This window comes from Arthrobacter sp. B6, from assembly GCF_001663775.1.
Lineage (GTDB): Bacteria > Actinomycetota > Actinomycetes > Actinomycetales > Micrococcaceae > Arthrobacter.
In genome coordinates this window covers 1,048,141-1,163,231 of sequence record NZ_KV467169.1, presented here as the reverse complement: position 1 = coordinate 1,163,231, position 115,091 = coordinate 1,048,141, and the positions used below count along the sequence as shown (strand labels likewise).

General features: G+C 66.0%; 108 protein-coding genes and 1 pseudogene. 69 read left to right on the top strand and 40 right to left on the bottom strand.

Going from position 1 to position 115,091, the window contains the following annotated elements:
• Window positions 1-74 precede the first annotated feature (74 nt).
• Together AU175_RS20085 and AU175_RS20080 are read left to right on the top strand one after the other, a co-directional pair.
• Window positions 75-461 carry a hypothetical protein gene (locus AU175_RS20085; RefSeq protein ID WP_066293774.1) on the top strand — a complete coding sequence of 129 codons (387 nt, stop codon included), beginning with the start codon at window positions 75-77 and terminating at the stop codon, window positions 459-461.
• An 80-nt stretch (window positions 462-541) separates the two neighbouring features.
• Window positions 542-2,083: a signal peptidase I gene (locus AU175_RS20080; protein ID WP_066293769.1), complete on the top strand. Its 1,542-nt coding sequence runs from the start codon at window positions 542-544 to the stop codon at window positions 2,081-2,083.
• 390 nt (window positions 2,084-2,473) lie between these two features.
• Here the strand turns inward: AU175_RS20080 and AU175_RS20075 are convergent, their stop codons facing one another.
• Complete coding sequence (locus AU175_RS20075; protein WP_197497182.1) at window positions 2,474-2,956, bottom strand: hypothetical protein; 483 nt, start codon at window positions 2,954-2,956, stop codon at window positions 2,474-2,476.
• A gap of 322 nt (window positions 2,957-3,278) precedes the next feature.
• Between AU175_RS20075 and AU175_RS20070 the strand changes: the two genes are divergently transcribed.
• The 11 genes and pseudogenes from AU175_RS20070 to AU175_RS20025 all read left to right on the top strand — a co-directional run bounded on the left by AU175_RS20070 (window position 3,279) and on the right by AU175_RS20025 (window position 12,707).
• Complete coding sequence (locus AU175_RS20070) at window positions 3,279-3,752, top strand: sensor histidine kinase (protein ID WP_066293764.1); 474 nt, start codon at window positions 3,279-3,281, stop codon at window positions 3,750-3,752.
• An 18-nt stretch (window positions 3,753-3,770) separates the two neighbouring features.
• Window positions 3,771-3,923: pseudogene (locus tag AU175_RS21885) on the top strand (MBL fold metallo-hydrolase); the annotation flags it as partial.
• A gap of 125 nt (window positions 3,924-4,048) precedes the next feature.
• Entirely contained in the window at window positions 4,049-5,017 is a 969-nt protein-coding gene (locus AU175_RS20065) for a hypothetical protein (RefSeq protein ID WP_066293762.1), read from the top strand.
• 35 nt (window positions 5,018-5,052) lie between these two features.
• Window positions 5,053-5,439, top strand: coding sequence for an STAS/SEC14 domain-containing protein (locus AU175_RS20060; protein WP_066293760.1), 387 nt, complete (start codon window positions 5,053-5,055; stop codon window positions 5,437-5,439).
• A gap of 413 nt (window positions 5,440-5,852) precedes the next feature.
• Window positions 5,853-6,002: a hypothetical protein gene (locus AU175_RS21880; protein WP_156642484.1), complete on the top strand. Its 150-nt coding sequence runs from the start codon at window positions 5,853-5,855 to the stop codon at window positions 6,000-6,002.
• Window positions 6,003-6,346: 344 nt separating this feature from the next.
• Complete coding sequence (locus AU175_RS20055; RefSeq protein WP_066293758.1) at window positions 6,347-8,014, top strand: sensor histidine kinase; 1,668 nt, start codon at window positions 6,347-6,349, stop codon at window positions 8,012-8,014.
• A 40-nt stretch (window positions 8,015-8,054) separates the two neighbouring features.
• A complete protein-coding gene (locus tag AU175_RS20050; protein ID WP_066293756.1) occupies window positions 8,055-8,444 on the top strand; it encodes a response regulator transcription factor in 390 nt (129 codons plus the stop codon).
• 477 nt (window positions 8,445-8,921) lie between these two features.
• A complete protein-coding gene (locus AU175_RS20040; protein WP_066293752.1) occupies window positions 8,922-10,289 on the top strand; it encodes a MinD/ParA family ATP-binding protein in 1,368 nt (455 codons plus the stop codon).
• 253 nt (window positions 10,290-10,542) lie between these two features.
• Window positions 10,543-11,313, top strand: a complete 771-nt coding sequence (gene map, locus AU175_RS20035) for a type I methionyl aminopeptidase (protein WP_066293750.1) — start codon at window positions 10,543-10,545, stop codon at window positions 11,311-11,313.
• Between the two features lie 127 nt (window positions 11,314-11,440).
• Complete coding sequence (locus tag AU175_RS20030) at window positions 11,441-11,848, top strand: nuclear transport factor 2 family protein (RefSeq protein WP_066293748.1); 408 nt, start codon at window positions 11,441-11,443, stop codon at window positions 11,846-11,848.
• A 79-nt stretch (window positions 11,849-11,927) separates the two neighbouring features.
• Window positions 11,928-12,707: a hypothetical protein gene (locus AU175_RS20025; protein ID WP_231938662.1), complete on the top strand. Its 780-nt coding sequence runs from the start codon at window positions 11,928-11,930 to the stop codon at window positions 12,705-12,707.
• A 3-nt stretch (window positions 12,708-12,710) separates the two neighbouring features.
• Here AU175_RS20025 and AU175_RS20020 read toward each other — a convergent pair whose 3' ends face one another.
• The 6 genes from AU175_RS20020 to AU175_RS19995 all read right to left on the bottom strand — a co-directional run bounded on the left by AU175_RS20020 (window position 12,711) and on the right by AU175_RS19995 (window position 15,795).
• A complete protein-coding gene (locus AU175_RS20020) occupies window positions 12,711-12,965 on the bottom strand; it encodes a nuclear transport factor 2 family protein (RefSeq protein ID WP_331711966.1) in 255 nt (84 codons plus the stop codon).
• A 48-nt stretch (window positions 12,966-13,013) separates the two neighbouring features.
• Entirely contained in the window at window positions 13,014-13,514 is a 501-nt protein-coding gene (locus AU175_RS20015) for an SRPBCC family protein (RefSeq protein ID WP_066293744.1), read from the bottom strand.
• 49 nt (window positions 13,515-13,563) lie between these two features.
• On the bottom strand, window positions 13,564-13,770 hold the full coding sequence (locus AU175_RS20010; protein ID WP_066293743.1) for a hypothetical protein: 207 nt from the start codon (window positions 13,768-13,770) through the stop codon (window positions 13,564-13,566).
• 30 nt (window positions 13,771-13,800) lie between these two features.
• Window positions 13,801-14,733, bottom strand: a complete 933-nt coding sequence (gene ppk2 / locus AU175_RS20005) for a polyphosphate kinase 2 (protein ID WP_197497204.1) — start codon at window positions 14,731-14,733, stop codon at window positions 13,801-13,803.
• A 223-nt stretch (window positions 14,734-14,956) separates the two neighbouring features.
• Window positions 14,957-15,253, bottom strand: a complete 297-nt coding sequence (locus AU175_RS20000) for a hypothetical protein (RefSeq protein WP_066293740.1) — start codon at window positions 15,251-15,253, stop codon at window positions 14,957-14,959.
• 113 nt (window positions 15,254-15,366) lie between these two features.
• A complete protein-coding gene (locus AU175_RS19995) occupies window positions 15,367-15,795 on the bottom strand; it encodes an Hpt domain-containing protein (protein WP_066293737.1) in 429 nt (142 codons plus the stop codon).
• A 501-nt stretch (window positions 15,796-16,296) separates the two neighbouring features.
• On the opposite strand from AU175_RS19995, the gene AU175_RS19990 reads away from it, so the two are divergent.
• From AU175_RS19990 to AU175_RS19975, 4 genes are all read left to right on the top strand, one after another.
• Window positions 16,297-18,768, top strand: a complete 2,472-nt coding sequence (locus AU175_RS19990; RefSeq protein WP_066293734.1) for a sensor domain-containing protein — start codon at window positions 16,297-16,299, stop codon at window positions 18,766-18,768.
• Between the two features lie 168 nt (window positions 18,769-18,936).
• Window positions 18,937-19,542: a TetR/AcrR family transcriptional regulator gene (locus AU175_RS19985; protein ID WP_066293732.1), complete on the top strand. Its 606-nt coding sequence runs from the start codon at window positions 18,937-18,939 to the stop codon at window positions 19,540-19,542.
• On the top strand, window positions 19,542-20,822 hold the full coding sequence (locus AU175_RS19980; RefSeq protein WP_066293730.1) for a glycosyltransferase: 1,281 nt from the start codon (window positions 19,542-19,544) through the stop codon (window positions 20,820-20,822). Before AU175_RS19985 ends, AU175_RS19980 begins: the two co-directional genes overlap by 1 nt.
• A gap of 81 nt (window positions 20,823-20,903) precedes the next feature.
• Window positions 20,904-23,453: a S8 family peptidase gene (locus tag AU175_RS19975; protein WP_066293728.1), complete on the top strand. Its 2,550-nt coding sequence runs from the start codon at window positions 20,904-20,906 to the stop codon at window positions 23,451-23,453.
• A 31-nt stretch (window positions 23,454-23,484) separates the two neighbouring features.
• On the opposite strand, the gene AU175_RS19970 is transcribed toward AU175_RS19975, so the two are convergent.
• Complete coding sequence (locus AU175_RS19970) at window positions 23,485-23,793, bottom strand: hypothetical protein (protein WP_066293725.1); 309 nt, start codon at window positions 23,791-23,793, stop codon at window positions 23,485-23,487.
• A gap of 358 nt (window positions 23,794-24,151) precedes the next feature.
• Here AU175_RS19970 and AU175_RS19965 point away from each other — a divergent pair, with 358 nt between their 5' ends.
• Window positions 24,152-25,081: a CPBP family intramembrane glutamic endopeptidase gene (locus AU175_RS19965; protein ID WP_066293722.1), complete on the top strand. Its 930-nt coding sequence runs from the start codon at window positions 24,152-24,154 to the stop codon at window positions 25,079-25,081.
• Here the strand turns inward: AU175_RS19965 and AU175_RS19960 are convergent.
• The 12 genes from AU175_RS19960 to AU175_RS19910 all read right to left on the bottom strand — a co-directional run bounded on the left by AU175_RS19960 (window position 25,078) and on the right by AU175_RS19910 (window position 36,155).
• Entirely contained in the window at window positions 25,078-25,830 is a 753-nt protein-coding gene (locus AU175_RS19960; RefSeq protein WP_066293715.1) for an SDR family oxidoreductase, read from the bottom strand. The two genes, AU175_RS19965 and AU175_RS19960, sit on opposite strands and share 4 nt — an antisense overlap.
• A 34-nt stretch (window positions 25,831-25,864) precedes the next feature.
• The gene (locus AU175_RS19955) at window positions 25,865-27,211 is read right to left on the bottom strand and encodes a glycoside hydrolase family 32 protein (RefSeq protein WP_066293713.1); all 1,347 of its coding nucleotides are present in this window, start codon (window positions 27,209-27,211) and stop codon (window positions 25,865-25,867) included.
• Between the two features lie 43 nt (window positions 27,212-27,254).
• Window positions 27,255-28,619, bottom strand: a complete 1,365-nt coding sequence (locus AU175_RS19950) for a glycoside hydrolase family 172 protein (RefSeq protein ID WP_066293711.1) — start codon at window positions 28,617-28,619, stop codon at window positions 27,255-27,257.
• Window positions 28,620-28,647: 28 nt separating this feature from the next.
• Window positions 28,648-29,568 carry a carbohydrate ABC transporter permease gene (locus AU175_RS19945; RefSeq protein WP_082979300.1) on the bottom strand — a complete coding sequence of 307 codons (921 nt, stop codon included), beginning with the start codon at window positions 29,566-29,568 and terminating at the stop codon, window positions 28,648-28,650.
• Window positions 29,561-30,517 carry a carbohydrate ABC transporter permease gene (locus AU175_RS19940; protein ID WP_082979299.1) on the bottom strand — a complete coding sequence of 319 codons (957 nt, stop codon included), beginning with the start codon at window positions 30,515-30,517 and terminating at the stop codon, window positions 29,561-29,563. Before AU175_RS19940 ends, AU175_RS19945 begins: the two co-directional genes overlap by 8 nt.
• Complete coding sequence (locus tag AU175_RS19935) at window positions 30,514-31,818, bottom strand: ABC transporter substrate-binding protein (protein ID WP_066293710.1); 1,305 nt, start codon at window positions 31,816-31,818, stop codon at window positions 30,514-30,516. Before AU175_RS19935 ends, AU175_RS19940 begins: the two co-directional genes overlap by 4 nt.
• 92 nt (window positions 31,819-31,910) lie before the next feature.
• Window positions 31,911-32,930, bottom strand: coding sequence for a LacI family DNA-binding transcriptional regulator (locus AU175_RS19930; protein WP_066293707.1), 1,020 nt, complete (start codon window positions 32,928-32,930; stop codon window positions 31,911-31,913).
• Between the two features lie 287 nt (window positions 32,931-33,217).
• Complete coding sequence (locus AU175_RS19925) at window positions 33,218-34,222, bottom strand: LacI family DNA-binding transcriptional regulator (RefSeq protein WP_066293704.1); 1,005 nt, start codon at window positions 34,220-34,222, stop codon at window positions 33,218-33,220.
• Window positions 34,223-34,404: 182 nt separating this feature from the next.
• On the bottom strand, window positions 34,405-34,728 hold the full coding sequence (locus AU175_RS19920) for a hypothetical protein (RefSeq protein WP_066293701.1): 324 nt from the start codon (window positions 34,726-34,728) through the stop codon (window positions 34,405-34,407).
• Between the two features lie 175 nt (window positions 34,729-34,903).
• Complete coding sequence (locus AU175_RS19915; RefSeq protein WP_066293699.1) at window positions 34,904-35,314, bottom strand: Hpt domain-containing protein; 411 nt, start codon at window positions 35,312-35,314, stop codon at window positions 34,904-34,906.
• Between the two features lie 27 nt (window positions 35,315-35,341).
• Window positions 35,342-35,548, bottom strand: a complete 207-nt coding sequence (locus AU175_RS21500) for an ANTAR domain-containing protein (RefSeq protein WP_331711965.1) — start codon at window positions 35,546-35,548, stop codon at window positions 35,342-35,344.
• Window positions 35,549-35,801: 253 nt separating this feature from the next.
• The gene (locus AU175_RS19910) at window positions 35,802-36,155 is read right to left on the bottom strand and encodes a hypothetical protein (protein ID WP_066293696.1); all 354 of its coding nucleotides are present in this window, start codon (window positions 36,153-36,155) and stop codon (window positions 35,802-35,804) included.
• 226 nt (window positions 36,156-36,381) lie between these two features.
• Here AU175_RS19910 and AU175_RS22070 point away from each other — a divergent pair, with 226 nt between their 5' ends.
• From AU175_RS22070 to AU175_RS19865, 9 genes are all read left to right on the top strand, one after another.
• Window positions 36,382-38,286 carry a hypothetical protein gene (locus tag AU175_RS22070; RefSeq protein WP_231938661.1) on the top strand — a complete coding sequence of 635 codons (1,905 nt, stop codon included), beginning with the start codon at window positions 36,382-36,384 and terminating at the stop codon, window positions 38,284-38,286.
• Between the two features lie 97 nt (window positions 38,287-38,383).
• The gene (locus AU175_RS19900; RefSeq protein ID WP_066293688.1) at window positions 38,384-39,601 is read left to right on the top strand and encodes an MFS transporter; all 1,218 of its coding nucleotides are present in this window, start codon (window positions 38,384-38,386) and stop codon (window positions 39,599-39,601) included.
• Window positions 39,602-39,682: 81 nt separating this feature from the next.
• Window positions 39,683-40,384 (top strand): esterase/lipase family protein, encoded by a 702-nt coding sequence (locus AU175_RS19895; RefSeq protein WP_082979297.1) that lies wholly within the window; start codon window positions 39,683-39,685, stop codon window positions 40,382-40,384.
• Window positions 40,385-40,509: 125 nt separating this feature from the next.
• Window positions 40,510-40,740 carry a zinc-ribbon domain-containing protein gene (locus tag AU175_RS19890; protein ID WP_066293685.1) on the top strand — a complete coding sequence of 77 codons (231 nt, stop codon included), beginning with the start codon at window positions 40,510-40,512 and terminating at the stop codon, window positions 40,738-40,740.
• Between the two features lie 196 nt (window positions 40,741-40,936).
• Window positions 40,937-41,470: an alternate-type signal peptide domain-containing protein gene (locus AU175_RS19885; RefSeq protein WP_066293682.1), complete on the top strand. Its 534-nt coding sequence runs from the start codon at window positions 40,937-40,939 to the stop codon at window positions 41,468-41,470.
• Between the two features lie 71 nt (window positions 41,471-41,541).
• Entirely contained in the window at window positions 41,542-42,153 is a 612-nt protein-coding gene (locus AU175_RS19880; protein ID WP_066293677.1) for a hypothetical protein, read from the top strand.
• A complete protein-coding gene (locus tag AU175_RS19875) occupies window positions 42,140-42,784 on the top strand; it encodes a signal peptidase I (protein ID WP_231938660.1) in 645 nt (214 codons plus the stop codon). The genes AU175_RS19880 and AU175_RS19875 overlap by 14 nt, the downstream gene beginning before the upstream one ends.
• On the top strand, window positions 42,781-43,305 hold the full coding sequence (locus AU175_RS19870; RefSeq protein ID WP_066293674.1) for a hypothetical protein: 525 nt from the start codon (window positions 42,781-42,783) through the stop codon (window positions 43,303-43,305). The genes AU175_RS19875 and AU175_RS19870 overlap by 4 nt, the downstream gene beginning before the upstream one ends.
• A gap of 259 nt (window positions 43,306-43,564) precedes the next feature.
• Window positions 43,565-44,215: a PglD-related sugar-binding protein gene (locus AU175_RS19865; RefSeq protein ID WP_066293671.1), complete on the top strand. Its 651-nt coding sequence runs from the start codon at window positions 43,565-43,567 to the stop codon at window positions 44,213-44,215.
• A gap of 89 nt (window positions 44,216-44,304) precedes the next feature.
• Here the strand turns inward: AU175_RS19865 and AU175_RS19860 are convergent, their stop codons facing one another.
• Window positions 44,305-45,213 (bottom strand): phosphatase PAP2 family protein, encoded by a 909-nt coding sequence (locus tag AU175_RS19860; RefSeq protein WP_066293667.1) that lies wholly within the window; start codon window positions 45,211-45,213, stop codon window positions 44,305-44,307.
• Window positions 45,214-45,403: 190 nt separating this feature from the next.
• On the opposite strand from AU175_RS19860, the gene AU175_RS19855 reads away from it, so the two are divergent.
• Genes AU175_RS19855 through AU175_RS19840 form a run of 4 tightly spaced genes read left to right on the top strand, consistent with a single transcriptional unit; the run spans window position 45,404 to window position 50,133 of the window.
• The gene (locus tag AU175_RS19855) at window positions 45,404-46,825 is read left to right on the top strand and encodes an extracellular solute-binding protein (RefSeq protein WP_066293665.1); all 1,422 of its coding nucleotides are present in this window, start codon (window positions 45,404-45,406) and stop codon (window positions 46,823-46,825) included.
• Window positions 46,822-47,775: a carbohydrate ABC transporter permease gene (locus AU175_RS19850; RefSeq protein WP_066293663.1), complete on the top strand. Its 954-nt coding sequence runs from the start codon at window positions 46,822-46,824 to the stop codon at window positions 47,773-47,775. Before AU175_RS19855 ends, AU175_RS19850 begins: the two co-directional genes overlap by 4 nt.
• An 8-nt stretch (window positions 47,776-47,783) precedes the next feature.
• A complete protein-coding gene (locus tag AU175_RS19845) occupies window positions 47,784-48,668 on the top strand; it encodes a carbohydrate ABC transporter permease (RefSeq protein WP_066293658.1) in 885 nt (294 codons plus the stop codon).
• Between the two features lie 28 nt (window positions 48,669-48,696).
• A complete protein-coding gene (locus tag AU175_RS19840) occupies window positions 48,697-50,133 on the top strand; it encodes a glycoside hydrolase family 32 protein (protein ID WP_066293656.1) in 1,437 nt (478 codons plus the stop codon).
• A 152-nt stretch (window positions 50,134-50,285) separates the two neighbouring features.
• Here the strand turns inward: AU175_RS19840 and AU175_RS19835 are convergent, their stop codons facing one another.
• The 3 genes from AU175_RS19835 to AU175_RS19825 all read right to left on the bottom strand — a co-directional run bounded on the left by AU175_RS19835 (window position 50,286) and on the right by AU175_RS19825 (window position 52,448).
• The gene (locus tag AU175_RS19835; protein ID WP_066293655.1) at window positions 50,286-51,398 is read right to left on the bottom strand and encodes a LacI family DNA-binding transcriptional regulator; all 1,113 of its coding nucleotides are present in this window, start codon (window positions 51,396-51,398) and stop codon (window positions 50,286-50,288) included.
• Between the two features lie 191 nt (window positions 51,399-51,589).
• The gene (locus tag AU175_RS19830; protein ID WP_066293654.1) at window positions 51,590-52,096 is read right to left on the bottom strand and encodes an SRPBCC family protein; all 507 of its coding nucleotides are present in this window, start codon (window positions 52,094-52,096) and stop codon (window positions 51,590-51,592) included.
• A gap of 16 nt (window positions 52,097-52,112) precedes the next feature.
• Window positions 52,113-52,448, bottom strand: a complete 336-nt coding sequence (locus AU175_RS19825; RefSeq protein WP_066293652.1) for an ArsR/SmtB family transcription factor — start codon at window positions 52,446-52,448, stop codon at window positions 52,113-52,115.
• 79 nt (window positions 52,449-52,527) lie between these two features.
• On the opposite strand from AU175_RS19825, the gene AU175_RS19820 reads away from it, so the two are divergent.
• From AU175_RS19820 to AU175_RS19810, 3 genes are all read left to right on the top strand, one after another.
• On the top strand, window positions 52,528-53,553 hold the full coding sequence (locus tag AU175_RS19820) for an o-succinylbenzoate synthase (RefSeq protein WP_197497180.1): 1,026 nt from the start codon (window positions 52,528-52,530) through the stop codon (window positions 53,551-53,553).
• Window positions 53,554-53,758: 205 nt separating this feature from the next.
• Window positions 53,759-55,489 carry a 2-succinyl-5-enolpyruvyl-6-hydroxy-3-cyclohexene-1-carboxylic-acid synthase gene (menD, locus tag AU175_RS19815; RefSeq protein ID WP_066294532.1) on the top strand — a complete coding sequence of 577 codons (1,731 nt, stop codon included), beginning with the start codon at window positions 53,759-53,761 and terminating at the stop codon, window positions 55,487-55,489.
• Between the two features lie 143 nt (window positions 55,490-55,632).
• Window positions 55,633-56,631: a hypothetical protein gene (locus AU175_RS19810; protein WP_066293651.1), complete on the top strand. Its 999-nt coding sequence runs from the start codon at window positions 55,633-55,635 to the stop codon at window positions 56,629-56,631.
• Window positions 56,632-56,673: 42 nt separating this feature from the next.
• On the opposite strand, the gene AU175_RS19805 is transcribed toward AU175_RS19810, so the two are convergent.
• From AU175_RS19805 to AU175_RS19790, 4 genes are all read right to left on the bottom strand, one after another.
• Entirely contained in the window at window positions 56,674-57,477 is an 804-nt protein-coding gene (locus AU175_RS19805; RefSeq protein WP_066293650.1) for an amino acid ABC transporter ATP-binding protein, read from the bottom strand.
• Between the two features lie 11 nt (window positions 57,478-57,488).
• Window positions 57,489-58,280 carry an amino acid ABC transporter permease gene (locus AU175_RS19800; RefSeq protein WP_066293648.1) on the bottom strand — a complete coding sequence of 264 codons (792 nt, stop codon included), beginning with the start codon at window positions 58,278-58,280 and terminating at the stop codon, window positions 57,489-57,491.
• Between the two features lie 133 nt (window positions 58,281-58,413).
• Entirely contained in the window at window positions 58,414-59,214 is an 801-nt protein-coding gene (locus AU175_RS19795; RefSeq protein WP_066293645.1) for an ABC transporter substrate-binding protein, read from the bottom strand.
• Between the two features lie 247 nt (window positions 59,215-59,461).
• Complete coding sequence (locus AU175_RS19790) at window positions 59,462-60,901, bottom strand: isochorismate synthase (protein ID WP_066293643.1); 1,440 nt, start codon at window positions 60,899-60,901, stop codon at window positions 59,462-59,464.
• 123 nt (window positions 60,902-61,024) lie between these two features.
• On the opposite strand from AU175_RS19790, the gene AU175_RS19785 reads away from it, so the two are divergent.
• The 4 genes from AU175_RS19785 to AU175_RS19770 all read left to right on the top strand — a co-directional run bounded on the left by AU175_RS19785 (window position 61,025) and on the right by AU175_RS19770 (window position 65,604).
• Window positions 61,025-61,813 (top strand): demethylmenaquinone methyltransferase, encoded by a 789-nt coding sequence (locus AU175_RS19785; protein WP_231938659.1) that lies wholly within the window; start codon window positions 61,025-61,027, stop codon window positions 61,811-61,813.
• A gap of 4 nt (window positions 61,814-61,817) precedes the next feature.
• A complete protein-coding gene (locus AU175_RS19780; protein WP_066293639.1) occupies window positions 61,818-63,158 on the top strand; it encodes a geranylgeranyl reductase family protein in 1,341 nt (446 codons plus the stop codon).
• On the top strand, window positions 63,155-64,255 hold the full coding sequence (locus AU175_RS19775; RefSeq protein ID WP_066293636.1) for a polyprenyl synthetase family protein: 1,101 nt from the start codon (window positions 63,155-63,157) through the stop codon (window positions 64,253-64,255). Before AU175_RS19780 ends, AU175_RS19775 begins: the two co-directional genes overlap by 4 nt.
• Window positions 64,256-64,746: 491 nt before the next feature.
• On the top strand, window positions 64,747-65,604 hold the full coding sequence (locus AU175_RS19770; RefSeq protein ID WP_066293634.1) for a type IV toxin-antitoxin system AbiEi family antitoxin domain-containing protein: 858 nt from the start codon (window positions 64,747-64,749) through the stop codon (window positions 65,602-65,604).
• A 146-nt stretch (window positions 65,605-65,750) separates the two neighbouring features.
• Here AU175_RS19770 and AU175_RS19765 read toward each other — a convergent pair whose 3' ends face one another.
• A complete protein-coding gene (locus AU175_RS19765; protein ID WP_066294530.1) occupies window positions 65,751-66,176 on the bottom strand; it encodes a hypothetical protein in 426 nt (141 codons plus the stop codon).
• Between the two features lie 19 nt (window positions 66,177-66,195).
• A complete protein-coding gene (locus tag AU175_RS19760; RefSeq protein WP_082979295.1) occupies window positions 66,196-66,927 on the bottom strand; it encodes a trimeric intracellular cation channel family protein in 732 nt (243 codons plus the stop codon).
• Window positions 66,928-66,988: 61 nt separating this feature from the next.
• Here AU175_RS19760 and AU175_RS19755 point away from each other — a divergent pair, with 61 nt between their 5' ends.
• The 13 genes from AU175_RS19755 (at window position 66,989) to AU175_RS19695 (ending at window position 81,982) form a co-directional block, all read left to right on the top strand.
• A complete protein-coding gene (locus tag AU175_RS19755; RefSeq protein WP_066294528.1) occupies window positions 66,989-67,744 on the top strand; it encodes a sirohydrochlorin chelatase in 756 nt (251 codons plus the stop codon).
• A gap of 148 nt (window positions 67,745-67,892) precedes the next feature.
• The gene (locus AU175_RS19750; RefSeq protein ID WP_066293632.1) at window positions 67,893-69,629 is read left to right on the top strand and encodes a nitrite/sulfite reductase; all 1,737 of its coding nucleotides are present in this window, start codon (window positions 67,893-67,895) and stop codon (window positions 69,627-69,629) included.
• Complete coding sequence (locus AU175_RS19745; protein WP_066293629.1) at window positions 69,626-70,429, top strand: phosphoadenylyl-sulfate reductase; 804 nt, start codon at window positions 69,626-69,628, stop codon at window positions 70,427-70,429. The genes AU175_RS19750 and AU175_RS19745 overlap by 4 nt, the downstream gene beginning before the upstream one ends.
• Complete coding sequence (gene cysD, locus AU175_RS19740) at window positions 70,426-71,373, top strand: sulfate adenylyltransferase subunit CysD (protein ID WP_066293627.1); 948 nt, start codon at window positions 70,426-70,428, stop codon at window positions 71,371-71,373. The genes AU175_RS19745 and cysD overlap by 4 nt, the downstream gene beginning before the upstream one ends.
• Complete coding sequence (locus tag AU175_RS19735; protein WP_066293625.1) at window positions 71,374-72,813, top strand: sulfate adenylyltransferase subunit 1; 1,440 nt, start codon at window positions 71,374-71,376, stop codon at window positions 72,811-72,813.
• A gap of 156 nt (window positions 72,814-72,969) precedes the next feature.
• Window positions 72,970-74,136, top strand: a complete 1,167-nt coding sequence (locus AU175_RS19730) for an RtcB family protein (protein WP_066293624.1) — start codon at window positions 72,970-72,972, stop codon at window positions 74,134-74,136.
• Between the two features lie 199 nt (window positions 74,137-74,335).
• Complete coding sequence (locus AU175_RS19725) at window positions 74,336-75,466, top strand: ABC transporter substrate-binding protein (RefSeq protein ID WP_066293621.1); 1,131 nt, start codon at window positions 74,336-74,338, stop codon at window positions 75,464-75,466.
• Between the two features lie 46 nt (window positions 75,467-75,512).
• A complete protein-coding gene (locus AU175_RS19720; protein WP_066293619.1) occupies window positions 75,513-76,238 on the top strand; it encodes an ABC transporter ATP-binding protein in 726 nt (241 codons plus the stop codon).
• Window positions 76,228-77,175 carry an ABC transporter permease gene (locus tag AU175_RS19715; RefSeq protein ID WP_156642482.1) on the top strand — a complete coding sequence of 316 codons (948 nt, stop codon included), beginning with the start codon at window positions 76,228-76,230 and terminating at the stop codon, window positions 77,173-77,175. The genes AU175_RS19720 and AU175_RS19715 overlap by 11 nt, the downstream gene beginning before the upstream one ends.
• A gap of 306 nt (window positions 77,176-77,481) precedes the next feature.
• The gene (locus AU175_RS22650; RefSeq protein WP_331711964.1) at window positions 77,482-77,778 is read left to right on the top strand and encodes an SRPBCC family protein; all 297 of its coding nucleotides are present in this window, start codon (window positions 77,482-77,484) and stop codon (window positions 77,776-77,778) included.
• A 146-nt stretch (window positions 77,779-77,924) separates the two neighbouring features.
• A complete protein-coding gene (locus AU175_RS19705) occupies window positions 77,925-78,869 on the top strand; it encodes a PLP-dependent cysteine synthase family protein (RefSeq protein WP_082979294.1) in 945 nt (314 codons plus the stop codon).
• Window positions 78,870-79,126: 257 nt separating this feature from the next.
• Complete coding sequence (cobA, locus tag AU175_RS19700) at window positions 79,127-80,416, top strand: uroporphyrinogen-III C-methyltransferase (protein ID WP_066293616.1); 1,290 nt, start codon at window positions 79,127-79,129, stop codon at window positions 80,414-80,416.
• 99 nt (window positions 80,417-80,515) lie between these two features.
• Window positions 80,516-81,982 carry an FAD-dependent oxidoreductase gene (locus tag AU175_RS19695; protein ID WP_066293613.1) on the top strand — a complete coding sequence of 489 codons (1,467 nt, stop codon included), beginning with the start codon at window positions 80,516-80,518 and terminating at the stop codon, window positions 81,980-81,982.
• Window positions 81,983-82,094: 112 nt separating this feature from the next.
• Here AU175_RS19695 and AU175_RS22490 read toward each other — a convergent pair whose 3' ends face one another.
• The 3 genes from AU175_RS22490 to AU175_RS19680 all read right to left on the bottom strand — a co-directional run bounded on the left by AU175_RS22490 (window position 82,095) and on the right by AU175_RS19680 (window position 84,580).
• On the bottom strand, window positions 82,095-83,390 hold the full coding sequence (locus tag AU175_RS22490) for an SRPBCC family protein (protein WP_231938658.1): 1,296 nt from the start codon (window positions 83,388-83,390) through the stop codon (window positions 82,095-82,097).
• A 68-nt stretch (window positions 83,391-83,458) separates the two neighbouring features.
• Window positions 83,459-84,286 (bottom strand): DUF1206 domain-containing protein, encoded by an 828-nt coding sequence (locus AU175_RS19685; RefSeq protein ID WP_066293609.1) that lies wholly within the window; start codon window positions 84,284-84,286, stop codon window positions 83,459-83,461.
• Between the two features lie 3 nt (window positions 84,287-84,289).
• A complete protein-coding gene (locus AU175_RS19680) occupies window positions 84,290-84,580 on the bottom strand; it encodes a hypothetical protein (protein ID WP_066293606.1) in 291 nt (96 codons plus the stop codon).
• 155 nt (window positions 84,581-84,735) lie between these two features.
• Between AU175_RS19680 and AU175_RS19675 the strand changes: the two genes are divergently transcribed.
• Complete coding sequence (locus AU175_RS19675) at window positions 84,736-85,272, top strand: hypothetical protein (protein WP_066293604.1); 537 nt, start codon at window positions 84,736-84,738, stop codon at window positions 85,270-85,272.
• Between the two features lie 251 nt (window positions 85,273-85,523).
• Here AU175_RS19675 and AU175_RS19670 read toward each other — a convergent pair whose 3' ends face one another.
• The 3 genes from AU175_RS19670 to AU175_RS19660 form a co-directional block, all read right to left on the bottom strand.
• Window positions 85,524-86,645 (bottom strand): AI-2E family transporter, encoded by a 1,122-nt coding sequence (locus AU175_RS19670; RefSeq protein ID WP_066294517.1) that lies wholly within the window; start codon window positions 86,643-86,645, stop codon window positions 85,524-85,526.
• Window positions 86,646-86,887: 242 nt separating this feature from the next.
• Window positions 86,888-87,568 (bottom strand): FadR/GntR family transcriptional regulator, encoded by a 681-nt coding sequence (locus AU175_RS19665; RefSeq protein ID WP_066293595.1) that lies wholly within the window; start codon window positions 87,566-87,568, stop codon window positions 86,888-86,890.
• 6 nt (window positions 87,569-87,574) lie between these two features.
• On the bottom strand, window positions 87,575-88,795 hold the full coding sequence (locus AU175_RS19660; RefSeq protein ID WP_066293593.1) for an MFS transporter: 1,221 nt from the start codon (window positions 88,793-88,795) through the stop codon (window positions 87,575-87,577).
• A 151-nt stretch (window positions 88,796-88,946) separates the two neighbouring features.
• Here AU175_RS19660 and AU175_RS19655 point away from each other — a divergent pair, with 151 nt between their 5' ends.
• A complete protein-coding gene (locus AU175_RS19655; protein ID WP_066293588.1) occupies window positions 88,947-90,551 on the top strand; it encodes a CYTH and CHAD domain-containing protein in 1,605 nt (534 codons plus the stop codon).
• A gap of 116 nt (window positions 90,552-90,667) precedes the next feature.
• On the opposite strand, the gene AU175_RS19650 is transcribed toward AU175_RS19655, so the two are convergent.
• Window positions 90,668-92,104 (bottom strand): PucR family transcriptional regulator, encoded by a 1,437-nt coding sequence (locus AU175_RS19650; protein WP_066294514.1) that lies wholly within the window; start codon window positions 92,102-92,104, stop codon window positions 90,668-90,670.
• Window positions 92,105-92,261: 157 nt separating this feature from the next.
• Here AU175_RS19650 and AU175_RS19645 point away from each other — a divergent pair, with 157 nt between their 5' ends.
• The 8 genes from AU175_RS19645 (at window position 92,262) to AU175_RS19610 (ending at window position 102,060) form a co-directional block, all read left to right on the top strand.
• Complete coding sequence (locus AU175_RS19645) at window positions 92,262-93,692, top strand: gamma-aminobutyraldehyde dehydrogenase (protein ID WP_066294512.1); 1,431 nt, start codon at window positions 92,262-92,264, stop codon at window positions 93,690-93,692.
• Window positions 93,693-93,832: 140 nt separating this feature from the next.
• A complete protein-coding gene (gabT, locus tag AU175_RS19640; protein WP_066293586.1) occupies window positions 93,833-95,203 on the top strand; it encodes a 4-aminobutyrate--2-oxoglutarate transaminase in 1,371 nt (456 codons plus the stop codon).
• Window positions 95,204-95,862: 659 nt separating this feature from the next.
• Complete coding sequence (locus AU175_RS19635) at window positions 95,863-96,360, top strand: hypothetical protein (RefSeq protein WP_066293585.1); 498 nt, start codon at window positions 95,863-95,865, stop codon at window positions 96,358-96,360.
• A complete protein-coding gene (gene pelF / locus AU175_RS19630; RefSeq protein WP_066293584.1) occupies window positions 96,357-97,808 on the top strand; it encodes a GT4 family glycosyltransferase PelF in 1,452 nt (483 codons plus the stop codon). Before AU175_RS19635 ends, pelF begins: the two co-directional genes overlap by 4 nt.
• Complete coding sequence (locus tag AU175_RS19625; protein ID WP_156642478.1) at window positions 97,792-99,450, top strand: hypothetical protein; 1,659 nt, start codon at window positions 97,792-97,794, stop codon at window positions 99,448-99,450. The genes pelF and AU175_RS19625 overlap by 17 nt, the downstream gene beginning before the upstream one ends.
• Window positions 99,450-100,460, top strand: a complete 1,011-nt coding sequence (locus AU175_RS19620) for a hypothetical protein (protein WP_066293578.1) — start codon at window positions 99,450-99,452, stop codon at window positions 100,458-100,460. The genes AU175_RS19625 and AU175_RS19620 overlap by 1 nt, the downstream gene beginning before the upstream one ends.
• Window positions 100,461-100,501: 41 nt before the next feature.
• Window positions 100,502-101,260, top strand: a complete 759-nt coding sequence (locus tag AU175_RS19615) for a hypothetical protein (RefSeq protein WP_197497179.1) — start codon at window positions 100,502-100,504, stop codon at window positions 101,258-101,260.
• The gene (locus tag AU175_RS19610) at window positions 101,257-102,060 is read left to right on the top strand and encodes a spherulation-specific family 4 protein (RefSeq protein ID WP_197497178.1); all 804 of its coding nucleotides are present in this window, start codon (window positions 101,257-101,259) and stop codon (window positions 102,058-102,060) included. The genes AU175_RS19615 and AU175_RS19610 overlap by 4 nt, the downstream gene beginning before the upstream one ends.
• A 29-nt stretch (window positions 102,061-102,089) precedes the next feature.
• Here the strand turns inward: AU175_RS19610 and rarD are convergent, their stop codons facing one another.
• Window positions 102,090-103,067 carry an EamA family transporter RarD gene (rarD, locus tag AU175_RS19605; RefSeq protein ID WP_442855365.1) on the bottom strand — a complete coding sequence of 326 codons (978 nt, stop codon included), beginning with the start codon at window positions 103,065-103,067 and terminating at the stop codon, window positions 102,090-102,092.
• 141 nt (window positions 103,068-103,208) lie between these two features.
• Between rarD and AU175_RS19600 the strand changes: the two genes are divergently transcribed.
• The 8 genes from AU175_RS19600 (at window position 103,209) to AU175_RS19565 (ending at window position 113,108) form a co-directional block, all read left to right on the top strand.
• Window positions 103,209-104,207: a DNA topoisomerase IB gene (locus tag AU175_RS19600; RefSeq protein WP_066293571.1), complete on the top strand. Its 999-nt coding sequence runs from the start codon at window positions 103,209-103,211 to the stop codon at window positions 104,205-104,207.
• A gap of 117 nt (window positions 104,208-104,324) precedes the next feature.
• Window positions 104,325-105,767 carry an FAD-dependent oxidoreductase gene (locus AU175_RS19595; protein WP_066293567.1) on the top strand — a complete coding sequence of 481 codons (1,443 nt, stop codon included), beginning with the start codon at window positions 104,325-104,327 and terminating at the stop codon, window positions 105,765-105,767.
• A 172-nt stretch (window positions 105,768-105,939) separates the two neighbouring features.
• Entirely contained in the window at window positions 105,940-107,433 is a 1,494-nt protein-coding gene (locus AU175_RS19590; RefSeq protein ID WP_066293564.1) for a helix-turn-helix domain-containing protein, read from the top strand.
• Window positions 107,434-107,599: 166 nt separating this feature from the next.
• A complete protein-coding gene (gene exaC / locus AU175_RS19585) occupies window positions 107,600-109,123 on the top strand; it encodes an acetaldehyde dehydrogenase ExaC (RefSeq protein ID WP_066293560.1) in 1,524 nt (507 codons plus the stop codon).
• A gap of 52 nt (window positions 109,124-109,175) precedes the next feature.
• Window positions 109,176-110,198, top strand: a complete 1,023-nt coding sequence (gene adhP / locus AU175_RS19580) for an alcohol dehydrogenase AdhP (RefSeq protein ID WP_197497177.1) — start codon at window positions 109,176-109,178, stop codon at window positions 110,196-110,198.
• Entirely contained in the window at window positions 110,198-110,644 is a 447-nt protein-coding gene (locus AU175_RS19575; RefSeq protein ID WP_066293554.1) for a DUF779 domain-containing protein, read from the top strand. The genes adhP and AU175_RS19575 overlap by 1 nt, the downstream gene beginning before the upstream one ends.
• Window positions 110,645-110,849: 205 nt before the next feature.
• Window positions 110,850-112,400 (top strand): amino acid permease, encoded by a 1,551-nt coding sequence (locus tag AU175_RS19570; RefSeq protein WP_066293552.1) that lies wholly within the window; start codon window positions 110,850-110,852, stop codon window positions 112,398-112,400.
• A 99-nt stretch (window positions 112,401-112,499) separates the two neighbouring features.
• Complete coding sequence (locus tag AU175_RS19565; protein WP_066293551.1) at window positions 112,500-113,108, top strand: TetR/AcrR family transcriptional regulator; 609 nt, start codon at window positions 112,500-112,502, stop codon at window positions 113,106-113,108.
• 20 nt (window positions 113,109-113,128) lie between these two features.
• On the opposite strand, the gene AU175_RS19560 is transcribed toward AU175_RS19565, so the two are convergent.
• Both AU175_RS19560 and AU175_RS19555 read right to left on the bottom strand, forming a co-directional pair.
• On the bottom strand, window positions 113,129-113,764 hold the full coding sequence (locus tag AU175_RS19560) for a DUF2461 domain-containing protein (protein WP_066293545.1): 636 nt from the start codon (window positions 113,762-113,764) through the stop codon (window positions 113,129-113,131).
• A 187-nt stretch (window positions 113,765-113,951) separates the two neighbouring features.
• The coding region (locus tag AU175_RS19555) for a catalase (RefSeq protein ID WP_066294510.1) at window positions 113,952-115,091 on the bottom strand (1,140 nt) is incomplete at its 5' end.

Sequence of the window (115,091 nt, the reverse complement as noted above, 5' to 3'; positions counted from 1 at the left end):
TGTAGCTGGGGGTTGCAACCGCCGCGGGGCCCGCTCAGGGGTTGCCGGGCTTCCCAAACTGAAAGAGAAATCTCATGCGCACATCTGTAAAGGTCATCTCCGCCCTGTCCGTCGCCGGTCTCGCTGTTGCCGCTGGCTCCGCCTTCACCGGCGCCGGTCTCACCAACTCCGCGGGTGCGACCCAGTTCATCGGCGGTGAGGTGACTCAGGCCGTCACCGGTGCCACCCTTACCAACCTGGAGTACGGCTTTGTCGCTGACGGCACTCAGACGGCCGTCAATCAGGTCACCCTGACGTTCGCTGCTGGCGCCGATACCAAAGCCGTGCTGCTGGAGCTGACCGGCGGCGGCACCGCAGTGTTCGACTGCGATCCCATTACCGCCAACGTATCCGTGTGTGACCCCACCGTGCTGGGCGCCACCAAGACCGACGTGACCAGCGCTACCGTCACCGTCAGCTAGTTTCGGTCCCTTGAGCGGCCGGCCCCTGAGGGGCTGGCCGCTCGCTCCCGTCCCACCGCTCCTTCCGCTGGAGGATTGCAATGGCATCACGGCTGACGCACCGTCTGACGAGCGTCCTCCTCATGGCGGTAGCGGTTCTGGTGGCTGTCGCAGGGATTGTTCTGGTCAGTGGCCAGGCTGCAATCGTCATCACCCATGGCGTCAGCATGAACCCCGTCTACCATCAGGGCGACCTTGTCATGGTCACCCGGGCCCCCTCATACTCCGTCGGCGAAATCGCCGCCTACAACCTCCCTGACGAGGACGAAGTGGCCCTTCACCGGATCACCGACGGGAACGCCGAGAACGGCTTCATTTTCAAGGGCGACAACAACCAATCGGTTGATCCCCTCCGCCCGCGCGGCGATGAGCTCGTGGGCCGGGCCGTGCTTCACATCCCACAAGGCGGCCTGTGGCTTAAGACGCTGACGAGTCCCCCTGTCCTCGGGGTGCTCGCATTCGCCCTGCTAACCGGTGGCAGCGCCGCCGCAGCCACCCGCCGTCGGCGTAAAAAAAGGAGACTAGCCGTGTCCCGCCATACCACTACACCCGCAGCACCCTCTCTTACCTTCGGAGGTCTCCCTTCATCCCTGAGGGTTTCAGTCGGCATCGGTTCCGCACTGGCAATCCTGGGCGTTGTTCTCGGCGTGCCGGCATGGTCCGGACCGCTAGACGAGCGGGGCGCATCCCAGATCAAGAACGATCAGCGGATGGACTTCTCCTACACCGCCGACGTTGGACAAAGCGCCGCCTACGACGGAACCACCGCGAACTCCCCGGACCCGGTATTCCGCAAAGTCGCCGACACCGTCGACGTCCACTTCACCTATTTCGGAGAGCGCGGCACCGTGAACGTTACGGCGGACCTGTCCACGCCCGCAGGCTGGCGCTCAAGTGTGCCGCTTACCGGCCCAGATGCCTTTACTGAATCCGATTACAACGGCACAGTCACCCTGGATCTGAAGGCCCTTGAGGCCAAGGCACAGGCCGCGTCCGCCGTAACCGGAACGCCCGCCGGACCCCTCTCCATAACCGTCACACCCCAAATCACAACGGCGGGCGGAGCCCTCTTCCGACCGGGGCTCAAACTCAACCTAACGCCGCTACAGCTCACCCTCAACGACGGGACAACGGGCCTGAGCGTCGCCGGCAGCAGCACCACGGACCAGCCGGTAACAACGCAGCGCATGCTGGGGTTGAACGGAATGACCATCAGCGCAGCGGTAGCCCGGTTCATCTCAGCCGTCCTGCTCCTGGCCGCGCTGGCCGTTCTGGTTGTTGTCCTGGTCTTCGCCCGGCGGGCCGCCCCGGCGGATGAGGCCGCGGCCATCCGCCGCCGCTACGCCGCGCTACTCGTGCGCGTCCACCCGATGCCGGCGCCCCACGGCCGGCCCGTCATCGACGTCACCACCTTCCCGACACTGGCCAAACTTGCCGAACGCTACGGACTGCTCGTGCTGCACTGGTCCCGCAGCGGGGTGGAAACCTTCGTCGTCCAGGACGAAAACATCACCTACCGCTACCGCGCGGGATCTGAACATGTGCCGGCTGAACCAGAGCCCGTCATGCAGGCCCAGCCGTGACACCGCACCGATCTTAAGGATGCATGAAACATGCCCCGTACGCAGCATGTTCGGCTGTTTACTCTCATCATTCTGAATTCGGCCGTTGTCCCTTCAGGCGGTGGCGTGGATGCTTCGCCCGCCCGCGTGGATTTTGGTGACTTTGATGCCGGATGCCTTGGAGTACCCTCCGAGGGTGGCCGACGTCACCAGTTGACTAGTTCATAATCGGCGTCAAGGGGAAACCGGGTAGGAATGCCCAAACACGAACTTAGCGCGGACGACGCTGTCTTCTGTCCCGTGCTGGGGAGCACCACTTATGCTGCGGCTTCCAGGCCACGCTGCGCAACTGAGGGTACCCGCGCAATGAGGTCTGCCAATACCCGGGCCCTGACCGAAGAACTGCTCTATTTATGATCGTAAGGTTCCTGCGACTTCACGGGCACGCTCCAGGGACTGCAAGGAGACTTGGGCGAGGCGTGTACGCCCTATTGTCCGGTACAGGTCATGAGCCCACTCAAGTTCGGCCGCTGCCTCTTTATATCGGGCCTCGTCGAAAAGCCGACGGCCGATCTGGTGGCGAACGAGTGCTTCCCGGGCGGATGTGTGTGCGAGACGCAGGGCCTCTTCCTGCAGTCTCGCCGCTTCATGCCATTGGTACTGTCGTTGATAGGACTGCGCGAGCACGAGCAGCGGGCGGAACCGACTTGTGGCACCTGCCAGATAGGCCTGGCCTTCTTCGATCGCCTCCTCGGTCCTTCCAAGAAGGGACAAAATCCATACCCGTTCCAGTGCAGGACAGTCCTCGAGCCGACTCTGCATCGCTTCGGTGTCCAGAACCACATCACGCAGCGTCGCGGGGTCTGTGGTCCAAATGTTGTCCTCGCTTCTCACCAGGCTCTCGCCCCTCCCCGTAATCCTCGTCGCCAGAAAGACTGTACCGCCCGGGCGCACCGGCCGCGTTCCCGTCCGCGGACAAGGTCTGCCGCGGCGGCCCGCACGTCACAGCCTGCCGCGTGGTCGACAGGATCAGTCAGCCGCCGGTCGGCGCTCACTGCCATGCTTGCCGAAACCTGCTGGAAACCTGTAGTAGGACTCGGGCTAACTGCCGGAATCCTTGAGCCTTGAGGGGCATCTTGCATGAAGGGGATACCTTTCCAACCAGACCAAGCATGTAAACAAAAACAACAAGGCATATGAGGAAGCAGGGAACGTCATGAGCCAAGCAGCAGTGTTGGACGAACGCAGCGCCGGAGGGCTCATCACCGATGACCTCACCCTGGAATTCCACACCTGGGGACTTGCCGGCTGCATCTACAGACTCACGATGCCATTGCGTCAGGAGGGCGTCTTTGTGCGGCTGGAAACTCCGCACCATGGCGTCGAAGTACCGGCAATGTGCGCCGCACTGCTTTACCGTGCGGGACAGGAAATACTTACCAACGCGTTCAGGCATTCCCGTGCAACCGAGGTGACCGTCCGACTGGAGGCCGTCTACCACGGCATCCGGATGACGATCACGGACAACGGAGTCGGCTTTAGCCCCGAGTGCCAGGCCCCAGCCCCCGGGAACCACGAGTATGGACTGTGCCTGATGACCATGGCCGTGCACGAGGCATACGGCACCATCAGCACCGACTCCGCTCCAGGCAGGGGAACCCGAGTGTCCATCACCCTTCCGCTGGACTGACGATAGTCCATGGTCCCCAACACCATGACCACGGCCGTGCGCCGCCAGGCCCGACACTCGATTTGCGACACCCCGTCGGACGTGACCAAGGCCATCCCGGTCCTTCCGTACGGCCCCGAGCAGTCCCGCTGGTTCATCAAGCGCCTGCAGGAGACCCGCCCGCAGCACTAGCAGCGTGCACCGGCCCTCCCTCGGCTACTTTCCGACCATTGACCGGGGCGGCGTTCATGGCCACCATGGTGCCTGTCCGGCATATTGCACCAGCAGGCCGGGCACGGACGAGGGAGGGTGTCCCCATGGCCGACGCCGCAGCAGCAGAGACCAACTTGCGCATGCCTTCGCGCCTCCGCATCGCCCGCGTCGTGGCGTGGGTGATGGTCCCCGTGGCTCTCTTTGGATTGTTCGGCCTGGCGGACCTGATGACGCTGCCCGGCTGGGTGGACCAGCAGTATGAATGGTCAGTCCCCCTGGAAGCGAGCTGGGGCAGCCTGTTCACCTTCGTAGTGGGCGGATCATTCATCAGCATCGCCCGGAAACCGGGACAGCCTTGGCCCGGGTTTGTCCTGCTTTCCATCGCCATCGGTGCTTTGTTACTCGGTTCGGTGTTCGGCCTAGACGCCGGGCCTGTTCCCGTAGCCCTCCTGCTCTCGATGGTCGTGGCCCTTTTGGCCTGGCTTGTGTGGAGGGAGGCGGCGCCGCTGCCCCTGGTGTGGAATCTGAGCCCGCCGTATCTGCTGATTGCGCTTGCGGGGCTGCCGCTTTGGGCGCTGTACGCCGTGCATGCCTTTGAGGTGTCCCGGCTGCGGCAAGACACCGGACACCTGACTTGGAATATTGAGCACTGGCCCGTCCAGGGATCCGTCGGGATCGTCCTGTGCCTGAGCGCCGTTGCCATGGCCTTCTGGCCGGCGGGGCGGCCGCTGATGCGGATTGCCACGAGCTTGTCCGCGACGTACATCGGCGCCGCCATGCTCGCTTATCCGGACCGCGCCGGGGCCATGGACGGCCCCATGTGGGGCGTTGCCATGGTTCTCTGGGGGACGGTGGTTGCACTTCCTATTCCCCGTGCCCAGACCGACGGTGCCAAGGCCTGGAGGGGCGCGCCCCGGCGCAGACCCAACACCATGAGGCCAGCGACTCCTGACGATATGGTTAGGAATCAGCAGCCGCCACTATCTCGGGGGAAGCATGGCGGTTCCTCCTTTGGCCACCAGCATTCATCCACACCCAAGCAACAATTGCCTATGACTCGGCCACGGCGATAGCTTTGACATCACGAAACGCGATACCGAGGAAGGGAATGAGCCGGGTGAAGCCCATTTCCATCAACGGCGCGAAAGCCATCTTGGAACTCCGTGAAGATGGCGTGATCCATCTGATCTGGGAGCCCAGGGCCAGTCTCGGAGTAGATGACATCAGGGCCGCCATGGCCAGGGTCAACGACATCTGCAATGGGTCACCGCACCCTCTGCTGGTTGAAATGACCGAAATCAACACTGTCAGTCACGACGCACGCGCCGCGTTCTCCACACCAACGGCAGCATCACGGATTGCCCTGCTTGGCTCCAGTCCTGTTGACCGCGTGATTGCCAACTTCCGCGGTGCCGATACCTATCCTTGCCCTACCCGCTTCTTCTCGGACCGGGCCGAGGCCAGGAACTGGCTTCTCCAAGATCCCAATTCCTGACCCTTCCGCCCTACTGCCGTTCACATCCTTGGGACTGGGGTGAATTTCACCCGCACCGTACTGAGTGGATTGTTGAGTTTAGGGCTGACGCACCTCAAAGGCACAGGTCACATACGGCTTGACTTGATCTGCCCGGAATGTTGTGCTCCGCATTGCGGCTTGGGTAACTTCGGTAGGACACAGTACGCAGCAACTCACGTCGGGGAGCTCCGGCATCGCAGAATCCAGCGGATTCTGCAGAGTCTGTTTGCGACGTCAACCGCGGCCACGGCCGGCACAGTGGTACTGGCGCTTGGTCGTGGACAGTGTCGCCAACGAAGCCTGAATTGACGTGACTTGTCAATGCTGTGACGGGCGGGTAGCGTCCACCCTGTTCTGACATGGGGATTCGCCGCTCACTAATGGAGGTTTGTATGGCCTTGGCCGACTATGCCCTGGCTCTCTGCGCGCTGCTGGGTACGCTGCTGGTTCCCTTCGTTGTCCTGCTCCAGATGCTGCGGCTGAAGCGCCGCGCCATCCGGGTCGCCGCACACCCCACCGCACCCCGAGGTAACAAACCCTAGCCATGCCCTACATCGACATCAACCCCCATAAAGGCCGCCCCAAGTGGCAGGGATACATCGTCCTGGCGATCCTCCTTATCCTCACCGCCAGCGTGGTGGGCGCGGCTCTGACCCGCGTCTGACGCCAGGATTCTGCCCCGGAATCTAGATTTGCAAGGCCATCCCGGTTCTTCCGTACGGCCCGGAGCAGTCCCGATGGTTCATCAAGCTCCTGCAGGAGACCCGGCCGTAGCTCTAGGCTGCGCCGCTAAGCTGGTGAAAGGGCGGAAATGCCTCTCCACGCGGCGGGTGTTGGAAGACCAGCGCTCCCCGTAGCGGCGTGGCTGAGGGGGAAGATATTGCTTATGAGCGGCTCGGGTGCGCCTGTCAGTCAGGGTCTGACGTGGTTACCGGCGCACCGGTTTTTCCACGAGCTCTCACCCCGGGGACGGGTGGTGCTTGGCCAGCTGCCGTTGACGGCGACAATGTTCCTGGTGCTGGGTATCGTGTGGGTCTTTCATCCCGCACTGCTGCTGGATCCTGTGTTTGGGGCTGGGCTGATGCTCCACGCACTGATGTTCATCCTGGCCTTGGGAATCCCGTGGCAGCGGCTCCCTCCGGCAGCTGCCCTTGCGGTCCCGGTCCTGGACTTTATTCCGGTCGGCCTGATCCGGGAATCAGGGGTTGAAACCGTTCCCGCCCTCGGAGCCATGGCTGTGCTTCCAGTGGTCTGGTTGACAAGTTCACAGCTGTACCCGCGGTTTTGCCTGGTGATGAGTTTCCTGGGCCCGCTGCTGATGGTCTGGGTCCCGCTGGTGCTCCGTGGCTCTGTCGCCGGCGAAGAGTACAGCGTGGTTGTGCTGCTGCCGATTATGATGTTCGCCACGGGCTTCGCTGTCCATACCCTGAGCGCCAGCAGGGATCACCAGCAGCGAACCGTGGAGGAGGCGCGGGCACAGTTGCAGGCGGCACTGGACAGCTCGGCGCGCAAAGAACGGCTGGTCAACACTGTCGTCGATGCAGTGGGAGTCGGCGTCCTGGCCCTGGACGCCGCAGGGAAGATCACCCTCAGAAACCAACAGCAAAAGCGCAACCATGCACTCGCACATCCTGCACCGGCTCCCGGCAGTGATCTGGCGGAGGTGCGCGTCTATGGCCGCGGGGGAAAGGAACTGCTCCTCCCCGAGATGTTCCCGGAGCGCCGGGCAGCCAAGGGAGAGGACTTTTCCGACTACTTGGTCTGGGTCGGCGAAAACGGCAAGCAGCGGGTATTCTCCACGTCCGCCAGGGCCATCCTCGACGACGGGAGGTTCGACGGGTCGGTAGTGACCTTCACCGACGTCAGCGCCCTGGTTGAGGCAATGACGGCCAAGGACGCCTTCCTCTCCAACGTCTCCCACGAACTGCGAACTCCGTTGACCTCGATTCTGGGATACACCGAGGTGCTGGCCGCCAGAAACGACCTTCCGTCCGAAGCCGGGGTAATGCTGAAGGTAGTCCGGCGGAACGGCCAGCGGCTGCAGAGGCTGGTCACGGACCTGCTCACGGCGGCATCGGGCTCCGTGGATGTCCGTCCGGAACCGGCGGACCTGGCTGAGATCATCGGCTTCAGCCTGGCCACGGCAGCCCCGCAGGCGGGCGCCGCAGGCGTGAACCTGGTCAACGAAGCGGACGCTGAGGTGCCGGCCTTGATCGACCCGACACGAATGGGCCAGGTCCTGGACAACCTGTTCTCCAACGCCATCAAGTACTCGCCTGACGGTGGGACGGTAACAGTGCGGGCGGGCGCCACCGAAGAGGGTGTGTTCTGTTCGGTGACGGATACCGGAATTGGAATGAGGCAGGAGGACCTGAAGGAACTCTTCACCAAGTTTTTCCGGTCGGAGACCGCACGCAAATCCGGGATCCCGGGAATAGGCTTGGGGTTGGCGATCACGAGAACCATCGTGGAAAACCACGGTGGCAGCATTAAGTGCACCAGCACTCCCGGCAAAGGATCAACATTCACGGTGACTCTTCCTGCCAGCCGCTGATTCCACCCGCTACGGTTATAGGAAAGGGGGGTGGGCGTCCATGCGGAAGACAGTTGTAGTCATTGACGACGACCAGGACATCCGGGGTCTCATCCAGGGGATCCTCGCCGGTGCGGGCCTGGAGGTGCAGGCAGCCGATACGGGTGCCGCCGGCGTGGAGGCCGTCCGGCGGCACGGGCCGGACATAATCGTCCTCGACTTCGGGTTGCCGGACTTCAGCGGAGTCGAAGCCGCCCGGCGCATCCGGGGCTTCAGCAGCGCGCCGATCCTGATGCTCACCGGACACGAGGACCTCACCGACACCCCGTTTGCTGCCGGCGTCCATGACCTCATGGCTAAACCATTCAGCCCTCGGGAACTACGTGTGCGTGTGGAGGAACTGCTCGCAAGTCACGAGCAAACCACAGTCACCAAGCCAGTCCCGGACTGACGCCGTCGGGCGCTTTCGCCGTCAGGCGAACCCGCACCAGCCCAACCGTGGGTGTGATGTCCCTAATTTTGGCTTTGAAGTTCCTCGGCCTCGGCTGGTTCGAGCCGGGTCGACTGGAGGGTGTTCCGCAAGAGGCTTCCGGCGAGACCGAGCAATTTCAGGACCTCTGGAGAGCTGAGCCGGTAATGGATCTGGCCATCAGTACGGGCGGAAGTGATGAGCCGCTGCCTGCGCAGGGAAGGCCGAGTCTGGTCCGCTATCGGCCCTAAATAAGGGTCCTCTGGTTTCCCTGACACCGAGATGCGGCCGGTGTCGGCTGAACCCGTCAAGCATAGCTGCCGGCTGTCAATCACCGTGGTGGCAGCCGCCCTGACGCGCGTCTGACGCCGGGATTCCGCCCCAGCACCTAGACTTGCTGTTTGAACCGAACAGTAAAGTGCCGCAGAACTTTTTGCCGAACGTCCTGGGGGGACAGCCATGCCCGATCCGGCGGATAAGAACGAACGCGCCAATGCACAGGATGCAGGGCAGCCGCAGCCACGCCGACGCCGTGACCTTCGTCGCGCCGACGGCGAACTGATGGATGCCCGGACAGGAACCATGCCAGCCGTAACGCCCAATCCTTCCAGCCCGACCGACGCCGGCCAGCCGGTCACCCGCCGGACCTCCTGGGCGGAGGCGGCTGCCGCAGCCGACGCTGCGCAACCCATAGCCCATGTCCCCGCACCCACCCGCCGCCCCGCGCGGCCGCCGGTCACGTCCCAGCCCCAGAGCGCCCGCCCGGATGCCGGGGACGCCAGCACCCCCGCCCCGGCGAGTCCCGCGGTCGAGCCCGCACCGCCGTCGGCCCCGGAGGAAACCCCCGCCTTCCGCCGCATCCGTCCGACTGCAGCAGACGTCATCGCCGATACGCCGATGCCGGACTTCATCAGCTCCCCAGGGCTGTTCGTCAAGGAACAGAAGCCCCGCCCAGTTGGCGGCCTCCGCGGCGCCATCTACTCCATGACCGGCGGCGCCTGGAACCTGGGCCCCGGAGCCAAGCAGCGGCAGGAAGACGAACTGGGCCGGCGCATTTCCCGCCAGCTGCAGGGCAGCTACAACACGGCCGTACTCAGCCTCAAGGGCGGCATCGGCAAAACCTCCACCACCGTGGGCGTTGGCCTCACCCTCGCCGAATTCAGGGGCGACGCGCCCTGCGCCATCGACGCCAACCCGGACTCAGGCGACCTGGTGGAACGCGCACTGGGGGAGGGCATCTACCAGCAGGCCAGCCCGCGAACCATCACTGACCTGCTCCGGAACATCGAATCCATCGATTCGCTGACGGCTTTGGCCCGGTACATGCACCACGCCGGCCGGCTGCACCTGATCGCCGGCGAGCAGGACCCGGAAGTCTCGGACTCCCTCACGGCCGCCGAGTACCTGCGAATCCGCAAGCTCATTTCCAACTACTACTCCGTTGCCCTGACCGACTGCGGCACCGGCGTCACGCACAACGCCATGAGCGGGATCCTGCAGTCCGCCGACAACCTGGTGATCGCAGCCGGCTACGCGGTGAGCGGGGCCAAACGGGCCCGCAGCACCCTGCACTGGCTGGCCAGCCACGGCTACGAGGACCTGGCGCGGAACGCCATCGTGGTGATCACCGACAAGGACGAGGTATCCACCCGGGTGGATAAGGACGCCATCGAGGAACACCTCGCCGGCATCTGCCGCCAGCTGATCGCGGTCCCGCACGACCGTGGTGTGGCCGACGGCGACCTGGTCACCCTGGACGTGCTCAAGCCGGAGACCCGCCGGGCCTATAAGGAAATCGCCGCCGCCATTGTGGACGGGTACCAGTAGGGTGCTGTCTCTGGGCCGGAGCCGGGTGCTGTGACTCGTCACTGCGCGGACTCTGAATCTTGATCCAACACGCGCGTGTTCCTTCACTGATCCTGAGCCTTGAGGAATAGCATCGGTGCATCAGCCACATGGAAGGTGCGTCCGCGATGACCATTCTTGAATACTTCTCAGGCATTGCAATCATTCTTGGATCCCTCGTGGGCGCCATGGGACTCTCCGCAGTGGTCCTGCGTTTCCGGCGGAGCTCTAGTCATTGATTGAGCTGCTCACGCCCCAAGAAGTTGATGAGGCACGTGTCTCCGGCCAATTCGTGGCGAAGACACTTTCGGACCTAAGGGCGAGAATCGAGCCTGGGACGAATCTCCTGGAGATAAACGACTGGGCAGCTTCGATGATCCGGACCGCAGGGGCCCGCTCGTGCTATGTCGATTACGCCCCGTCGTTTGGGCGCGGCCCCTTCGGGAAAGTCATCTGTACATCCGTCAACGAGGCCGTCCTGCATGGCCTCCCTTATGACTACGTCCTGAAGGATGGGGACCTACTCACGCTCGATTTCGCCGCAAGCGTCAATGGGTGGGTCACCGATTCGGCCATCAGCTTCGTTGTAGGGGAGTCTCCCGCGCCTGCTGACCGGCACATGATTGAAACCACGGAGAAAGCGCTCCTGGCGGGTATCCAGGCCGCGCAGCCCGGAGCTCGCATTGGGGACATCTCCCATGCCATTGGCTCAGTGCTCGAATCAGCGCACTTTCGGGTCAACACCGAATTTGGCGGACATGGTGTTGGAAGCACCATGCATCAGGACCCGCATATTCCGAACATAGGTAAACCCGGACGCGGATACGCGCTTCGCCCTGGACTGCTTTTGGCAATTGAACCCTGGATCATGGACGGGACCACCAAGCTGGTAACGGCTCCTGACGGGTGGACCTTGTGCAGTTCCAATGGCCGCCGGACTGCGCACTCCGAGCACACGATTGCCGTCACGGAATCCGGACCGGTCATCCTCACGCAACTGGTGTGAAGCGTGGCTGCTCTGGCTGTGCGGGACCGCCTGCCGGCAAGTGTTTAGGAAGCCCCGCTTGGGAAGTGTCCTCTATTCGGAGCAGGAGCCCGAAGTTAGCATTAGAGCTGAACTGAGGAGGTGCTGAATGCTCGACGAGGCTGACCTTCTGCACGCTCTTCGACGTCACTGGGAGTACTCAGGCAAGGACGAGGACCTTTCCCACGAGATCTACCATGACGACGCTGTGCTTGAGTTCCCTCAGTCTGGCGAACGGTTCGAAGGCGTGGAGAACTTCCGCGAATGGCGACGCCAGTATCCAGCCAGGCTCAAGTTCCACACTCGACGGATTACCCATCGTGCCGATCTGGTGGTTGTGGAGAACCTGATCAGCTACGACGGCGCGCCGTGGATGTATACCGTCAGCCTGATGGAGTTCCGCGGCGACCGGGTGGCACACGAGCGGCTCTACATCATGGATGGCTGGGATGCTGCCGAGTGGCGCACCCCATGGCGTGCCGAACGGGCTGCAGACCCGCCCCCGCCACCCCCCTAGATCGAGAGTTGTCCTCGCTCCCTACCGCGCCACGGCATAGGGTAGCTTCGCCTGCTGGCGGACAGGGGAGAATGGCTCCATGCTCCCGAATCCCGCTGTCCTGCCCGCGCCGCCGAGCCGTGCTCCGGACGTTCAAGACGATTTCTCCGGCCCACTGCGTGCCGATTTGTGGGTGGACCACTCCCTGCCGCACTGGACGACCGCGGATCGGTCTGCCGCTCGCTACGAAACGACGCCGACGGGGCTACGGCTGCGTATCGACGCCGATCAGCCCGACTGGCGCCCCGAGGACGGGCCATTAAGAGTCTCCAACCTCCAGACGGGCACCTTCTCCGGCCAACTTGGGTCGAGCGTGGGTACGCATCGCCACCGCGAGGACGGGTTGAGCGTTCGTACGCCGACCCCCACGCAGCTTCTCTGGACGCCGCCGGCGGGCCGCGTCGACATTACCGTCAGCGCCACCCGCGACGACGGGTGCATGCTCGCCGCCTGGCTTGTGGGCACCGAGCACCTGGATGCCCGGCACGCGGGTGAGGTTTGCATCTTCGAGATTGACGCCGACGCCGTCGGGCCGACCACCACCGCGCGATCGGGTGTAAAAGCACACAGCGACCCGAAGCTCGTCACCGACATGACCACCGTCGAGATCCCCTTCGACGCATCCAAACCGCACACCTGGACGGCGATCTGGGGCGACGGCCAAACGATCATCGGGTGCGAGGGCCTCATCATTCGGCGCATTCCGCAGGCCCCCGACTACCCTCTTTTCCTGATGCTCGACCTCTTCGAGGTCAGACCACCCGGTGGCACCTACCCGAAAACCGCCACCCTTCACCAGTTCTGGGGCTGGACCGACTGAACCTCAGGAAGACAGTTTGACCGCAGTGTAGTGGGTGAGGGCACATAACCAGCGGCCGTCCATTCTGACGAATACATCAGTGGTCCATTCGTCGGCGTCGCTTTGGCGCCCCAGGTAGTGGGCAGTGCTGGTGATGCGTGAAGTCAGGACCGCTGATTCGCCCAAGACGCGGACCCTGACCGGACCCACGACGTCCATGGCTGAATGGGTGAGGTCACCGGACGCGACGAGGGTGAGGAACCTCGCCCCGGGGGAGATGCCGGAATCAGAAACGAGGAGCCGGGGAAGCGTCCGGTACGACAGCCCTCAGCGCGAAACGCCCTCCACGAGCGCTGCCATCTTGTCGAGGCACTGCAACAGGCCGGTTTGGGACATGTCCCGCGCCTCCTGGGTACCGTACCCGCGCTCGGTCATGTGGAGCCTCGTGCGCCCGTCGCCGAGGTCGGTCAGCACAACTTCGTGGATGCCGTCCTCGGGAACGCCGACGGCGGGAATGCCCGCCTCTGTCGGCGTGATGCGGTTGCCATCCGCGTCAGCGAAGTTGAACACGTAGCGGATGCGACGCAATGGCTCCAGCTCGGTGATATTCCATGTGCTGTGCTGCTCGAACCCGCCCCACTCCTCGGGCGCGCGCATCGTCACCAGGATCCGGCCGCCGGGCCGAACGTCGGCTTCAGCGTGCGGGCATGTGAAACCTCCTGGTCCCCACCACTGGCGCAGGTCGTCGGGCTCGGTCCACGCCGCCCATACCCTCCCTGCCGGAGCGTTGAACTCCCTGACCACATCGACGTCGTAGGTCTCGGACATGCGAATCCCCTTTCAATTGCGATAGGCCGACGTTGCACCCTCTCCGACGCTACTCGCTAAGGAAGTCCTCCTCTTCTCCGGAAACGGACTGGTCCTGCCGTGCGTCGGGGTCTGTTTCGGCGACATCCGGGTAACTCTTCGACTCCGCGGAACCGGAGTCCGGAGCCACGAACGCAGCCCGTGGTGACTTATCAGCCGGGCTATTGGCATCCTCGACCAGGCCGGGCTCTTCGCCTGGGAGGTTCTCTCGTGTCATTTTGCAGCCTCCGGATCGGTTTCTTCGTGATCAGTCCCCGACGGCGTCGCGGCCGCGGCGAACAATGAGGGGATCGGGGTGCTGAACCACTGAAGCGTCCTTTTCGTCGTACTCGAACTGGTTGAGGAAGTAGCGCATGGCGTTGATCCTGCCCCGCTTCTTGTCATTGGACTTGATCGTCATCCAGGGTGCGTGGTCTGTGTCAGTGCGCAGGAAGGTCTCCTCCTTGGCCTGTGTGTAGTCCTCCCACCGGTCCAGGGATGCCAAATCCACGGGCGAGAGTTTCCAACGCCGCACTGGGTCAATCTGGCGGATCGCGAACCGGGTCCGCTGCTCGTGCCTGGTCACGGAAAACCAGAACTTGGTCAAATGGATTCCGGAGTCCACCAACATCTTTTCGAACACCGGGGCCTGGTCCATAAACGTGGCGTACTCCTCGTCGGTGCAAAAACCCATGACCCGTTCCACGTTCGCCCGGTTGTACCAGGAACGGTCGAACAGCACGACCTCCCCGGCTGTGGGCAGGTGCTGGACGTACCGCTGGAAGTACCACTGGCCGTGTTCGCGGTCTGACGGTTTGCCCAGCGCCACGACACGCGCCGAGCGCGGATCCAGGTGCTCGGTGAAGCGCTTGATGGTCCCGCCCTTCCCTGCGGCGTCGCGGCCCTCAAAGACGATCACGTGTCTGAGGCCGTGGTCCTGGCCCCAGTACTGGAACTTCAACAGCTCGACCTGCAGCCGGTATTTCTCCAGCTCATACTCCTCCCGGGACATCCGCTCCTCATAGGGATAGTCCTCGCGCCAGGTCTCCACGGCGGATCCACCAGGATCGATCAGCTCGGGGTCCTCGCCGTGCCCACCGCGCACCGTGTAGCCCAACCTCACGAGGCGATCAATGGCCTCGCGCAGGTTATCCCTAACCCACCACGGATCGATCGGCGTCCACGTTTCTTTTTCCAGCACCACAAGTCCTCCTTCCCTGCCGCCCGCCGGCCGGCCGTGGGATGATGCTGCTCCCGCTCGCAGACTTGACTCCTATCGGATGGTCTCACGAACCCGATCGCCGGAAAAGGATCCTTCTGATCCGACCCGGCAGCTGGAATTTCGGCGAGTGTTGGAACTATTGATGCCATCAGGGCCCAGGGCTGGCCGCGGCGTGGAAAGGCTGCCTTCTATTCGGCGTCGCTCAGGCCGACCAGCCCAGGACTGCGCCGCCGACCCACATCGCGCCGATCCACGTGGCCACCGCCACAACGGGTACAAGAAGCAGCCAGTAAGACCTGTGTAACGCTAATCGGACACCGATGTACGTGAGCACCAGCCACCACACAAGGAGCAACGCCACAGCCCAAACGGGGGCGGCGAGACCACTGACCAAATAGAAGTACCCGGCCACCAGCTGCGCGACGGCGGCAAACGCGGCAACCACCACGTAAAGCAAGTGACTACCGCCATGTCTTAAGGCTTGGCTGGAATCGTGCATATCTGCAGCCTATCCGGGGCCTGCCCCCTGGCCGATCCGCTACCGGGCGCTGGGCGGTACGGCCGGGATGAGTTCGGCTAGCAGGCTGAACGCTGATTCCAGATCCAATGGGTTCAACTACGCAGGCTTCTTCGCTCCTGATTCAGCCTCAGGTGTAAGTCCTGACCATCCAGGTCTGCCTGCGCTTCGCGCAACAGATCGGGGCCGGCCGCCATCAGGGCCGTGACGATCCCGCGGAGGTGCTGTGCCGTTTCCGACGCTTCCTCGAACTGGCCGCTACGGATCAGGGATTCGATGCCACGGCAGCAGGTCTCAACGTCCAGTGCGCCGGTCATGGCTGACGCTATCCTCAGGCTCAGCGTGGCGTCCATGGCGCCTTTGGCGTCAGGTTCGGCCAGAGTGTTCAGGATCCGTGTGATCCGCCCCGGCAGCATGGAGAGGAAGTCCCGGAGGAAGTTCAGGGCCATGGTGGGGCTTTCGATGTCCTCCGCCAGGCGCCGTATGGTCGCGGGTTCCAGCCTGGCTGGAACGCAGTCAGGCAACGCCGTCCGCCTGGGTGGTGAAAGTCCCGGCGCCGTGGCGGGGGGTGCCTCGACGCCGGGACGGTATGACCGCGGCGGCGGTCTCTGCCGCCGCGGAAGTTTCGGTTGTCACGCTCAATCTCCTGCCCTGCGAAGCGTCCGGATGGTGGGTCAGGAGGTCAGCTTGGCGGTGCTGGCTTCACAACACCGCCAAGCGCTTGAGACCGTCGGATGTTCCCCGACCGAAAGCCCTTGCATCACCGGGCCAACCCCAGTTCGCCTCGTTGATTCATCGCTTGGGCTTTACAAAAGCTACTGTGCACGGCCGGGATCAAGGACCGCGGTAGGAACGGTCAAGAATCGCGCAAGAGTTCCAAAGTTTGCCGGGCTCCCGGTTCCTGCCTTCAGCGGTTGTAGTCTTCTCTCAGGTTTGGGCACCGCAATTTCGGGTATTCCAAGATGAAGCGACCACTTCATCAGTAGGTCAGTGGTGAAACTTGCCGTTGCAGGGGGAGGGTACTGATGGCTCAAGAGCATGATGATGACCTGGTCATGCAGTCGCTGTTGCTGGACGAGATCGGCCAGTCGGTGATCGGGCTGGACAGCAAGTGGCGGGTCACTTACTGGAACCGGGCTTCCGAGCGGCTGTATGGGTTCAGTGCCGCTGAAGCGCTGGGCGCCAGGATCACGGACATGAGCATTATCGGCGGCGATGACGTCCAGAAGGAGAACACCGGCCGTGAGATAACGCGACGGCTCGCCAGCGACGGAGACTGGGCCGGGGAGCTCTGGATGCGCCACCGGGCCGGAAAGGAGTTTCCGGTCCATGCCACCGTCAGCCCCATCCGCGGCCGGCACACAGTCCCGGTGGCAGTGGTGGCGATTTCTAAGGACATCACGGACAGGAGGCACAGGGAGGCCATCCTGCGCAGGTTCTCGGCGGTGGTGGAGTCCTCCGGCGACGCCATCATCAGTGCCGACATGGCAGGGACGATCACCAGCTGGAACGCAGGGGCCGCCAGGATGTTTGGCTGGAGCCCGCGGGAAGCCGTTGGGCAGAACCTTCAGCTGCTGACCACCCGCGAGGCCGCAGGTTTTGACGCCGAGGTCAGAGCCAGCATTGGGAGCGGACGGTTTGTCACCGGAGTGGAGGCGCGGTGGGGGTGCAGGGACGGATCTGTGATCGACGTCGAAGTGACCGTTTCACCGGTTTACGGCCCGGACGGTGAGCAGGTTGGGGCGTCGGCCATCGCGCGTGACATTACCGAGATTCAGCGGCTCAGGGCGGCGGCCGCCGTTGAACGCGAGAAGCTCCTGGCAGCGCAGGAGATGGCGCACGTCGGCAGCGTGGAGCACACGCTGGAGACAGGGGAGAACTGGCATTCGGAGGAGTTTGCCCGGATCTTCGGCCTGGCGGCCGGGCAGGCGGCCTCCCGGAAACTGATGCTTGAGCTGACGCATCCTGAGGACCGGGGCCTTATCCAACGGGTATGGAAGGACCTGGATGAAGGGCTCGGGTCCGCGGATTTCGAATACCGGATCGTCAGGGCAGACGGTCAGCAGCGGTGGCTGCATTCACGGATCCGGAGCGTGGAGAGCGAAGAGGGGAAGCCCGCACGGTTCCTGGACACGGTCCTGGACATCACCGAACGCAAGAAGGCCGAGCAGATTCTGGCGTGGCAGGCCCGCCACGATGCCCTGACCGGGTTGCCGAACAGGTACGTGATCACGGAGGTTCTTCAGGACCTGCTTGACCGGGACTCACGTGCAGTGGTGATGTTCGTTGACGTCGACCGGTTCAAACTGATCAACGACGGCATCGGCCATGAAGCGGGCGACACCATCCTGGTGCTCCTGGGCGAGCGGCTGAAGCGTTTTGTCCGGAACGGCGACACGGTGGGCCGTTTCGGCGGCGATGAGTTCATCATTGTGTGCGGGAACCTGATGTTGCGCGGTGCGAGGACACTGGCCGAGCGGATCAGGCAATCCACCCGGTGCCCGTTCGAGGTGGACGGCCGGCAGATCTACCTCAACGTCAGCGTCGGCATCGCTTTGGCGGGGCCGGACGATACGGCCGAGTCGATGCTGCGGGGAGCCGATACGGCCATGTACCGGGCCAAATCCGCCGGCGGCGACTCCTCAGCCGTCTACGACGCGCGCATGACCGGGCGGGCTGCCGGGCGGCTGGACCTGGAATCGGACCTGCGGCTTGCGTGGGAACGAGGGGAATTCTCCCTCGACTACCAGCCCATCGTTGAGCTGGACAGCGAAGCCACCGTCGGCTTCGAGGCGTTGCTGCGCTGGAACCACGCCGAACACGGGCCAATAGCGCCCGACACGTTCATTCCCATCGCCGAAGAAACAGGCCTGATCGTGCCCATCGGCACCTGGGTACTCCAGGAAGCCCTCCGGCAGGTGCAGGCCTGGCGCGGCCAGCTGGACGGGGCCGGGACACTCTCGGCTGCCGTGAACATTTCCGGGCGCCAGTTCGTGGCACCGGACTTTCCGAACATCGTGGAGGCAGCAATCCAGTCCGCCGGCATCGACCCCGGTGCCGTCCACCTGGAAATCACCGAAACGGTCCTCATGGATCGGCCTGATATTCCCAAACAAACCCTGCAGCGTCTCCACGACCTCGGAGTGGGGCTCTCAATCGATGACTTCGGCACGGGATATTCGTCCCTGAGCTACCTGAAGTGGCTTTCGGCCAAGACCCTGAAAATCGACCGGACCTTCGTCGAAGAACTGGGAAGAGGCCCCCACGGGGCAACCATCATCGAACTCGTCCTCGGCATGGCCGACACCCTCCGGCTCGACGTGGTGGCCGAAGGCGTGGAAACCACCCAACAGCTCGGCGAACTCCGCCGTCTGGGCGTACGCTACGCCCAAGGGTTCATCTGGAGCCAGCCACTGCCTCCGGAAAGCGTCCCGGCCTGGCTTGAAAACGTTTCCCACCCGGCCCAGCCCCAGGAACCGGTGCGACCGGCTCCGTGACGGGCACCGGCGCGGCGGGCTCCGTGAGGGCAAAGGAGCCGTGACCCTCCCGCTGCTGGTGACTGACGCCGTCGTACTCCCCGCACTTGCCCTGTTCATTTAACCCTCTTGACCGCGCGTTCATTTAACCCTCTTGACCGCGCGCTATTTAAGGTTAACGTTGTTAACATGAAAAGCGCGGAAGAGGCCCGGCGGCCTTACCGCATGGAAGCCCGGGCGCGTGCTGCCGCCGCCACGGCCGAGGCCATCCTCGACGCCGTGACCGAGCTCTTCTGGGAGCAACCGTCGGACCAGGTCCGGCTCGACCAGGTGGCCGCCCGCTCCGGCGTGACGGTCCAGACCGTGATCCGCCGGTTCGGCACCAAGGAACAGCTCTTCGCCGCCGCGGCACAGCGGCAGACGGAGCTGGTCATGGAGGCCAGGTCACACGTGGTGCCCGGCGACGTCCGCGGTGCCGTGGCCAACCTGGTGGAGCACTACGAACTCATGGGTGACCGCGTGCTCCGGATGCTTGCCGAAGAAGGACGCATCCCGGCGCTCAAGGTCCTGGCCGACGGCGGCCGGCGCCTGCACCGGGAATGGTGCCAACACGCGTTTGCCCCGTTCCTCGCGGGCGAACCTGCCGCGGCCCGCAAGCGGCGGCTTGCCCAACTGGTGGCCATCTGCGACGTCCAGACCTGGAAGCTGCTGCGCCGCGACGGCGGGCTGAGCCGTCAACAAACCGAGCGGGCGCTCGCGGAGATGCTCGCTCCCTTCACCAAGGAAGTGCCCTGATGTCCACGATACTTGCCTACACCTCGCCCGCCCGCGGGCACCTGTTTCCCCTGGTACCCCTGCTGCTCGAGTTGAGGGACCGCGGCCACCAGGTCCATGTCCGCACCCTGGGAAGCGAGACGGCGCTGATGCGCAGCCTCGGTTTGGCGGCCGAGCCCATCGACCCCCGCATCGAGGCCGTGACGATGAACGACTACATGGCCCGCGGCCCGAAGCGGGCACTGGCGGCCGCCGCTGACGTGTTCGCCGCCCGGGGCAGCTATGACGCGCCGGACCTGAAGGCAGCAATCGCCGAGGTCCGGCCCCACGCCGTCGTTATGGACGTCAACTGCTGGGGCGCCGGCTTCGCTGCCGAGTCCTGGGGCGGTCCATGGGCATCGTTCTCGCCCTACACGCCTGCCCTCGAGTCCCCGGGCACCCCTCCGTTCGGCCCGGGAATGCCACCCATGGGCGGCTTCCCGGGAAGAGTCCGGGACGCACTTGTGCGCAGGGCAGTCATCGGAGCCGTGGAGAAGGCGATGCTTCCGCGGCTCAACGCGCTGCGCACGGACCTTGGGCTGCACTCCGTGGCGTCGGCGGACGAGTTCTTCCGCAAGGCTCCGCTGATGCTGGTGGCCACGGCCAAGCCCTTCGAGTACGCCGCCACTGACTGGGGGTCGGACGTGGTCATGATCGGCGCCTCGACCTGGGAGCCTCCCTACGATGGTGCGGAGTGGATCGAAGCGATAGAGCGGCCCATTGTCCTGGTCACCACGTCGTCGGAGTTCCAGGACGACGGCGACCTGGTCCGTACCGCACTGGAGGCGTTCAGGAACGAGCCGGTGCACGTCGTCGCCACCATGCCGGCAGGCGTCCCTGAAGGGCTGCAGGTCCCGGCCAATGCCACCGTCAGGGAGTTCATCCCCCACGGTGCACTGCTGGGCCGTGCCGCCGTAGCTGTGACCCACGGCGGAATGGGCGGCACCCAGAAGGCGCTGGCCAGCGGCGTGCCGGTGTGCGTGGTCCCGTTCGGACGCGACCAATTGGAGGTGGCCCGCCGGGTGGAAGTCAGCAGGTCCGGCACCAGGCTGCCGCACGGCAGGCTCACGCCCGGGCGGCTCCGGGCAGCGGTGAAGGCCGCAATGGCCATGGGGGAAGGAGCAAAACGGGTGGCGGCAGGCTATGCCGCAGCTGGAGGTGCGCCCGCCGCGGCCGACGCCATCGAGGCCCGTTTGCTCCAGGAGGTGACGCCGGCTGACGGGAAGACATTCCCTTCTGTCCCCGGCCCCCGGCTAAACTAAGCGCGGGGGTCGGCTGGGATCCCCGGCTGCCTGCGTACCGCCGCTCCTGCGGCGGACGCCCGTCTCAGAGGATGCCCTCACATGCTTGGAACCCCGCGCGCCCTGCTGGCAAAAGCCACAAAAATTGCTGTGGCAGCCGTCCTGGCCACCGGGGGAGTGGCGGCGGTCCCGGCCCAGGCGGACGCTGTCGGACTTCCGCCCCACACCGCGCCCGCGCTTCCTGCTGCCGCGGCTGAGCCAACCGACCAGTTCATTGTGCGGGTCAAGGAAAAGGCCGGGCCGGCCTCGGCCGCTGCAGGCAGGGCAGCGGCTGAAGCCGCGAAGAAGCTGGGCGTTCCCGCCCGGGACGTGCGCGCTACCGCCACCGGCGCACGCATCCTCAAGACTGACCGCGCGCTCCCCGCCGCCGAGGCCGCAACCTTCCTGGCTACCCTCCGGGCGGACCCGGACGTGGAGTACGCCGAACCGGACACCATCATGCACGCGGCTGCCGAACCTGACAACGGCGGGTACCCGCTGCAATGGGGCCTGTGGGAGGAAGCCGGCGGGATCCGCGCGCCCGGCGCCTGGGAAGTGAACCGCGGGCAGGGCGTGGTGGTGGCCGTGGTGGACACCGGAATCACCAGCCACATGGACCTCGACGCGAACGTGCTGCCCGGGTATGACATGATCTCCGACGCCTCGAACGCCCGCGACGGCGGCGGCCGGGACGCCAACCCCAGGGACGAAGGCGACTGGGCGTCCGCCGACGAGTGCGGAACTGGCACGGTGGTGGGTCCCTCCTCCTGGCACGGCACTCACGTGGCGGGCACCATCGCCGCCGTTGCCGACAACGGCAACAACGTGATGACCGGCGTGGCCCCCAAAGCGAAAATCCTCCCGCTGCGAGCACTGGGACCGTGCGGCGGGTACTCCTCCGACGTGACGGACTCGATCATCTGGGCCGCCGGCGGAACCGTGCCGGGCGCCCCGGTGAACACCAACCGCGCCCGCGTCATCAACCTGAGCCTGGGCGGGGTGGTGGCGTGCTCCAACACGTATCAGCAGGCCATTAACTTCGCCAACAGCGCCGGCGCCGCGGTGGTGGTCGCGGCCGGCAACTCCAACCGCCCCGCCGCGGACCTGAGCCCCGCCAACTGCCAGAACGTCATCGCCGTTGCCGCCAGCACTCGGAAGGGCGCACGCGCGCCGTATTCCAACTACGGCTCCGCCATCGACGTGGCCGCCCCCGGCGGGGACATGGGCCCCGACATGGGCGACGGCATCCTGTCCACCTACAACGACGGAATGACGACGCCGGAAGGCGGCGGATATGCCTACCTCCAGGGCACGTCCATGGCCGCGCCGCACGTGTCCGGCGTCACCGCACTCCTCATGGCCCAGATGGGCCCCTCCTACAGTCCCGCCGCGGCGGAGCAACGGCTGAAAGACACGGCCCGGCCGCTGCCGGCCGGATGCATTGGCGGTTGCGGCGCAGGCCTGGTCGACGCCACAGCGGCCCTCAACTTTGTGGTGGAGCCTGACCCAAACGCAGTCCCGGGCGTCTTCAAATCCACGGCGCCCTTCCGCGCCCTCGACACCCGGTCCGGATCCCCGGTGGCGGGGGACGCGTCGGTGTCCTTCCAGGTGGCCGGCGTCAACGGCGTCCCGGCGAACGCCTCCGCGGTGGTGTTCAACCTGACGGTGGCGGACGCGAAGTCCTTCGGCTTTGTGACGGCCTACCCCTCCGGGACGGCCCGGCCGAACGCCTCCAACGTCAACTTTTCCGCCGGGCAGATCGTGGCCAACGCCGTCACCGTTCCCCTGGGCGCCGACGGCAGGGTGTCCTTGTTCAACCGGTCCTTCGGTGCGGCCCACCTGCTGGCCGACGTCTCCGGATATTTCGTCCCCACAGCCCCTTCGACGGCGGGAGCGTTCATGCCAACGGCACCCGAACGCTTCCTGGACACGCGGGCCGGCGACGCGGTGGGTCCGGATTCCTCAGTGTCGTTCCGGGTGGCAGGGCAGAAGGGCATCCCCTCCAACGTGTCGGCCGTGGTGTTCAACCTCACCGTTGCGGAGGCTCAATCCTTCGGCTTTGTGACGGCGTACCCGTCAGGAACGGATCGGCCGAACGCGTCGAGCGTGAACTTCACCCGCGGCCAGATCGTGCCGAACTCGGTGACCGTGCCGGTGGGCGCTGACGGCAAAATCACCCTGTTCAACCGCTCCTCAGCACCGACACATCTGCTGGCGGACGTCTCCGGCTACTACCTGCCCGGGACGCCGTCGGTCCCGGGTACTTTCCAGCCGGTGGCCCCGAACCGGTTCCTGGACACCCGGAACACCCCGGGCGTCGGCGCGGACTCGTCCGTATCGTTCCAGGCCGCGGGGGCGAAAGGAATCCCGGCGGGCGTGTCCGCTGTGGTCTTCAACATGACGGTGGCGGACGCCCAGTCCTTCGGCTTCGCCACCGCGTACGCCTCCGGGACGGGACGCCCGAACGCGTCCAACGTGAACTTCAACGCCGGGCAGATCGTGCCCAACTCGGTGACCGTGCCGGTGGGCGCTGACGGGAAGGTGGCGCTGTTCAACCGGTCCGGCGGAGCCACGCACTTCCTGGCGGACGTCGCAGGGTACTACCTGCGGTAGGGAGTGTTTGGCCGGCTGGTCGGGATGCTGCTCAGGCGTCCACGTCCTGCCGATGGCTGCGGGCGCGTGTGGCACGCGTGGCACGCACCAGGCCGTAGGCAAGGAACACCACCAACAACGTGGCCAGGATGCCGACGGCCCACGTGGCTTCGACCCCCAGGGCAGGGCCGGTGACGCAATAGCTTGGCTGCCCGGTGCTGTCCGCGAAGTCGACGCAGCGGCCCACGCGGGACGTCACCATGGGCACGGCGATGACAACAACAAGGACGATGCCGATGACCCAGGGCCAGACTCCGGACCAGGGCCAATTGACTGGCTTTCCAATTCGGTGGGTATCCATGGCCTGATGCTATCCCGTGGACCGCAAATTATCATTCAGGCGGCGGGAAGGAGGTCGTGCCTGGCGGTGCCACCGTGATGACACCGCCAAGCAACGAGACCGCCGGGTGTCCCCGGCAAAAGGCCCTTGCACCACGGGTAGCTTACCCAGTTTGGCATCCCGTGGACTCAGCGCGAGGGGCCTTACGCGAACTACTGTGCACGGCCAGGCTCAAGGCTCGCCGCAGGAACGCTCAAGAATCAATCAAGAAGTTCCAAGTTTCACCAGCGCGGGGCCCCTCGTCCAAACCGGAACCGGACGTCGCACGGCATCAGGCGTAAAATTTCAGGTGTTCCGAACGCGCGCGGAGGTACCCGGCATGGCATCCACAGCAGTTCGCAGGCTTCAATTGCCGTTGTTCTTTGTCCTGGCGTATGCCATCACCTGGTCCATCCAGATCCCGGCGTACCTGTTCGCCTCCGGCCGCGGAGAATCCCTCACCAACGAGGCGAACCTGCTCCACTTCCAGGACATCATCCAAGGGACCATGGACCCCGGATTCGCCTGGGTGTTCCTGCTCGTCTCCTTCTCATTCGGCCCCACCCTGGCCGGCATCATTGTCATCGCGCTGGTCCAGGGCAGGGAGGGTATCCGGGAACTGTTCTCCCGGATGGTCAAGGCGCGGATACCGGCGCGCTGGATCGCAATTATCCTGGCTATCCCGGTTGCCCTCGCTGTGGCGAGCGTCGCGGTGGGATTCCTGCTCGGCGGTTTCCACCTGAACTATGCCCCGTTGGTGCCGCTTGCCTTGGCACTGCCTTTCCTGGTGCACCTGGTGATCTTCACCGGCCTGGCCGAGGAAGTGGGATGGCGTGGCTATGCGCTGCCTGAACTGCAGCGGCACCACATGGCGGAGAAAGCCAGCTGGATCCTGGGCATCGCCTGGGGCCTCTGGCACCTGCCCTCGAACTTGCTCATGCCCTACCTTGCCGGCCAGCTCACAGTCCCCCTGGCGATAGCCATCATCCTGGGCCTCACGTTCGGTGTGGTTGGCTGGACGATCGTGCTGACCTGGATCTACAACAACACCGGCAGCCTGTTCTGGATCATCATCCTGCACGGCTTCTACAACTGGGTAGTGTCCTACCTGGTGCTGTCGTCAGGAAACTACATGGCGCAGGTGGCCTCCGGCGTCCTCCCGTGGGCCATCGCCGTCTTCGTGCTGAAGAAATACGGGGCTGAAACCCTGACACAGGGTCCGCGCCCCGCGGGCATCCCCGGGTCCTCGCCCCAGTCGGCCGGCTCCTAGCCCCCGTTGCGCTGGGCGTCCAGCCACTCGTCAAAGGTCTGGCGTCCGACGGCGGCACCCGCCGCCGGGAGCAGGGCGCCGCTGCGCATCGCTTTCCACAGGACTCCCGGAGCCGTGATTTCCAGGACAGGTCCTTTCTTCCCCTTCTTTCGGAGGTACTTCTCCACCAGGTCCTTGAGCCGCTCGGCGCGGGGGCCGCCCAGATCCGGAAGAAACCCCTGCGGGCCTGCCTCCGCCGCATCCACCAGGGCCTCTGCCACTTCGGCCGCGGCGATGGGCTGGGTCCTGAACTTGGGAACGAGGACCGCGGGCCCAACGGCCGTCCGGCCCAGGACCTGCTCCACGAATTCGTGGAACTGGGTGGCCCGCAGGATGGTCCAGGGCAGGTCCCCGTGGCGGACGGCCTCTTCCTGAGCCTGCTTCCCCGCATAGAGTCCGGCAGGCGCCTTATCCACGCCCACAATGGAGAGCACCACATGGTGCTTGACGCCGGCCGCCTTGCCGTGCTGCTGCAGGTTTTCGGTGCTGGCCATGAAGAAGTCGGTGGACTTCTTCGTATGGATGGACTGGAGACCGGCCACGTCGATCACCGTGTCCACGCCCTTCAAAGCTGCGCCCACGCCCGTGCCCTTGACCAGATCCACGCCCTCCCGCCTGCTCAGGCTCTTGACGTTATGACCGCGTTCCTTTGCGATGCGGACCACATGGCGGCCAACAATTCCGGTTCCCCCTGCAACGGCAATGTCCATACCTAGATTCTATGGCGGGGCGCTCAAGACGAACTCAAGTCGAACTCAAGAGGAACCGATCTTCAATCGCTCCGGTTCCGGCCGGGTTGGCCACGGTGCGGAGCATGGGCGTTCCGATGGCGGCAGTTACCGTCAGCTTCAGGGGCACGTCCACGATGGGCACGGGGACCGCCATGATCCCCTGGCGGCAGGAGATTTCCAGCACGCCGGCGTCAATGATGACCCGCAGTTCGGATCCCTCACCGGCCGGGAAGAAGACGTCGGTGAAGTCGGTGCTCCCGGCGGCCGTGACTTCGATCCCGTCGCCATCATGCCGGAGGGTGGCCAGGGACCCCTCCAGGGTGGACAGGCTGATGACCGTCCCGGCGCTAACCGTGCACCGGAGGTCCGCGCCGCCGTCGAGCACTGCCTCGAAAACCGCAGCGCCCACCTGCTCCAGGCGGCCGGGGCCGGAGTAGCCCTCGAGGTCGGCGTGCGGGGCAGCCACCAGGGTGTCGCCGTCGAGCGTCAGCGTGTGCGGCACGCTCAGGGCGCTGGCCCACTTCCCCTCGGGGCTGACGACGCCCCTGACCCAGAAAATCAGCGACGGCGTCCCGTCCTTGTCCCGGAAGAAGGACGGTGCGTAGTAGCTCTTGCCGTAGCTGAGCTGCCCCCAGGAGCGTGCGGTGAACCTGCCGTCGGAGTAGCTGCCCACACCGTACGCCACGTAGTGCAGGACGTCGTCCTCCCAGATGGAGGTCACCAACACGTGCGAGCCGTCAATCTCAAACAGCTGCGGGCATTCCCACATGGTTCCGGTCCACACCGGATCTGTTTCCGTCCCCGCCCTCTGCGCGGCAATGCCGTCCAGGGTCCACTCTGAGAGGTCCGGGGAGCTGTAGGAAACCGCCGCCGCGGTTCCGCCGTCCAGCCCGGCGCCGACAAACATCCGCCACTGGCCGCCGTCACGGAAGACGAACGGATCCCGGTAAGCCACCACGCCAAGGTCCGGGGCCGTCATCAGCTTCGGGCCCTTGGTCCACGAGTTCCAGGAGGCGTCATCGGGCGTAGCGGTCCTGACGGTCCCGATGCCGATGTCCGGTTCGGTGACCGAGGTGTAGAACATGGTGGCGCCGCCATCGGTGCCGGTGACGATGGAACCCGACCAGACGCCGTCGTCCCCGTCTCCGGGTGCCACGGCAACGCCCTGCTCCGTCCAGGCGATCATGTCCGGGGAGGTGGCGTGGCCCCAGTGGCAGTTGGCGGCCCACGTGGTGCGGCCCGGGACGTACTGGTAGAAGAGGTGGTACTGGCCGTCCTTCCAGGTGACGCCGAGGGGATCGTTGATCCATCCTTCGGCGGCGGTGAAGTGGAAGGCGGGGCGGGGTTCCTGCGCGTTCATGCTGATCCTTTTGTGGGTAGCTCGGGTGGGTTAACTGACAGGGTTAACTGACGGGGACGCTGTTGGCGGCCAGGAACCGCTGCCGGACCTCCCGGGCCTGCTCGGCGTTGGCCTTCTCCCACTGGTCGATTTCCGCCCGGCGTTCGTTCCGGACGGCGTCCCGCGCGTCGGTGAACTGCCGCATCCGTTCGGCGGAGGCGTCGCGGGCGGCCTGCTGGGCCGGGGTCAGTTCCGGCAGCGGGCGCTCCTCCACCTGGTCGCGGGGCCGCAGCGGCAGACGGTCCTCCACGGCGTCGATATCCAGCAGGGGAGAGGGGAGGGTCTGGTACCAGTAGGCAGTGGAAGACCAGTCATCGGACAGGTGGTTGGCATGGCCGTGCTCGAACGTGACCTTGATGCGCTTTTGGAAGCGGATGGGATCGGTCAGGTGGAAGCGGTAGCTGTGGTGGAAGCCCGGCACGTTTTCCTCGTGGACCATGGTGCCGTTCATCAGGAAGGCGTTGTGCTGCATGCCCCAGGCATGGCCGAAGTAGTCCTCCATGCCGGTGCCGTGCAGGCTGGGCGGCCAGGTGTCGTCGTCAATGAAGATCATGTCATCGCCTTCGCCCCACCAGGAGCCCTGGAAGTGGCGGACGGCCAGGTTGCAGCCCACGTAGTGGCCCTGGCCCTCGGTCTCCAGGACCACGTAGTTGTCCTCGCCGGTGAGGTTGGGAATGGCCACCTCGATGCTGTTGGTCTGCAGGTCCGGGCCCCAGCCGGCGTTGGGCTTCTGCCGGCGCCAGTGGGCGTGGAAGTAGGCGGTGTCCTCCGGCAGCGGCTCGGTGAAGAGCTCGTAGTCGATGTAGAAGTACTGCAGGTAGGGGATGTCGTTCTGGTTTTCGACCGTGATCCGGGCCCGTGAGTTGAAGGGCATCTCGAAGTAGCTGTTGAACGCCGCGCTGCCGCCGAAGGTGTTCAGTTCCCCTTCCTTGGCCGAGACGGAGAGCGGCAGGGAATCGTAGGAGCCGGACAGCGAGTTCAGCAGGCCGAAGAAGTCACCCAGCGGAGCGATCACGCTGGGGGTCTCCTGGTCATCCCAGTACATCCTGATGACAATCTTCCGGTAGTAGTCCGGGTCCACCACTTCCCAGCTGACGCCGAGGGCGTTGTGGATTTCCAGCATCGGGACGCCCACCAGTTCGGGGGAGATCTGGCCGGGGCCCGGCTGGATCCGGCACGACTGGGTCATCCAGATGTGCGTGATGGAGCCCGGGCCCTCGATGTCCGCCAGGACGCGTTCCTCGCCGGGCATGACGATCCAGTTGTCGCGGTTCCGGCCGGTCTGGTCCCAGCTGGAGGCGCGGGCGGTGCGGGCGGTGGAGAGCTTGGTGAGGCTCGAGAGCAGGCCCGAGCGGGGCGATGAAGACATATGTGGTTTAACCTTTCGGGAAAGTTGGTCAGCCCTTGACGGCTGATTGGGTGAGGCTGGCGATGATCCACCGCTGCGCCACGAGGAAGACGATGAGCGCCGGCGCGATGGCGATGGTGGTGGCTGCCATCACCTGGGCCACGTTGCCGGCGCCGTACGGGCCGAGCATGAGGACCAGGCCCAGCGGCAGCGTGGCGGTGTCCGTGCTGTTCAGGAAGATCGACGGGGCGAAGTAGGCGTTCCAGCTGCCCAGGAACGTGATCACACCCAGGGTGCTCACGGCGTTCTTGGCCAGCGGCAGCGCGATCAGCCGGTAGGTCTGCCAGGCGGTGGCGCCGTCCATCCGGGCGGCGTCGATGATCTCCTGCGGCAGGCCCAGGAAGAACTGCCGCAGCAGGAACACACCCAGGGCCCCGGTGATGCCGGGCAGGATCAGGCTGAGCGGGTTGTCCAGCAGTCCGAAGGTCCGCATCAGGAGGAACAGCGGAATGATGGTCACCTGGGCCGGCACCATCAGCGAGGACAGCAGGCCCACAAAGATCGAGTTGCGGCCGGGGAAGTCCAGCTTCGCGAACGCGTAGCCGGCCATGGGCGCGGTGATGATCATGCCGATGCTGACAGCGATGGCGATGACAGCGCTGTTGAACATGTTCCTGAGGATCGGCACGGGTCCGCTGACGGCGTCGGCGTAATTGGACCAGTCCCATTCGGTGGGCAGCCACTGCGGCGGCAGGTCGTAGGCCTGGCTGGCGTCCCGGAGCGAGGTGGTGAACATCCACAGGAACGGTGCGATCATCCCGATGGCGCCCAGGACCAGCAGCACCACCGAAATACTCTTGCCGACCGTGGGGCCGGGCCGCCGCCGTCGTACGTCTTTTTCTTTGCCGGACGCTCCGGCACCCGGTCCTCCGGCACCTGGCCGGGACGGAAGGACTGTGGTGTTACTCATTGTTCACCCATGACTTCCTAAGGCGGAACTGCACCATGGTCACCAGCATGATGATGACGAACAGTGTGACCGCGATGGCTGAGGCGTAGCCCATATCGAACTTGTTGAAGGCCACTTCGGCGATGTACATCACCACGCTGCGGCTGGCGTCGCCCGGGCCGCCCCGGGTGAGCACGATGATCGATTCGTAGATCTGGAACGCTCCGATGATGGTGATGGTGATGTTGAAGAACGTCGCCTGGCTGATCATCGGCAGGGTGATCCGGCGGAAGACCTGCCACTCGTTGGCACCGTCCATCCGCGCGGCCTCCACCATGTCCTTGGGGACTTCCTGCAGCGCTGCCACGAAGATCAGCATCGCGAACCCCACGTTCCGCCACGTGTCCACGATGATCACCGAGACCTTGGAGAACTCCGAGCTGTTGAGCCAGTCGATCCGTTCCCCGCCCAGCGCGGTGAGGTAGTAGTTCAGGATGCCCGTGTCCTTCTGGAACAGCGCCTGCCAGATGATGGACACGTACACCAGCGCCACCAGGTACGGGAAGAAGTACGCGGAGCGGAACACGTAGGTCAGGGCCCGGGGGAGCCGCTGGTTGATCAGCACGGCGAACAGGAGCGCGAACCCGTTGATCAGTACGACGGCGGCGCCCACGTAGAGCACCGTGTTGCCGTACGTGGTGGCCAGCCGCTCGTCCCGGAACATGCGGGCGTAGTTGTCCAGCCCCACGAACTTGGGGGCGGTGAGGATGTTGTACTTCGTCAGGCTCAGGTACAGGGCGGCCACCAGCGGTCCGAGGATAAAGACCAGGAAGCCGATGATGGTGGGGGCGGTGAACAGGTACCCGGTGAGGGCTTCCCGACGCCGGGCGGCGGTTCGGTGCCCGGGTTGCCCCCCGCGCCCGGAAGCGGGCGCGGGCGGCAGCGCGGTTTTGGGGGCAGTCAAGGTCACTGCTGCAACGCCTCCTCAACATCCTTCTGGGCCTTCTCCAGGGACGAGCCGATGTCCTGGCCGGACATGATCTCGTCCATGGCCCGCATGAACGCCGGATCCAGCACGTTGTAGACGCCCGGGGCGGCTACCGGCTTGGCATAGGACAGGGAGTTGTAGAACTCCTCGGCGTGCTCGGGGGAGGCCAGGAACTCCGGTGACGAAGCGGCAGTCTTGGTGGACGGGACGGCGGCGCCGGCGTCGGCCCACTGCTTTTGCGTCTGCTGGTCGGTGAGCATCTTGATGAACTCCCAGGACAGCTCCTGGTTCTTGGAGGCTTTGGAGACGGCGAACGCGCCGGCGCCAAAGACGGTGGACTTGGTGGTTCCCTTCGGCCACGGCAGGATGTCGTAGTCTTCGAAGCCCGCCTTTTCGAAGCCGCCGGTGACGAAGTGCCCGGCGCCGGTCATGGCCGCTTTGCCTGCGGGGAACAGCTGGTAGGGGTCCGATCCCTTCGGCTGCGGGGACACCCCGTGTTCGGTGACCAGGTCCCGGACCCAGCCCACGGTCTCCTTGACCTTCTCATCCGTCAGCGTGGCCGTTTCCAGGTCCTCGCTCATCATGGAGGTGCCGTTGGAGTACAGCCACGGGGTGATGCCGAACGAGTAGTACGGCATGGCGAACCCGTACACCTTGTCCGCACCGGAACCTGTGGTCAGTTTCTTGGAGATCTCCAGGAACTCGTCCCAGGTCCAGTCATCGCCGGGCCGCTCGATGCCGGCGGCCTCGAACATCTTGGTGTTGTAGTAGATCACCATGGTGTTGAACGTGTTGGGCATCAGGTAGGTGGAGCCGTCCTTGCTGAATCCCTCCAGCAGCTTCGGATCGATGTCCGCATGCAGGGACTTGGCTTCGGGGTCGTTCTTGAGGAAGCCGTCCAGGGGGCTGAAGAGTTCGTTGGCCAGGCCCAGTTCCACGCCCTCCGTGGCGATGTTGATGACGTCCGGAGCCTGCCCGGCCGCGGCCTGGGTGACCAGCTTGTTCACGTATTCGGTCCACGTGGTGATGGGGGTGAAGTTGTTGTTCACCGTGACGTTCGGATACTTCTCCTTGAAGCGTTCGGCCACGCCGTCGTACACGGCCTTGTCGCCGGGATCGCCCCAGTTGGAGACGGAGATGGTGGCAGTGATGTCCTTGGCGGGGGCCGAGTATGGCCCGTCTGCGGCCGGCGCTGCCGTCTCCGTGGCGCTCCCGCAGGCGGTGAGGGCCAGCAGGGCCACGGCTGCCGCCGTGGCGATGGAGGTGCGGACTGTTTTTCTCATGTGATGCTCCTTTGCATGCGGCGCTTCAAGGGCGCTGACGGGATGCGATGGGTTTGGTTTGTTTTTGTTGCGTGGTTTTGCTGGTGGAGCTGTCAGGAAGTGGAGCTGCGGAATTCGATCTGGGACTCAAGCCGAAGGATCTTGGCGGGGGCGGAAGGGTTGTTCAGGCGCCTGAGAAGGAGGCTGACGGCGCTTTCGCCCAACTGGAAAGCCGGCTGGCGGACGGTGGTGATCTGGGGTTGGAACAGGTCCGAGTAGGTGAAGCCGTCGAACGTTGCGAACGCCATGGTTCCGGGCACCCGGAAACCCTCATGCTGCAAAGCCCGCAAGGCACCCGCAGCCAGCAGCGTGCTGCAGGCGAGGATCGCCGTCGGACGTTCCCTGTTCTGCGTGGAACGGCCGAGCACCGACCGCACGCGCTCAAAGGTGGCGGCCGCTGTGACCGTGCCTTCGCAGAGCAGGCCGGCCGGGACCTCCAGGCCGCGCTCCTCCATGGCGCCGCGGAAACTGTCGTAGCGCTCGCGGAGTGAGGAGACCCGCAGGTCACCCGAGATGAGCAGGATCCGTTCGTGGCCGCGGACGGTGAGGTGGTCGACCAGGGCTGCCATGGCGGACTGGTTGTTGACCCCCACCTGGTCGATGTGTCCTGCTTCGGCGTCCAGGTCCGCGAGCCGGTCCAGCAGGACCAGGGGCTTCTTCTCTTCGCGGATCCGCTTGAGCAGCCCGGCGCTTGAACCGGCTGCCCTGGCGATGATCAGGCCATCCACGCGGCGGTCCAGGAGGGCCTCCACGGCTGCACGCTCCCGGGCGGGATCTTCCGCCGAGTTGGCCAGCAGGAGGGACAGGCCGTTCTGCGCGGCTGCTTCTTCCACACCGTGCACCATGTCCGCGAAGGCCGGTTCCCCGGCATCCGAGACCACCAGGCCGATGGAGTCGGTCCTGGCACGGCGCATGGAACGGGCCAGGACGTCCCGCCGGTAACCGGTGGCCTTCACAGCGCTCATGACGCGCTCTTTGGTTTCCGGCTCGACGTGCCTGGTGTCGTTGAGGACGTGCGACACAGTGGACGTCGAAACGCCGGCAAGTGATGCGACATCGACGATGGTTGCCACTGTGACTCCTTCTAGCGAAACGATTGCGCGAACGTTTCGATAGTAGAGACAAACGTTTCGATGTGCAATGGGTCACAGAGAAGTTTCTTGATTGCCCTGCGGTTGCTCTATCACAAGAGGGTCGCCAAAACCCCCGAATGGCAGCCGCAAGTGGCAGCGCAACAGGGGGCATAGCACGGCCGGACGCGCGAACGTACAGTTGAGGCCCCGCCCTTTGGCGCGAACGTACAGTTGAGGCCCCGCGCCTAGGGCCTCAACTGTACGTTCGCGCCTGGTGGGGAGGTTGCTTAGGAGCCGGACCTTGGGCCGGTGGAGGCGCGGTATTCGATGGTGGGTGCCAGCCGAATAATCGAGGGTTGCGTTGACTTGTCCGCGATCCGCTTCGCCAACAGCTCGGCCGCGGTGGCGCCGACCTGGAAGGCGGGCTGGCGGACGGTTGTGAGCTGTGGTTCGAACAGGTCCGCGTAGGCGAAGCCGTCGAAGGTGGCGAAGGCGATGTCCTCCGGCATCCGCAGGCCCCGCTGTTGGATCTGGCGGAGCGCCGCGGCGGCCAGGACGGTGCTGCAAGCGATGACGGCGGTAGGCGGTTTGGCTGCGGACAGTGCCTTTGAGATGCCGGCGTCGGTTGCTTCCGGTTCCCCGGCGATGACTGTCAGCCGGTCGGCTTTTCCGATGCCGGCCGCCGTCATGGCTTCCTGGAAGGCCTCATGCCGTTCGCGCAGGGTGGCAACCCTTGTGTCCCCGGCAATCAGCAGAATTCGTTGGTGGCCCTGCGATACGAGGTGTTCCACCAGTTCCGTGATGGGCGCGCGGTTTTCGACACCGACCTGGTCAAACGGGTCATCGGACAGCCGGTCCATCAACACCAGAGGGGTGTCCTGGTCGGCGAACTCCGCGATGGCATCCGGCCCGGAGCCGGCCGCACGGGCCAGGATGAGCCCGTCCACCCGGCGCTCGAGGAGTGCCTGGACGGCCCGCGCCTCCCGCTGTGGGTCTTCCGCTGAGTTGGCGAGGAGCAACGTGATGCCCTGGCTGGCGGCTGTTGCCTCCACGCCCCGGATCATTTCGGCAAAAGCCGGCTCCCCGCCGTCGGACACTATCAGGCCGATGCTGTCTGTCCGGGAGCGGCGCATGGCACGGGCCAGCGCGTCCTGCCGGTAGGAGGTTTCCTCGATGGCCTTCAGCACCCGCTGCCGCGTTTCGTCGTTCACGTGCCGGGTCCCGTTGAGGACGTGGGAAACGGTGGAGATGGAGACGCCCGCAAGCTTGGCCACTTTTACCATCGTCGTCATCGTCGCCGCCCTCGGGGAATCGTTTACGCGAACGTTTCGCATAGCCTCCGCCAGTTTACAGACGGGAGGGGTGCGGAGAGGGCAAGGTCCCGCCCTTCGTGTTCGTGAGGCTTGCTCCAGGAAGGACGGGGCCCTTGATGACGACAATGGCAGCGCTCCCCGAGGCGCGGGGGCGGGCCGGGTCAGGCGGCCAGGAGTTGGCTCCGCATGGTGTCCGTGTGCCGCGGAGGCAGCACGCTGAGGGTGCAGTGCGACTGGCGCGGATCGATTTTGGCCGGGAGGTGGTGGGTCCGGGAGCAGTCCTGGAGCTGTTCCAGTGCTTCCGGATCAACATGGGCTTTGGTGATATCCAGCTCCAGGTCCAGGCCCTCCTTCAGGGCGTTGGCGCGTTTTACCACGACGTAAAGCGCTTGGAGGTTGTGGACGGTGACGTGGCCCTTAGCCTGGACCTGGGCCCTGGCGTGGTCGAGGTCAACACGGACGAGAACATTGAGCTTATCGGTCAAGATGTACTGCCTTCCCCTATGTGGCTGCGACTCTGCAACCGTTCCCCTGGGCTCCTGCGACGCTGCAGTCGAACCCTGGGTGGCTGCGCCTTTGCAGCCTCATTCAGAGTAGGCAACTTATGTGATGCACGCAACATATCCATCGATTGTTTCATTCGCCTCACTGGCTATTACCTCAGTGGCCGGGTTTTGACTGGAGGTAATCGCGCAACAAATACGTTGTCTGCCGGGCGCATGACCGGATCCGCCTCAGGTGGGCCGCTGCCAGCAGCGGCAAGACCCTGTCAGGGTCCGTATGGGACGCCTCTTCCCGAAGGGCCCGCTCCAGGTTCATGGCAAGGCCCGCGAGGCGTTCGGCACCTACCATCTGGCTGGATGTCTTGAGGCTGAGAACCGCATCCAGTGCACCAGGAAGGTCTCCTGTGGTCAGGGTAAGCCGCAGCCTTTCGACCCGGTTCGGCAAGTGTGCCATGAAGTTCTGCACAAACACCCGCCAAACCCCGTCATCGCCAGCCAGTTCAGTGCGCAGCCTGTCCAGCACGGACTGGTCCAGAAGGGGCCGGGTATGGCCGTCGGGCTCCGTCATGGCTGTCCCTTCGTGGAAGCGATGACCTTAGTCCGCGAAATGGGCGGCGGGCGTTCCGCGGGGCAGGGTGTTCAGGATGGTTTCGGCAACCACACGGGCCTTGGCGTTGCGGTGGCTGGAAGCCAGGGCGAGGAGTTGGAAGGCCGCCTCAGAGGAGCAGCAGTTCTGCCCCATGATTACTCCGCACGCGGCCGAAGACCAAAGTACATGACCTGCCCCTTGGAAAATGGACACCTCCAAGTCCCGCTGGACTCCCCATGAAACTTACGCGGCGGGAAAGGGGAAGACACGAGTAGTGAGTACTCTATTTTTGACGCGACGATACTTCGGACACATGACCAGCCGTTTTGGAGGTATGTTGTTCAGCCCGCCAGCGGTCCCGGTGAACGGCGCGATGGACTCTCCGGCGGCGTTGGCGTGCACGCCAACGCCGCCGGCGCCAACGCCGTCGGCGGAAAGGTCAGCGAGGTTGAGCCGTCGAACCTGTTTACAAGGACGCCTTCAACTCGTTGGCCAGGCCGCCCACCAGTTCCGGCGCTGCCGCCAGTGACCAGCGCTGGCTTTCCGGCTCGAAGCTGACCACCACGGACGCTACTGCGATCCGGGCTCCATCAATGGCGAGCAGCAGGGCGTCCTCCAGATGCCGGGCGTACTCAAGCCGCTCGGACAGTGTGCCCTGCAGGTCGCTGTCATCGATGAGGACGTGGCCCTTGCCCTGCACGATGACCTTCAGCGAAAACCCCTGCTCCTCGTGCAGCGACCCGCGGGTTGATGCTATTTCAGTGACACTTTGCGCACGAACCAGGCTGTTGCTGATGGTCCGGAGCCATACGTCCCCCATGAGACCTCCCTATTGGTTGCGGAGAACGGGTAGCAGTGTCCCCCAAGGCAAACGGTAGTCCTCAAAGGGCGTCTTGTGACCCCCCTAAATTCTGCGAAGTTTCCCGCGGACCCGGCGGCCCGTCCATGACTGTGGAAATGCGACTGGGAATGCGGGAAATGTGCTGGCTTGGCGCTCTAAGCCGGGTGGATCATTAGCCATGGGAAACCACAGCAGCTCAGGAAGTGTGGACGCCGCAACTGCGAAAACCGGCTTTCCACAGGGCATGACCGGCTTGCCGGACCATGTGGTGGTCTTCGTCCACGGCATGGGCAAAGCGCTCAAGGGCGGCGCGCTCCAGGAGTGGGCCCAGCCGTTGATGCTCAGCCTGCACGATCTGTCAGTCCACAGCACCGGGAACGCGGAGAAGCCCGCGCTGACTATTACCAGTGCCGACGCCGTCGGGCATGCCCCGGAGGCCTGGGTTAAGGTTCTCAAGGGATATAACGCTGACGGGACGCCGCACTACCTGAACGTCCTGATGACCGAGGCGTCCTGGGGAAAGGACTTCGAACCCGCTACTGCTTCGGCGACTTTTTCCTGGGCATTGGGCACAGCCTGGAAGGTGTACACACGGTCCGTAGATTTACTGCGGTGGAACCTCTACCCCGGGACGAGGAACCTCAGTAGCCTGCGGTGGCTCGGAACGAAGTTCCTACATGCTGTCCTTCCCCTCGTGGCGTACGCAGTCGGATTTATCCTTGTGGCCGCCGCGCTGTTCCTGCTGTGGCTCGCTATCCTGCTGGCGAAAGTTCCGGTCCTGGGCCGCTGGGTGGGGAGTTTCGTTTCGCTTTTCGCCGACTTCCTCGGCGATCCAACGGTCTGGAAGCGCAAGCCGCTGCAGGCTGCGGCGATGCGGCAGCGCGTTCGGGACACGCTGCGCCGCTGGAACCATGGCCTGAAAGTACCGATTACTGTTGTGGCCCACAGCCAGGGTGCTGCGATAGCGGGCCAGTTGCTCTTCCAGGACAGCGAAAACCGGGGCAAGGTTACCAACTTCGTCACCGTAGGCAGCGGCCTGGACCTCCTCGGCTATGCCCAATGGGGCGGTCCGGACGGGCACGGACCGGTGGCTGACTGGCTTGCCCTGCCGGTGCCGGATCGGCCCCGGTGGATCAACGTCTGGGGCAAGTTCGACTTCGTCCCGGCCGGCCCGATTGCCACCGCTGCTGGCGGCCGGCTGCCGCTTTTCGCGGAAATCTACAACCGCGACGACGACGGCGACGGTGGGCCCGGGCCCGAAGAGCATCCCGTCTACAACCGGTCAGCGCTGATCTATGACCACATTGTGTACTCGCGGAACCGCATTGAAGTTATTGATCCGCTGGCCCGGCTCATCTTCGATCCGCCCAGCCAACCCGTTGCAGAATTTGGCAGCGACCCCCGCGTCCTTGCATTCCCGGGGATCGAGAACGACGGCCGGCTCAAGCCCCACCGTGTGATGGTCAAGAGCCTTGGTGTCACGAGGCTGCTGGCTGTCCTCACGGGGGCCATCGGCGCGCCCTCGGTCCTCTCTTGGCTGGGGTCCATGGGCTGGGCGCGGGCCGCTGTACGGTGCGGTACCGGCGAAGGAGGGCAGGATCCGTGGTGGTCGTCCTGGCTGTGCTCAGGCGCCACGTACCACTGGAACAGTCCGGCCGATTGGCTCATACTGGCCATGGCCGCAGCGGTGATTGCCGCCGTCGTCATCGGGTTGCTTAACGGACCCGTGTGGGGGCGGTTCCACGGGCGGCTCGAACGGCGGTACAAAGCCTCAGTCAGCCTCTCCAGCGTCCCGGGCTCCTCGCCCGGAAACCCTTGGTGGAACGTTGCCGGCTATTTGGGAAGTGCTGCGGCGCTCGGGGTGGTGCTGCCGATTCTGATCGTCCGCCCATCCTGGCCATGGCTGGTGGCCTATGCGGCCGGAGCAGCACTATGGGCTGTGTGCTTCACCAAGACCGGCATCGCCGGGCTGGCGGCCCGAGTGCCCCAGGGCTCGGGGGCCGAGGAGCCGGCGGCCGAGGAGCCGGCGGCCGAGGAGCCGGCGGCCGAGGAGCCGGCGGATGAGCTCGCGGCAGCCGAACCTGCCGGGGAGCAGCCCGCCACTGGATAGCGCGCCGCCAGGACAGGTGCGGCATGTGACGAAGCGCAGGTCCGCCGTCGGACGTTTCGGGCTGGGGCTGACGGGCCCCGGTCATAGGATAAATCTGATGACTTCGCCCGATGACCCCCAGCCGTTCAGCCTCCGCAGCATCGCCGTCGCCGCTTTTGGACCCACCCTGCTGTTCGGGATCGGTACCGGGGCGGCCATGCCGATTGTGGCGCTGTCCGCCCGTGACCTGGGCGCGTCGGTGGCGGTTGCGGCCCTGATTGTGACCCTGATCGGGCTCGGATCCTGGTTCTTCAACCTGCCGGCGTCCCTGGTGACACTGAAGTTCGGCGAACGCTGGTCCATTGTTGGCGCGTCGGCCGCTGCTGCGCTCGCCCTGGTGGCCGCCGCGCTGGCGCCCCTGGTTGAGGACGGCATCTGGCTGCTGGCGGCGGCGATGGTGGTGGTGGGCATGTCGTCCAGCGTGTTTGGCCTGGCCCGGCAGAAGTACCTGACGGAGGCCGTTCCGCTCGACTACAGGGCGCGGGCGCTGTCCACGCTGGGTGGCGTGAACCGTATCGGCGTGTTCATCGGACCCTTTGCCGGCGCCGTCGTCATCCAGTTCGCCGGCCTCAGCGGCGCGTACTGGGTGGGCGTCATCGCCATGGTGGGGGCCGCCGTGTTGTCCGTGACCATCCCGGACCTCGAGGTTGCCGCCCCCGCGGAGGGAACCGACCCCGGCCCGCAGCCCACCCTCCGCAGCGTTGCCGTTTCCCACGCGGGGATCCTGTTCAGCCTGGGAATAGGCATCCTGCTGCTCAGCGCGCTGCGGTCCTCCCGGCAGGTGGTCATCCCGCTCTGGGCGGACCACCTGGGCATGGACGCCACGCAGGCCTCCCTGATCTACGGCGTCTCCGGCGCTATCGACATGTTGGTGTTCTATCCCGCCGGCAAACTCATGGACCGGCGCGGCCGGCAATGGGTGGCCATTCCGTCCACGGCGATCATGGGAATAGCCCTGCTGCTCATACCCCTGACGGGCGGATTCACCGGCCTGCTCCTCGTCGGGATGCTCATTGGGTTCGGCAACGGCATCAGCTCCGGCCTGGTGATGACCCTCGGCGCCGACTTCTCGCCGGACCGCGGCCGCGGCCAGTTCCTGGGCCTCTGGCGGTTTATGTCCGACGCCGGATCCACCGGCGGGCCCCTCCTCCTCTCGGGGGTGACGGCGGTTGCGACGCTGGGCGCGGGGGTCTCAGCCACCGGCATCCTGGGCTTTGCGGCGGCGGCCGTGTTCGCCGTCGTCATTCCCCGCCTCAGGCACCGCCGGAACTACTGAGCCCGGCAGGGCTGGGCCCGGCAGGACTGAGCCCGGCAGGGCTGGACCCGGCAGGGCACCCAAAGCGGCTATCCTCAACAGATGGGTGAGATTGCCGGTGTGAGCGGACCTCTGCGGAAGGGCCTGTGGTGGGCGCAGGACTATCTGTATGCCGCTGGCTGGCAGGCCCGCGGCATCCTGTCGCGCATCCAGCCGGGGTCCTTCCACCAGGGACATCTCAGTCCGGTCGTGATCATTCCCGGGGTCTACGAAAACTGGCAGTTCATGCTGCCCGTCATCCACGCAATCCACGACGCCGGGCATCCCGTCCACGTGGTGACCATGCTGCAGCGGAACAAGCTGCAAGTGCCCGTCGCCGCACGGCTGGTGGCGCAGCACCTCGAAGAAGCCGGCCTGACGGACGCGTCCATCGTGGCGCACAGCAAGGGCGGTTTGATCGGAAAATACGTCATGCTTTCCCTGGACCCCGAGCACCGTGTCCGGCGCATGATCACCATCTGCACGCCGTTCTCCGGATCCCGGTACGCGCGCTACATGCTGCTGCCCAGCCTGCGGATCTTCTCGCCGCGGAACGCCCTGACGGTGCAGATGGCCCGGGAAGAGGCCGTCAACAGCCGGATCAGCTCCATCTACGGCGTCTTCGATCCGCACATCCCCGAAGGCAGCGTCCTGCCGGGAGCCACGAATATCCAGCTCCCCGCCGCGGGGCACTTCCGGATCCTGGGCGAACCCGAGACGTCGCGGATCATCGTGGAGCAGCTAAGGGCTTCCGACGGCGACTGACCGCTTCGGCCTCGCGCGGCGGTCCCTTCCCGGCTCCTTGGGGACGGCTTCCGGGCGCCTTACCGGCGCCTTCCCGTAGACTGCTTGATAACAAGCATGCTTACTAATCGCCTGGGAGGCCCATCATGCTGCTGATCTTTGGACTCAAGACGGTCCTGAAGGCGCTGCCTGGCAGGCCAGCCACGTGCCAGAACTGCGGACGCTTTTGCCAGCACTACCTCGAGGAGCAGGCCCGGAAGTTCACGCTGTTCTTCATTCCAGTCTTCACCACCTCCAGGTCCTACCGCATCACCTGTTCAAACTGCGGCATGGTTTCGAGCATCAGTTCGCGGGAGAAAAAGGCGCTGGTCCGGTAGTTGCCGGGCGGCTGATCTTTAGGCGCCCGGCGGCCCGTTCGACCAACGAATGGAGTAAAAGCGCAGGTCAGGTGCCTGTTGAAGCGTCAAATTCTTGAGCAAACTTTGATTCTTTCCCCCCAGAAGTCCTGATCGAGGACGTGCATTGTGGTGTCCAGCAGTAAACAAAGCACGCAAAAGTCTGAGGGGACACATCATGAAGAACACCACGCTGATCAAGGGATCCGCAGCCATCGCACTGGGCGCAGCACTGCTGCTGGGCGGCGGCGGCACACTGGCCAACTGGAACGCATCGGCCACACAGACACCAGGCACCATCGTTGCCGGTGACCTGAACGTCGTCAACGGCGTCGGCGCCTGGAAGGACCCGTCCGGCACGACGATCGATATCTCCACCTACAGGGTGGTCCCGGGCGACAAGCTCACCTTCAGGCAGGACCTCAACGTCACCCTGGTGGGGGACAATATGGCTGCGGAGATCGCCACCACCGGGATCACCGCAACCAACGGATTCACGCCCGCGAACGTCACGGTTTCCGACGTGGAACTGACAGTCGGCGAAGATCCTGTTCCCGCCACGCTGACCCCGACCGGAGCCACCCAGGCGGTCACGGCGACCATCACCTTCGAGTTCAAGACCGCCACTTCCGGCCGCGCCGATGTGAATGCAACCTACAACTTCAACAATGTTGGGTTCACGTTGACGCAGGTCGCAAAGCCCCTGTCCTAGTCTGAACTGGGCAGCTGGCGGACCAGCTGGCCGCCTACCAGGACAGATTCGGATCAGGAGCAGGAGGAACCATGCGGATCCCGCGGATGCTGCGCGCCGGTGCACTCATCGCAGCAGCGGTAGTCCTGGGACTGCTGGCGGTACAGGGCACCTATGCCCTGTGGAACGCCGGCACTGCCACAGCTCCGGGAACTGTATCCGCCGCATCGTTCGACGTCAGCCTCAAGGCGAGCCCGTCCGGGCAGGCCACCAACATGAGCCTTCCCGGAGGGACGTCAGCCACCATCAATCTCGGCCAGATTACGTCACTCGCCCCGGGAACGCCCGTCTACGCCAGCCTCGTGGTCGGCAACAACTCCGACGCCGGCGGCACCTTCAGCACCAGCATCACGGCGGGACAGGCAACCGTAACCAATGTCGGGTTAGGGGTCCTGGCGCAGTATGTCACGGTGAGCGCAAAGTTCGGTTCGGCAGTTGCCGAATGCTACTCCACCGCCGGATACGCGCCGCTGACGGCTGCAGGACTCACCTCCGCGGCCGTCCCGAAGGCGACCAGCACAGTGCTGTGCTTCCAGGTCAGCCTCAGCTCTTCCACTTCGATGCTTCTGAAAGGCCAAGCCGTGAACATCAGCCTTACGCTCACCGCCCGCCAGCTCTGCGGGGTGCCAAGTGGCTGCGCTTGAGCTGATGCCTGTTGACCAGGCAGTTGATAATCCGACCGATGTGGCTGCCACCCGCAGGAGCGGGGCGGATGGTGAGCCGAAGGGCCCAGGCACGCTTGCCGCCGTCGGAAGGTTCCTGAACCTGGCGGTCCTGATGCTCGCCGTGTTCGCAGCCCTGGTGCTGATCGTGGTGCCCCGCGCCACCGGGTCCCAGACCTACACCGTGCTGACCAACTCCATGGCACCGAAATTCCCGCCCGGAACTTTCCTGGTGATGAAGCCGGTGGCCTTTGACGAACTCAAGTACGGCGACGTGGTGACCTTCCAGGTGTACTCGGGCCGGCCCGACGTCGAAACCCACCGCATTGTGGGCTTCGCGGCAACCCAGGAGGGGGAGAAGACCCTCATCACCAAGGGTGACAACAACGGCGTCAACGATGCAGAGCCCGTGCGTGAACTTCAGGTCACAGGCAAGCTGTTCTACGCCGTTCCGTATGTGGGCTACGCAGCCAACGCCCTGGGCAACGCCGACCGCAACATGTGGGTCACCGTCGGCGCCGCCGGCCTCATTGGCTACGGCGCCCTGTTGGTAGTCAGGGGCGTCCGCAGCCGCGGCGGTTCGCGGAAGGCCGACGGCGGGACCTCGGCATGAAGTCCTTCGCGCGGGTTCCGGGGGCCGCCATGGCGGTCGGCGCCTTCGTGCTGACGGTACTTCTGGGCATCGGGGGTACTTCGGCATCTGCGCTGTGGCAGCAGTCGGCCACCGCCACCATGACGGTGACCGCCAACGGCGCCTGGCCCGGTCCGGCGATCGCCTCGCTGACCTGCACCAACAGCAACGCGGACAAGACGGCCACGTTGACCGTCACGCCCTCAGCCGCGCCGGCAACCATCACGTACGCGGCGGTGCAAGCGTACGGGAGCCTTGGCCCCAACTATCCGGGGCCAACAATCCTTCTGCCGTTTACCTCCGGAACCATTGTTTTGCAGTCAAGCCCGCAGGCCGCACAGATGTCCGCAATCCTGAGGGACAACCCCGCCGGTCCGTTGACGGTGCGCGTCACGGCTACATATCTGGACACAACGGCGGCCTCAACGGATATCACCCTGACCAACAGCACCCACAACCACAAGATCATCTGCCCGGCGGCCCCGGTCCCGGTCAGGGGTTAAGTGGCCAACGCGGGCACCTGCCCGGAATGGCTTGGGCATCTGCCGGGGCTGGCTTGGGCACCTGCCGGGGCTGGCGGCTGGCCAGCCATTGGCGAACCGCAGTTTCCACAAATATTCCACATCATTTTTCGAGGAACCCGGATTCGCTACTACGGGATCTGTTTTCGCACTAGCGTGGCGTAATGGGCGAGTCGATACGACAAAAGTGCCTTGGGCCGGGGAGTCTCCTAAGCTGGCGCAGCCGTACTGGTGGAAAACCTTGAGCGAGCTGATATTGCTGGCAGCCAGTGGCCTTGCCCGCGAAGTGCTCGCAGTGGTGCGAACCAGTGGGCAGTACGACGTCGTCGGGATGCTGGACGATGACAGAGAGCTGCTCGGAGTTTCCATCGACGGCGCCAGCGTCCTCGGTCCCATAGACGAGGCCGACCGGTTTCCCGAGGCCTTCGTCGTCGTATGCCTGGAGTCCGGCAGGCACCGGGAGGCGGTGGTCCACCGGCTCTCATCCCTGGGGATACTTGTCGATCGCTACGCAACAGTCCTGCATTCGGACATTCGTGTACCTGACGAGTCCAGGATCGGCGCCGGAAGCATCTTGCTACAGAATGTGACCATCGGCCCCTGGGTTGTTCTTGGTAACCACGTGGTGGTGATGCCGATGGTGAATCTGGCCTACAACGTTCAGGCCGACGACTTCGCCACATTCTCCGCCGGGGTATCAACGGGGGAAGGGTGCCGAATTGGCCGAGTCGCACACATCGGAATGAACGCCAGCATCGCCGAAGGCATGTCGGTGGGACCGTACGCATCCGTAGGAATGGGGGCTGCCGTCTTGGATCACGTGCCGCCCGGGGCGACCTGGGTGGGCGTCCCGGCCCGGGAGATCAGGTCAATCCATCTGGGCGACGACTAGCTACGGTGCCGCACAGTTCCCGCAGTATCCGCAATTTCCACAAGCACAACCGACGTGGGCTGCTCCGTTGCCAAGGGCACAGGTGACTGTCAGCGCCCTGGTGAGTCCCGCCGTCGTGCGGCATACGCGAACAGTGACGTTGTGGCCACCGTGGCCAGGTACCCGGCGATCACAATGAGGGCGATGCCCGCCCAAAAGTAGTTGGTGGTGCTGGCTTCCTGTGCCGGGCCGGGCGCGATCCTGGCCAGCGAGTACACGGCCACCGCAGCCGACACCAGGCCAATCACCACAGGCAGCGTCAGCCAGATCTTCGCCGATCCCAGGTGCCTGCCGAAGCCGTCCCACACGTTCCAGGCGCCGTCGTGGCGGACAATCAGCCAGCCGGCGGGGATCATGAACGCGCCCACCAGCAGGAACGCGGCCACCACGTCCGCGGGCCGGTGCCACTGGTTAATCAGCGTGGACACACCCGATGCAATCGCAAACGTGCCGCCCACAAACCCGGCCATCGGGCGCCAGCGCGGGGAGGCCATCAGGAACACTGCCGCGGCAGCCGACGCCGCCAGGGTGGTGTGCCCGGACGGCAGCGAATTCAGCTCCAGAGTGACCACGCCCTTGTCCGGGCGGGCCGGCAGCACGTCCTTGAGCACCTGGGTGGCCACGTTCGCGCCGATGCACGCGGCGATGGCGATCCCGGCGGCCGTCCAGCGGCGCCGGATCACCGTGACAAACAGGACGACGACGGCGGCCATCACCAGGGAGATGGTGGGCAGCCAGTCAAGGAACTCAGTGGCGGCTTTGCCCGCGGGGCCATGGATGTCCACAGCCTCGACCAGCGCGGACTCGTCGATGAACTGGCCAGTGGTGGTCTGGACGAAGTAGTAATACGTGGCAATCAGTCCCACGATGCAGGCAAGCGTGGCGAAGGCGAACATAAAACCGGAGCCCGGGGCGGGGCGCAGCCGGGTCCGGTCCGGGGCCTGTCGTGGAAAGGTCATCGGTTAAGGGTGTCACAAAAAGCTGGGAGACAGCTTCACCCAACTAGGTAGCAGCAGATGTCGTTTAGGAGGCTCAAAACGACGTCTGCTGCTACCTAGTTGGGGAGGGGAGGGCACACTTCGTGTGATGCTTGACACGTGTTAGGCCGCGCGCCTAAGCTACCTGACACGTGTTAGGAAGGAATTCGTTATGACCGGTGCCACATCTGGCCGCCTGCGTGAATTCTCACGCCGGACCGCCCTTGGCGCCCTCGGAGCAGGAATTGTGGGAGCAACCGTGGCGTCGTGGCCGCGGCTCTCCGGAACCGATATTCCCGGGCGAGGGGACAACAGCCTCAGCATTGCCATCTTGGGGACCGCCGCCGATGCCGCTGCGCGCCAGCGTGCCATCGATGCTTTCGCTCGACTCCACCCGGATATTCCGGTCAAGGTCCAGGCCATCCAGGCCGGGGACTGGAAAGACTTCTTCACCAAGATCCTCACCATGGTGGCCGCCGGCACACCGCCGGACATTGTCTACGTGGCCACCGAAGGCGCGCAGCTCTTTGCCGACAAGCTGGCCCATCCGCTGGACGAGTACCTGCGCCGCGACGCCGCGGACATGGCCGAGTTCTTCGACGACGTGCACCCCAGCCTCGTGGAGGCCTTTATGTACAAGGGCAGCCTCTTCCAGCTCCCCATGGACTGGAACGCCGCCAACATGTACTACAACACCACCGCGTTCCAGCAGGCGGGGCTGCAGCGCCCGGCGGACGACTGGACCCACCTGGACTTCCGCAACAGCCTCGTCGCCATGCGCAAGGCCCGGCCCTCCGACTTCACCCCCTACTACTGGACCAACCGGCTCTTCGGCGGCGTAGTGCCCTGGCTCTACGCCAACGACACCAGTTTCCTGAAAGAAACCCGGTCCACCGGCGGAGACTGGCTCTGGGACAGCTTCTACGCCAACGATCCCTCGCGCAGCCTGCGCACCGGCGGTTACCAGTGGCTGGAACCCAACGCCGATGACCCGAGGGTGTTCGAGTCCTTCGACTACCTGCGCGGCCTGGTCAAGGACGGGCTGGGCGTCCGCCCGGAGGAGGGCGGCGGCGGATCCCTAGTGGGGCTCTTCGCGTCCAACCGGATCGGCACCACCCCGGCCGGCGGCTACTGGGTCCAGGGCCTGCACGAAGCCGGCATGAAGGAAAACGACTTCGACGTGGCCTTCTTCCCCAAGTGGCGGACCCAGCGGCACCAGTTCGGCACGGCCGGCTACGCCATCATGAAGACGGCCAAGGACAAGGACGCCGCCTGGGAATGGATCAAGTTCAGTGCAAGCCGCGAGGCCATGGAGCTGATCTTCCCCAACCCGGTGACCACGCCTGCCCGGCGCTCCATGGTCAACGAGGCCCTGTACGCGGGCAAGGGCCCGGCCCACTGGAAGGTCTTCTACGACACGCTGGACAAGTACCCCACCACCGGGCCCATTCCGGCACCGCCCCAGCAGGCCGCCGTCGAAACGGCCCTGATGAAAAACGTCTCGCTGGCCGTCAGTGGCGACGAGCGCCAGCTCAAGCAGGCCCTCGACTCCATGCAGCGCGACCTTGAAATTGCCCTGAGGAGGCAGCCATGAGCACCACCATCCCGCGACGGGAGCGGTCGAAGCAGGCTGCCAGGCCGGCAGGGCCAGCCAAGGCAGCAGCCTCCGGACGCCACAGCCAGCGCTGGCTGGCCTGGATGTTCCTGGCCCCCACCATCGTGGGCATGGGCCTGTTCACCCTGGTGCCCATCGTGGCGTCGGTGGTCCTGGCGTTCTTCCGCTGGGACATCATCTCGGCGCCGACGTTCGTTGGCTTCGACAACTTCGCCGAAGTGGTCCAGGACCCCACAGTCCGGGTGTCCTTCCTGAACACGATCGTGTTTGTGGTGGTGGCGGTGGCCTTCCAGCTGGGCCTGGCCCTGGCGCTCGCCGTCATGGTGCAGGAAAAGATGCCGTCCTGGCTGCGGACCTTCTTCCGCTCAGCGTTCTTCTTCCCGCTGATCCTCTCCGCCGCGTCCGTATCCATCTTCATGCGCTACCTCTTCAACGAGCAGTTCGGCGTGGTCAACTGGTTCCTGTCCCTCGCCGGCATCCCCGCTGTGCCGTGGCTGACCACGCCCGGCGGGTCTGCCGCCGTCGTCATCCTTGTTTATGTGTGGCAGAATTTCGGGTTCTCATTCCTGCTGTTCATCGGCGGGCTGGCCTCCATTCCCACCGAAACCTACGAGGCGGCCTCTCTGGACGGTGCCACAGGGTGGCGAAAGCACCTCTACGTCACGCTGCCGCTGCTGAGCCCCACCACGCTGCTGGCCTCCGTTATTGCCATCATCAACGCGCTCCAGGTGTTCGACCAGCCCTACGTGCTGACCCGCGGCGGGCCCGGAGATTCCACCCGCACAGCCGTGATGGTCATCTTCGAATCCGCGTTCCAGCGCCTGGAATTCGGCCAGGCCTCGGCCATTGGCGTGATCCTCACCCTGATCATCATGGCCGTCACCGCGGCGCAGTTCCGGCTCAGCAAACGATTCGTCTTCTACCAGTAAGGCCAGCCATGTCTACCACAACAGAGCGTGTAAGCACCCGCCCGGCCCCGGCCCCGCCGGCAAGGGGACGCCGCAAGCCGAACTGGAACCTGGTGGTCCGGATTGCCCTGCTGAGCCTCGCGGCCGTGCTGACCCTCGGCCCCGTGATGTGGACCCTGTCCACCTCGCTGCGGACGCCGTCGGAATCGTTCCGGCTGCCGCCGTCGTTCTTTCCCCTGAACCCGGACTTCACGTCCTACGTCCAAGTCTTCGAGCAGCTGGACATCTTCATCCTGGTGCTTAACAGCGCCCTGGTCACCGGGCTGATCGCCGTCGGACAGATGGTCACAGCGGCGATGGCCGGCTACGCCTTCGCCAACCTGAAGTTCCGCGGCGGGGGCGCGCTGTTCTCCATCGTGCTGGCCACCATGATGGTGCCGGTCCAGGTGACGATCGTGCCCGTGTTCATGCTGATCCGCGGCATGGGACTCTCGGACACCCTGCTCGCCCTGATCCTGCCGGCCATCCCGACGGCGTTCGGCACCTTCCTGATGCGACAGTACTTTTTGGGGCTGCCCGCCGACCTCGCGGAGGCCGCCGCGATCGACGGCGCCTCGCCCTGGCGGACCTTCCGCTCGGTCTACGCGCCACTGGCCGTTCCGGGCATGGCGATTGTGGGCATCCTGGCCTTCAATTTCCACTGGAACGAGTTCTTCCGCCCCCTCATTCTGACCATCTCCGAGCGGAACTTCACCCTGCCGCTGGGCCTCGTTTCGCTGCAGGGCAACCTGGGCACCGGCAGCATCTCGGTGGTTCTGGCCGGCGTAGTCCTGTCCATGATTCCCGCGCTGGTGGTTTTCACCTTCGGCCAGCGTGCCCTGCAGGACGGCCTCACCGCCGGAACCGGCAAATAACCTCCCCTCTTCCGAAAGGCCCCACCCCATGTCATCCCCGGACCTTGCCGCCACCGACTTCTCCAGCGTGGCAGTGGCCCACCCGGACCGGGCGTTCCCGCACTTCCATCCGCGCCCCGCCCAGGGCTGGATCAACGACCCCAACGGCGTCAGCCACATCAACGGCCGCTACCACGTCTTCTTCCAGTACAACCCCGGGTCCGCCCGCCACCACCGGATCGCGTGGGGCCACGTCAGCTCCGCCGATCTGGTGCGCTGGGTGGAACATCCGGTTGCGCTCCGCCCCCAGGACGGCGGGCCGGATGAGTACGGTTGCTGGACCGGTGTGGTGACGGACGACGGCGGTGTCCCCACCGCTGCGTACTCAGGCGTGCGTGGCGACGGCGGCCACTCGCAGGTGGTCATCTCCCGGGGTTCCGCGGACCTGGTTTCCTGGGAGCAGGATGGTCACGTCGCCGCGTCCATGCCGACGGACCCGCAGGTGACGGCAGTCCGCGACCCGTTCATCTTCCGCTTCAACGGCAAGCGCTACGCCATGCAGGGTGCCGGCCTGGCCTCCGGCCATGCGGCCCTGCTGCTGTACACGGTGGAGGACCTGTCCGACTGGAAATACCAGGGCATCTGGCTGACCTCTGAGAACCCGGTTGCTGCCGCCCGTACCTCGGCGGAGATCTGGGAATGCCCGCAGCTGGTGCGTGTCCCTGCCCGTTCCGGAAGCGACGGGTCTTCCCGGGACGCGTGGCTGATGATGTTTTCCCTGTGGCTCTCCGGCGACCAGCACGAACACGTCAACGGCGTGGGCCACCTGATCGGCTCGCTGGCCGAGGACCCGGAGACCGGGCTGCCCGTGTTTTCCCCGCAGACCGGCGGAAAGTCGGACCTGGGCCGGGACTTCTACGCGCCGCAGATCCTGCAGCTGCAGGACGGGGCCGAACCGAAGGTGCTGCTCTGGGGTTGGGCCAACGAAGGGCCGGGACGGGATGGCCGCCGCGGCCGGAGCCAGGCGGAAATTGATGCTGCGGGCTGGGCCGGAGTCCTAACCCACCCTCGCGTGCTGTCCGTCGAGGACGGCGCGCTGGCCGTGGCGCCCGCGCCGGAAGTGGACGCCTACCGGGGCGAACAGGTGGCCGTCGCGGCCGGCGGGCACGTGGTGCTGCCGCCGTTCGCTGAGGCCGTCGTGACCAGGCGGCCGGGTGGGACGGCGGCGCTGGCCGCGGACGCCGCCGTCGAACTTTCCCTCGTGGCCGACGGCGGGCCGGACGTCTCCCGCCAGGTGGTGTTCAGCGGGACCGTGGCCGAGGGGGAGGAGCTGAGGGTGTTCGTGGACGCGTCGCTCGTGGAGGTCTACCGGAGCGGCTCCGTAGCCACTACGCTGCGGGCGTACCCGGCACCCGGCGAACAGTGGGTCCTGCAGCTGCCGGAGGGTGCAGCGGCCGATGTGTGGCAGCTGGAACAGCCGGAGTAGCGGGCCTCGCCAGAACGACAATCAGGCGCGAACGTACACTTGGGGCCCCTCTGACAGGCGCGGGCGTACACTTGGGGCCCCTCTGACAGGCGCGAAAGGGCCTCAAGTGTACGTTCGCGCTGTTCGCTGGGGGCGCTGCTTGCCGGGCGGGGTCAGGCCTGGCGGGGCGGGATCGGGCCGGTTGACCCCCGCACGACTAGCCGGCAGGGGACAAGCGTCTCACCGAGGCGGCTCCCTGCGCCGCGACCCTCGCTGGTGCGGTCCGTGCCAGGGGAGGCGCCGCCGTCGTTATTACCCTCCGGTTCCTCCGAAAGCTCCCGGAGGAGCCCTGTCATCGCGACTTCGCCCATCTCCCGCAGTGGGAGGGCCATGGTGGTGAGCGCAGGGACCATCGTGGAGGCAATCCGGAATTCGTCGTCGTACCCCATGACGGAGAGGTCCTGCGGGATGGACAGGCCTAGCCGGTTGGCCGCAAGCACGACGCCGATGGCCAGCCGGTCGTTTGCGCAGGCGATCGCGGTTGGCCGCTCCGCCGCGGGCACGCCGTCCAGGAGCTTCATGGCTCCGTGGAAGCCGGTGTCGATGTCCCAGCCCACCTGGAGGATCCGGCCGGGGGGCACCGGGATGCCGGCGCGCTCAAACGCGTCGCGGTGGCCCTGGATGCGGCGCGGGGCGGCGGGCGTGAGGCTGTCGCCCGCCAGGAACGCTATGTCCCGGTGGCCCAGTTCCAGCAGGTGGGTCGCCGCCTCCCGGCCGCCGCGGACCTCGTCGGGAACGACGGCGGGAACGCCGGCCTCCGGACGGTCGTCGAAGCAGTTCGCCAGCACCGACGGCACTTGGAGCATGTTCAGCGGGACATGCAGGGGGCGCAGGCCTACCGTGATGTACATCAGCCCGTCCACCTGGCGGTCCAGCAGGGTGGCCACGGCGCCCTCGTCGCGGGTCTCGTCCGACTCCGTGTCCATCACCACGGTGACAAACCCCTGGCTCCTGGCCACGGCGTCGGCGCCCGCGATGATGTTGCCGTCGAACGGGCTGGTGACCACCTGGTCCGAGACGATCCCGATGATGCGTGACCGGCGGTTCCGCAGGCTCACGGCGATGGTATTGGGCGTGTAGTTCAGCGCTGCGGCAGCTTCACGGATCCGGTCCTGGCTCTCCTTGGCGACATTTCCGTCCCCGCGGCCGTTCAGCACCAGCGAAACCGCGCTGCGGGACACCCCGGCGAGTTTGGCGACGTCCAATGCAGTGGCCTTGCGCTTCATGACGGGATCCTCCGGACTGCAACGTTTCCTGCAGTCTACCTAACGCGTGTGAGGTATGGCCGAAGCGTGCGCGGCTCCCTCTCCCAACTAGGTAGCAGCAGATGTCGTTATGGGCCCTCAAAACGACATCTGCTGCTACCTAGTTTTGGGGGAGGGTGGGTTCACCGGGCGGAGGGCCCCGGCAGGGCGTCTCAAGTGAGGGTCGCCGCCAGCTCTTCGAGGATCTCGAACTGTTCGCGCACGCCGCCTTCCATGCCCGACTGCGCAATCATGTCCCGGACCTCCCTGCTGCCCGCGTTGGTGCGGATCCGGACCGTGGTGGCGCCGCCGTCGGCCTCTTCAAAGGTGACCGTATTGACCACGGCCCCCTCCTCGCTGTCCGGCGGTGTGTCGGGCATTTCCATGACCTCCGTGTTTACGATGCGTTCGTTGCGCACAATCTCCCGGTACGTCCCGTGGAAGGCAACCTCGAATTCGCCGTGCGCCACCATGACATAACGCCACGCGCCGCCCACCCGGAAGTCCATCTCCGCCACCGTCATCTCGCCCCGCCGACCCGGCCACCACTTTTTGACGAGTTCCGGCGTGGTCCAGGCCCGATAGACCAGGTGCCTGGGTGCGTTGAGGGTGCGGCTGATGAGGATTTCCTCGTCTCTGGGGAAGGTGATGTCCATGGTGCCGCTGCTTGCCTGTGACATTGCCCTGCTCCTTCTTCTAGTTTTCCTGCTCTTTGAGGTCCTCCAGCACGTCTTCCAGCAGGTCGAACCGCTCCTCCCAGAGGTGCTGGTAGCTGGCAACCCAGTCGTGGATGGGCTTCAGGGCCTCCGGATTAAGCCGGTAGACGCGCTGCCGGCCTTCGTCGCGCACGTCCACGGCCCCCACCTCGCGCAGGACGCGCAGGTGCCGGGACACGTGCGGCTGGGCCAGGCCGAGTATGTCCACGAGTTCGTTAACGGGCCGCTCCCTTTGGGCGAGGGCGTCCAGGATCTCCCGACGGCGGGGCTCAGCCACCGCGTTGAACGCATCTGCCGTTGTTGCTGCCCGTGCCATATCGGAATTGTATACCCATATGGATATGCGTTGGAAGGGTCTTGTGAGTTTTGTCGGGGGGCGCTTGTACAGTGAATCCATGCCTTCCCGCGCCGCAGTACCGCCCGGCCTGCCGTCCCTGGGCCTACCCTCCCTGGACGAGCTGCTGGCCAACGCGCACGTGGTCAGCCTGCCCATGCGGGTAAAGTTCCGCGGCATCATGGCGCGTGAGTCCCTGCTGCTGCGCGGTCCTGCCGGCTGGGGCGAGTTCGGCCCGTTCCCCGAGTACGACGACGCCGAGGCCTCCCGGTGGCTCGCGTCCGCCGTCGAGGCCGGCTGGCACGGCTTCCCTGCGCCGCTGCGGTCCGTGATTCCGGTCAACGCCACGGTGCCAGCCGTCTCGGCAGACCGGGTGCCGGAGGTGCTGGCCAGGTTTGGCCGGGTGGACGCCGTCAAGGTCAAGGTGGCCGAAAGCGGCCAGACACTTCACGACGACGCCGCCCGCCTCGCTGCCGTCCGCTCTCTTCTGCCCGATGCCGCCATCCGCGTGGACGCCAACGGCGGCTGGGACGTGCCAACGGCGGTGTCGGCACTGACCCGGCTCGCCGCCGTCGGGCTTGAGTATGCGGAGCAGCCGGTGCCCACCATTGAGGGGCTGGCGGAGGTGCGCTCGCAGCTGCGGGCCGCGGGGACACCTGTCCTCATTGCCGCCGACGAAAGCGTTCGCAAGGAATCCGACCCCCTGCGCGTGGCACGGGCCGGCGCCGCGGACCTCATCGTGGTCAAGGTGGCGCCGCTGGGGGGAGTGCGGCGTGCCCTGGACATCGTGGGGCAGGCCGGACTTCCCGCCGTCGTGAGTTCTGCGCTGGACACCTCCATGGGCATCCGCGCGGGCCTGGCTTTGGCGGCCTCCTTGCCGGAGTTGCCGTATGCGTGCGGGCTGGGAACGGTGTCGCTGTTCGAGTCCGACATCACGCTGGATCCGCTGGTGGCCGACGACGGCGCCATCCGCCTGCGCGATGTTTCCGCCGACACCGGGCTGCTGGAGCGGTATGCGGCTCCCGCGGAACGCCGGGACTGGTGGCTGGGCCGCCTCCGTCGGGTCCACGCCTTCCTCGCCCGGTAGCCTCCTCCCCGCGGCAACCCTCTCTCACTTCCTGCGGGTTTTTGGGCAACCCTCTCTCACCTTGGGTCCCGTCCGTGCGAAAGGTGAGAGAGCGTTTCCCGTTTTTGTGCGAAAGGTGAGAGAGCGTTCGGTTTTAAGCCACAGAAAGTGAGAGAGCGTTTCAGGGTGGCAGACTGGTTCGGTGACTTCGCCGAATGACTCCACCTTGCATCCCGCATCCGACGACGATGCCTCAGCAGCGCCTGCCCTGGGCTCCGTCGAGGCGGCGCGCATTGCCGTCGGCGCCCTGATCGACGGCGGCGTGGAGTATGTCGTGGTGGCACCCGGCTCTCGCTCAGCCCCCATGGCGTATGCGCTGGCCGAGGCATCAGCGGCAGGGAAAGTGGAGCTGCTGGTCCGGATCGACGAACGCTCCGCCGGCTTTACGGCGCTGGGACTCGCCCTGTCCACGGGCTCCCCGGCGGCCGTCCTCACCACATCCGGCACCGCCGTCGGGAACCTGATGCCCGCAGTGATGGAGGCCAACCACGCCGCCGTCCCGCTCGTGGTGCTGTCCGCCGACCGGCCCGAGGAACTGCGCGGCACCGGCGCCAACCAGACCACCATCCAGCTGGACCTGTTCGGCGAGCACGTGCGCTTCGCCGCCGACGTCGAAGCCGGCACCAGCCCGCTGCGCGCCGTCGAAACCGCGATCTCCGCCGCCACAGGAGCGTTCTCGGACCTCGCGCCCGGCCCGGTCCAGCTGAACCTGGCGTTCCGCGACCCGCTGGTTCCCGCGGCGGGGGAGCGGCTTCCCGCCGCGGCTGCCCGCCCGAAGTTCCGCATCGGCACGGACCCGCTCACCATGAACCTTCCGCCCGCGTCCGGTGACCTGGCCGAACGGCGCACCGTGGTGCTGGCAGGGCATGACGCCGGCCCCGTCGCCGAAGCCTTCGCCCGCGCCCACGGCCTGCCGCTGCTTGCCGAACCTTCCTCCAACGCGCGCTTCGGCCCGAATGCCGTGGGCCCGTACCGGTTGCTGCTGGAGCACTTCGGGCCGGAATCTGCGCAGCCCATCGAGCGGGTGGTGCTCTTTGGCCGGCCTACCCTGTCCCGGCCTGTGGCGTCCCTGCTCGCCCGGTCGGACGTGCCGTCGGCGCTGTACCAGCCGGTCCCGGTGGCCTGGTACGAGCCCGGCAGGCGCACTGAGCTGCCGCTGGAAAGCCTTTCGGACCTCGCCGAGTTCGCCGGCCGAGGCCCGTCCTCGTGGCTGGACGCCTGGCTGCTGGCCGGATCTGCCGCGCAGCACGCCCTGGACCAGGTTCTTGCCGCCGAGGACACCGCCACCGGGCCGTCCGTGGGTGCCCTTGTGTGGGAGCATTCGCGCGGGCAGCTGGTGCTGGGATCCTCCAACGGCATCCGCGACGTGGAACTCGCCGGCCTTCCCGCCGCCGAACCGGCCGCCACGGTCTACGCCAGCCGGGGTCTCTCCGGGATCGACGGCACCACCTCCACTGCCACCGGCATCGCCCTCGGCGGCCGCCAGGAAACCACCCTCCTGCTTGGCGACGTCACGTTCCTCCACGACGCCGGCGGCCTGCTCCTCGGCCCGGGGGAGGCCGAACCGCGGCTCCGTATCGTGGTGCTCAACGACTTCGGCGGCGCCATCTTTGACCTGCTCGAGCATGGAGCGGTGCGGGAATCCGGGAGGTACGGGGACGCCGTCGAACGCCTTTTCGGCACCCCCCACACCGTGGACCTCGCGGCACTCGCCGCAGCGTACGGCGTCGGGCATTGCTCGGTAAGTACGACGGCGGCACTCGCCGAGGCGCTCGGCCAGCCGATCGAGGGCCGCAGCATCGTCGAGGTGCGGACTGACCGCCACAGCCTCCGCGCCCTGCACGCCCGCATCAAGGCTGCGGTAGCCCCCGCGGTCATCGGCGTACTGGCGGGCTAGTTTCCGCGACGCACTTTCGGTCCACGGACGCGGATTAACGGGTGTCTTCGGACCGAAACTGCGTCCGGCTGCGTTGGCGCGTTTGTCCACATAACGGGATCGGCGCCTTTCCCGGCCCGTGGCGGAGGTGAGACCGTCCCGGTATGAGTCCTCTTCCCCGCCTAATCCTGACGCGACACTTGGCCGAGGCCGGCGCGAGTACCCGCCCGCTGCCTGCCGCAGTAAAGGCAGGTTCGTTGGTCCGTATTCGTCAGGGCGTCTACGTCGAGGCGTCTGCCTGGGCTGAGCTAGCCGCATGGCAGCGCTACCGGCTGCGGATCGAAGCGGTGGCTGAAACCGCAATCCTCCCGGTAACCTTTTCGCTTCATTCCGCTGCCTCTGTCTGGGGTATTCCCACTATCCAGCGGGGCCAGCCCATCCACGCCCTGACGCTCTTCAGGGGAGGCGGCAGGTCCCGCGCGGGTGTTCGGAAGCATCTCGTTGAACCGGGAACGGTCGACGCCGAAATTGTGGACGGTCTGTCCGTCACCTCGCGTCAAACCACGGTGCTCGATATTGCGGCAACCGTCCCGTTTGCAGAGGCTGCGGTTCCTCTGGACCACGTGTTGAGGCCGGACTCGTCCCGGGGCCTTCCGGCGCTGACAAAGGCTGGACTTCTCGCTGCCGTGGCTGGGCGGTATTCCGCTGCCGCTGAGCGGCGTGTCAGGTCGGCGGTGGAGTTTGCTGATTTCCGGTCCGGATCGGCGGGCGAATCGTACAGCCGCGGCCTCATTCATATGGCTGGCTTTGAAGCACCCATCCTGCAATACGAGGTCCGGAGTTCCACTGGCCGCGTGGCGTTCACTGACTTCTACTGGGAACGCAGCCGGACCGTGGGGGAGTTCGATGGAATCGAAAAGTACCTCAAGCCGGAGTACCTCCAAGGGCGGACGCCCGGGCAGGTTGTGGTGGACGAAAAGCTGCGGGAGGACCGGATCAGGGCAACTGGTCGGAATGTAGTGCGGTGGGTATGGAGTGAACTGTGGAGGGGGGAATTGGAAGGCATGCTGTCCAGGGCCGGGGTACCCCGACGTCCGCGGTCCTCATCAGGACGCAGTAACGGCCCGGGGACGCAGAATCGGCCTTGGGACACCCGAATATGAGTGTCCCAGGGCCGATTCCCTGTCCGGCGTGCGAGACGAGCCCTACTCCTCGATGTCGATGTGCGTCGGGTCCAGGACGCGGCGCAGGAACTCCTTGGTGCGGGCCTGGGTGGGTGCTGAGATGACCCGTTCAGCCACGCCTTCCTCCACCACCACGCCGCCGTCCATGAACACGACGCGGTCGGCCACTTCGCGGGCGAAGCCCATCTCGTGGGTCACCACAAGCATGGTCATGCCTTCCTTGGCGAGGTTCCGCATGACGGAGAGGACGTCGCCTACGGTCTCCGGGTCCAGCGCGGACGTGGGCTCGTCGAAGAGCATCAGTTCAGGGTTCATGCTCAGCGCCCGGGCGATGGCCACACGCTGCTGCTGGCCGCCGGAGAGCTGGTCCGGGAAACGGTCGGACAGGTGCCCCAGCCCCACACGCTCCAGGTTGTGCTGCGCCACCTCGTCAGCCTCAGCCTGGGACCGCTTGAGGACCTTGGTCTGTGCGATGGTGCAGTTGCGTTTCGCGTCCAGGTGCGGGAACAGGTTGAACTGCTGGAACACCATGCCCACCTTGCGGCGCATTTTGTCGATGTCCACTTCGGGGTCCGTGGCTTCGAAGCCGCCCACGTGGATGGCGCCCTCGTTGGGCTGCTCCAGCAGGTTCACGCAGCGCAGGAGGGTGGACTTGCCGGAACCGGACGGGCCGATCAGGCACACCACTTCGCCGGGGGCCACGTCCAGGCTGATGCCCTTAAGCACCTCGTTGGTGCCGTAGGACTTGCGCAGGTCCTTGATGGACACGCCTGCCGCGTTGATGGTGCCGGTGTTGCCGGCGGAGGAGTTTACGACGTCGTTCATGGCTTCCCTGCCTATCGCTTGGTCCGCGCGGAGCGGCTTTCGAACTTCCGGGCCAGGAGGCTCAGCGGGATGGTGATGATCAGGTAGAAGGCACCGGCAACCAGCAGCGGCGTGAGGCCGGCACCCAGGCTGGAGATGCCGTCACGGCCGAACTTGGTCAGCTCGTACTGCGAGGCGGTGAGGCCCAGGACGTAGATCAGCGAGGAGTCCTTGGTCAGCAGGATGACCTCGTTGGTCAGCGGCGGCAGCACGATCTTGAACGCCTGCGGAATGACGATGGAGACCATGGCCCGCCACTGCGGCATACCCAGCGAGCGTGCTGCTTCCAGCTGGCCTTTGGGCACAGCCTGCAGGCCGGCGCGGAGGGTTTCAGCGATATATGCCGAGGCCACCATGCCCAGTGAAATCATGACGATCACGGTGATGTTCCAGGAGACCCCGAAAGCCAGGGGCACGCCGTAGCCGAACGCGATAAACACCAGCAGGGCCGGGACGCCGCGGAAGAATTCGATGTAGGCCGTTGCGAGCCAGCGGTACAGCGGGAAGCTGGAGAGCTTCATCAGGGCCAGCAGCAGGCCGCCGGACAGGCCGACGATGAAGCCAAGGAACGTGTAGATCAGGGTGTTTCTCAGGCCCACCAGGAAGATGTCCGGGAACATCGGGCCGATCTTGCCGAAGTTGAAGACGCTGTTGCCGATAGTCTCCCAGTCCGTTGCCAGGACCAGTGCGGCCACGGCCACAATGAAGATGCCGATCTGGACATACAGGCTTACTCTGGCCCGTTGACGTGCGGTCATTGCCATGGGGGTGCTCACATTCGTAGTGCGTGGCTGAGGCCCCGGACGTACTGCGGTACAGCGTGTCCGGGGCCCCGGCTGCGTGGTTCTCAGGGCGGCGATGGCTTCAGGCCAAAGCGCCGCATACTGGGCGGTCTCGTTACTGGGCGGTCTCGCCGAACCAGGTGGTTTCGAACTTCTCCAGGCTGCCGTCGTCGGTGAGGCGCTTGAGCGTGGCGTTGACCTTCTCGGCCATGGCGGTGTTGCCCTTCTTGATGGAGATGCCAAGCTTCTCGCCGGTGGTGTAGTCCTCCACGCGCTCGAACTTGGGGTCGTCCTTGATGGCGTACGCCAGGATTGACTGGTTGCCCAGGGCGGCGTCGATGGTGCCGGCCAGGAGCGCCTGGATCAGGAGGCCGCTGTCTTCGAACTGCTGGGCGTCGATGTCGTTTTCCGCTGCGTACCTGGCACCCGTGGTGGCCTGCTGGACCCCAACCTTCTTGCCCTTGGCGCTGTTGATGTCCGAGATCCCGGATGCCGTGGTGGCCACGAGGGTGAGGTCATCGTCCATGTAAGGGTCAGAGAAGTCCATGACCGATTTGCGGACGTCCGTGATGGAGATCGAGGAGATGCCCAGGTCGCACTGGGTCAGCGCGGTGCCGGTCTCGATGGCTTCGAAGGAGCTGTCCACGATGCTCAGTTCGGCATCCATGTCCTTGGCGACTTCCCTGGCGATGTCGATGTCAAAGCCGACGGTCTCGCCGTCCTTCTCGAATTCGAAGGGCTCGTAGGGGATATCCGAGCAGATCGTGAGCTTGCCGGGGTTGATGAGCTGGACTCCGCCCTCGGTTGCTGCCGGGGTGGTTCCTCCGCCGCATGCCGTGAGGGTGAGGGCGCCGGCGGCCAGGATTGCTGCTGCCTTGGCGGCGATTTTGGCCGTAGCCAGAGACTTGGGCTGCATGTTTCTTACCTTTTGTTGCAGGGGTATGCGGTACTAAATCGGTTCATAGTGTAGCGCCGAATTAGAGATGTGCATCACAGGAAACTTAGTTTCACTATTGGATAACTAAACTACCGCTGATTTCAAGCCCTCACGAGGGGGCACTGTCTGCGATCCCGGACATCCCTCCCAACTAGGTAGCAGCAGATGTTGTTTTAAGCCCCCATAACGACATCTGCTGCTACCTAGTTGGGCCGGAGAGGGGCACTTAGCTGCTGATGCCCAGCGACTCCAGCATCGGCCGGAACTTCGCCCAGGTCTCCGCCAGCTCCGCCTCGGGATGGGACCCGTCGACTATGCCGCAGCCGGCATACAAGCGCACGGTGTCCGGGGACTCGATTACGGCCCCGCGCAGCGCGATGCCCCATTCCCCATTTCCGGCCGCATCCAGCCACCCCACCGGCCCGGCATACGGCCCGCGGTCCAGGTGCTCCAGCTTGCGGATCAGCGCGCCCGCCACCAGCGTGGGCGTGCCGCAGACGGCGGCCGTCGGGTGCAGGGCGTTGATCAGGGCCAGGCACGTGGGCACATGGCCCTCCACCTCGGTCAGCTCCGCCTTGACGTCCGACGCCAGGTGCCACACGTTGGGCAGTTCGAGGATGAACGGTTCGTCGTGCGCGTTCATGGCCTCGGAAAACGGCGCCAGCTGGGAGGTCAACGACTGGATGGCGATCTCGTGCTCGTGCCGCTGTTTCTCGGAGCCGGCCAGCACGCGTTCCGCGTAATCCATCGGGATTCCGGTCTCGCCGTGCGCATCGCGGCGGTCCAGCGTCCCCGCCAGCACGCGCGCCTGGGCGGTACGCCCCTCCACCTGGATCAGCATCTCCGGCGTGGCTCCGACCAGCCCGTCCACCCCGTAGGTCCAGCATTCGCGGTACCGGGCGGAGAGCTCCCGCAGCACCTGGGCGGCTTTCACGCCGGTGGGGACGGTGGCCACGATGTCGCGTGCCAGCACGAGCTTTTCCAGCGCCCCGGTCCGGATCTCCTCCACCCCGGCGGCGACGGCGGCCATCCAGTCCTCCTCGCTCAGCGACCCTGTGTGCAGCGTCGCCCCGGCGGCCAGGGGCAAAGGACGTACGACGGCGCCACCCGCCTTCGCGGGGACAGCAGGCGAGGTTCCGTCCCCGGCACTGCCGGACGACGAGGTGCCGGTTGAGGGCTGAGTGCCGGCGGCCGGCGTCGGGCCTCCCGCAGAAGTCGGGGCAGCACTGGCGCTGCCGCTGCTGAGCCAGCGCTCCAGGGCGGCGAGGGCGCCCGCCTCGGTGAGCGCGCCGTCGTCGAACGTTAACTGGGTGACCCAGAAACGGCCGTCCCGGACACCCACCACGATTTCCGGCACGATCAGCCGGGACTCATGGGCCGATTTCTTGGAGAATGCGAATGAGCCGAAAGCCACCGGACCGGTGCCGGGCAGTTCCACGGAGTCGGTGATTTCCGCCTCCAGGACCAGGTGGCGCCACCAGATGTCCGCCTCCAGGAAGCGCTCGGGGCCCGTGGCGGTGAACCGGGCCACCTCGCCGAAGCCCACCAGTCCGGCCTCGCGGCGGGTCCAGCAGAGGACGTCGTCCCGGACCAGAAACTGAGGCAGCCCCCCGGGAGATGCTTTGCCATCCAGGGGGACTGTCAAGGTGCGGAACGTGCTCGTCATGATGGGTCAACAGTACTGGAAAGTACTGGGCCCACTCAGTACTTTCCAGTACCGTCACCGAGCTCAACATCCAGAAACAGCCCGTGGTTCGTGGCCCCGCCGAACATTTGCGACAATGGCAGGGTGAACCGAGCATCCTTGGATAAGCGTCCGGACGAAGTAGCCACGATGTTTGACGACGTCGCACCTAAATACGATGTTGTCAACGATGTCCTCTCCATGGGGCAGACCCGCCGCTGGCGCAAGGTTGTGGTGGATGCCATGGAAGTCACCAAGGGCCAGCATGTGCTCGACCTCGCTGCCGGAACAGGCACGTCAAGCGAGCCATATGCCGATGCAGGCATAGAAGTTGTGGCCTGCGATTTCTCGCTCGGAATGCTTAAAGTGGGCAAGCGTCGCCGCCCCGACATCAACTTCGTTGCCGGTGATGCCACCAATCTGCCCTTCGCGGACAACTCCTTTGACGCCAGCACCATTTCGTTCGGACTGCGCAACGTCAACGAGCCGAAGAAGGCCCTGGCCGAGATGCTCCGCGTCACCAAGCCCGGCGGCAAGCTGGTCATCGCCGAGTTCTCCCAGCCGGTGGTCCCGCTGTGGCGGACCATGTATACCGAATACCTCATGCGTGCCCTGCCCGCCATCGCCGTGAAGGTTGCCTCGAACCCGGACGCTTACGTCTACCTCGCCGAGTCCATCCGCGCTTGGCCGGACCAGGACCACCTGGCCGCGTGGCTGCAGGAGGCTGGCTGGGAAAAGGTCACCTACCGCAACCTCACCGGCGGGATCGTGGCCATCCACCGTGCCACCAAACCGGCCGAATCAGGCGCCGCCGGTTCTCCTAACGGAGCAGCGGCCGCCATCGCCGCGAACAAAGGCCCCGTGGCCAAGCTTCGCCGCAACATCGTGCGCTGACGGCGTGAATGTACTGATCGTCGGCGCGGGGCCGGCTGGCTCCACCGCCGCGTATTACCTTGCCAGGGCCGGCCGCAGCGTGACCGTGCTGGAGAAAACCAGCTTTCCGCGCGAGAAGGTCTGCGGCGATGGCCTCACCCCGCGGGCCGTCCGCGAGATCCAGAAGCTCGGACTGCCGCATCCCGAAACGGATGGCTGGCGCCGCAACAAGGGCCTGCGCCTGATCGCCGGCGGCCGGACCATCGAGCTGCCTTGGCCCGAGGTGTCAGACTTCCCGCAGTACGGCCTGATTCGCACCCGCCTGGGGTTCGACGAGGAACTTGCGCGCCATGCCCAGGCCGCAGGCGCCGAAGTCCTCGAGCGGCACAGCGTCACTGATGCCCTGCGCTCGGAGGATGGCCGCGTGACCGGTGTCCGCGCAGCGCTCCTGGACGAGTCCGGGCGCAAGACGGGGGAGACGCGCGACTTCAGCGCCGACGTCGTACTCGCCGCCGACGGAAACTCCACGCGAACCGCCGTGTCGCTGGGCATCCAGAAGCGGGACGACCGGCCCCTCGGCGTCGCCGTCCGCACCTACTTCACCAGCCCGCGCACCGACGACGACTGGATGGAAGGCTGGCTGGAACTTCCCGGCCGCGACGGCAAGCTGCTTCCCGGCTACGGCTGGGTGTTCGGCGTGGGAGACGGCACCTCCAACGTGGGCCTGGGCATCCTGAACTCATCCAAGGACTTCGGCAGGCTCGACTACAAGCAGGTCCTGCGCGAATGGACCGCGGGGATGCCGGCCGACTGGGGCTTCACACCGGATAACCAGGTGGGAGAAATCCGCGGCGCAGCGCTGCCCATGGGCTTCAACCGCACCCCGCACTACTCGCCCGGCCTCCTGCTGCTGGGCGACGCCGGCGGCATGGTCTCCCCGTTCAACGGCGAGGGCATCTCCTACGCGATGGAGTCGGCACGGTTCGCGGCCGAGTTCATTATCGACGCGTCTGCGCGGTCTGCTTCGGCCGGCACGTACGACGCCGATGCGCACCTCGCCGGCTACGCGGACTACGTGCGGGACCAGTGGGGATCGCACTTCACGCTGGGCCGGGCATTTGCCGCGCTGATAGGCAAGCCAGCGGTGATGAAGCTCGCGCTGCGGACGGGGATGCCCCTTCCCGTGCTGATGCGCTTTGTGGTCCGGCTGCTGGCCAACCTCACCGAGCCTTCCGCGAAGGGCTTCGAGGACCGGGCCATCCGCGTCCTGGAGTCGTTGGTTCCGGCCACAACAAATACATCCAAGCGCACCCCGACGGACTCCAATCAGCGGTATCCGCAACAAAAAGTTAGGGTTAACCCGTGACCAACCCCGCAGACCACAGCTGGACGCACGCCGGACACGGCCCTGCGGACACTGAACCGAGCCTCAACACCAGCGCGATAGCCACGGGCCTCCAGCTGCCCGCCGGTTTTGCGGCGATCGCGGAGGACCCCGAGCTGGGCCCCGCCATCACCAACAACCTGGCCAGGGTCGAGAAGAAGCTGCGCGAAGCCATTGCCAACTCGGACCCGCTGGCTGACGCAACGTCGCGTCACCTGGTGGAAGCCGGCGGCAAGCGCATCCGGCCGCTGCTGACCCTGCTGTGCGCCCACCTCGGCGACGCTTCCCTGCCCGCAGTGGTGCAGGCCGCCGTCGTGGTTGAACTGACCCACCTGGCAACGCTGTACCACGACGACGTGATGGACTCGGCCCCGTTCCGCCGTGGCGCCCCCACGGCCCACGAGGTCTGGGGGAACTCCGTGGCCGTCCTCACCGGCGACCTCATCTTCGCCCGAGCGTCCATCCTGGTGTCCGAGCTGGGATCCCGCGCGCTGGGCATCCAGGCCCGGACGTTCGAGCGGCTGTGCCTGGGCCAGCTGCACGAGACCGTGGGCCCGCGCCCGGACGAGGACCCGGTGGAGCACTACCTCTCGGTGATCGCTGACAAGACCGGCTCCCTGGTTGCCGCCTCCGGCCAGCTGGGTGCCATCTTCGCCCAAGCCGACCCCGCCTATGAGGAAGTCCTGGTGGAGTACGGCGAGAAGGTGGGCGTGGCCTTCCAGCTTGCTGACGACGTCATTGACGTCACCGGCATCAAGGTCAAGTCCGGCAAGTCCCCGGGCACCGACCTCCGCGAAGGCGTCCCCACACTCCCGGTCCTGCTCCTGCGCAAGGCTGCCGAGAACGGTGACCAGCCCGCCGTCGAACTCCTGAAACTGATTGACGGCGACCTGACCTCGGATGAGGCTCTGGCCGCCGCAGTGGAAGGGCTTCGGGAGCACCCTGTGACTGCCGAGTCCTGGGTGGTTGCCCGCCGCTGGGCCGATGAAGCCATCGCCGCGCTGGCTCCGCTGCCCGAAGGCGTTGTGAAGTCGTCGCTGTCCAACTTCGCCCTGGCCGTGGTGGACCGCGCCAGCTGATTTTCCTCCAAAAGGCCAGGCCTTTTGCTTGATCGATTGCTCCGTAAGGGCCCTTTTGAGCCATCAAAACGGCCCTTACGGAGCAATCGATGGGTGGCGGGGCGGCTTAAACGGAATAGCCCCGATTCTCAGCAACTTACGACTCATACGTTGCGTCGAACCGGGGCTATCTCTCCGTTCGCATCAGACCCGCCGGAGGCGTTTAGCGGATCCGTGAATAGTCTATGACAGCCTTGTCACAAGGTGCAAGTCCGCTGTTACTGCGCCTGTCACAGGCTTTCGGGCCTTTTCAAAACCTGTTTGTGTCATTTATGTGCCCGCTGGGCCCCGGCGGCCCCGGAATGGCTGGGCCGACAGCGGCGCGGAGTCTCGAAAATGACGCGTTTTAGGCCGACGGGCGCAGCCGCGAGGAGCTTAAGGCCCTGTTGATGTTCTCCACATAGCGGTGATGCGCCCTCCCCGGCGCCGCCTTGGAGCGACAAGCTGGCTCCGTGGACATCACCGACTTTCTGCTGAGGCATGGCGGCGCTGCGAGGGCTGGCCAGTTGAAACGGGCCGGGTTTGGAAGGGCCGCTCTCGACGGCGCTGTGGCCAGTGGCGTTGTGGTGCGGGCTAGCCGCGGCGTCTATGGCATCCCGGGAGCGGGCAGCCTGGGCGATGCCCTGGCACATGGCGGACTTCTGACCTGTGTATCCGCGGCTCCGATATACAACTTGTGGGTGCTTGCCGAACCCGGCGTCCTCCACCTCTGCCGGAGCCATCGCCTGCGCAGTTCCAAAATCGTGGAGCACGGCCGAGCCAAACACGCCAGGCATGGGTGGCTTCCCGCCGTGGGGCTAGCCGACGTATTGCTGCACAGCCTTCATTGCCTTCCCGAACTGGAAGCTCTGGTGATGGTGCAGTCGGCAGTCGGAAGGGCCGACATTGAACTGGATTTCCTCCGTGCCAAGTTGCCGGGGCCGCGGAACGGCAAGGCCCGGTCAGTGTTGGACCTGGTGATTCCGAGGTCGGATTCGCTCCTGGAGGTTCTGGCCAACACGCACTTCCGGAGGGCAGGGCTGCGGGTGCGAAGGCATGTCTTCATACCTGGAGTTGGTGAGGTCGACTTCCTCATCGAAGATTGCTTGGTGGTTGAGACTGACGGGTCAACCCACTTCGAGCCCAAGGCTGTGAAACGCGACCAGCGGCGCAACAACAGAAGCATCCTTGGCGGCTATCTGGTGTTGCGCTACTACTACGCCGACGTCGTCCACTCGCCGGACGAGATGGTGGCTGAGATATTGGCGGTTCTTGACCTTAGGCGGCAGGGCAAATTCGCGCTGTTGGACGCCGTCCCAGTGGCGCCGTAACCAAAATGCGTCACTTTCGCCGGTTTCAGGCAGTCCAAGCCCCGGAAAATCAAGGAAGTCAGGCTTCGAGGCGGCGATAAGTGACGCATCTTGGGCCAGGCAGCAGGCGGTTAGGCCGGCGAGGGGCGCAGGCGCAGCCAGGAACCCTAGTCTTCTTCGTCGTTGAAAGCCCAGTCGAACATATCGAAGACGAACTCCGAGAAGGTGCCTTCTTCGCTCTTCCACTGGCCGCGGGCGTTGTTGCGGCGGTAGACGATGGGGTCCGGGACGCCGAGGTCGCCGACGCGGAAGCCCCAGGTGAACTGCTCTTCCTCGTCCTCCAGGAACATCAGGAAGCCTTCGTCATCCACTTCGAGTTCCTCAGGGTCCCAGAAGTAGTGGTAGGCCTCCATCAGGTCTTCGCAACCGCCAAGGGCCAGGTAGAACTCGCGCAGGACCAGGGGGACCTGGAACTGGTGTTCGTCGAGGGCCGCATCGAGCTCGTCGGTGGGCAGCCCGTCTTCTTCCTGCCATTCGTCTTCGAGATACTTTGGAACAAGCGCGCGGAACTTCTCGAGGAACATGTCAGTCATGGTCATATCGTAGCTAATCTCAGGGTGCTCCCGAGCCGCCCCCGGGTGAGCCCCCGGCCCCGCCCCCGGGTGAGCCACCGGCCCCCGAGCCACCCAGGCCCGAGGAACCCTCCACTCCCCGCCGGTGCCAGCCGTGTACCGCCAGCGGAACGTACCAGGACCGGCGCCAGGCGATTACACGGAAAGTGAACACCACGGCCGCCACGGCACACGCGGTCACAGCGTTGAAAGAGCCGGTCACCCACAGAAACATGGTCAGGACGGCGCCGCTGAACGCCGGCAGCGCGTAAAGGTCCCGGGGGTCGAACAGTTGGGGCACCTCATTGGCGGTGATGTCCCGCAGCAGGCCCCCGCCCACCGCCGTCGTCACGCCCAGCACCACCGCGGCTGTCGGGTTCATCCCAAACGTCAGGGCCTTCAGCGTGCCGGTGATGCAGAACAAAGCCAGCCCGCCGGCGTCGAACAGGGTCAGCAGGGAGGTGAACCGCTGCACGCTGGAGAACAGGAAGTAGACCAGTACCGTGGCCAACAGGGGAGGCGCCAGGTACGCCGGGTTGGTGAAGGCGGCCGGGGTGGTGTTCAGGATGATGTCGCGGATGACGCCGCCGCCCAGCGAAACCAGTGAGGCCAGGAGCAGGGATCCGAGGATGTCGAACTGCTTCCGCGCCGCCAAGAGGGATCCGGAGACCGCAAAGAAGAAGACTCCGGCCAGGTCCAGCCAGACCAGGGCGATGTCAAAAGGAAATGTCATGGAGCGTCCCGGCGGATTTCAAGAGGGCGGACAGGGCGGCTCCAACGTTACGCTAGCGGGTATGAACAGCCCCATCATGATCGCCTGTGCCCACGGGACATCCAGCCCGCAGGGAGCCGCCGAGGTCAACGCCCTGCGTGACGCCATCGCCGCCCTGCGCCCCGGACTGGACGTGCGTGAGGCGTACGTCGATGTCCAGCAGCCGGACCTCGTGGACGTGGTGGCAGGACTGCCCGAGGGGGAGGCCGCCGTCGTGGTGCCGCTGCTCCTGAGCGTGGGCTACCACGTCAAGGTGGACATCGCGCGGGCCGTGAAGAGCCGTCCGGGCAGCCTGGCCGCCGCACCGTTGGGGCCCGATCCCCGGCTCGCCGCCCTCCTGGACCAGCGCCTCCGCGAAGCCGGCGTCACCGACCGCGACGCCGTGGTCCTGGCCGCTGCGGGCTCGTCCAACCCCAACGCCGCGGTCAGTGTGGAGGAACTCGCCAGCCAGCTCAGTGCGCTGCGCAGCAACCGGATTGTGCCCGCCTATGGCGCCTCGGCCAAACCGTCAGTGCCCGACGCCGTCGCCATGCTTCGCGAGGAAGCTGACGGAGGTGCCGGGGCGGGGGAGTCCGCCGGTGCAGTTGACCTGGGCGGACGCGTGGTCATTGCGTCCTACCTCCTTGCGCCGGGCTACTTCCACGACCAGCTCGCCAAGGCCGGGGCTGACCTCGTCACAGAGCCGCTGCTGCCGTCGCCGGTGCTGGCCGAGATCGCGCTGGAACGGTACGACGCCGCCGTCGCCAAGGCCCGGGAAGACGCCGCAACCGCGAAGTAGCCAACGTCTCCGGAACTGGCCCCGGCAATGCACAGTGCGGGGACCATCTTCAAGGCCCTCCGGCGTTTCGTGACGAAATATTTCCCTAGGTGACTTAGCGTTTCCGGACCCTTTGTGGCCCTATTCGGGTGGGACCTACAGTCGATGCATGACTGATACAGCTCTAGCCGGAGCGTCCGCGGACCCCGCCGCCCCCAAGCGCCCCGCCCGCCCCGCTGCCAAGCCCCACGGCCAGTGGAAAGTGGACGGCAAAACCCCGCTCAACGCCAACGAAACCTGGAAACAGGAAGACGACGGCCTTAACGTGCGCGAGCGTATCGAGTCCATCTACTCCAAAGAGGGCTTCGATTCGATCCCCGGCCAGGACCTGCACGGCCGCTTCCGCTGGTGGGGCCTGTACACCCAGCGCAAGCCCGGGATCGACGGCGGCAAGACCGCAACGCTCGAGCCGCACGAGCTCGAAGACAAGTACTTCATGCTCCGGGTCAGGATCGACGGCGGCGCGCTCACCACCGAGCAGCTGCGCGTCATCGGCCAGATCTCCGTTGACTTCGCCCGGGATTCGGCCGACCTCACCGACCGCCAGAACATCCAGCTGCACTGGATCCGCGTGGAGGACATCCCCGAGATCTGGACCCGCCTGGAGGGTGTTGGCCTGTCCACCACCGAAGCCTGCGGCGACGTGCCCCGCGTCATCCTGGGCTCCCCGGTGGCCGGCATCGCCAAGGACGAGATCATCGACCCCACCCCGCTCATCGCCGAGCTGGGGGAGCGGTTCATCGGCAACCCGCTGCTGTCCAACCTGCCCCGCAAGTACAAGACCGCCATCACCGGCCACCCCAGCCAGGACGTGGTCCACGAGATCAACGACTTCGCCCTGGTAGGAGTGCGCCACCCCGAGCTGGGCGTCGGCTACGACCTCTGGGCCGGCGGCGCGCTTTCCACCAACCCGATGCTGGGCAAGCGACTGGGCGCCTTCGTCCGTCCTGAGGAAGCCGCCGAAGTATGGCTCGGCGTCACCAGCATCTTCCGCGACTACGGCTACCGCCGCATGCGCACCAAGGCCCGCCTGAAGTTCCTGATGGCCGACTGGGGTCCGGAGAAGTTCCGCCAGATCCTCGAGGACGAATACCTGGGCTACAAGCTTGCAGACGGCCCGGCGGCTCCCAAGCCGACCTCCCCGGGCGACCACATCGGCGTGCACGAGCAGAAGGACGGCAAGTTCTTCATCGGCGCCACACCGCTGGCCGGCCGCCTGTCCGGCGGGCAGCTGGTGAAGCTCGCGGACACCCTCGAGGCCCGCGGCTCCTACCGCCTGCGCACCACCCCGCACCAGAAGCTCGTTGTCCTTGATGTCGAAAAGGACCACGTGGAACCGCTGGTCGCCGAGCTGGACGCCCTGGGCCTGTCCGCCCGCCCGTCCGTGTTCCGCCGCGGGACCATCGCCTGCACCGGCATCGAATACTGCAAGCTGGCCATCGTCGAAACCAAGGTCACCGCGGCCACCGCCGTCGCCGAGCTGGAACGCCGCCTGGCGGACCTCGCGGCTTCCGGCGAACTGCCGCACGCCCTGTCCCTGCACATCAACGGCTGCCCCAACTCCTGCGCCCGCATCCAGACCGCGGACATCGGGCTCAAGGGCATGATGCTGCCAACGCCCGACGGCGACCCCACCCCGGGCTTCCAGGTCCACCTGGGCGGCGGGCTGGCTTCCACCGACCGTGAAGAGGCCGGCCTGGGACGCACCGTCCGCGGCCTCAAGGTCTACGTCGAGGACCTGCCGGATTACGTGGAGCGTGTCGTCCGCACGTTCGTGGCGAAGCGGGCCGAGAACCAGACGTTTGCCGAGTGGGCCCACGCAGCAGATGAGGGGGATCTTCAGTGAGCAAGCACGCAGCCGGGGTAGACCCCGTAGTTGAGCCCGCCGCGGCCGCGGCACAGGTCGAAGCAACCGTTGCAGAGGCATCGCCTGCCGCCGCCCCAGCCCTCCGCACGCACGACGAACTCAAGGCCCTCGCCGAGTCCGGTGCCGCCGAGCTGGGCTGGGACGCCCCGGCCCGCGACGTGATCGCCTGGGTGGAGCGCAACTTCGACCTCTCCTCGGTGGCGGTGGCGTGCTCCATGGCCGACGCCGTCCTGCCGGCCCTGGTCGCTGACCAGATGCCCGGCGTCGACGTCCTGTTCCTGGAGACCGGCTACCACTTCCCGGAAACCTACGCCACACGCGATGAAGTGGCCGCGAACCTGCGCGTCAACGTCGTGGACGTGCTGCCGGAGAACACCGTGGAACAGCAGGACCGACTCCTGGGCAAGGACCTGTTTGCCCGCGACGCCGCCCAGTGCTGCGCCCTCCGCAAGGTGGCTCCGCTGCGCCGCACGCTGGCCGGCTACGAACTCTGGTTCACCGGCGTCCGCCGCGACGAAGCGCCCACCCGCACCAACACCCCGCTGGTCACCTGGGACGAGGCCAACGGCCTGGTCAAGGTCAACCCGGTGGCCGCGTGGACGTTCGACCAGCTGGTCCAGTACTCCGATGACAACCTCCTGCCTGTCAACCCGCTGCTTTCCCAGGGTTACCCCTCCATTGGCTGCCAGCCCTGCACCCGCAAGGTCGCCCCTGGCGACGACCCCCGCGCCGGCCGCTGGGCAGGCTCCGACAAGACAGAATGCGGACTACACGTATGAGCACTTTCCTAACCGAGGAGACCACCCGGGTGACTGACGCTGCCGTTTCAACGCGCCTTTCCAGCCTGGACGCCCTGGAGTCCGAAGCGATCCACATCATCCGCGAAGTCGTGGCCGAGTTCGAGAAGCCTGCGCTGCTGTTCTCCGGCGGCAAGGATTCCGTGGTGATGCTGCACCTGGCCACCAAGGCGTTCTGGCCGGGCAAGGTCCCGTTCCCCGTGCTGCACGTGGATACCGGCCACAACTTCCCCGAGGTCATCGACTTCCGCGACCGCACGGTTGAGCGCCTCGGCCTGAAGCTGGTTGTCGGTTCCGTCCAGGAGTTCATCGACCGCGGCGAGCTGGCCGAGCGTGCCGACGGCACCCGCAACCCGCTGCAGACCGTCCCGCTTCTGGACGCCATCCAGCAGAACAAGTTCGACGCCGTGTTCGGCGGCGGCCGCCGGGACGAGGACAAGGCCCGCGCCAAGGAGCGCATCCTGAGCCTCCGCGACGAGTTCGGCCAGTGGGATCCGCGCAACCAGCGCCCCGAGCTGTGGAACCTCTACAACGGCCGCCACACCGTGGGCCAGCACGTCCGCGCGTTCCCCATCAGCAACTGGACCGAGCTGGACATCTGGCGCTACATCGAACGCGAGAACATCGAGCTGCCGGGCCTGTACTACGCCCACGACCGCGAAGTTTTCGCCCGCGACGGAATGTGGCGCGCGGTGGGCGAGGTTTCCCAGCCGCTGCCGCACGAGGAAGTCATCATCAAGACGGTCCGCTACCGCACCGTGGGCGACATGTCCTGCACCGGTGCCGTTGAATCGGCCGCAGCCACCGTGAGCGACGTTGTGATCGAAGTTGCCGCCTCCACCATCACCGAACGTGGCGCCACCCGTGCAGATGACCGCATCTCCGAGGCAGCCATGGAAGACCGCAAGAAGGATGGTTACTTCTAAATGAGCACCGAAACTTCACTCCTGGCTTCAGAGCTGGAAACAGCCCTGCCCACCACGCTCTTCCGCTTTGCCACCGCAGGATCGGTCGACGACGGGAAGTCCACTTTGGTGGGCCGGCTCCTGCATGACTCCAAGGCGATCCTCGCGGACCAGCTCGACGCCGTTGCCCGCACCTCAGCGGACCGCGGCTTCGGCGGTGCGGGTGCCACGGGCACCCAGGCGATCGACCTGGCGCTCCTGACTGACGGTCTCCGGGCCGAGCGCGAGCAGGGCATCACCATCGACGTCGCCTACCGCTACTTCGCCACCGACCGCCGCAGCTTCATCCTGGCCGACTGCCCCGGGCACGTGCAGTACACCAAAAACACGGTGACCGGCGCGTCCACTGCGGATGCCGTCGTCGTACTCATTGACGCCCGCAAGGGTGTCCTGGAGCAGACCCGCCGGCACCTGTCCGTGCTGCAGCTGCTGCGGGTGGCGCACGTGATTGTGGCCGTGAACAAGATCGACCTGGTGGACTTCAGCGAGTCCGTGTTCCGGGAGATCCAGGCTGATGTGCAGCAGGTGGCCCGCGAACTGGGCATCGGCTCGGCCGAGCTGGGCACCGCCGACCACATCGACGACCTGCTGGTGATCCCCGTGTCTGCCCTCGAAGGCGACAACGTGGTGGACCGCTCCGAGCGTACCCCCTGGTACGACGGGCCCGCCCTGCTGGAGGTCCTCGAGACCCTTCCGGCCGCCGACGAAATCGACACCCAGCTGGAAAGCTTCCGCTTCCCGGTGCAGCTGGTCATCCGGCCGCAGGGTGCACTGGCTCCCGACGCCGTGGCCGCTGGCCTGGACGTTGAGGCCTACCGTGACTACCGCGCGTACGCCGGCCAGATCACCGAGGGTTCCGTGAAGGTGGGCGACAAGGTCTCGGTGCTGACGCCAGGCCAGGCCCCCCGCACCACCACGGTGACGGGCATCGACTTCGCCGGCGAGTCACTCCAGGAAGCGTTCGCCCCGCAGTCCGTGGCGATTCGCCTGGCCGAGGAATTCGACGTCGCCCGCGGTGACACCATCGCCGCCGCCGGAACCGTCCGCGATTCCTCCGCCGACCTGTACGCGGCGCTGTGCTGGCTCTCGCCCAAGCCGTTGCGGGAAGGTGCCAAGGTGCTGGTGAAACACGGCACCCGTACCGTCCAGGCGCTGGTCCGCAATGTCAGCGGCAAGCTGGACCTCGCCTCCTTCAAGCTCGAAGCCGCGTCAAGCCTCGAGCTCAACGACATCGGCCACGCGCAGCTCCGGCTCGCCGCGCCGCTGCCGCTGGAGAACTACCTGCACCACCGCCGCACCGGCGCATTCCTGGTGATCGACCCGCTGGACGGCAACACGCTGGCAGCCGGCCTGGTCAAGGACCACCCGGGCGACCACGAGGACGAGCGCTACTCGATCTGAGCCGTGATCCAGCGCTGAAGTCGCCGGAAACATGTGAGGTCGCCGCAGATTTGCGGCGACCTCACATGTTTCCGGCGATTTCGTCGTTTCGCGGCCTTTCCGCCGCCCTTGCCACCCCTTGCCCGGCCTACCATCATCGTGAGTGGGAGGCGGAGCGTGGAGACCATCAACAGCAGGCTCATCAACTGGGCCTCGATCCTGGACGCCAAGACCCTTGAGCAGGCGCTGGCAACCTCCACGCTGCCGTTCATCTATCCCCACCTGGCCCTGATGCCGGACGCACACCTGGGCAAGGGTGCCACCGTGGGCTCGGTGATTCCCACCCTGCATGCGATCATCCCGGCCGCGGTGGGAGTGGACATCGGCTGCGGCATGATCGCCGTGCGGACGCAATACTCGCTGAAGGACCTCCCGAAGGAACGCAAACGCCTGCGCGAGGACATCGAACGGGCCATTCCGCTCTCGGCCGGGCACAACAACAGGAAAGTCCAGGCCACTGCCGAGCCCCGGATCGCAGAGCTTAGAAAGCTGGCAGCAAAGGCCGGCTTCAACCCTGCGCAGTACCTGGCGAAGTGGGAGCTGCAGCTCGGCTCGCTGGGGTCGGGCAACCACTTCATCGAGGTCTGCGCGGACGAAACCGACGCCGTCTGGCTGTTCCTGCACTCCGGTTCCCGCGGGGTCGGCAACAAGATCGCCCAGCACCACATCGGCGTCGCCCAGCATGTGACTCGGAAACGGGGGACACACCTGCCCGACCCCGACCTCGCCTACCTGGAGGAAGGCACCGCCGAATTCAAGCGGTACATCGAGGAACTGCGCTGGGCCCAGCATTTCGCGCTGCTGAACCGTGAGGAAATGATGGACCGGGTGATCACCCAGTTCAGCCATTGGGTCGGCGGGCACGTCCAGGAACGTGAGCGGATCAACTGCCACCACAACTTCACCCAGCAGGAGACGCACTACGGCAAGTCCGTGTGGGTATCGCGGAAGGGTGCCATCAAAGCCGAGCCCGGCGATCCGGGACTTATTCCCGGATCCATGGGGACGGCGTCGTACGTGGTGGAAGGCCTGGGCAACCCCGCTGCACTGAACTCCTCCCCGCACGGAGCCGGCCGCGAGTACTCCCGGAACGCCGCCCGCAAGACCTTCTCGCTGGCGGAGCTGAAGGAAGCCATGCAGGGGATCGAGTTCCGGGCAAGCGAGGCGTTCATCGACGAGATCCCGGCGGCCTACAAGCCAATCGATATCGTCATGAGGGATGCAGCGGACCTGGTGACAGTCCGGCACAAACTGCGCCAGCTGGTTAACGTCAAGGGCAACTGAGCGGCCCGAGTTCGCCGGAACGGTGCCCCGCCGCCGGAGCGGAACGGCGAACGGGCACCGTTCCGGCGACTCCGGCGCAACGCCACCGGCAGTGCCCGAATGTGACGTTAGATGAACCCGCGTGACCCCCCGTTTCTGCTTCGTTGAACGGGTAAACGGCACTCCCTATGGTGAAACAATGACTAGTTCCAAGCCCGGGATGACCCGGATCGTGGCCGGTGAAAGCGCGGTGCCCCGGCACAAGCGTGCCATTGAGGCTGCGCTGGCCATTGGGCTGGTCCTCCTGATCGCCGTCGGCGCCGCTGTGGCGTCCGGCGTGTCGCGTAACACTGACGCACAGGCCGCGACGCCGTCGCCCACCCCCGCCGAAGAACTGAAGCTTGGCTACTTCGGCAACATCACCCATGCCGCCGCGCTGGTGGGCATCAAGCAGGGCTTCCTGGCAAAGGACCTGGGCAGCACGAAGCTCAGCACCGAAACCTTCAACGCCGGCCCGGCTGCCATCGAGGCCCTGAACGCGGGCGCGATCGACGCCGCCTACATCGGCCCGAACCCTGCCATTAATTCCTTCGTCAAGAGCCAGGGCGAGTCCGTCAGCGTCATTGCGGGTGCTGCCGCCGGTGGAGCCCAGCTCGTGGTCCGGCCGGAGATCGGTTCCGCTGCGGACCTCAAGGGCAAAACCCTGGCGTCGCCGCAGTTGGGCGGCACCCAGGACGTCGCATTGCGCGCCTGGCTGGGCTCGCAGGGCTACCACACCAAGGTGGACGGCAGTGGCGACGTCGCCATCAACCCGACCGAAAACGCGCAGACGCTGAAGCTTTTCCAGGACGGAAAGCTCGACGGCGCGTGGGTACCTGAGCCCTGGGCCTCCCGTCTGGTGCTCCAGGCCGGAGCCAAGGTCCTGGTGGATGAAAAGGACCTGTGGGACGGTTCAGCATCCGGCAAGCCGGGTGAGTTCCCCACCACCATCCTGATCGTCAACAAGACTTTCGCGGCCGAGCACCCGGAAACCGTCAAGGCCCTCCTCCGCGGCCACGCCAAATCCGTGGCCTGGCTCAATGACACGCCGTCCGCGGAAAAGGCAGCCGTCATCAACGCCGCGCTGCAGGAATCCGCCGGCGCCGCCCTCCCTGCCGACGTCATCGACCGGTCGCTGAAGAACATCATTTTCACCGTGGATCCGCTGGCCGGAACCTACCCCAAGCTCCTGCAGGACGGGGTGGAAGCCGGCACCACCAAGCAGGCCAACATCAACGGCCTGTTCGACCTCCGGGCCTTGAACGAAGTCACCGGAAAGTCGATTTCCGCGGCCGGCATCGGCCAGGACTGACCTCCACGCACCACAGCAACCGCACCACAAACCTAAGGACGGGACCATGCCAGTCGTACTGGAAAACCTGGGCAAGCGCTTCGGCGACGGCGCCCCGGTGCTGGACGACGTCAACGCCAACATCGCGTCGGGCGAGTTCGTCGCCCTCCTCGGTGCCTCCGGCTGCGGCAAGTCCACCCTGCTGAACATCATGGCGGGACTGGAGCTCCCGACGTCGGGCGCCCTGGAAGTGCCCAGCGACGGCGCGGCGTTTATGTTCCAGGACGCTGCCCTTTTCCCGTGGCTCACGGCGCGGGAGAACATCGAGCTGGCACTGCAGTTGCGCGGCGTGGGCAAGGCCGAGCGCAAGGCCAAGGCGCAGGAGCTGCTCGAGCTGGTGCACCTTGGCGGAGCTGGGGACAAGCGCCCGCACGAGCTGTCCGGCGGCATGCGCCAGCGTGTTTCGCTCGCCCGGTCCCTGGCCCAGGACCGGCAGCTGCTGCTGATGGACGAGCCGTTCGCCGCACTTGACGCCATCACCCGCGACCTCCTCCACGACGAGCTGGAACGCATCTGGAAGGAAACCGGGCGGACCATCGTTTTTGTCACCCACAACGTCCGCGAGGCCGTCCGGCTGGGCCAGCGTGTCCTGCTGCTGTCGTCCCGCCCGGGCCGCGTGGTTGAGGAATGGTCCGTTACCGAGGAACACCGAACCGACGCCGGCCTGGCCGGACAGCTGACCGGGGTCATTACCGCCCGGCTCCGGGAGGAGATTCGCCGCCATGCCAAATAACTCCGCACCCCTCGCCGAGGCACCTTCAGAACCGGCGGAGGCCCGACACATCCATGCCGCCCTGACGAGGACCTCGACCGGGAACGAGGACCTGCGCGAACTCGAGGCCGGCCTGGATTCGCTGCAGTCCGACGCCGCCCGCAAGACCCGCATTGAATGGAGCCGCATCCTGCTGCCGGTGGCCGCCCTCGTGGTCCTGGTGCTGATCTGGCAGTTCTACGTTTCCCTGGGCGTGAAGCGCCGGGACCTGGTGCCCGGCCCGCTCGACGTCCTGGGCCAGGTGGGAGTCCTCTGGGGCGAAGGAAAGCTCCAGGAAGCGGTGTGGACCTCGCTGCAGCGCGGGCTGGTCGGGTTCCTGATCAGCGTCGCCATCGCCACTCCGGTGGGACTGCTGCTGGCACAGGTTGCACCGCTGCGCCGGGCGTTCGGACCCCTGATCTCCGGCCTGCAGGTGCTCCCATCCGTGGCCTGGGTTCCGGCCGCGATCATCTGGTTCGGCCTCACGGACGCCACCGTCTACTTCGTCGTCTTTATGGGCGCCATTCCGTCGATCATCAACGGGCTGATCTCGGGCGTGGACCAGATCCCGCCGCAGTACCGCCGGGTCGGGACTGTGCTGGGCGCGAACCGCCTGCAGATGGCCCTGCAGATCATCCTCCCCGCGGCCCTCCCCGGTTACCTGGGCGGGCTGAAGCAGGGCTGGGCATTTTCGTGGCGGTCCCTCATGGCGGCGGAAATCATCGCTGTGGGTGGAACCATCGGCTTCGGCCTCGGCTCGCTGCTTGACCAGGGGCGGATCCTGTCCGACATGACCGTGGTGATGTCGGCGATCCTGCTGATCCTCGGCGTCGGCATCCTGATCGAACTCCTGGTGTTCGCGCCGATCGAGAAGCGGCTCCTCCGCAGCCGTGGCCTCCTGTCCGGAAGCACCCGCTAACCCTTGACGACCAATTTGCGTCAGTTTTGAGTGCCCCACTGCCTCCGCGCCCCGCAAAGCCGCGGATCCCCGACCCGGGCCCGTCCCTAAAATGACGCATTCTCGAGGCCCGGCAGGAGAAGCGCTCTGGCAGACTGGCGCCATGACTGTGAGCTTTGTGTGCCGCACCGAATCCTCGCTGCCGCGGGAGCGCCTCTTCGACTTGGCCCGCAGCATTGATGCCCACGTGGGCTCCCAGCAAACAGCAGGTGAACGGGCCATCGGCGGCCTGACAACCGGGCTGATCGAGGAGGGCCAGGAGGTGACTTGGCACGCCCGGCATTTCGGCGTCCCGTTGACTATGACGAGCAGGATCACGGCGCTCGAGTTCCCGTCAGCTTCACGGACGAGCAGGTCAGGGGGCCGTTCAAGTCGTTCCGCCACGTTCACGAGTTCCAGTCCACTGCGGCGGGCAGCATCATGACGGACCACGTTGAGTTCACCGCGCCGTTCGGGCTAGTGGGACGCGTGGTGGAGCGTTTTGTGCTGCGCCAATACCTGGAACGCCTGATTGCCGCCCGGGGACTGTACCTGGCCAGGGTTGTTCCCCCGAAGGTGTCCTGACCACCGGGCCTCCGACCCCGGGCCTCCGCGGCGCGGCCGTCTGAGCGACATTTGATCCGGCCCCTGTCGCTGAGCGGAGTCCGTCGGTATATCTTGAGACGTATCCGGAGTCATCCATTCAGGCATTCCGCGATGTGGAGAGGACCATGGCACGTGCGGTGGAAGCAGGCGAAGGCGTACTGGCGGGGATTGGTTCCACCCCGCTGATCGAACTGAGGAAAGTGGTGCCGCCTGGGTCCGCCCGGGTGCTCGCGAAGCTGGAGTTTGCTAACCCTACCGGGAGCATGAAGGACCGGATGGCTTTAGCGGCGATCAGGGCCGCTGAAGCCCGCGGCGATATCAGCCAGGGTGACACCGTCGTCGAGTACACCGCGGGGACCACAGGCATCTCGCTCGCCTTGGTTTGCGCCGCCAAAGGCTACCGGCTCCATGCCGTTTTTTCCGACGCATTCAGTAACGAAAAACGCCGCACCATGGAGGCTCTGGGCGCAACGGTCGAGGACGTACCAAGTGACCGTGGGCGGATCACTGAGCAGTTGATCAAGGCGATGATAATCCGGGCCGGCGAACTGAGCGCGGAGCCGGGCCACTGGGCCTGCGACCAACTTAACAACCATGACGCCATCACGGGTTACCTGGCCTTGGGGCAGGAGATCTGGCAGCAGTCCTATGGCCGGGTGGATGCCTTTGTCCAGTTTGTCGGCACTGCCCACTCGATCCACGGGACGGCGCGGGGGCTTCGCGGCCACCTTCCCGGTCTGCGGGTCATCGCCGTGGAGCCCGCCGAGTCCGCCGTTCTCTCCGGAGGCCCGACAGGATCACACCGGATTGAGGGGACCGGCATCGGCTTCATCCCCCCGCTTTGGGAGCCCGCAGAAGTTGATGCCGTAGAACGCGTCTCATCCGAGGAAGCGATGGCGATGAGCCGAAGGCTCGCCCGTGAAGAGGGGATCTTCGCAGGGACCTCCTCAGGCGGAAACGTTGTCGCCGCGCTGCGTGTTGCCGAACAGCTCGGCCCCGACGCCACGGTCGTCACAGTGATGGTGGACTCCGGCTTCCGATATCTCAGCACGGGACTCTACGGGCAGTAGCGGGGACTTGCCGGGTGGCGTCGACCTGTCCGCGCCGCGACCCAATTGCGTAACTTTTGACGCCGTTGCGACGCGCTGGCCCGGAGAGTCTGCGGAACCCGACACCACTCCCGGTCAAAAGTGACGCATTGCGGCGCATGCCTGGCCCGGCGGCGGCCCTGCTGAGGGCTTGTCGTATGTGACGCAGCGTTACCTTACGTGAACTGGTGTTTCCGCTGCCGTTGTTGGTGAATGTGACGCGGCCCTACCGTTGATTCATGGCAATTCAGGATATTTACCCCACAGCACTGCGGCTGCTCGGCCGCCCCGTGCTGGTGGTGGGCGGCGGCCCCGTGGCTGCACGCCGCGCCAAGGGGCTGCTCGACGCCGGTGCACGGGTCACCGTCGTGGCTCCCGTTGCCTCCGCCGCGCTCCGCGAACTGGCCGACGCCGGCCTCCTCACCTGGGAGCCGCGCACTTACGTTCCGTCCGACGTCGACGGCGTCTGGTTCGTCCAGACGGCCACCGGCGATCCCGCCGTGGACAGCCAGGTGTCCGCGGACGCCGAGGCGCAGCGCATCTGGTGCGTCAACGCCTCCGACCACGAAGCCTCCGCCGCCTGGACGCCCGCCGTCGCTGTGGTGGACAACGTACAGATCGCCGTCAACGCCGGGGGAGACCCGCGCCGCGCCATGGCCCTGCGCGACGCCGTCGCCACCGCCCTGGAAACGGGTGACCTCCCGCTGCGCCGGCGCCGTGTATCCAATGGCGCGGCTGCTGCCGGCTCCGTGGCCCTGGTGGGCGGTGGACCGGGCGACACCGGCCTGATCACCGTCCGCGGCCGCCGGCTCCTGGGCCAGGCCGACGTAGTTGTGGCCGACCGCCTCGGCCCGCGCGGGCTGCTCAAGGAACTTGCCCCGGACGTCCGCGTTATCGAGGTGGGCAAGACCCCCGGCCACCATCCCGTGCCCCAGGCGGAGATCAACCGCATCCTGGTAGAGGAAGCACTCAAGGGCCACCGCGTAGTTCGGCTCAAGGGCGGCGATCCCTACGTCCTGGGCCGCGGCGGCGAGGAAGCCGAATACTGCCGGCACCACGGCGTCGAGGTTGAAGTGGTGTCCGGCGTGACGTCCGCGATCTCCGTTCCCGCCGCCGCCGGCATCCCCGTGACGCACCGCGGCCTGGCCAAGGGCTTCAGCGTGGTCACCGGCCACGAGGAGCTGTCCGAGGTTCCGGCCCGCCCGGACCACACCGTTGTCCTGCTGATGGGCGTAGCCGCGCTTCGCGATTCAGCCGCTGCACTCGCCGGGGCCGGTTTGCCTCTGGACACTCCAGTTGGCATCGTTGAGAACGGCTATTTGCCGAATCAGCGCGTGACCATCGGCACCCTCGGTTCCATCGCCGACCAGGCGGAAGCTGCCGGCGTCGCCAATCCAGCCGTGATCGTGATCGGTGACGTGGTGCGCGTGAGCCCGTTCGCGCCGTCGCACTTCAGGACAGCCGACTACAGCACCACCAGTCCGAACAAGCCCCGCACCGCCCGAATCACCCGCGTCCTCACCACCTAGCCACCCACCCAACTAGGTAGCAGTAGATGTCGCTATGAGCCCTCAGAACGACATCTGCTGCTACCCAGTTGGGCCGGACCGAAGAAAAGGAACACAGCCGTGTCAACCAGCACCACCGTAGGATCTGCCGAGCGTCCGCTGCGCGTTGCCGTTGTGGGCTCCGGCCCGGCCGGCGTCTACGCCGCGGACATCCTCACCAAGAGCGAAGCCGTCAAGAGCGGCGAGCTGACCGTGAGCATCGACCTCTTTGACCGCTACCCGGCACCCTACGGCCTGATCCGCTACGGCGTTGCGCCGGACCACCCGCGCATCAAGGGCATCGTGAACGCCCTGCACAAGGTCCTGGACCGGGGGGACATCCGCTTCTTCGGCAACGTTGACTACGGCACGGACATCTCCATCGAGGACCTCCGCACCCACTACGACGCCGTCATCTTTGCCACCGGCGCCATCAAGGACGCGGACCTGAACATCCCCGGCATCGAGCTCGACGGCTCCTACGGCGGCGCGGACTTCGTCTCCTGGTACGACGGCCACCCCGACGTCCCCCGCGAATGGCCGCTGGACGCCAAGGAAATCGCCGTGATCGGCAACGGCAACGTGGCCCTGGACGTGGCCCGCGTCCTCTCCAAGCACGCAGACGACCTGCTCGTCTCCGAAATCCCGGACAACGTCTACGCCGGCCTGAAGAACTCGCCCGTCACCGACGTGCACGTCTTCGGCCGCCGCGGCCCCGCCCAGGTCAAGTTCACCCCGCTGGAGCTGCGCGAGCTGTCCCACTCCAAGGACGTGGACATCATCCTCTACGCCGAGGACTTCGAGTTCGACGAGGAATCGGACCGCCAGATCCAGAGCAACAACCAGACCAAGACCATGGTGGGCACGCTCACCAACTGGATCGCCGAACAGCCCGAAGACCTCTCCGAGCTCACTGCCTCCCGCCGCCTGCACCTGCACTTCCTGCACAGCCCGGTGGAAATCTACGACGACGCCGAGACGCCGGGCAAGGTTGCCGGCATGCGGTTCGAGCGCACTGAGCTTGACGGCACGGGCAACGCCCGCGGCACCGGCGAGTTCGTGGACTACCCCGTCCAGGCCGTCTACCGCGCCATCGGCTATTTCGGTTCGGCGCTGCCGGAGATCGAATTCGACCACAAGAAGGGCGTTGTCCCGAACGACGGCGGACGCGTCCTGGATGCCGCCGGCACCCACGTGCCGGGCATCTACGCCACCGGCTGGATCAAGCGCGGCCCGGTGGGCCTCATCGGCCACACCAAGGGCGACGCCCTGGAAACCGTCACCTACCTGCTGGAGGACCGCGAAAACCTTCCGGTTGCCGCCGTTCCCGAGGCGGACGCCGTCGTCGAACTCCTCGACGCCCGCGGCGTGAAGTTCACCAGCTGGGAAGGCTGGCTGGCCCTGGACGCGCACGAACTCGCGCTGGGCGCCGCTGCCACTGAGGCCGGCGGATCCCACGGCGTGGAGGTCAAGCGTGAGCGCATCAAGGTGGTGCCCCGTGAGGACATGGTTGCCATCTCCCGCGACGGGGTAGCCGCGAACGTCTGATCAAGGACCGGTTCCCCGCTTTCTACGGCGCGAACTGGCAGCCAATGACCGCAAACCGCGAGTTTGATGTCATCTGCTGCCAGTTCGCGCTTTCGCGTTTGTCCCGAACGGGCTAGCTCCCTGCGCCACCGGCCGCCATCAGTTCCAGCCGGCTGAGGGTCTCCCGGTTCCGAACGGCAATCAGCGGGTCGCGCAGCACCTTGGGGACCATCTTGCCCGGGCCACGGATGGCATCTTCGGCGATGGTGACCCTGCACTGCGTGCCCAGGTCCTCCAGCGTGATCACCACTTTCGCTTCACCCAGCGGCCAGCCGCGCGCCACCAGTTCCAGCGAGCGGCCAGGCTCGACGGCGGCAACCCGGGTGCTGTCGTTGATCACCAGAGGCCAGGCGCCCACGGAGTGGTGGAGCCTTGAGTCCGCCTCGGGCCAGTGCGCGTCGACGGCCCGGATGCGGGAGGCACCCACCACCCAGCCGGAGTACAGCCAGCCATCGGCGATCACCTTCCAGACGACGTCGGCCGGGGAGTTGAACAGGCGACTCACGGTTGACATGGTTTTCCTTCCGGAGGGGTTTGCACTGACGGTGGCATTCATTCGTTGTGAAGCCTGGGCGGCGGCTCTTGCTGGAGCTGGGGCGGCGGCCTTTGCTGAAGCCGGGGCAGGCCGCTGCGCGGCCTGGTACGAGCTTTCCCTCAGTCGCCGGGTCCACGGGTATGTCCCGCCGTCGGCGAGCGGATTCGTCAGGGGGTTGAAGCGCAGTGCGGTATCCGCGGGTTCCGTCGCGGCGCGCAGCCGGAGCTCGCCGGCCCGGATCCATTGCCCGGAGGGCTTGGCATAGTAGAGGCCCAGGACCCAGTCGCCGGTGGCGAGGGATTCCTGGAAGGACCCGTCGGCCTTCGTCTTTCGGCCGGTATTGCTGCCCCGCCCATCAGGGAGTTGCTCGGTTTTCAGGCCGAGCAATACGGGGCCGAGCCTTCCCCGGTAGGGCATCAATGTGGTCAGAGTGGCCGCCGCCACGTCGAGTCGGGGCACAAGCAGGAACCTGGCAGGAAAGCTCCAGCCGGTCGTAGCGAAGAGCACGTCGGAGGCGGCGCCAGGAAGGCCTTCCCCGCCGGTAGTCCTGACGCGCAGCCCGAGCCCCAGGATGTCCGGGAAAGCCTGCGGAAGTCCCACCGATCGTGAAAACCGCGCCTCAACGGTGTCGCGGCCGGGGGAGTCCAGCCAATCAAGCCCTGATCCCTCAGCCGGGGTGCCGCCCCGTATGAGTTCACCCACCAGGCCCACGCCGTCGGGATGGATAGGGCGGACCGGCCTCACCACCTTGATGGCCCGGAAGAGGGCGGCGAAGGCCCGGCCGGCTGTTTCCGTGGCGGCCGGGGCCGGATCTGCGGGGGACTGTTCCGTCATGGCTTCCTCTTTCCTTGCAGCGTTCAGGCCGGTTGCAGGGTCCACGCGGGTTGCCGGGTCCAACCCTGTCACATCCGGCCAAACCGGGCCCGGACCAGCGCGAACATGCCGTAGCAGATGAAGCCCGCCCCGATCGCGACGAGCAGGTACGGGCCGAACGGGTGGTCCCGGAGCGCCTTCAGGCTTCCGTCCAGCCCGGTGGATTCTTCGGGACTCTGCTTGCCGGCTGCGATGACAAAGAGCAGGCCAGCCAGGCTGAGGGCGATTCCCTTGGCCACGTGGCCGGTGACGCCCAGGGAGTCGATGAGCTTGCCGCGGCGGGTGCCTTCAAACCGGAAGAGCTCCGCTTTAAACCCGCGCCGCAGCCCCTTCACCACAAAATAGACGCCGACTCCCATGATGGTCAGGCCAACGGCCACCAGGAGCGGCTGCCCCAGCGGTGTTTTCAGGAGTGCGGCGCTGAAATCCCGGGTGGTGTCGCCCGAGTCGCCGCGCAGGCCGATGGCGAACCCGGCGAAGCTGAGGCCCACGCTGCCGTAGGCGACGGCCAGGAACCCTGACGAGACCAGCTTCCCCAGCCGCGAGGTGCGGGGCAGGTGCCGTGCGCGGAGGGTGGCTTCACTCAGCTGCCACAGCGCCAGGCCGGTGCACGCAACCACGCAGGCCCACAGCACGGCCGGGCCCCACGGGTTGGCGGCCAGCTGCTCGATGGCGCCGGTGGCCTCCGCCTGCCCAGGCTGGCCGAAAGCAAGGGCAATGGCAATCGAGCCAACAATCATATGGAGCAGGGCCATCACGGCAAATCCTGAGCGCGCCACAACATCCAGCGCCTTGGTGTCCGACGCTTCCTCGACGGCGTCTGCCGCCTCACTGATGCTGGATTCCCTGTCTGCCATGAATCAGCCGTTCATGGGCCCTTCCGCGTGCAGCTTCCCGGCCCCGGGACCTTCCACGTGAACGGTGCAACGGACCACGAGCTTGCCCGGAGCGTGATCCAGTTCCACCAGGCTGTCATTGGCACTGAGGGCGGTGAAGACCGCGGAGCCTTCGACCACCGTGACGCCCTTGGCCTTCGCTGTCGCCGTCGCGTTCTCCAGCGCTTCCCTCTCAAGGCCTGCCATGTATGCGGCGTCATTCTCCCGGGCCGGATCGCCGAAGGCCCAGCCGAATAAGGTCCCAGTGTTTTCCATGGCGACGATATTACGCTCAAGCGCGCTGGAAGTCGGGGTTTCGTAACATTAGTAAGTGTGCTTACGATAGCCTGACCATGACCTTAATTGGACACGGCTAGTAAAGACCGCACCAGCGGCATTTGGGAACCAGTTCGACGTTAGGAAACAACATCATGGCAGGAAATCTTTTTGCCCGGTCCGTACACGATCTGAGTGCTGCGGCATGGTTCGGCGGTTCACTAATGGGAGCTATCGGGTTGAACGGAGCAGCCGCCCAGGCCATTGATCCGGCTGAACGCACCCGGCTCTCAAGCGCCGGCTGGATGAAGTGGGCACCGGTGCAGACGGCGGCTTTCGCCTCACACCTCGTGGCCGACCTCGCCATTGCCTGGGAGAACAAGGGCCGCATTGCCAAGCAGGAGGGCGTGGCCCGGGACACCGCGATCAAGACGGCGGTGACGGTAGCGGGTGCTGCGGTGACGCTCTACGCCGGCATCCTTGGCAAGAAAGTGGAGAAGCTCGCCGATGAGGGTGCACGCGGCGCTACTGAGCCCAGCCCGGAAGCGTCAGATGAGCTGAAGGCGTCGCAGCAGCAGCTCAGGATGCTGCAGTGGGCCATCCCGGCCTTCGCGGCAGCGGTGATCATCCTCGGCGCCAAGCACGGCGAGATGCAGCGGCCCAAGAACGTCTTCGCCGGTCTCCGCTCCTAAACGGCAACAGACGCACTCTGCGCGAACGTACAGTTCAGGCCCTTGGCGCGGAGGGCCCCAACTGTACGTTCGCGCTGAATTAATGTCCGCGCTGAAGTACGACGGCGGTCCGGCACCACGGTTTTGAAGTCACCGGTGCCGTGCCGCCGTCGTGCGTTCCCTCCCACCTGTTGGAGTTTTTGTCCAGATACGGAGCCCAAGAGGCCCGCGAAGTCGCCATAAGTGGACAAAAACTCCTGATGGGGAGGGCGTCAGGCGGGCTGGCTGTTGGGCGGCGGGAGGTCCGGGTTCATGTCATCGAGGTCCGGATCCTCGGCCGTCCATACCTGGATGATGGCCCAGGTCACGGCGGCGAGCGGGACGGACAGCACTGCACCCACGATGCCGGCCAGGATAGTGCCGGCGGTCAGCGCCATCAGGATGACCAGGGCGTGGAGCTGCAGTGACTTGCCCATGACGATCGGCTGCAGGAGGTCGCCCTCCAGCTGGTTGACGGCGATCACCACGGCCACCACGATCAGCGCCACCACGGGGCCGTTGGCCACCAGTGCCACCAACGCTGCAAGGATGCCCGCCACGGTGGCGCCCACCAGCGGGATGAAGGCGCCGATGAACACAATGATGGCCAGGGGAAGGGCCAGCGGGACCTGCAGGATCAGGAGCGCGGCGCCGATGGCCACGGTGTCAACCAGGGCCACGATGGCGGTGCCGCGGACGTAACCGCCAAGCACTTCAAGGGTGCGGCTGCCCACGCGGCGGAGCTTGGCTTCGCGCTGCCCGGTGAAGGGCCGCAGGAAGAAGGTCCAGATCCTGGCGCCATCTTTGAGGAAGAAGAACAGGATGACCACCATCAGGGCGGCACCGGCCAGGAACTCTGTGACCACGGACAGCCCGGTGATGGCACCCGAGCGGACCTGGCTGCTGGTGGCGAACTGGATGACGCCTTCCCTGGCCTGGTCCAGCTGCTCCTGATCGATCGGCACGGGGCCGGTGAGCAGGAACTGCTCCAGCTCGTCCAGTCCCTGAGCTGCCTGTTGGGCCAGCTCGCCCCATTGGCTGCGGACGGAGAGGTAAATCACTGTCGAGACCCCCGCCAGCACCAGGAGGAGGGCGACGAACGCGATGCCCGTGGCCGCGGCGCCGGGCATCCCGCGGCGGCGCAGCATGTTCACGAACGGGCCGATGGCAGCGGCGAGGATCAGTGCTATCAGAATCGGAATGACCAGCAGCTTGATCTGCATCAGGGCGTAGACGGAGACCACGGCCACGGCCAGGATCAGCAGGACCTGGGCGGAGCGGATGCCTACCCTGCCCAGCCCGTCGGCCCACAATGCGCCGGCCGGCCTGGATTCCTTCGTCCGGCTTACGGACATGGGCTTCTGCCGGGCCGTCTCATCTGAGGTTGCCGGCAACGGGTTTCCACTGCCCGGCCCGCGTTCGGTCAGGCGTGTTGATCGCGCCATGGGGACTCCTCCTCGTCGGCGGGTGCCTGGGTGCGGGTGCGCGCCGCAGGCGGATACTATCCCAATCAGATAGTAAGCCTACTGATTGATTAGAATCCGGCAAAGCCTGGAAAACGCAGCAAAGCCCCCGGCAAAGCCCCGGCGGCCACGGTTCAGGCACCCAACCATTCCGCGCAGGAGTTCAGGTTCCGGTTGACGCTGGCCACCGCGGCCTCAGCGTCGCGGGCCTCGATGGCGTCCACCAGGGCGCCGTGGCCCTCGTGCGGGAGTCCGTCAAAGCCGGCCCGACGCTGCTGTTTCAACAGGTCATAGTGGAAGACGTCGCCGAAGCTGACGTACAGCTCGTGCAGCAGCGGGTTCCCGGACGCCTGGGCCACGCGTTCGTGGAACCCCCAGTCGGCCCGGGCCCATGCCGCGTAGTCGGCCGCGTGCCAGGCCTCCTCGCGTTCGGCGAGCAGGACACGCAGGGCGGAGACGTCGTCGGGCGTGGCGTGGCGCGCGGCGAGGCGGGCGGCCTGGGTGTCCAGCCCCACCCGCACCTCCAGGATGTGCTCCTCGGTATGGTCCAGGTACATGCGCCGCGCCGCGCCGGACATTTCGCTGGTGGCACGGACGTAGGTGCCGTCGCCACGCCGGACTTCCAGCATCCCGCTGTGCGCCAGGGCCTTCACCGCTTCGCGGAGGGTGCCGCGCGAGACGCCAAGCCTGGCCATCAGCTCTGGCTCGGACGGTATCCGCTGCTGCAGCGGCCACTCGCCGGAGTGGATCATGGCCCGGAGCTTGGCGGTGATTTCGTCGGCAAGGGGCCGGCGGTGTGAGGTACTCAGGGTCATGATGGCCTACTTCCTCTTCGTGGCCGGCCGGCCGCTGATCAGGTGCGCCACCACAATCTGGACCAGGGCAAGCCCCAGCAGGATGGCGAGCGGCAGGGTCCAGCCGCCGGTTGCGCTGTGCAGCAGCCCGGTGCCGAACGGACCCGCCGTGGCCAGCAGGTAACCGGTGGACTGGGCCAGGGTGGAAAGCGCCGTGGTCTCCGCCGTGCTCTCGCCGCTGCGGCTGATCATCACCATGACGAGGGGAAAGATCCCCAGGCCGGTCCCCAGCAGGACTGCCGGGACCACCGCCAGCGAAACCGGCAGGAACAGCAGCAACGCCACACCCGCAGCCATGGTGACACTGGCCAGGTAGAACGCTGGGCGCAGCATCCTCGGCCGGGAGCCGATGGCGATCAGCACCATCCCGGCGGGCACGGAGACGAGCTGCATCAGCCCGTACATCACGCCGCTCGCCGACGCGCTGAGCCCCATGGTGGTCAGCATGTACGGGAACCAGCTGAGCAGCGCATAGGCGAGCAGGGCCTGCAGGGTAAAGATCGAGGTGAGCAGCAGGCCCTTCCGTGTGCGCAGCAGCGGCCACGGCGGGATGTGCCCGCCCTTGGCCCGGACGCTGTGGCGGTGCGCGTGCAGCGCCACGGGAAGGAAGCCCAGGAACGCGGCCACGGCCATAATCCCGATCGCTCCGACGGCGGCCGAGGGGGAGCCCAGGGCCTGCGCCAGCGGGACCACCGCGACGGCCGTGACCGTGGCTCCGGTGGTCATGGTCACCGTGTACAGGGCGGTCATCAGGGACGTCCTGTGCGCAAAGTGCTCGCGGATGAAGGACGGCATGGCCACATTGCAGACCGCCAGCCCGGACATGCCCAGGACCGTGCCTGCCACCAGGGCGCCAGTGGCGGGAATGCCGCGCACCATCAGCCCGCCCGCCAGCATCGCCAGCGCCAGCAGGATGGCCTTCTCCACGCCCAGCCGGCCGGTGAGCCAGGACGTGCCCGCCCCCGCCACGGCGAAACACAGCGTCGGAATGGAGGGAATGATGGAGGCCACCAGCGGCCCGTAGCCCAGCACCAGCTGCAGGTCGTGCAGCAGCGCCGACGCCCCGGTGATGCCGGCACGGAGGTTCAAACCAATCAGCACAAGCGCAATGACACCCAGCACGACGGCGGTTCGCGGCTTGGGCGGGGAGGCTTCCAGTACTGAGGTGGCGGGCGTGGCGGCGGTCATCCAATTAACGTTAGACGTTAGACGTTTGATGTCTAGGGTTTTGTGGCAAATCTCTCCCTGGCGTTAAGGTCGGGGCAATAGACTCGTGGCCACGGCATGTCCGGGCAAGCTGGTCCGGACTCGGCGCACCGACGCGGAAGGACGGCCCGTTGTGGATTCCCAGGGAATCGAGATCGAAAAGAAGTACGACGTCGGCGAGGCGGCTGATGTGCCTTCACTGACCGGCGTGCGTGGGGTGGCGCGCGTCGGGGAGACACGGACGGCAACCCTGGACGCGGTGTATTTCGACACGGACCGGCACACCCTCGCTTCCCGGCGGATGACCCTGCGGCGGCGGACCGGTGGTGGCGACGCCGGGTGGCACCTGAAGCTGCCGCCGGAACCACCGGCCGCCTCGTCTCCGGACGCATCGGCCGGACCGCCGGCGGGAATGTCTGATTCAGCACCCCAGCAGCGGCGCGAGCTTCATGAACCGCTGGGCCAGCCCGACGTCGTGCCTGACCGGCTGCTCGCGCACCTGCGCGCCTATCTGCGCGGTGACGACGTGGCACCGGTGGTCAGGCTGGAAACCGAGCGGACCACCTACCCGATGTATGCGGAAGACGGCACGCACCTCGCGGATCTCCTCGATGACCGCGTGAGCGCGGAGCTGCTCGGCCCTGCGGGCGCCCACGGCAGTACGCTGCAGTGGCGTGAGTGGGAACTTGAGCTCGTCCACGGCAGCGCCGAGCTCTTCCCTGCGGCCCAGCCGGTCCTGGCCGATGCGGGCGCCAAGCCTTCCGAACACGCGTCCAAACTGGCGCGGGCGCTCGCCGCCGGGCCGGACCGGGGAGCCAGTGATGCGGCGGCCCCGGCCGTCACGGTGCCTGACAAGACGTCGCCCGCCTCCGCGGTCGTCACCTCCTACCTCGCTGCGCAGATCCGCGAGATCCTGGCGCACGATCCCGGCGTCCGGCTGGAGGAGCCCGAAGCGGTGCACGACATGCGCTCGGCCACCCGCCGGGCGCGCTCAGCGCTCTCGGCCTACCGTCGGCTCTACAGTGCCGTGGCCGTGCGGCGCCTGCGTGATGAGCTTAAATGGCTCGGCCGGATCCTGGGGGAACCGCGCGATGCCGAAGTCATGCTGGACAGGCTCCGCGGCCACATCGCTGACCTGCCGCCAGGCGAGGCTGCCACGGCCGTGAAGGACCAGCTGGAAGACAGGATCGGCGAGAACCTCAACACCGCCTACCGTAAACTCCAGGGCACGCTCCTGTCGGAGCGCTACTACCGGCTCCTGGATGACCTGGAACGTTTCCGCGACCAGCCTCCGGCCAGGCCGGAGGCTGACGCCCCTGCCCGCAAGGTGGCCGGCAAGCTGGTGGGCAAAGCCGCCAGGCGGCTGCGCCGGTCGCACCGGGCCGCGAAGAACGCGCGGCGGGGTGCTCCGCACGAAACAGCCTTGCACCAGGTGCGTAAGGAAGCCAAGAAGCTGCGGCACGTGGCGGAATCGGTGGGCCCGGTCCACCGCAAGAGCGCGGCGAAGGTCGCCAAGGCAGCACACCGGCAGCAGCAGGCCCTGGGCGATTTTCACGACAGCGTCATCGCCCGGGACCTGCTGGCGGAGCTCGGCGCCGTCCCCGGCCTGGCCGAGCCGGTCGCCTCGGCGTACGTCACGCTCCAGACCCGGCAGGTGCAGCTCGCGGCCGCCGCCGAGGCGAAGTACCGGAAGGTCCGGAAGAAGTCGAAGAAGCGCCTCAAGCGGGGGGTGCTTTAAGCCCGGCGGTACCAGCCGCTTCACCCATCCCAACTAGGTAGCAGCAGATGTCGGTTTTGAGCCGTCAAAACGACATCTGCTGCGACCTGGTTGGGCCGCAAGCCTACCTGCCCTGCCTACCTGCCCTGCCTGCCGCCGAGCCGTGCAACCGCCAGGGCAAGCCACAGCTGCACCCGGTCTGCCGTGACCGAAGGGTCGTAGCCGGTCAGCTCGGTGATCTGCGCCAGGCGGTAGCGGACCGTGTTCCGGTGCAGCGTCAGGGCTTCGGCGACGGCGGCCACCGAACCGTTGTTGCCCAGGTAGCTCTCCAGCGTGGTCATCAGTTCCGCGCCGTGGGCGGAGTCGAAGGCCCGGAGCGGATTGAGGGACTCGTTCGCCATGTCCGCCAGAGGGACGTCCTCGCTGGCCAGCAGCAGCGAGGTCAGGCTCAGGCGCTCCGGTTCGTTCACCGGCAGGCCGTGGCTGGCCGCATCCCTGGCCTCGAAGTAGCTCCATCGCAGGCCGTTCGGTTTGGTGTATGCGCCTCCGATGCCGATCGTCGCGTGGATGCCGGCCTCAGCCAGGTGATCGCTGAGGCTCCGGGCGAGGGCAGGTGCCGCACCGCCGTCGTCGTTAATCACCACCACCAGGTCCTTTCCGACGACGGCGGCCACCGCGTTCTCCAGTGGCTGCGGAACGGAGGTGCTCACCAGGGCCTTGTGATGGGCGGCGGATACCGCCAGCAGCACCACGTTCTTGCGCGTGCTGTTCAGCCCCACCCCCGCCAGCCGTCGCTGGGCCTCGCTGGTTTCCAGGGCTCCGTGGATGACGTCCTCCAGCACCTGGCCGCACAGCGCGCGCTGGGCGTGGCGCTGCTTGACCATGTTGTTCAGCTCCACGCTGATGAGGTTCTGGGCGTAACCGATGATGCCCGAGTCCTCGAAAGGCTGGCGGACCCAGAGCGTGCAGGCATCGCGCCGGCCGGTGGGGATCGGGTAGGACGCCCATGTGTCCGCGGAGGGGTGTTCCTTACTGCTGTTGTACAGCTGCGCCGTGAACTGGGTGAGCGCGATGTCAGTCCGGAGCATGCTGCCCAGGTGCTTCAGGAGTTCAGCCAGGCCGCCGCCGGTCAGGAGCGCACGGGCCAGGACCTGATGCCCGGCAATCAGCCGCTCCAGCTTGGCGTAGTGGTCCGCGGACTGGGCGTCCGCCACCAGCTTGCCGATGGCGATGAACGGGGTCTCGTAGGGGACCTCCACCATCGGCAGGCCCCAGCGGTTGGCCTCGGCGATCATGGCCGGCGGGACGGCGTCGTGTGACAGGCCGACGCCGAATCCGATCCCGACTGCCCCTGCGCGCTGGACCTGGCGGACAAACCTGCGCTGCTCAGGCGCTGACTTCAGGCGCAGCCCCGTTGTGAGCACGAGTTCCCCGCCGTTGATGAACCGCTGTGGATCCTCGAGCTCGGTGACGGCGACCCAGTTGATGTCCTGGTGCCAGGTGGTTTCGGCGAGGCCTGCCTTGGACAGGTTCAGGGAGCTCACGCCGAGGAGTGCAGCGAGGGAAATAGCCATGGTTTCAAGGATAACCGGGCGCTGGGCAACCGCACTAAAAACTTCCTTCAACGGTGTGCAGGTGGCTATTCCCTGGTGGGGGGTGCTGGCATAGGCTCAAAGCAGTCACATCCATCCGCTCCGCAGCTGATGATCCCTATGAAAGAGGTTGCACACCGTGGTTCAAACCTTGCAGAACTTCATCAACGGTGAGTTCGTCACGCCCGCCGGCACCGGCCTGCTGGACATCGTCAATCCCACCAACGGCGAGGTCGTGGCACAGTCGCCGGTCTCCGTCCAGGCCGACGTTGATGCAGCCATGACCGCGGCCAAGGATGCCTTCAAGACCTGGAAGCAGGCCACCCCCGGCCAGCGCCAGCTGATGCTGCTCAAGCTCGCCGACGCCATCGAGGCCAACAGCGACGAACTCGTCGAGGCCCAGCACCGCAACACCGGCCAGGTGCGGTCGCTCATCGCTTCCGAGGAAATCGCCGCCGGCGCCGACCAGCTCCGCTTCTTCGCCGGCGCTGCCCGCATCCTGGAGGGCAAGTCCGCCGGAGAATACTTCGAGGGCCACACCTCCTTCGTGCGCCGCGAACCTATCGGTGTAGTCGCCCAGGTGGCTCCCTGGAACTACCCGTTCCTGATGGCCATCTGGAAGATCGGCCCCGCCCTGGCTGCCGGCAATACGGTAGTCCTCAAGCCCTCGGACACTACCCCCGAATCCACCCTCGTGCTGGCCCGCCTGGCAGGCGAGATCCTGCCCGCAGGCGTCCTGAACGTGGTGCTGGGCACCGGTGAAACCGGCGCCATGATGGTGGAGCACAAGGTCCCCGGGCTGGTCTCCATCACCGGCTCGGTCCGGGCCGGCATCGCCGTGGCCTCAGGCGCCGCCAAGGGCCTCAAGCGCGCGCACCTGGAGCTGGGCGGCAAGGCCCCCGCCATCGTGTTCAAGGACGCGGACATCAAAAAGAGCGCCGCGGCCATCGCCGAGTTCGCCTTCTTCAATGCCGGCCAGGACTGCACCGCCATCACCCGCGTGCTGGTTGAGGACTCGGTGCACGACGACGTCGTGGCGGCCATGGTGGACCACACCAGGACCCTGCGCACCGGCTCGCAGAACGACGAAGACAACTACTTCGGCCCGCTCAACAACGTGAACCACTTCAACGCCGTGACCTCCGTGGTGGAGCACCTCCCGGAGAACTGCAGGATCGTTACCGGCGGCCACCGTGTGGGCGAGAAGGGCTTCTTCTTCGAACCCACCATCGTCACAGGCGCCAAGCAGACTGACGACATCGTCCAGAAGGAAACCTTCGGCCCGGTCATCACGGTGCAGAAGTTCTCCTCCGAGGCGGAAGCACTCGAGATGGCCAACGACGTCGACTTTGCCCTGGCCTCCAGCGTCTGGACGTCCGACCACGGGACGGCCATGCGGATGAGCCGCGACCTGGACTTCGGCGCGGTGTGGATCAACACCCACATCCTGCTCACTGCCGAAATGCCGCACGGCGGCTTCAAGCAGTCAGGCTACGGCAAGGACCTCTCCATGTACGGCGTTGAGGACTACACGCGCATCAAGCACGTCATGAGTGCGCTCGACGCATAGTCCCCACCGGCGCCCTAACCTCGCTCCGCTCGGCCAGGGAACCCTGCCGGCGTGGGCCCCCCACAGGCGCCCTAACCTCGCTCCGCTCGGCCAGGGAACACCCCGCCGGCGTGGCCCCAATCTATGAAGAAGGAAACTCCATGACCACGACCGCAAATGAAATCACCTTCCGCCTGGAGCAGAAGCGCCGCGTCCAGGCCGACTTCCCGGGCCCCAAGTCCGTGGCCCTGACCGAACGCCGCAAGGCAGTCGTCGCCGCCGGCGTCGCCTCCGCCGTTCCCGTTTACGTTGCGGACGCCGACGGCGGCATCATCCACGACGTCGACGGCAACTCCTTCATCGACCTCGGCTCGGGCATCGCGGTGACAAGCGTTGGCGCGTCCGATCCGGCCGTCGTCGGGGCCGTGAAGGAAGCCGTGGAGCACTTCACCCACACCTGCTTCATGGTCACCCCGTACGAAAGCTACGTGGCCCTCGCCGAGCAGCTGAACCGCCTGACCCCGGGCGACCACGAGAAGCGCACCGTACTGTTTAACTCCGGCGCCGAGGCAGTGGAGAACGCAGTCAAGGTGGCACGCCTCGCAACCGGCCGTGACGCCGTCGTTGCCTTTGACCACGCCTACCACGGCCGCACCAACCTGACCATGGCACTGACCGCCAAGGCCATGCCGTACAAGACCAACTTCGGACCGTTCGCGCCCGAGGTCTACCGCATGCCGATGAGCTACCCGTACCGCGAGGAAAACCCCTCGATCACGGGTGCGGAGGCGGCCAAGCGCGCCATCACCATGATCGAGAAGCAGATCGGCGGGGACCAGGTCGCAGCGATCATCATCGAGCCCATCCAGGGTGAGGGGGGCTTCATCGTCCCGGCCGACGGCTTCCTTCCGGCGCTGGCTGACTGGGCCAAGGAGAAGGGCATCGTCTTCATTGCCGACGAGGTCCAGTCAGGTTTCTGCCGCACCGGCGAATGGTTCGCCGTAAACCACGAAGGTGTTGTCCCGGACATCATGACCATGGCCAAGGGAATCGCCGGCGGCATGCCGCTGTCCGCGATCACCGGCCGTGCCGACCTGCTCGACGCCGTCCACCCGGGCGGCCTGGGCGGCACCTACGGCGGCAACCCGGTTGCCTGCGCCGCTGCCCTCGCCGCCATCGGGTCCATGGAGGAATACAACCTCGCCGGGCGCGCGCGCCACATCGAGTCGCTCGCCACGGGCCGGCTGCAGGGGCTGCAGGCTGAGCTGGCCGGCGCCGGCACTGCCGTGATCGGCGACATCCGCGGCCGCGGCGCCATGCTGGCCATCGAACTGGTCCAGGCCGGTTCCAAGGAGCCCAACCCGGACCTGACCAAGGCCGTGGCGGCGGCCTGCCTCAAGGAGGGTGTCATCATCCTCACCTGCGGTACGTACGGCAACGTCATCCGCCTGCTGCCGCCGCTGGTCATCACCGACGAGCTGCTGAACGACGGCCTGGACGTCCTGGCCGCCGCCATCAAGGCCAACGCCTAGGGCAACAGAGTTACGGCGGTACCCAGAACTGAAGAAGACCATGGGCAGCACTCCCGGACAGGGGGTGCTGCCCCTTCTTGTTTTGGTGAACCGTTAGGGGTATACCTAACGAATTTTGCGATGCGTAAGTACCCCCTAATAGGAATTAAGAGTACGCATTACTCGTGTTTGGCTTTGGGACCCACTCGTATGTTGGAAGCGGGCGGCGGCGACTGGATCGGTTCCTGAGCCCAACTCTGAGGAGACCCGCATTGAAACCCGTCGGCACCATCGAACAGGCAGAGACGCCAGCGGTGGGCAACGAGCATTTCCCAGGGCGCGGGTTGAAGCGGCGGCGGCGTGGCGCGGTGGACTGGACAGTTGTCATCCCAGTGCACGCCGGATGCCTTACGGCCAGCGGCCGCCACAAGCGGCCCTCCCGTATCACTCATTGTTTGCTTGCGACCCGGCAAAGGCGCTGCGGTCCGCTGCGGTGTGTTGAGCGGAACGTCAACCCAAACAGGTGCTTTGCGGCCGACCTGGCTGTGCCCCTGGAGCGGAAGCGACGCCCCCAAAGCCAATGAAGATATCTTGCTCAAGACAGGGGAAATCACATGACTCAGGTATCGACGGGAACCCAAGGTCGGACGGCTCACGCCGCTGCTGCCAGGACGACGTCCGTGGATAAACCCCGCCACCCCGGTCGCCGCCCGTTCGGCAATGGCGACAACCCTGTCCCCCTTCCGGACTTGGTCCCTGAGCAGAGCGTTCCCGTGACCAGCCCGGAAGCCGACATGTGGGAAGAGGGCCGTGCGGCCGCCCGTTCGGGGATCCACGAGAAGGCCATGGCCTGCTTCGTCCGTGAGGCGGAGGCGCGGACCGCGCAGGGCAGCCACGGCCGTGCGGCCATTGCCTTCCGCACCGCGGCCGAGCAGGCCCGGCTGCAGGGGCTGGCGGAGCAGGGCGAGGAGTTGCTGTACAACGCCGCAGCGTCCTACACGCATGCAGCGGAGCGCAACGAACTCAGTCCTGGTGCAGCGCACCAAGCATGGATCTCCGCTGCCAAATGTTTCCTCCAGCTCCAGGAGCTGGACCAGGCGGCGCTGTGTATCGAGGCAGCGCGGCGCGTCGTGGACCAGTCCCGCCCTAAAGTCGAGATCCCCCAGACGGCGTCATGAGGATCCTGCTGACGACCGAGGGGACCTACCCGTACTTCCAGGGAGGCGTGTCAACCTGGGCGCATGAGCTGGTCAATGGCTTGCCCGAGCACGAGTTCGTGGTGGCTGCGGTCATCGGCAACCCCGAAGTGGCTCCCGCCTTCAAGATCCCAGCCAACACGCGGGTAGTGCCCATCCCCTTGTGGGGGACAGAGAAGGTGGATGAGTACATCCACCCGTCAACGCGCATCCGACGACGGCGTGTGCTCCGCGGCCGGTCACGGGAGCGGGCGCTCGCGGACCTGCTGCTGCCGGCCTATGAAGAGTTGGTCGGAAACCTGCTGGAACCCCGCGAGCCGCGGGAGCTCGGTGCCGCCATCGCCGACATCGCCGAGTACTGCGAGAACAACGATCTGCATGCGGCGTTGCGTGACCCGAGATGTTGGCAGCTGGTGCGTGCCCGGCTTAGTGAGCACCCGCTTCTCGGCCAGATCTCGATGGCGGACGCAATCGACTTCGCACGTTCCTTGTACCGCTACCTGACGCCCCTGGCCGTTCCGCTTCCTGACGTCGACGTAGCGCATTCGTCGGGTGCCGCACTCTGCGCGCTGCCGGCGCTGGCCGCCAAACTGCACCACGGCGTCCCGCTGCTCCTGACCGAGCATGGGGTCTACGTGCGCGAACGTGTTCTTCACCTGGTCCGGGACGACACACCGCTCCTGCGAAAGGTGCTGCTTGGCAATCTCTACCGAGCCATAGCCCGTTGCGCTTACGCGCATGCCGACATCGTCCTGCCGGTCTGTGAGTACAACACCAGATGGGAGTACCAGCTGGGTGCCGATCCCGGCCGCCTGCGGGTGGTGTACAACGGCGTCAACCCGGACGAGTTCGCGCCGCGGGTGGTTGAGTTGAACAGGCCGACCATTGCCTACGTCGGACGAATCGAGCCGCTCAAGGACGTGCTGGGGCTCATCACCGCCCTCAACATGGTCCGCCGCGAGATTCCCGACGTACTCCTGCGCATCCACGGTCCTGACGATGACCGCCGCTACGCCGAGCGTTGCAGGTTGGCCGTGGCAGGCATGCAGCTCGAGGATAACGTCGTGTTCGAGGGACCGACGCAAGACCCGGCCCGGGCCTACCAGGAGTCGGACGTCGTGGTGCTCTGCTCGGTGTCCGAGGGCTTTCCCTACACCGTAGTGGAGGCGATGTGCACTGGTCGTCCGGTGGTCGCCACCGCAGTCGGCGGCGTCCCTGAGGCGTTGAACCGCCCCGAGTTGCTCGTCGAGCCGCAGAATCCGAGGGCGCTGGCGGATGCACTCGTCTCGCTCTTCCGGCAGACCCCCGCAGAACGCGCGGCGATCGGCGAGGAGTTCCGGGAGCGCGCCGTCCGGCTGTTCTCCCAGGACCGCTTCCTCGAGGCGTACCGCGCCCTCTACCTAGGAGTTGTCAGTGACTACGTTGCCTGAGGCTTCCGTCCTCGCCGACTTCACCATGGATCTGGACGAGATGGGCCCGGACCTGCACGCTGAGGCGCGGTCCGTCGCGGGCCGCACCCGCCAGGCCCAGGACGCCTTCGAAGTGGCAGTGATCCTCGCGACCCTGGGCTACAGCGACCAGCGGGCGCGTGAGCTGGGCTGCCGGGATGTCTTCGAGCTCGCCGAGAAGGTGACGGCGCTCCTGCCCCTCTTCGGCGGGCCCGTGGACGAACCTCCGGTGGGCACCATCGACCACGCCCCGGAGCCATCGCCCGGACCTGACCGGATGAGCCTGGGACTGCTCGCAAAATCGCTGCTCTACTCTGCGCCGTGGATTGTCGCAGTCCTCGCACTGGTCATTGCCCGGGTGTCCTTCTGGTCCACGACCACCCCGCAGATGTTCTCCACCACCGTCAGCCTGGCGTTGTTCGCCTCGCTGATCGTCACCGGCGGGTTTATGCAGGCATTCGCGCGGCGGGGGCTGTTCTATTCCCTGCAGCACAACGAACCCCTGCTGCGCTGGGCGCTGCGTTGGACGTTGGGTGCCGGCCTGGCGGCGCTACTGGTTGTCATTGGTGGCGGCTACCTGATGCTGGAGTACGTCCTCCAGGCGTACACACCCGCCGCGAACCGGTCATTCCTGTTCTTCGGGATGTCCATCGGAATCTTGCTGCTGGCCTTTTCACCGCTTTACCTCGCCCGGGCGCTGCGTGAGATTGTGATCTCCGCCTGCGCCGGCGGGCTGGTTGCCGTGGTCGGTGGGTTGTCGATCACAGTGGGGAACTACATCAACCTCTACACGGCCCAATGGGTGCAGTTCTCCGCCCTGTGGACGGCTGTGGTCGTGGCCTTGCTGTTCGACGTCCGTGTCCTGCGGCGGCTGGCCGCACCACCGGTGGGGGTGGAAGACACGTCAACGGACAACCGTCACGTCCTTGCACCACGCCTCGGCCCGGTGGCGCGCTCGGTGCGTGCCTACTGGGCCTACGGGACCGGATTCTTTGTCCTCCTCGTGGTCGACCAGTTGATCGCAGGAGGCTTATGGATGGGGGTATTCAACTACAACGGGCTGTACCAGGTCGGTGTCGGGACCGGGCTGCTCGTCCTTATTCCGACACTCACCTACGCGATCGCAGCCGGGTATCTGCTGCCCGCGACCGTGCGGCGCGAGATGAGACGGTACCGGGTCTCAGGCAGCGCGGGAATCAACCGGGTGCTGCTCGCCTTCTACCGCCGGCACCTGGTGATCACTTTGCTCGTCGGGCTGGTGAGTGGGGCTCTGCTGTTGGCTGCCACAGATTGGCTCGCCACGGCGAGCCTGCTCACCGTGCACCTCCAGCTGGCCAGAGACGTGTACACCGCGGCCTTGGCCGGCTACCTGCTGCTGGGCATTGGAGCCTTCAACACCGGGCAGTTGTTCAGCCTGGGCCGGGCGCAAACGCCTGCGGCCCTTGTATGGATCGCAGCCGGGGTGTCGCTGATGGTAGGGCTCTTCCTTTCCTATGAGTTTGAACCCCTGTTTGGTTCCATCACGGGGCTGGTGACCGGGTCCGCAGTGTTCGCCGTTACGACAACGGTGGCCGCTTACCGCATGTTCCGTCGATTCGACCTCAGCTACTTCAGGGCGTTCTGATGAAAATTTCCAAGACCATCCTTGCCGCCGTCGCCGCCCTTGCGCTCACCGGCGCCGGAATCGCCGTCGCGCGGACCGGGGAGGCCCCTGAACCAATCGCTTCCTCCGGTCAGTGGCAGCTGCTGCGGACCACCGAAGGCATCCTCATCCACGATCCCTTCAACAAGGCCGTCCCGGCCCGGGATGTGCAGGACACCTACGAGTTCAACGGGGACACCGACCCCGCCCGCGCGTTCGTGCGCGCCACGGACGACGGCCTCGAGGTGGGGGTGGACCCGCCGCCGGAGGCCACGACCCACAAAGGCTATTTCGCTGTCACCCACGACGCGTATCCGGAGACCAGCATCTTCCATGTGCGGATGTCGAAACAACCCGGACAGGTTCAGTCGCCCACGGAGGTCGGCCAAGCGGTGTTCGCCGTCCAGACGGCCAACACCAAGGTCACAGGCCTTATCAACTTCATCGTGATCTCTGCCGACAGCACAGCCGGGATGACCTCATGGAGGGTGGGGTACATGCACGGGCACGTGAGGAACGCCGAGTTCGTCTACTACTGGGGCACCACGCCTTCAATCGACGAGCCGGACACCCGCGACGTCACCCTCCGCACGGACGGCCGGCGCACCCTGACGGTCTGGTTCGGCAACGAGCAGGTGTTCCACTCGGACGAGCTCTCCTTGGAGATGGAGGCCCCATTCCAGCCGTACCTTGAGGTACAGGCCGTACAGACGCCCTACGCTTCTTCATTCCAGGACTTCTGGGTGGTGGAGGACGACCACTTGCTGCTGACCGGCGTGCCCGACGGCGCCGGCGTGAGGCTCGTCGACGACGCCGGTGGTGTGGTGGGCGAGACAGCGGCCAGCACCGGCGGCCTGGCCGCCTTGGAACTGCCGCCCTACGCCGCCAAGGGCCGGGGAACGCTGGAGATCACCGAACCGGGCCGCGAGCCCGTCCGTCTGGGGGCCTTCGATTACGCAGGCGGCGATGAGCTTCAGTTGGTCTCGAAATGATGGCCTGGAAGTTCGGCGCCCGTAAAGCTGGCTCCGGGGCCGTGGCTACGTCCGAGCAGGCCAGGACGATCCGGCCCTTTGCCATCTACTACGGGTGGCCGAGCTACGTGAACGGCGCCCGCGGCAAGGTGGCCCGGGCCGTCGCCGCATTCGACGGCTACGGCGTAGTGGTGTTCGGTGACGACACCGCGACGCCGGAAGGCGATCCCCTGGCTGCCCCGATCATGGCGGGGGTCGCTGCCCGCGGGGGAGTTCCGTACGGGTACGTCAGCGTTGGCGTGGGCGACGGGGAGCCGAACCATTCCCTGGCCGAGCTGCGCGAACGCCTCGACGCGTGGCGCAGGCTCGGCGCCCGTGGAGTGCTTCTCGACTGCGCCGGTGCTGATTACGGGGTGACCCGGGCCCGGTTCGACGCCGTGGTGCGGTACGCGCACTCGCTGGGGCTGAGCGTACTGGCGAACGCATGGAGTCCCGACGACGTCCTGGCCCGCTCCGCAACCATGGGCCCGGGGGACGGCTACCTGGGGGAGAATGACGTGCTGTCCGACGGCCTGTTCCTGGCGCCGGCCACGTACAAGCCGAAGCTGGCGAAGATGGCGAGGTACAAAGCGAGTCTGGGGATCACCCTCTACGAGACAGCCACGAGCCGGGACCTGCAGTACGCCGACGTCCTGACGGCACAGGTGTTGGCCGTGCTGCAGGGGTACCATATCGATGCCTTCCACCTCACCGACCCCGTCTACTGCTGCACGGACAACGTCCTGATCAGGCCCCCGGCAGTCCTTGCGGACGGACGGTGACACGCGCTGCGTTCCGTCGCAAACGCCTTGCTGCTGCCGTTTCGGCGTTCGCCCTGCTCTGCCTGTTAGCCGGATGCGGGGTGGGCGACCCGGCTCCACCTCCCACGTTCCCGCCAGCAGGGGAGGGGGAGCTGTACATCGCCGTCCCCGGCTACGTTTACCCGACGGGCTCGGACTATTGGCAGTCCGTGATTGAGGCTGCGCCACAGGTCCGCGACGTCATCGTTAACCCCAACAGCGGACCCGGGGCAGCAGTATCCGAACGGCACATCCAGTTGATCGGGACCCTGCACGATGCAGGCGTCCGGGTGCTGGGCTACGTCAAGACCGGGTGGGGCGATCGGGACCAGGCGGCGGTCACGCAGGAGATCGACCGCTGGCGGGAGTGGTATGGCGTTAACAACATCTTCCTGGACGAGGCGGCAGCTGTTCCCGAGGAGGTCGGCACCTACGAGGACTACGCCGCCATGGTCCACGATTCCGGGGGAATCGCGGTACTCAACCCGGGGATAGTCCCCGACCGCGGCTACTTTGAGTTCGCCGATGCCATTGTGACGTTCGAGGATCCGGCGGACGCCTACTTCAACTCCCGGGAGCCCCCCGAGTGGCTCCGCACGGAGACGCGCGCCGATGTGTGGCACATCATCAGTGATGTTCCGCAGGACCGGCTCGAGGAGGTAATGGAGCGCGCCCGGCAACACGGGGCGACCGAGATCTACGTGACCGACGACGTGGAACCGAATCCGTACGACAGCCTGCCGTCGTACTGGTCGGACAAGGTGGACGCCGTCGGAGAGTAGCGGGCCCAGCCCCCACCATCCAGCGTTTTTTATGAAGTGAGCGTGCGCCTCTTCGCAACGGAGTTCTTGCGTGCGGCGCGGAGCATGTCCACGGTGAGCACCAGCAGCGCCAGCCATACCACGCCGAAGCCGAGCCAGCGGTCCAGGGTCATGGCTTCCCGGAACACCACGAGCGCCACAATAAATTGCAGAACCGGCGCGAAGTACTGCAGGAGCCCGATGGTGGTCATCGGGAGCCGCCGTGCTGAGGCCCCGAAGAACAGCAGTGGCACCGCAGTGATGACACCGGAGGCCAGCAAGAGCCAGAAGTGCCCGGGACCCTCAGTGGTCAGAGTGGCCGCGCCGCTCACGCCCAGCCACACCATGGTGGCGGCAGCCAGCGGCGCCAGGATCATCGTTTCAACGCTGAGGCTGGTCACGGCGTCGACCCTGGGGCCCACGCGCTTCTTCACGAAGCCGTAGAGGCCGAAACTCACTGCGAGCGTCAGGGCAATCCACGGAAGTTTCCCGTAGGACAGCGTCAGCACGCCTACAGCAACAAACCCGATTCCGACGGCGGTCCACTGCAGCGGACGCAGCTTCTCCTTCAGCACGAACACGCCGAGCAGCACTGATACCAGCGGGTTGATGAAGTAGCCCAGCGAAGCTTCGACTGCCTGGCCGGTGGTCACGCCGTACGTGTAAGTCAGCCAGTTCACCGCGATCAGGACGGCAGCGATGGCCAGCGTGGCGAACACCGAGCGGTCGCGGAAGGCCCCGACGAGGGCCCGCCACGAGCGGGTGGCCGTGATGAGGAGGGCACAGAAAATCAGCGACCAGACCACCCGGTTGGCCACGATTTCCACCGCTCCGGCTGGCTGCAGGACAAAGAAATAGACGGGGAGCAGCCCCCACAGGCCGTAAGCCCCGATCCCGAAGGCGATTCCCGCCGTCGTCTCCTTATCCACCGCCTTGAGCCCTGGAGCCGGCACGCCCGGCTTGGACGACGTTTGCCGGGCCGAAGCCACCGGGGCGCTGGCTGCGGAGGAGGACGCGGATCCGTCGGGAGTAGGCACCTAACCAATAACACCAGTCGGTGGACAGGTATTCCAGCAACTAATCAGTATGCTTGCTTTTATGACAAGGATGAACCGGCAGGAGGCAGCGGCATGAGGCTCCGCCGCAGCAACGCCTCCGGCCGCGGCTACCGCCGGGTGGCCGCCGGGAAGGGCTTCAGCTACCGGGACCTGGACGGATCCACACTGCCCCCGGGGCCGGTCCGGGACAGGCTTGAGGGCATCGGCATCCCGCCGGCCTGGACGGACGTATGGATCGCACCGTTCGACAACGGGCACATCCAGGCAACGGGCCTCGACGCCGTGGGCCGGCGGCAGTACATCTACCACCCCGAATGGCGGGAGCGGAAGGACCGCTTGAAGTTCGACCGTGCCCTGCAGTTGGCTGAGTCCCTGCCGACCGCCCGGCGCCTGGTCACCCTGGACCTGCGAAGCGAGGGCCACAGCCGGGAGCGCGTCCTGGCGGCGGCCTTCCGGATGCTGGACAGCGGATCCCTGCGGGTGGGCTCGGAGCGGTACACCAATGAGAACGGCAGCCACGGCCTGGCCACGCTCCTGTGCGCCCACGTCCGCGTCCGGAAGGACTGCCTGGAGCTGAGGTTTCCGGCCAAGAGCGGCAAGGACTGGGAATCGGAAATCTACGACGCCGACCTTGCCGCCCTGGTGCGGACGCTCAAGCGGCGGGGCGGCAACGCGCGGCTGCTCGCCTTCAAGAATGGCCGCGCCTGGCATCCGGTCACCAGTGCGGACATCAACGGCTATGTCAAGGAACGCACGGGCTCGGACTTCACGGCCAAGGACTTCCGCACGCTGCGCGGCACTGTCGCCGCCGCGGTCAGCCTGGCCCGAAGCGGCCCGCAGAAAACGGTGGCTGCCCGGAAGCGGGCTGTCAGCGTAGCCATGATGGAGGCCGCCGCGGTACTGGGGAACACGCCGTCGATCGCGCGCAAAAGCTACGTGGATCCGCGGCTGCTGGACCACTTCGCAGCCGGGGAGACCATCGACCCCAGGCGGGTGGCCTCGGCCGAGGCCGAGCTGCGGGCGCTGCTGTACCGCGAAGGGGATGTTGTTCCGCTGCCTAAAAGCGGCTGAGGCCTGCGTCACGGGTTGCCCCGTCACGCGCCGCTGACATTTAGAATGGGGAATTGCGCTAACTGACTGCATTGTGAGCTACCAACTCGCATTTTCCTCGTTCCAGAAGGGCTCCCGGTGTCCAACCCAGGCGAAACCAGCTCCAAACGTCCCCTCCGCGTCGCCATTATCGGCGCCGGGCCGGCAGGGGTTTACGCCGCGGACATCCTCACCAAGTCCAACGAGGTCAAGGGCGGCGACTTCGAGGTCAGCATCGACCTGTTCGAGGCCTACCCGGCGCCGTATGGCCTCATCCGTTACGGCGTGGCCCCGGACCATCCCCGCATCAAGGGCATCGTGAACGCCCTGCACAAGGTCCTGGACCGCGGCGACATCCGCTTCCTGGGCAACGTCACCTATGGCCGGGACCTCACGCTGCATGACTTCCGCGCCTTCTACGATGCCGTGATCTTTTCCACCGGCGCCATCAAGGACGCGGACCTGGACATCCCCGGCATCGACCTGGACGGCTCGTTCGGCGGCGCGGACTTCGTCTCCTGGTACGACGGACACCCGGACGTTCCCCGCGAATGGCCGCTGGACGCCAAGGAGATCGCAGTGATCGGCAACGGCAACGTGGCGCTGGACGTGGCCCGGATGCTGGTCAAGCACGCCGATGAACTGCTCACCACCGAAATCCCGGACAACGTCTACCAGGGCCTGAAAAACTCACCGGTCACCGACGTCCATGTCTTCGGCCGCCGCGGCCCCGCCCAGGTCAAGTTCACCCCGCTGGAGCTGCGCGAACTGAGCCACATGAAGGACGTGGACATCGTCCTGTACCCCGAGGACTTCGAATTCGACGAAGCGTCCGACGAAGCGATCCGCAGCAACAACCAGATCAAGACCATGGTGAACACGCTCACCAACTGGCTCGTCGAGGAGCACGCCGAAGCGGAGCAGCCCTCCTCCCGCCGCCTGCACCTGCACTTCCTGCACAGCCCGGTGGAGATCTATGAGGACGCCGACAACGGCGGGGCCGGGAAGGTGGCAGGCATCAAGTTTGAGCGGATGCAGCTGGACGGCACCGGCAACGTCAAGGGTACCGGCGAGATGGTGGACTACCCCGTGCAGGCCGTGTACCGCGCCATCGGCTACCACGGCTCTGCCCTGGACGAGCTTGAATACGACGCCAAGCGCGGCGTGGTCCCCAACGAAGGCGGCCGTGTGCTGGACGCCGACGGCAACCCCGTCCCCGGCATCTACACCACCGGCTGGATCAAGCGGGGTCCCGTCGGCCTGATCGGCCACACCAAGGGCGATGCGCTGGAGACCATCGGATTCCTGCTGGAGGACCGCCTCACCCTGCCCCCGGCCCAGAATCCGGATCCGCAGGCGATCATCAGGCTCCTGGAAGAGCGCGGCATCGAGTACACCACGTGGGAGGGCTGGAATAAGCTCGACGCCCACGAGGCGGCCCTTGGCGCGGCCTGGACTGCCTCGGAGGCGACCGATGGCATCGTTCGGGAACGCATCAAGGTGGTTCCCCGTGAGGAAATGATCAGCATCTCCCGCGGCTGAGCCCTCCTCTTGGAGTTTTTGTCCACTTATGGCGACCTCCGCTGCCCGGAACCCGCCATATCTGGACAAAAACTCCTGCCCTAGGCGGGTGTGGGGAGCCGGGCTAGACTTGGCCCCACCCAGGCTGTCGGCGTTGCGCCGCGCCTGCAGGCCAAGCTTAAGTGGGAGTTCGATGAGGAACCTGATCCACCCGGCGGCTCCCGGCAACGACCCCGAGGGGCTGATCCAGCGCAGTGCCCTGGCGGGCCATGAAAGGCTCGACGGCGTGACTCGCCTCGCCAGCGACAGCACCCTCAGTGGCCCGCCGGGCACGGACCCTCCCCATGCAGGTTTTCCGGGCACCGACTTTCCCGGCGCAGAGGAAATCCCCGGCCTGCGCAAACTGATCCGTGAGTCCTGGCAGCGGTCTGCGCAACTGCTGGCCAACCCGGACAACCCTGAAGCGCCGCTCGCCCTGGACACGGACGAGCTGGAGGAATACCGCAGGCAGCATCCCCTGGCGAGCATCATGCCCGTGATCCACAAGCTCCTGGTCCAGCCCAGCCATGACAGCGGCCTGCTGGTGGCCGTGGGGGACGAGGTGGGCAGGCTGCTCTGGGTCGAAGGTGATCCTGTCCTGCAGCGGCGCGCGGAAGGCATGATGTTCGTGCCCGGTGCGGACTGGTCCGAGGCGACGGTGGGCACCAGCGCTCCGGGAACTGCCCTGGCCCTGGGCCGCGGCATCCAGATTTCCGGGGCGGAGCACTACCAGCGGTCGGTGCACCCCTGGAGCTGTACCGCCGTGCCGTTCCACGATCCGGATTCCGGCGCGCTGCTGGGCGTTGTGGACATCACGGGCAAGGCCACTGCGGTGGCACCCCACACGCTGTCCCTCGTCGAGGCCACCGTGGCTGCCGCGCAGGCGCAGCTGCGCGTTGAGCGGCTCCAGCTGGCGGCAACCCTTGCCAGCCGGCCGGCCCGACGGCGGCACAACAGTTCGGCGTCAGGGTCCGGCCAGGCAAGGGCAGGTTCGGCCGGGGGAGAGGGCAGCGGCGGCGCCAAGGAAGGCAGCCTGTACCGCAACAGCCTGCAGCTCCTGGGCCGCGACCAGGCCTTGCTCAGCATCGAAGGCAAGACCGTGGCGCTGTCCGCCCGGCACAGCGAAATCCTGGCCCTGCTCAGCACCCACCCCGATGGGCTGAGCGCCGAGGAAATATGCGTCCTGCTCTACCCGGGCGACGGTTCCACCATGACCCTCCGCGCCGAAATGGTCCGGCTGCGCAAGATCCTCCAGCAGCTCAGCCCGGCCGCAGTTCCGGAATCCCGGCCGTACAAGCTCAGCATGGACCTGGTGCCGGACACCGGCCAGGTGCTCAGCTGCCTGCAGCGCGGCGCCCACCGCATCGCGCTGGAAATTTACCGGGGTGCCGTGCTGCCGCGGTCCGAGGCACCGGGCATCATCGACCTCCGCGACCGGGTCTCTTCGCTCATGCGCGAAGCGGTGCTCACCGACGGCAGCGCCGAGACCCTGCTCAAGTACGCCGCGCTTCCCGAGGCGAGGGACGACGTCGACGTCCGGACTGCCGCGCTCAAGCTGCTGCCGGCGCGCTCGCCCAAGCGCGCCGCCGTCGTCGCGGACCTTGAGCGGCTGGAAGCCGAACTCAGCGCCTCCCCACCTGCCCCCTAACCTCGCAAGCTCGGCCAGGGAACCCGGCAGGCGTGGGCCCAGACCGCTTCTCTTGTGAGCTGGCTCACGGCTGCGCAACCTGACTGCAACCTTCACGCTCCTACGCTGACACCAACGGCGGACGCCAGCATCACGGCCCGCCACCTGCACAGCAAAGGAGCTAGCAATGACTGTTTACGCACAGCCCGGTACGGACGGTTCGAAGGTCACGTTCAAGGACCGCTACGAGAACTGGATCGGCGGCGAGTGGGTAGCCCCCGTCAAGGGCCAGTACTTTGAAAACATCACTCCGGTCACCGGCCAGGTCTTCTGCGAGGTTGCACGGGGCACGGCGGAGGACATTGAGCTGGCCCTGGACGCCGCGCACAAGATCGCACCGTCCTGGGGCAAGACTTCCGTGGCCGAGCGCGCCGCGATCCTGAACAGGATCGCCGACCGGATCGACGAAAACCTCGAAATGCTGGCCGTCGCCGAGTCGTGGGACAACGGCAAGCCCATCCGCGAAACCCTGAACGCGGACATCCCGCTCGCCGCGGACCACTTCCGCTACTTCGCCTCGGCCGTTCGGGCCCAGGAGGGCCGGCTGTCCCAGCTCGACGACGACACCACCGCCTACCACTATCACGAGCCCCTCGGCGTCGTCGGCCAGATCATTCCCTGGAACTTCCCCATCCTGATGGCTGTCTGGAAGCTGGCACCGGCGCTCGCCGCCGGCAACGCCGTGGTCCTCAAGCCAGCCGAGCAGACGCCGTCGTCCATCCTGGTCCTGATCGAACTCATCGGCGACCTCCTCCCGGCCGGCGTCCTCAACATCGTCAACGGGTTCGGCGTCGAGGCCGGCAAACCCCTCGCCTCCAGCCCCCGGATCCGCAAGATCGCCTTCACCGGCGAAACCACCACGGGCCGGCTGATCAGCCAGTACGCCAGCCAGAACCTGATCCCGGTCACCCTGGAACTGGGCGGCAAGAGCCCCAACATCTTCTTCAACGACGTCGCCGAAGCCAACGACGCGTTCTATGACAAGGCCCAGGAAGGCTTCGCGCTGTTCGCCTTCAACCAGGGCGAGGTCTGCACCTGCCCGTCCCGCGCCTTGGTCCAGGAGGACATCTACGAGTCCTTCATGGCTGACGCGGTGGCCCGGGTGGAGAAGATGGTCCAGGGCAACCCGCTGGACACCGAAACCCAGGTGGGCGCCCAGGCATCCAACGACCAGCTCGAGAAGATCCTCTCCTACATCGACATCGGAAAGCAGGAAGGCGCCAAGGTGCTCACCGGCGGTGCCCGTGCGCAGTTGGACGGAGACCTGGCCGGCGGCTACTACGTCCAGCCCACCGTCTTCGAGGGCCACAACAAGATGCGGATCTTCCAGGAGGAGATCTTCGGCCCGGTGGTCTCGGTGGCAAGGTTCAGCGACTACAACGATGCCATGGGCATTGCCAACGACACCCTCTACGGCCTGGGCGCCGGCGTCTGGTCCCGCAACGGCAACGTTGCGTACCGTGCCGGCCGTGAAATCCAGGCAGGCCGTGTCTGGGTCAACAACTACCATGCCTACCCGGCTGGCGCCGCGTTCGGCGGCTACAAGTCCTCAGGCATCGGGCGTGAAAACCACTCCATGATGCTGGACCACTACCAGCAGACCAAGAACCTCCTGGTCAGCTACAACGAAAACAAGCTGGGCTTCTTCTAGGCCCGGACTGCGTTCCCCTTACCACCGCTACAACAACGCAAGGATTTCGCCAATGACGACGACAATGCAAGCAGCAGTAGTAACCGAATTCGGCAAGGACCTCCAGCTCAAGGACATCGCCGTCCCCACCCCGGGGCCGGGGCAAGCCCTGGTCAGGGTGCTTACCACCGGCGTCTGCCACACCGACCTCCATGCCGCGGCGGGAGACTGGCCGGTCAAGCCGTCGCCGCCGTTTGTTCCCGGCCACGAAGGCGTGGGTGAAGTGGTGGCACTCGGCGAGGGCGTCACGGATCTCGCCGTCGGTGACGTTGTAGGGAACGCCTGGCTCTGGTCCGCCTGTGGCGACTGCCAGTACTGCCGCACCGGCTGGGAGACCCTTTGCGAGGTGCAGAAGAACGCCGGCTACAGCGTGGACGGCTCGTTCGGCGAGTACATGCTGGTGGACAGCCGCTTTGCCGCCAGGATCCCGGCCGGCTCGGACCCCGTTGAGGTGGCACCTGTGCTTTGCGCCGGCGTCACGGTCTACAAGGGCCTGAAAATGACCGAGGCCAAGCCGGGACAGTGGGTTACGGTCTCCGGCATCGGCGGCCTGGGGCACATCGCCGTCCAGTACGCGGTTGCCATGGGCCTGCGGGTGGCGGCCGTGGACATCGCGGACGACAAACTCGCCCTGGCGAAGGCCCATGGCGCCGAACTGACTGTCAACGCCTTGCACGAAGATCCAGCAGAAGTCATCCAGCGTGAAACCGGAGGTTGCCATGGAGTCCTCGTCACCGCAGTGCACCCGTCAGCCTTTGGACAGGCGATCGGCATGGCCCGCCGGGGCGGGACCATTGTGTTCAACGGGCTGCCGCCGGGCGACTTTCCGGCGCCCATCTTCGAGATTGTGCTCAAGGGCCTGACCGTCCGCGGTTCGATCGTCGGAACCCGGCAGGACCTGGAAGAGGCGCTGGACTTCTATGCCCAGGGCAAGATCCACCCCACCGTTTCCGTGCGGGAGCTTGGGGAAGTCAACGCCGTCCTTGACGAAATGAAGCATGCCAAGATCGACGGCCGCGTGGTGCTGAGGTTCTGATGCTGGACAGGCTCGACGCCGCAGTGACGCTGCCCGGGGAGGACTTCTCCCGGGTGGCGCTCACCGCCGGGGCCGTGGAACTGCTGCGGAAACTGTGGCTCCAGCACGGGCCGCTGATGTTCCACCAGTCCGGCGGCTGCTGTGACGGTTCCTCGCCCATGTGCTATCCCTCCGGGGAGTTCATCACCGGCGATTCGGATGTGCTGTTGGGCCTGTTCGACCTGTCCGGTGCAGGGACCGGGGGCGGCGTCACGTCCGATCCGCCCGGTGCCCCAGGACACGGGCAGCCGCTGGAGTTCTGGATGTCCCGTGAACAGTTCAGCTACTGGAGCCACACGCACCTGACGGTGGATGTGGTGCAGGGCAGGGGCAGCGGCTTCTCGGTGGAATCGCCGGAGGGGAAACGCTTCCTGATCCGGTCCACCCTGATGGACTGGCCGGCTTAGGCAGCCGGGTCCCGCACAACCTGGACAGCCCGACTCAAGGGCGCGAACGAACACTTGAGGCCCTTCGTGAGGAGGGCCTCAAGTGTTCGTTCGCGCCCTGCCCTCAGAGCTTGTCTCATGATGCGGGACGGTTGTCACCGTCCAATGGGTGGACACTACGGTTGATAAGTCTGTTTCAACCCCTAGCAGGATTGTGGATCTCCTAATGAACCTCCTCCGGACAAAAACCATCGAGCAGTCAATGGCCGACGCCGATGAACCCGGGCGCAAGCTCAAACGGTCCCTCAGCACCTGGGACCTGATGATTATGGGTGTCGCGGTCGCCGTCGGCGCCGGCATCTTTTCCGTCGGAGCCAAGGCCGCCGCCAACTTCTCCGGACCGGCGGTGACCGTCTCCTTCGCCATCGCCGCCGTCACCTGCGCGCTGGCCATCATGTGCTACGCCGAGTTTGCCACCGCCATCCCCGTTGCCGGTTCGGCCTACGTCTTCACGTACGCCACGATGGGCGAACTGCTGGCCTGGATCATCGGCTGGAACCTGATCCTGGAACTCTTCACCGCCGCCGCGGTCATCGCCAAGTACTGGGGCATCTACCTCAGCAAGGTCTTCGCACTGATGGGTGCCGACGTTCCGGCTGCGATGTCCATTGGCGGTGTCGACCTGTACTGGGGAGCCTTCCTGATCGTGGCCGTCTTCACCGTCCTGCTGGTGCTCGGGACCAAGCTCTCCGCCCGCGTGGGCAACATCTTCACGCTGATCAAGATCGGCGTAGTGCTGTTTGTGATCGTGGTGGGTTTCACCTACGTGAAGTTCGAAAACTACAGCCCGTTCATCCCTGCGGCAGAACCCACCGCCGGCGGCACCGCCGACGTTCTCAAGCAGTCCTTCTTCGGCTTCCTCACCGGTGCCGCGCCGGCCCAGTACGGCACGCTGGGTATCTTCGCCGGCGCTGCCCTGGTGTTCTTCGCCTTCATCGGCTTCGACGTGGTGGCCACTTCCGCGGAGGAAGTGAAGAACCCGCAGAAGACCCTGCCGCGCGGCATCTTTGGCGGCCTCGCCGTTGTCACGCTGCTCTACATCCTCGTGTCCCTGGCCCTGACCGGCATGGTGTCCTACACCGATCTGGCGGAAGCCGAGAACCCCACACTGACCACTGCCTTCGAGGCGGTCGGCGACACCACTGCCGCCAAAGTCATTGCCTTCGGCTCCCTGATCGGCCTGACCACGGTGATCATGGTGCTCCTGATGGGCCTGTCCCGCGTGGTGCTGGCCATGAGCCGCGATGGACTGCTGCCGCGGGCCCTGTCCAGGACCAGTGAAAAGCGTTCGACGCCGGTCCGCCTCCAGGTGCTCTGCGGCGCCGCCGTGGCACTCGTCGCCGGACTCACCAACGTGGACCTGCTGGAAGAAATGATCAACATCGGCACGCTGTCGGCGTTCGTGATGGTGAGCCTTGGCATCCTCGTCCTGCGAAAGAAGCGCCCTGACCTCAAGCCCTCCTTCCGCGTACCGTTCGGCAAGGTCCTGCCGGTGGTGTCCGCACTGCTGTGCCTCTACCTGATGACGAACCTGGCGGTGGAGACCTGGATCTTCTTCGCGATCTGGCTGCTGATCGGCATTGTCATCTACTTCGCCTACGGCCAGCGCCACTCCCGCCTTAACGAGCGTTTCACCGAGGCCAGGGAAGCTGTCAACGGACGCGGCGATGCAGCACCGAGGTCCACCGAGCCTGAGGATGAGTACACCCGCGCCTGAGGACCCGCTGTGTGCTGTTTGCCGCCGCCCCCTGGTCCGTGCTGCCGAGAAGGCGGCGTGATCAGGGGGCGGCATTCGTTTCTTACCTAAGATGGATTCATGGCCCGCCCCGCAAAACCTGAACGCAAGGCAGAGCTGCTGTCCGCGATCCTGGACTACCTGATGGACAAGTCGCTGGCTGAACTGACGTTCCGCAGCCTGGCGGATGGGCTGGGCATCAGCGCCTACGTCCTTGTGTACCATTTCGGCAGCAGGGAGCAACTGGTCAACGAGATCATCCGGTCCATCGAGTCGCGGTTGGACGGCATGCGCGGCGCGGACGTGCGCGACACCGACCGGGACGCGTGGAGGAGCTACCTGCTGGAATCATGGCAATGGACCATGGCACAGCGGAACCGCCACCTTGCCAGGCTCGAATTCGAAGCCACTGCCCAGGACATTGTGGCCGCAGAGCCGCGCGGCACCTCGCAGGAACACTTCCGCATGCTGCACCACAAAACCCGGGACTGGCTGATGGTGCAGGGCATCCCGGAGGAATTCGCGGACACCGACGCCCGCCTGTTCACATCTACGTTCTACGGCCTGCAGTTCGACTTTGTGGTGATGAACCAGCCGGAAGCGGCCACCAGGGCCTTTGAGCTGATGCTCACCGTGTTCTTCAATAACCTGGAAACCCGCCTGGCAGCCGCGGCATCCCAAGAAGCCTGACCGCCTTGCAGCAAAGGCCCTCAGGGAGCGGCGTGCCGGCCCACCCACTCCACGAGCGGCCGCAGTTGGTCCCACATCCCGGCGATCTTCCCGGCGGCCTCCGGGGTGTGCACCCAGTCCGGCTGGCCAAGCTCAACTCCGGCGGACAGGGATTTGTGTTTCAGCAACTCGGCACGGGGGTGCGCCTTGTCGAACCCGCGGGGTACGGTCTTCAGCTTTTCGCCTTCCACCGCGAAGCCCGCGGCCGCGACGGAGTCGACGATCTGCCGGAGTGCCTCGCCGGTACCTGAGGCATCAACGGACTTCCGGAACCGCACCAGCTGGGCCGGCGAGTGGGAATGGTACCCGCCGCCCACCAGGAGCCCGTCGGCGCTCACCTGAAGGTAGTAGCCCACGCCCTCCTGGGTGGCTGCGAAGGCGCCCTGGGCGGTCTTGTAGGGAGATTTGTCCTGGGAAAACCTGATGTCCCGGTTGGGGCGGAACACCTTGCCCGGCCCGAACCGCGGTTCCAGCTCGGCCAGGAGCGCCGTGACAGGGTCCCGGACCAGGGTGTTGTAGCTGTCCTTGTGCTCCAGCCACCACTCCCGGTTGTTGTTGTCCTCAAGTTCGGCATAAAACGCGAATGCCCCGGCGGGGATCCCCTGGAATGTAGTCATGCAGTGATCCTAGGGACCGCAGACGGCGGCAGCCATAGCCGGCACCGCCTATGTGGAAACCGGCCGGGCGGACAGGGAAAACGCCCGCAACGCAGAACACCCCGCCGCGGATGATCCGCAGCGGGGTGTTCCTGGCGCAGGGCCACCAGTGCCTGAGGGCAACCAGTGGCTCAGAGCCGAGTGCCGGTTAGCCGATTTTGTTGGCTGCTTCGGCGTCGGAGAGCGGGGCGGTGCCGAGGTTGGCGCGGAGTTTGGCGCCGAGTTCGGCGTCGACGTTGGTCCAGTACTGGATGGCGCGTTCCTTGATGCCGGGGCTCTTCACGCCGCCCACGGCACCGGTGATGGTGTCCAGGAAGCGGGCCTTGGCGGCGTCGTCGTAGACTTCGCGGTAGAGCGTGCCGGCCTGGCCGAAGTCGCTGTCCTCGGCGTGCAGGGTGTGCGCGGAGAGGGTCAGTTCGCCGTCGTTCTCCCAGCCGCCGGCCGGGTTCTGGGGCTCCACTGCCGCCGGGCCGCCCACGGTGTTCGGGGCGTAGACCGGGACGGTGGGGGCGTTGAACAGGTAGCGTCCGGCGCCGTCCTGGCTGTAGTTGTTGACCTCGTTCTTGGGCTGGTTGACCGGGATCTGGGCGTGGTTGGTGCCCACGCGGTAGCGGTGCGCGTCGGCGTAGGAGAAGATGCGGGCCTGCAGCATCTTGTCCGGGGACGCGGCGATGCCGGGCACGAAGTTCGACGGCGCGAAGGTTGCCTGTTCGATCTGCGCGAAGTAGTTCTCCGGGTTCCGGTTCAGTTCCATGGTGCCGACCTTGATCAGCGGGTAGTCCGCGTGCGGCCAGACCTTGGTGAGGTCGAACGGGTTGAACCGGTAGGTCTTGGCGTCCTCGTACGGCATGACCTGGACGTGCAGGTCCCAGGAGGGGAAGTTGCCGGCTTCGATGTTTTCGGCCAGGTCGCGGATGTAGAAGTCCGCGTCGGAGCCGGCCAGTTCCTCGGCGCGGTCACCGGTGATGGTGTTCACGCCCTGGTTGGACTTGAAGTGGTACTTGACCCAGAAGCGTTCGCCCGCGGCGTTGATCCACTGGTAGGTGTGTGAGCCGTAGCCCTGCATTTCGCGCCAGGAGGCGGGCAGGCCGCGGTCGCCCATGAGCCAGGTGACCTGGTGCGCGGACTCGGGGGACAGGGTCCAGAAGTCCCACTGCATGTCCGCGTCGCGCAGGTGGGTGCCCGGGAGGCGCTTCTGGGAGTGGATGAAGTCCGGGAACTTGATGCCGTCGCGGATGAAGAACACCGGGGTGTTGTTGCCCACGAGGTCGTAGTTGCCCTCGGAGGT

Coding starts and splice junctions, on each gene's coding strand:
- AU175_RS20050 (WP_066293756.1), top strand. CDS start 8,055: ATGCGGAAGACAGTTGTAGTCATTGACGACGACCAGGACATCCGGGGT.
- AU175_RS20025 (WP_231938662.1), top strand. CDS start 11,928: ATGCTCCCGAATCCCGCTGTCCTGCCCGCGCCGCCGAGCCGTGCTCCG.
- AU175_RS19750 (WP_066293632.1), top strand. CDS start 67,893: ATGACTGATACAGCTCTAGCCGGAGCGTCCGCGGACCCCGCCGCCCCC.
- AU175_RS19675 (WP_066293604.1), top strand. CDS start 84,736: ATGGCAGGAAATCTTTTTGCCCGGTCCGTACACGATCTGAGTGCTGCG.
- AU175_RS19800 (WP_066293648.1), bottom strand. CDS start 58,280: ATGGCAATGACCGCACGTCAACGGGCCAGAGTAAGCCTGTATGTCCAG.
- AU175_RS19810 (WP_066293651.1), top strand. CDS start 55,633: ATGAGTCCTCTTCCCCGCCTAATCCTGACGCGACACTTGGCCGAGGCC.
- AU175_RS19835 (WP_066293655.1), bottom strand. CDS start 51,398: ATGAAGCGCAAGGCCACTGCATTGGACGTCGCCAAACTCGCCGGGGTG.
- AU175_RS21880 (WP_156642484.1), top strand. CDS start 5,853: ATGGCCTTGGCCGACTATGCCCTGGCTCTCTGCGCGCTGCTGGGTACG.
- AU175_RS19850 (WP_066293663.1), top strand. CDS start 46,822: ATGAGCACCACCATCCCGCGACGGGAGCGGTCGAAGCAGGCTGCCAGG.
- AU175_RS20080 (WP_066293769.1), top strand. CDS start 542: ATGGCATCACGGCTGACGCACCGTCTGACGAGCGTCCTCCTCATGGCG.
- AU175_RS19590 (WP_066293564.1), top strand. CDS start 105,940: ATGAGGAACCTGATCCACCCGGCGGCTCCCGGCAACGACCCCGAGGGG.
- AU175_RS19985 (WP_066293732.1), top strand. CDS start 18,937: ATGAAAAGCGCGGAAGAGGCCCGGCGGCCTTACCGCATGGAAGCCCGG.
- cysD (WP_066293627.1), top strand. CDS start 70,426: ATGAGCACTTTCCTAACCGAGGAGACCACCCGGGTGACTGACGCTGCC.
- AU175_RS19575 (WP_066293554.1), top strand. CDS start 110,198: ATGCTGGACAGGCTCGACGCCGCAGTGACGCTGCCCGGGGAGGACTTC.
- AU175_RS19805 (WP_066293650.1), bottom strand. CDS start 57,477: ATGAACGACGTCGTAAACTCCTCCGCCGGCAACACCGGCACCATCAAC.
- AU175_RS19650 (WP_066294514.1), bottom strand. CDS start 92,104: ATGGCTATTTCCCTCGCTGCACTCCTCGGCGTGAGCTCCCTGAACCTG.
- AU175_RS19945 (WP_082979300.1), bottom strand. CDS start 29,568: ATGAGTAACACCACAGTCCTTCCGTCCCGGCCAGGTGCCGGAGGACCG.
- AU175_RS19565 (WP_066293551.1), top strand. CDS start 112,500: ATGGCCCGCCCCGCAAAACCTGAACGCAAGGCAGAGCTGCTGTCCGCG.
- AU175_RS19660 (WP_066293593.1), bottom strand. CDS start 88,795: ATGACCGCCGCCACGCCCGCCACCTCAGTACTGGAAGCCTCCCCGCCC.
- AU175_RS19970 (WP_066293725.1), bottom strand. CDS start 23,793: ATGGATACCCACCGAATTGGAAAGCCAGTCAATTGGCCCTGGTCCGGA.
- AU175_RS19990 (WP_066293734.1), top strand. CDS start 16,297: ATGGCTCAAGAGCATGATGATGACCTGGTCATGCAGTCGCTGTTGCTG.
- AU175_RS19680 (WP_066293606.1), bottom strand. CDS start 84,580: ATGGAAAACACTGGGACCTTATTCGGCTGGGCCTTCGGCGATCCGGCC.
- AU175_RS20015 (WP_066293744.1), bottom strand. CDS start 13,514: ATGTCCGAGACCTACGACGTCGATGTGGTCAGGGAGTTCAACGCTCCG.
- AU175_RS19845 (WP_066293658.1), top strand. CDS start 47,784: ATGTCTACCACAACAGAGCGTGTAAGCACCCGCCCGGCCCCGGCCCCG.
- pelF (WP_066293584.1), top strand. CDS start 96,357: ATGAGGATCCTGCTGACGACCGAGGGGACCTACCCGTACTTCCAGGGA.
- AU175_RS19620 (WP_066293578.1), top strand. CDS start 99,450: ATGAAAATTTCCAAGACCATCCTTGCCGCCGTCGCCGCCCTTGCGCTC.
- AU175_RS19705 (WP_082979294.1), top strand. CDS start 77,925: ATGGCACGTGCGGTGGAAGCAGGCGAAGGCGTACTGGCGGGGATTGGT.
- cobA (WP_066293616.1), top strand. CDS start 79,127: ATGGCAATTCAGGATATTTACCCCACAGCACTGCGGCTGCTCGGCCGC.
- AU175_RS19760 (WP_082979295.1), bottom strand. CDS start 66,927: ATGACATTTCCTTTTGACATCGCCCTGGTCTGGCTGGACCTGGCCGGA.
- AU175_RS20040 (WP_066293752.1), top strand. CDS start 8,922: ATGCCCGATCCGGCGGATAAGAACGAACGCGCCAATGCACAGGATGCA.
- AU175_RS20030 (WP_066293748.1), top strand. CDS start 11,441: ATGCTCGACGAGGCTGACCTTCTGCACGCTCTTCGACGTCACTGGGAG.
- AU175_RS19915 (WP_066293699.1), bottom strand. CDS start 35,314: ATGACGGAGCCCGACGGCCATACCCGGCCCCTTCTGGACCAGTCCGTG.
- AU175_RS19790 (WP_066293643.1), bottom strand. CDS start 60,901: ATGACGAGCACGTTCCGCACCTTGACAGTCCCCCTGGATGGCAAAGCA.
- AU175_RS19685 (WP_066293609.1), bottom strand. CDS start 84,286: ATGGCAGACAGGGAATCCAGCATCAGTGAGGCGGCAGACGCCGTCGAG.
- AU175_RS20000 (WP_066293740.1), bottom strand. CDS start 15,253: ATGCACGATTCCAGCCAAGCCTTAAGACATGGCGGTAGTCACTTGCTT.
- AU175_RS19980 (WP_066293730.1), top strand. CDS start 19,542: ATGTCCACGATACTTGCCTACACCTCGCCCGCCCGCGGGCACCTGTTT.
- AU175_RS19855 (WP_066293665.1), top strand. CDS start 45,404: ATGACCGGTGCCACATCTGGCCGCCTGCGTGAATTCTCACGCCGGACC.
- AU175_RS19860 (WP_066293667.1), bottom strand. CDS start 45,213: ATGACCTTTCCACGACAGGCCCCGGACCGGACCCGGCTGCGCCCCGCC.
- AU175_RS19765 (WP_066294530.1), bottom strand. CDS start 66,176: ATGACTGACATGTTCCTCGAGAAGTTCCGCGCGCTTGTTCCAAAGTAT.
- AU175_RS19975 (WP_066293728.1), top strand. CDS start 20,904: ATGCTTGGAACCCCGCGCGCCCTGCTGGCAAAAGCCACAAAAATTGCT.
- AU175_RS19890 (WP_066293685.1), top strand. CDS start 40,510: ATGCTGCTGATCTTTGGACTCAAGACGGTCCTGAAGGCGCTGCCTGGC.
- AU175_RS19895 (WP_082979297.1), top strand. CDS start 39,683: ATGGGTGAGATTGCCGGTGTGAGCGGACCTCTGCGGAAGGGCCTGTGG.
- AU175_RS19955 (WP_066293713.1), bottom strand. CDS start 27,211: ATGAACGCGCAGGAACCCCGCCCCGCCTTCCACTTCACCGCCGCCGAA.
- AU175_RS19870 (WP_066293674.1), top strand. CDS start 42,781: ATGAAGTCCTTCGCGCGGGTTCCGGGGGCCGCCATGGCGGTCGGCGCC.
- AU175_RS19840 (WP_066293656.1), top strand. CDS start 48,697: ATGTCATCCCCGGACCTTGCCGCCACCGACTTCTCCAGCGTGGCAGTG.
- AU175_RS20070 (WP_066293764.1), top strand. CDS start 3,279: ATGAGCCAAGCAGCAGTGTTGGACGAACGCAGCGCCGGAGGGCTCATC.
- AU175_RS19600 (WP_066293571.1), top strand. CDS start 103,209: ATGAGGCTCCGCCGCAGCAACGCCTCCGGCCGCGGCTACCGCCGGGTG.
- AU175_RS19715 (WP_156642482.1), top strand. CDS start 76,228: ATGCCAAATAACTCCGCACCCCTCGCCGAGGCACCTTCAGAACCGGCG.
- AU175_RS19720 (WP_066293619.1), top strand. CDS start 75,513: ATGCCAGTCGTACTGGAAAACCTGGGCAAGCGCTTCGGCGACGGCGCC.
- AU175_RS19725 (WP_066293621.1), top strand. CDS start 74,336: ATGACCCGGATCGTGGCCGGTGAAAGCGCGGTGCCCCGGCACAAGCGT.
- AU175_RS19830 (WP_066293654.1), bottom strand. CDS start 52,096: ATGTCACAGGCAAGCAGCGGCACCATGGACATCACCTTCCCCAGAGAC.
- AU175_RS19910 (WP_066293696.1), bottom strand. CDS start 36,155: ATGGGGGACGTATGGCTCCGGACCATCAGCAACAGCCTGGTTCGTGCG.
- AU175_RS19755 (WP_066294528.1), top strand. CDS start 66,989: ATGAACAGCCCCATCATGATCGCCTGTGCCCACGGGACATCCAGCCCG.
- AU175_RS19885 (WP_066293682.1), top strand. CDS start 40,937: ATGAAGAACACCACGCTGATCAAGGGATCCGCAGCCATCGCACTGGGC.
- AU175_RS19925 (WP_066293704.1), bottom strand. CDS start 34,222: ATGACGACGATGGTAAAAGTGGCCAAGCTTGCGGGCGTCTCCATCTCC.
- AU175_RS19965 (WP_066293722.1), top strand. CDS start 24,152: ATGGCATCCACAGCAGTTCGCAGGCTTCAATTGCCGTTGTTCTTTGTC.
- AU175_RS22490 (WP_231938658.1), bottom strand. CDS start 83,390: ATGACGGAACAGTCCCCCGCAGATCCGGCCCCGGCCGCCACGGAAACA.
- AU175_RS19670 (WP_066294517.1), bottom strand. CDS start 86,645: ATGTCCGTAAGCCGGACGAAGGAATCCAGGCCGGCCGGCGCATTGTGG.
- AU175_RS19935 (WP_066293710.1), bottom strand. CDS start 31,818: ATGAGAAAAACAGTCCGCACCTCCATCGCCACGGCGGCAGCCGTGGCC.
- AU175_RS19795 (WP_066293645.1), bottom strand. CDS start 59,214: ATGCAGCCCAAGTCTCTGGCTACGGCCAAAATCGCCGCCAAGGCAGCA.
- AU175_RS19820 (WP_197497180.1), top strand. CDS start 52,528: ATGCCTTCCCGCGCCGCAGTACCGCCCGGCCTGCCGTCCCTGGGCCTA.
- AU175_RS19665 (WP_066293595.1), bottom strand. CDS start 87,568: ATGACCCTGAGTACCTCACACCGCCGGCCCCTTGCCGACGAAATCACC.
- AU175_RS19950 (WP_066293711.1), bottom strand. CDS start 28,619: ATGTCTTCATCGCCCCGCTCGGGCCTGCTCTCGAGCCTCACCAAGCTC.
- AU175_RS19570 (WP_066293552.1), top strand. CDS start 110,850: ATGAACCTCCTCCGGACAAAAACCATCGAGCAGTCAATGGCCGACGCC.
- AU175_RS19960 (WP_066293715.1), bottom strand. CDS start 25,830: ATGGACATTGCCGTTGCAGGGGGAACCGGAATTGTTGGCCGCCATGTG.
- AU175_RS20060 (WP_066293760.1), top strand. CDS start 5,053: ATGAGCCGGGTGAAGCCCATTTCCATCAACGGCGCGAAAGCCATCTTG.
- AU175_RS19900 (WP_066293688.1), top strand. CDS start 38,384: ATGACTTCGCCCGATGACCCCCAGCCGTTCAGCCTCCGCAGCATCGCC.
- AU175_RS20010 (WP_066293743.1), bottom strand. CDS start 13,770: ATGACACGAGAGAACCTCCCAGGCGAAGAGCCCGGCCTGGTCGAGGAT.
- AU175_RS19560 (WP_066293545.1), bottom strand. CDS start 113,764: ATGACTACATTCCAGGGGATCCCCGCCGGGGCATTCGCGTTTTATGCC.
- AU175_RS20055 (WP_066293758.1), top strand. CDS start 6,347: ATGAGCGGCTCGGGTGCGCCTGTCAGTCAGGGTCTGACGTGGTTACCG.
- AU175_RS19825 (WP_066293652.1), bottom strand. CDS start 52,448: ATGGCACGGGCAGCAACAACGGCAGATGCGTTCAACGCGGTGGCTGAG.
- exaC (WP_066293560.1), top strand. CDS start 107,600: ATGACTGTTTACGCACAGCCCGGTACGGACGGTTCGAAGGTCACGTTC.
- AU175_RS19735 (WP_066293625.1), top strand. CDS start 71,374: ATGAGCACCGAAACTTCACTCCTGGCTTCAGAGCTGGAAACAGCCCTG.
- gabT (WP_066293586.1), top strand. CDS start 93,833: ATGACCACGACCGCAAATGAAATCACCTTCCGCCTGGAGCAGAAGCGC.
- adhP (WP_197497177.1), top strand. CDS start 109,176: ATGACGACGACAATGCAAGCAGCAGTAGTAACCGAATTCGGCAAGGAC.
- AU175_RS20065 (WP_066293762.1), top strand. CDS start 4,049: ATGGCCGACGCCGCAGCAGCAGAGACCAACTTGCGCATGCCTTCGCGC.
- AU175_RS19880 (WP_066293677.1), top strand. CDS start 41,542: ATGCGGATCCCGCGGATGCTGCGCGCCGGTGCACTCATCGCAGCAGCG.
- AU175_RS20085 (WP_066293774.1), top strand. CDS start 75: ATGCGCACATCTGTAAAGGTCATCTCCGCCCTGTCCGTCGCCGGTCTC.